Raw genomic sequence first — 114036 nt, 5'->3', positions numbered from 1 at the left:
CACGGGTGCGCGCCCGATGCGCGACTACCACTGCTCGGCCGACCACTAGATTGGCCGGGTGGAGATCATTGACGGCGAGCCCGTGCTGGACCGGCCCTCGGTGGCCGAGGTGGAGGCCTGGTTCGAGACCGCCGACCCCGACACCCGGGCCGTGTGGCTGAGGCTGACCCGGAAGGGCGTCGAGCCGGCCTCGCTGACCTCCGACGAGCTCGTGGACGTCGGCCTCTGCTTCGGCTGGATCTCGGCCGTACGCCGCCGAGGCGATGAGGAGACCTACCTGCAGCGCTACACCCGCCGGCGTCCGGGCTCGAAGTGGTCCCGGCTCAACATCTCCAAGGTCGAGCGCCTCACCGCCGAGGGCCGGATGCGGCCGGCGGGGATCGCCGAGGTCCGGGCGGCGCAGGCCGATGGGCGCTGGGACAACCCCTGGACCTGACGAGGCTCGGCCGTTGTGGTCGAGGTGCGGTCGAAGGTGTCCGGATTCGTGGGGTATCGGGCAGATACGGCGGGGCCGAAAGGGGTTCCCGAGGCGGAGGATGGATATCGCGTCGGGTCCGCGACCGCTCCGGCGATGGGGGCGGCAGACCGGCGCAGAACCTCGAGGACTTCCACCATGCCTACCTTCACCACCTCTGACGGCACCGAGATCTACTACACCGACTGGGGTACCGGGAGGCCGGTCGTGCTGAGCCACGGCTGGCCGCTGAGCTCGGACGCCTGGGCGGCCGCGGCCAAGCTGCTCTCCGACGCCGGCTACCGCGTCATCTCCCACGACCGTCGGGGTCACGGCCGCTCGACCAACACCGACCGCGGTCACGACATGGACACCTACGCCCGCGACCTGGCCGAGCTCATCGAGCACCTCGACCTCACCGAGCTCGTCGTGATCGGGCACTCGACCGGTGGTGGCGAGGCCGTCCGCTACGCGGCTCAGCACGGCAAGGGCCGCGTCCGCAAGGTCGTCACCGCCGGCGCGGTGCCGCCGGTCATGCTCCAGTCGGAGACCAACCCCGAAGGGACGCCGATCGAGGTCTTCGACGGCATCCGCGCCGGTGTGCTCGCCGACCGCTCGCAGTTCTACAAGGACCTGGCGGTGTCGTTCTACGGCTTCAACCGCGACGGCGCCAAGGTCTCGCAGGGCCTCATCGACGACTTCCAGCGCCAGGGGATGCTGGCCGGTCTGGTCGCTGCGTACAACTGCGTCAAGGTCTTCTCCGAGACCGACTTCACCGAGGACCTGAAGGCCCTCGACGTGCCGATCCTGATCGCGCACGGCGGCGACGACCAGATCGTGCCGATCGCGGCCGCCGCCGAGAAGGCGATCAAGCTCGTCTCCGACGGCACCCTGAAGGTCTACGAGGGTGCTCCGCACGGCATCGCCGGCGACTACCAGGACGCCCTGATCGCCGACATCCTCGAGTTCATCGCCGACTGAGGCTCGGGAATAGCCCGGCGGCGCCCGCGCGCTGGGTCAGGTGTGAACCAGGACAGTCCGGCGTGGGAGATGACGTTCGCCTATCAGGACGTGCTGTCCGCCGGCTCCGCCGGTGAGGACGTACGCTCCGCCGCCTGGTTGCTCGTCGACGACGGCACGGTGGTGCTGACCGCCGCCGGGCAGTCGCACCTCCTCCGCGCGGGCGACGCGGCTCTGGTCGGGGGACAGGTCAGCCACCGGGTGGCGACCCACGACGGGGCGGCCCTGATCCGGGCCGACCTGCGGGCGGTCGCGGTGGGCTACCCGCTCGCCAACCCGCTGGTCGTGCGCGACTTCGTCGGCAGGCACGGCGGCGTGGCCGAGCTGCTCCGCCGGTGCCCGCTGGCGGGGCCGTGCCGTCCGTCGGCGCTGTTCGCGTCGGGCTACGCGTCGCTGCTGGGCGCGGCGATGACGGCCTCCTGGCTCGAGGACACCGGGCGCGGGACGGATGGTCCCGCGCCCGCCCTGGACCCGTCGGTCGCACAGGTGCTGTCCGCGCTGGTCGAGGATCCGGGCCGGGCCTGGTCGGTCGAGGCCATGGCGGAGTCGGTGCATCTGTCCAGGTCGGCGCTGGGGGAGCGGTTCCGGCGCAGCCTGGGACAGAGCCCGAGCGAGGCGCTGCGCGACGTCCGGATGCGTGCGGCCCGCCACCTGCTGGCCGGCGGTGACCGTCCGGTCGAGCAGGTGGCGTACGCCGTGGGCTACGGATCGGGCGCGGCGTTCAGCCGCGCCTTCACCGCCACCCACGGGATCGGTCCACAGGCGTGGCGCGAGGACGCCTCAGGAGCGCGGCACGCGGAGCGCGGCGAAGCCCGCCGCGGCGACGGCCGCGCCGATCGCGCCGATGAGGAGCACGCGCCCGACGCCGTACTCGTCCAGGACCGCGCCTCCTAGGGCCGCCCCGAGGGTGATCGCCACCTGGAACGCGGTGACCTGGAGCGCCAGCGCCGACTCGGTGCGCTCCGGCTCGACGCGCGTCACCCACAGCTGCGTGCCGACCGGCACCATGTTGAACCCGAATCCCCACACGAGCATCGCCAACGCCATCACCGGTGTGCTCTCGGCGAGGACGGTCAGCAACAGCCCGCCGGCGAGAAGGAGCGGCGCGACGGTCACGACCGCGCGCAGGCGGTGGGAGAACCGGCCGGCCGCCAGGTTGCCGAAGAGCCCGCCGACGCCCCACAGCGCCAGCATCCACATGCCTGCGCCCGGAGAGGTCTCGGCGATGGCGATCCGGATGAACGGGTACGCGAGGAAGTTCCCGAGCACCACCACGACCAGCACCACCACGCCGGCCACCAGGAGCGGGTTGCGGAGGGCCTGACGCATCATGGTCAGCCCCGCCCCCGGGTGGGCGGGGACCGGCGGCAGCGCCCGCGCCAGCGCCGCGGCGGAGACCAGGCTCAGCACCGTGGCCGCCGCGAACCCCCAGCGCCAGCCGGGTCCGTCGGCGAGCAGCGAGCCCAGCGGCAGGCCGACGATCGTGGCTACCGTGACACCCAGCGCGATCGAGGTCGAGATGACGTGGTCACGGCCGGGTGAGGCGTACGTCCCGACGGCGAAGGCGAAGGACCAGTAGCCGGCGATCGCCGCGCCGAGCACCAGTCTGCCGAGCAGCAGGACGACGAAGCCCGGTGCCACCGCGACCGCCAGGTTGGCGACCGCGGCGGCGACGAGCAGGCCGACCAGCAGCGTACGCCGGTCCATCCGCGGGAAGACCATGGCGATGCTGGGCGCGGTGGCCGCCCCGGCGATCGCCGTCGCCGCCACCGCGAGCCCGGCGGTCCCCTCGCTGATCCCGAGGTCACGCGCCATGGTGGGCAGTACGCCCGCCGGTAGGAATTCGCTCGAGACCAGGAGCGCGATTCCGGCGGCGAGCGCGACCACCGGCGCGGCGCGGCCGGAGGTCGTGGTCGGTGGGGTGGTCGAGGTGGCGGTCGAAGCCGGCGAAGTTGTTGTCACCCTTCGATCGTCGCCGCGATCCGACCGACCGCCTTGATCATCCGTCGCCCGTGCTTGACCGGATGGCCGGTGGCGAGAGGACGTGTCCCTGTTGCGCACAAGGAGCCAACCGAGCAGGATCAGGCAAGAGATCACCAGGAACGGTCTAGGGCATCGGGTCGCCATGCCCCAGGCTCGAAGGCATGAACATCTCTCTCATCACCGGTGGTAGCTCAGGCATCGGCCAGAGCACGGCGCTCCAGCTCTCACGTCAGGGGACCGGCGTGATCGTGACCTACCGCAACAACCCCGACGGGGCCGAGGCGACCGTCGAGCAGATCACGAGGTCGGGTGGGACCGCGGCGGCGCTCGCGCTCGATGTCGGGAGCGTCGAGACCTTCGACGGTTTCGTGGAGGACGTACGACGCTGTCTGAAAGACGTCTGGCAGAGCGACCGTCTCACCAGCCTCGTCAACAACGCCGGACTCTCGCGTGCCCTGCCCTTCGATCAGATGGACGTCGGGACGTTCGACGAGCTCTCCGACGCGCTGCTCAAGGGGCCCTACTTTCTCACGCAGCAGTTGCTGCCCCTCCTGGCTGACGGCGGCGCCATCGTGAACACCTCCAGCAACGCCGCCGGGCTGACCGGTCTCACCCCCGGATACTCGGCCTACGGCGCGCTGAAGGGAGCCGTCGTGGTGTGGACCCGTTACCTGGCCAAGGAGCTCAGCCCGCGGGGGATCCGGGTCAACTCGGTCGCGCCGGGACCCACACGGACCCGACTGGGCGACGACGGGTTCGCCAAGCACCCGGAGCTCATCGCCCCGCTCGCGGCCCAGACGGCCCTGGGCCGGATCGGCGAGGGCGAGGACATCGCCGGGGTGATCGCGTTCCTCCTGTCCGACGGCGCTCGCTGGGTCACGGGCCAGGACATCGAGGCCTCCGGCGGGTTCAACCTCTAGAGAGTCGTGGACGAACGTCAGCTGACGACGCCGAGCGCGACCAGCAGGACGAGAGTGAAGGTGACGGCGGCGAAGATCCCGTGGCCGTAGATCACCGGGCGCGGGATCTCGTGCTCGGCGACGTCGTACGGCACGCGGACGGGATCGCCGACGACCTCGTCGGTCTCCTCGGCCAGGACGACGTGCTCGGGCTTCATGGTGCGTACGAACAGAAGGGCGCCGAGGCAGATACCGGCGGCGAGCATGCCGACGGCGACCCAGGCCCAGGCGCGCTCCTCGGTGATGATGAAACCCAGCCAGGCCGCGAAGGCGCCTCCCGTCAGGGTGGGGTGGGAGAGCAGCGCCGGGATCGGCAGTCGCGAGTTGCGGATGGCTGCGGGCGGAGCGCCGAAGCGGCTCGCGGTGCCGAACATGAAGGCTCCGGCGGCCATCGTGAAGAGCCAGACGAGGACGACTCCGTTCGTCACCATCAGCGGGCTCCTCGCCAGGCCGCCAGCCAGCCGGCCTCCATCGCGGCGTCGATCAGGTAGGTCCAGCGGATCCGCCCCTTCGGGACGTACACGAGGTCGATCGCGAGCAGGGTGAGCGCGGTGCCCTGTCCGATCCGGCGGGCGGCGAGGGGCTCCCCGGCTCGGGCGGCGGCGATCTGCGTGGCGCCGTTGACGCAGAGCAGACCGGCCACGGTGTACTCGAGCCAGCGCTCCCGTTTCGGCCCGAACACCCACTCGAAGCTGCGCAGGCTCAGCAGCGGCCACAGGCCTCCGACGATGTTGAACACGCCCTGGGCGACCGCGGGCCCGGTCGGCGCATCGGAGGTGGACGTCGGCTGCATGCTGAGGTGGTACCCGCGGACGCTGCTCGATATGTCCGTGCTCCGCGGGTGGGAAAAACCTCAGTGTGCCGGACCCCGGGACGATGGTCCCGGATTGAGGTCGACAGCGGTAGTAGGTTGGCGGTCATGACCGTTCCTCCTGTGGTCAGACAGGAACAGCTCATCGATGAGATCGCCCTCCACCTCGCCGACGAGGTCGAGGGCGACTGGTCCACGTTGGTCTTCAACCATCGCAACCTGTCCATGTTCTTCACCGGACGCATCGACGTGCACCGACCGGACGGCAGCTTCGCCTACGCCCGGCCGCCTGAGACCATCCTCGCGCTGACCGACGAGCTGCGGCGGGTGATGTACGAGCCGGGCCGGGGCGCCTGGTTCTCCGCCCGCTGGACCATCGCCAGCGGGGAGGGCGAGGGGGAGAAGAACTCGACCAAGGTCGTCTTCAACTACGACGACGAGCCGGTCTGGCGCTGGCCGGCCCACCCGGGGCTGTACGCGCTCGACCTCGAGACGTTCCCGCGTGACGAGGAGCGCGTGCCCGCCTGGCTCCGGCAGAAGGTCAACGGCGCCCGCCGGACGCTGTAGAGGTCGCGGCCCTTGGCTCGGCCGCCTGCCGGGTCTGCACGTCCGGCAGCTGTGGTTCCGTTCTCGGCACGAAGTAGAGCAGGTTCCGGTTGCGTCCCGTCCCGCGTACCGCGCGGCACCTCGAGCCGGCCGCTGTGCCCTCCCGGGGGCGCGGAACCGCGGAGTGGTCGGCGGCATGCCCCTTTCCGATGAGGGCCAGAACGATCCGCAGACCGGTCAGCGCCGCGATACCGACCGCCATGACCAGCAAGGTCTCAAACGTCATCGTGCGACCTCGATTTCTTCCGGTGAACGTGCGGCTCGTGCCGCCCGTTGTCTCGGAATGGTGACTCCCGTCACACCGCCTGGACAGCGTTCGGCGTCGGAATCCCGAGCCGCCATCACCCCCTGCGGAAAGCGTCGAGTATTTCGCCCATCCAACGGCTGATACCTGCGGAGTCGGCGTCCGCATCGCGGCCAGGAAACCGCGCCGGCCCTGCTCATGGCCGGTATTCCACCGGGTTTCCGACGGGTGTGGAACAGCGGCCATCGATGCTGATGTGACGCTCGACACAGGTGCGGACGGGCCCTTCACTGAAGCGATCCCGAGTCGGCAGACCGCTGCCGACACGGTCGGCATCGCCATCACGCCGAACTCGCATCAGGAGGACACGCATGATCACCAGGGACGGCAAGAACTACTTCATCGTCGACGGCCACATCCACATCTGGGACGGCTCGGACGAGAACTGCCTGAACGACTACGGCAAGGGCTGGACCCAGTGCTTCTTCGACTACCACAACGGGCTCTCCCCCGAGGAGGAGAAGTGGTCGAAGGAGCGCTTCGCGAAGATCGAGAAGGAGGACGTCGTCAAGGACGTCCTCGACAACGGCGGCGTCGACGTCGCGATCTTCAACCCGACGGTCCTCGGCGCGTTCTATAGGACCGGCTTCCGCCGCGAGAAGGAGGCGCTCGAGCTGGTCGAGGAGAACCCGGGCAGGTTCATCCTCAACACCTCGTGGGACCCACGCTTCGGTGAGGAAGGTCTCGAGCTGCTCGAGAAGGAGGCTTCCGAGCGGAAGATCCAGGGCGTCAAGCTCTACACCGCGGAGTGGCAGGGCGACTCCCGTGGCTACTCGCTCACCGATCCGATGGCCTACCGCTACCTGGAGAAGTCCCAGGAGCTCGGCATCAAGAACATCCACATCCACAAGGGCCCCACGGTCTGGCCGCTCGACCGGGATGCCTTCGATGTCCACGACGTCGACCACGTGGCCACCGATTTCCAGGACCTCAACTTCATCGTCGAGCACATCGGCCTGCCCAGGCTCGAGGACTTCTGCTGGATCGGCACCCAGGAGCACAACGTCTACGCCGGCATGGCGGTCGCGATGCCGTTCGTCCATGCCAAGCCCCGCTACTTCGAGCAGATCATGGGCGAGCTCCTCTACTGGCTCGGCGAGGACAAGATCTGCTTCGGCAGCGACTACGCGATCTGGACCCCGCGCTGGCTGGTCGAGAAGTTCCTCGACTTCCAGTTCTCCGAGGGCAGCGAGTACGACGCCATCACCGACGTCCAGAAGGCCAAGGTCCTCGGCCTCAACGCCGCGCGCCTGTACGACATCGAGGTCCCGGAGGACGTCGTCGGAGTCGCAGAGGTGGACGTCCTCGCCGAGGTCGTGGCCTGATGTCGACCGCGTCCGACGTCCTCGCGGCGCTGGATGAGGTGCACGACCCCGAGGTCGACCGCTCGGTGACTGACATGGGGTTCATCCGCTCCGTCACCGAGGAAGGCGGTCGGGTGCGCATCGTCATGCAGCTGCCGACGTACTTCTGTGCGCCGAACTTCACCTGGCTGATGGTGGACGACGTACGTCAGGCGGCGGAGCGCGTCGTCGGAAAGGGTGCGGTCACCGTCTCCGTCGAGGACCACTTCGAGTCGGAGCGGATCCAGTCCGGCGTGCAGAGCAGGGGCGGGTTCATGACCGCGTTCCCCAGCGAGGCGGAGGGCGACCTCGAGGACCTGCGCGACCACTTCCGGCGCAAGACCCTGCTGATCCGCCAGGAGCAGGTCTGTCGCCAGCTGGAGGAGATCGGTGTCGACGCCGAGAGTCTGGTCGACCTCGTGCTGGGAGACGTCGCCCGCCTCGAGCTTCCCGGTCTCGGGAAGTACCTGACCACGCGAGAGGAGCTCGGGGTCGGTTGCCGCCACGACGACCCCTTCCTCATCGCCGCCGATGGCCGTCCGGTGGGCCCGGAGCAGGTCCGGGCCCACCGGCGGTCTGCTCGGGTGATGGCCGTGTCCTTCGAGGGCAACGGTCATCTCTGCAAGGCGCTGCTCGCGGAGCGCTACCCCTCAGAACTCACCGTCGTCACCGAAGGAGAAGTGGCATGAAGGCCGCCCGGCTCTACACCTATGACTCGAAGCTGGTCCTCGAGGACGTGCCCAAGCCCCGGATCACCGGGCCGCACGACGTGGTGATCAAGGTGGGCGCCGCGGGCGTGTGCCGAACGGACCTCCATGTGATCGAGAAGGTCTGGAAGGACACGCTCGACACCGAGGGCACGCTCCTGCCGTTCATCCTCGGCCACGAGAACGCGGGCTGGGTCGACGAGGTCGGCTCGGCGGTCACCACGGTGGCGCCCGGCGACACGGTGATCCTCCACCCGCACATCACCTGTGGCGTCTGCGCGGGGTGCCGCCGCGGAGAGGACATGTACTGCGAGACGGCCGGATTCCCGGGGCTCGCGATGGACGGCGGGTACGCCGAGTACATGCTCACGAACGAGCGCGCCTGCATCAAGCTCGATCCGAGCCTCCAGCCGGTCGACGTCGCGCCGCTCGCGGATGCCGGCATCACCGCGTACCGGGCCGTCAAGAAGGCCGTACCCCGGCTCCAGGCCGGCACCAAGACGGTGGTGATCGGAGCCGGCGGCCTGGGCCACATCGCGATCCAGTCGCTCAAGGCGCTCAGCCCCACCGAGATCGTGGTCGTCGACACAAACCCCGACGCCCTCGAGCTCGCGAAGCAGATCGGTGCGGACATCACCGTCGATGCAGGCGAGGGCGACGTCGTCGAGGCGGTCAAGGACCTCGCCGGAGGAGACGGGGTCGAGGCCGTCATCGACTTCGTCGCCGAGCACGGCACCACCGACCAGGGCCCGAACATGCTGCGCCAGGGCGGGACCTACTACGTCGTCGGATACGGCGGCAACGTCAACGTGCCGGCCCTGCAGGTCATCTTCAGCGAGATCAGCGTCGTCGGCAGCCTCGTCGGCAACTACACCGAGCTCTCCGAGCTGATGGAGCTGGCCGCGGCCAAGAAGGTCACCCTCCACTCCCAGATCTACCCCCTCGACGACGCCAACGTCGCGCTCGACGACCTGCACCACGGACGGGTGCGCGGTCGGGCCGTCCTCATCCCCTGACCCCGGACCTCCGCACGACAAACGGAAGGAAAAACCATGTCCACAACCATCACCCCGGAATCCCGGGAGGACACTCGCGGGGACTCGTCCGGCGAGTTCCCCAAGGGCCGCGGCCCGATCGACTGGAACGGCGGCTGGCGCTGGATGTTCATCGGGAGCTTCCTGCTCGCCGGATCGTTCATCGGGCTGCGGATCTACCAGCAGAAGTTCGCCTGGTACAAGGAGTACGGCCTGGATGCGGCCAGCGATGGCTTCCGGACGTACTGGTTCAACCTGTTCCTCGGCGAGCTGGTCGTCGTCACGATCGTGACGCTCGTCTGGTGGGGATGGCTGATCAAGTCGGGCCAGAACCTCGCCGCCAAGGCAGAGGCCCGGCCGATCAGCAAGGCCGAGGAAGTACGTCGCATCGCGGTCTTCTGGGGCCTGATCGGCGCCACCTCGCTGACGCTCTACTTCATGGCGAGCTTCTTCCCGAACCAGGACGGTGTCTGGCACCAGACCGCTGTTCGCGACACCGCCCTCACCCCCAGCCACATCGTCATGTTCTTCTGGGCCTTCCCGCTCGGCATCACGATGACGGTGGGCACCTACCTCTACGGGCGTACCCGCCTGCCGAAGGTCTACTCGCCTGACAAGGGCTTCCCCTGGTCCTTCTTCCTCCTCATCTCCGCCTCCGTCACCGAGATGATGCAGGTCGCGATGAACGAGTGGGGCCACAGCCTCTGGATCACCGAAGAGATCTTCGCCGCTCCGTTCCACTGGCCCTTCGTCACCTACGGCTGGCTGGCGTCCGGCATCTTCGCCCTCTGGGCAGAGTCCCTGGGTCGGCTGCTCCAGATCGAGGACGAGATCGAAGAGGAACGACAAACCGTAGCGACCTCGGATCCCGCGATCGCCTGACCAGTGGACCGTCCACATCCCCAAACCAAGGAGCCCTCATGAGTGCCACAGCTTTGGCGCCGGAGTCCGAGGAGCGTACGCAAGCACTGCGGAAGCTGCTCAACCGCCGTTACACCTTCATCGACCGTAAGTGGGACATCGTCTTCTGGGTCACGGCCGCCTTCGTGGTCGCCGCCGCAGCCGACATCACCAAGCTCCTGTTCGCAGGAGACTGGGACTTCTGGACGGACTGGAAGGACCGTCAGTGGTGGCCGATGGTGACCCCGTTCGCCGTCATCATCATCCCCTCGGCCCTGCAGTACATCCAGTGGCTCGCCTGGCGCATGCCCACGGGTGCCGTCTACACCGCCATCAGCATGACGATCGCGTCCTGGATCGGCCGCATCTTCAACTGGGACATGTTCGGCGGGTTCCCGCTGGCGTTCGTCTGGCCGGTGATGATCCTGGCTGCCGCCATCTGGCTGGACTGGGTCCTGCTGAAGACGAAGAGCTTCGTGCTCACCTCGCTGATCGGAGCGTTCGGCTTCGCGCTGATCCTCTGGTTCACGAACTACACGGTGCTCGCGCCGTACCTGCAGCCGATCGACTGGATGGGCCTGCACGTCACCGTCGCCGACGTCCAGGGCATCGAGTACGTCCGTGGTCAGACACCCGAGTACCTCCGCATGATCGAGCACGGGTCGCTCCGCACCTTCCTCGGTGAGACCCAGTACGTCTCGCTGGCGTTCGGGGCCACTCTCGCCGTCGCCGGCTACTGGGTCGGACAGGCCATCGGTCGCGGACTTGCCATCTGGCCCATCGGCCGCTTCATCAAGCGGTTCTGAGAGGAGTACGACATGCGTAGCAAACTGAAGTACATCGGAGCGGTGTTGGCCGCTGCCGTCGCCGTCGTGCTCGCGCTGCCGCCGGCACCGGCGTCGGCTCACGGAGAGACGGCCCAGGAGGCCTTCCTCCGGATGGGCACGGTCGCCTTCTGGGACGTGAAGTACTCGGCCGAGAAGGTCGCCCAGGGTGAGGAGCTCACCATCACGGGCACCGCGAAGATCCTCGAGACCTACCCTGAGCAGCTCGCGGAGCCGAAGCTCGGCTTCATCGGTGTGATCGCCCCGGGCCCGACCGTCGTCATCAAGGAGCGCACCGTCAACGGCGCGCCCGCGCCGATGGCGATCGAGATCGAGAAGGGCGGCGTCTACCAGTTCAAGATGGTGCTCCAGGGGCGCCGGGTCGGTCACTGGCACGTGCATCCCATCTTCGGCATCCATGGAGCGGGCTCGCTCATCGGCCCGGGGCAGTACGTCGACGTGACGGAGTCCGCCGGCGGCTTCACCAACGAGGTCAAGCTGCTGAGCGGGAAGACGGCCGACCTCGAGAACATCGGCATGGGTGGCGTCACCTTCTGGAACGTCATCTGGCTGGTGATCGGGTTCGCCTGGCTCCTCTACTGGATCGTCCCGAAGCCGACCGTCACACGTCTGCCGGTGACGAGCCAGATCCCGCTCAACACCGACGGTGGGGCGTACGGGCTGATCACCAAGAAGGACCACCGCGTCATGAACATCATGATGGGCGCGACCATCGCCCTGGTGGTGGGAGGCATGGTGTGGCAGGCGCAGGCCTACCCGGACAAGATGCCGCAGCAGGTGCTCCACTTCGCCCCGGAGGATGCGGTGGTCGATGCCAAGTTCGTCACCGCGGATGCGTCCGATGGGGCGTTCGACCCGGCGACGGACACCGTGACGGCCAAGGTGAAGGTGACGAACACGGGAACCTCGCCGGCGTCGGTGGAGTCGTTCATGACGAGCACGCTCACCTTCCCGGTGGCCGAGGCGGGGAGTGAGGGGCGGTCCGTCCAGATCTCGCCGGCCACGCCGATCGCCCCCGGCGAGACGCGCGAGCTGACGATGAGCATCACGGACGAGGTGTGGGCCAAGGAGCGGCTCATGCCGGTCGGCGAGTCGCGCATGCAGCTCACCGGCGTGCTGCGCCTCCAGGACGAGGCCGGCCACGAGAACTTCGTGACCATCCAGAGCTTCGTCACTCCGTCGGCCATGGCCTGACGGAACACGTTCACCCGGTGGTGCCGTTCTCCCTCGGCACCACCGGGTTTCCACCCTTGAACCAGGAGTGCACACCATGACCATCCCGAAAATTCTGCCGATGCACGGGGGCGGCACGAGCTCCATGGACATGCTGATCGGGCTCGGCCCGGTCATCCTCGGAGGGCTGTTGATCGGCATCTTCGTGCTGATGCTCTCGATCGACATGTCGGGCACGTCGAAGCGGCGCTACCAGTCCGGCTACCGCGATGAGCGGCCGACGGGTGCGCGACTGCTCTTCAGCGGTAAGTACTTCGAGCTCGAAGAGCTCCTCAAGCGAGATGCCGAGGAGCCCACCCGGACCCGGGAGACCGTGCCCGCAGACCAGGCGGACGGGAAGTGACCGGCATGAGAAGCCACCCTGCGGTGGATGAGTCGCCGACGGGCTGGCGAGCGTTCGATGCCGCGATCGAGCGCGGAGCGGTCGCCGGCAGTTTGTCGGCCCTGGTCATCATCGCGCTGCTCGCCCTGGCCGGCGCGGTCCAGGGAGTCGGTGCGGCGACTCCCTTCTACGCGATCGTCTCGATCCTGTCGCCGGGTGCCCTCGAGGTGTCGCAAGCCGCGACGGCGGCCGGCGAGGCAGCACCCTTCTTCCAGCAGGAGTTCGTCGGCGGACTGGGGATCTGTGTGGTCCTCGGTGGCGTGAGCGGAGCGATCTTCTCGCTCGGCACGCGCAACCACCGGGTCACCGGACGTGCCCTGTACGTCGTCGCCGCGCTGCACGGCGTCATCCTCATGTGCTTCTTCTATCTGGTCTGCCTCCAGGTCGTCGGGACGGTGGTGGGCGCGCTACCGGAGGCCTCGAGCCTGAGCAACCTGATCGGCTGGCCGTGGATGGTCGGGATCCACCTCGTGCACGGTCTCGTCCTCGCCCTCGTCATCAGCAGCCGTCTGGTGGCCAATGAACGCCGTCTCGGAAGGAACCACCACTCATGATCAGCGCACGCCTCACCCTTGCCGTCGCGACGCTCCTCGCCGCCTCGGCTCTCAGCGGATGCGGAGCGGAGACCTCCACCGCGGCGGAGGCGGACCACGCCGGACACGGTTCGACTCAGACCGCGGAGCCCTCGGGGACTACCACGCCCTCGCCGCCGGATGCCCCGACGGCGAGCTCGCGGCCGACGGGTGATGTCATCCGGATCGAGATCGTGGCCGGGAAGCTCTCCCCGCCGGCCCACGTCGAGCGCGTCGCTCTCGGCGAGTCGGTGACGCTCGCCGTCACCAGCGACGTCGCGGACGAGGTGCATGTGCACGGCTACGACGCGCACGTCGATCTCGTGGCCGGTCAGGAGGGCGCGCTCACCTTCACCGCCGACATCCCGGGCCGTTTCGAGGTGGAGCTGGAGGGAGCGGGTGCGCTGCTCGTCGAGCTCGAGGTGAAGTGATGATCCTGACACACGGGCTGGGTGGCCGCTCGGATCTTCCGATCCCGGTCTGGGTCGCCCTGTACGTCGCGGTGGGGGTCCTGCTGTTCTCCTTTCTCGCGCTCGGCCTGCTGTGGCGCTCGAGCAGGTTCGCGACCGAGGACGGGGTCGCGCTCCCGCGGTGGGTACAGGTCGCGGTGGGGGAGCGGGCCTCACGGCTCGCACAGGCGGTCGCGCTGGCCGGGACCGTGGTGTTCCTCGCGGTCGCCTGGTTCGGTCCGGCCAGCGTGGCGACGAACCCGGCTCCCACCTGGCTCTACGTGTGGGTGTGGGTCGGTCTGGTGCCGTGCTCGCTTCTCCTGGGGCCGATCTGGCGGTTCCTCAACCCGGTGCGGGCACTGGCACGGTTGCTGAGCCGGTTCGTGCCGTCCCGCCTACGACAGGCCGGGCTTCCGGCGGGTGCGGGGCGATGGCCGGCCGTCGTCTCGCTGGGCGTGTTCCTGTGGCTGGAGCTCGTCTTCGACCACTCCGACGAGCCGCGGGTGGTGGCCGGGTTCGTGACCGCGTACGTCCTCGTGCACGGGATCGGCGGTGCGGTGGCCGGTCCGCGGTGGTTCGACGCCGCCGACGGCCTGGAGGTCTATTCGGCGACCATCGGACGGCTGGCGCCGTGGGGGCGCTCGGCGGAGGGCGAGGCGGTGCTTCGCCACCCGCTGGCCGGTCTCGCCGCCATGCCGGTCCCGCCGGGGCAGCTCGCCGTGCTCTGCACGCTGCTCGGGTCGACGGCCTTCGACGGGGTGACCCGGACCTCGTTCTGGGGCGACCTGACCCGCGACCTCGTCGGACCCGGCTATCTGATCACCGGCACCCTCGGCCTGGTCGCCGCCGTCCTGCTCGTCGCCGGGGCCTACCAGCTCGCGATGCGGGCCACCGATGCCTTCTCGAGGTATGCCGACGGGACGTCACGGGCCTTCGCGCACACCTTGGTGCCCATCATCGTCGGTTACACCGTGGCCCACTACTTCTCGTTCGCGGTCTTCCAGGGTCAGGTCGGCGCGATCCTGGCCTCCGATCCGTTCGGGCGGGGATGGGACCTCTTCGGCTCGGCGCAGTCGTCGATCGACTACCTGGTCGTCTCACCCCGGACGATCGCCGTCGTTCAGCTCGCCGCGGTCGTCTGTGGACACGTCGTCGGCGTCGTGGCGGCTCACGACCGCTCGCTCGAGGAGCTCCGTCCGCGATCGGTTGCCGTGGGGCAGCTGCCGTACCTCCTGTTGATGGTCGGTCTGACCTCGACAGGTCTCGTTCTCCTGATGGGACTGTGAGAAATGATGATCACGCCGTTGCACATCGTCGACTACCTGTGGGTGTTCCCGATGGTGGCCATCGCGCTCGTCGCCGGCCTCTACGCCTGGCTCAAGGCGCCGTCGCCCGGCGAGCGTGAGAAGCGCACCGACGGGGACGGGGCGAACTGAGGTCAGGCGCCGGGCTCGATGTTGTAGGCCTTGATCTTGCGGTAGATCGAGGCCCGGGACATGCCGAGCGCCTCGGCGGCGCGCGCCTTGTCCCAGTCGCAGGCGCGCAGCGACTCCACGATGGCGTCCCGGGTCATCCATTCCAGCGGGGTGAGCCGATACCGCAGCCCGCTGCCGAAGTCTGCCGGCAGGTGCTGCTCGCGCAGGACGGAATCGGTCGCCGAGGGGATCATGGTGGTGACCAGCTCGACGACCTCGGCGAGGTTCCCCGGCCACGGTTCGCGGATCAGGCGGGTGAGCAGCTCGGGGGAGACCGAGGTGACACGTCCGCGGCTCAGCCGGCGAACCATGTCGGGCAGCAGGACGCGTAGGTCCTGGACGCGTGCCCTCAGCGGGGGAAGGGCGATCATCGGGATGCCGGCGGCGGCCAGGTCGCCCTCGGCCTCCTCGGATCCCTCGGCGCTCTTGTGATGCCTGCGCGTGGTGAAGGTGAGCCAGCCGCTGGCCGAGGGTAGATCCATGCTGCTGACCAGCTCCGCGAGACGTCCCGACGCCAGTCCGTCGGCGTCGCGGACGATGACGGGACGACCATCGGCGAGATGCTCGCCGACCGAGCCGAGCTTGGCCTCGATGTCGTCGTCACCGCAGTCGATGACGACGACCGTACGCCCCGGGAACTCGCGCGTCGCGATGTCCTGGATGAGGGTGCGCTTGCCGGTGCCGGGCTCGCCGACGAGACACACCGGCAGGCGGGCGGCCGCCATGCGGCCGACCATGGCCATCGGGCCGAGGACCAGCGGGCTGAGCTGGTGGGCTCCGCGGGGCTGGGCCGGGCTCGACTGCTGGATCGGCGGCGCCGGAGCGGAGGAAGGGATCTCGACGATCGCGCCGTCGAGTCGGCCGTAGGGCGAGCGGAGGGCACGCACGGTCAGGGTGGTGGCGTACTCGGTGCCGGACATGAGGGAGATCTCGGCGCGGTCGGAGCTGCCGAGCGCGTCCACAGTCAGCGCCCACAGCTCGGGTCGCCCCAGTCCGCCGATGCGGGTGGCCGCGGTGGCGGATCCGATGAACGCCTCGTCGCTGACGGCGATGATGCGGTCCTCGGCGGCCCGGCTGCTGCGCAGATACTCCTCCAGCAGCGACCGAGCACCTCGGCTCGACATGGTGAGCAGACTGTCCTCGATCGAGGCGCCGGCCTGTCGGACCAACGCCGTGAGCGCGGGATGCGCACGGTCCGCCCAGGTGGTGATGTCCAGGACGCCGAGCTGGCGGCGGGTGATGGGGTCGCGCACGGGAACGCCGACGCAGGCGAACACCTGGAGCTGCTCGTTGAAGTGCTCGGCACCTCGCACGAGGGCGGTCGACCTGTCCTCGAGAGCGGTGCCGATGCCGTTGGTGCCGGCGTACTTCTCGGCGTAGCTGAACCCCGGAGCGAGCAGCGCGCGGTCGAGCTGTCCCTCGAGGCAGGGCTCGCCGGAGTGGCGCAGCAGCACCTTGCCGGTGCTGTCGCCGAGGATGAGCGTCAGCGGGCTGCCGTCGATATCGTTCTGGACCTTCTCGATGACGGGGCGGGCGGCGCGGACCAGCCTGGTCGAGAGGTTGAGGTTGTCGTCGTAGGGCAGGTCGAGACGGTCGCCGAGCGCCTGGCTGTCGTAGGAGCGACGCCAGGAGGCGAGGATCCCGTCGCGGACCCCGGCATCGGGGTCGGTCGATGCTCGTTCCTTGAGCCGTTCGAGGGAGTGCGTCAGCACGTCGGACCAGCTCGGCATGGCACTGGGCATGGGCTTTCTCGATTCTGCCTAAGCCTGTCTCAATGTGAGACCCATCACACTAGTCCGGTTTGCTTTGATCAAGGACAGGTAATCGGCGGGTTACTTCTACACCGGAGGAAACCATGATGGAAACAACCAGCCTGGACGCAGTCGAAGGCATTCCTGCACAGAGCACCACCCAGATCCCGGGACAGATTCCGGCGCAGAAGAGAGTCCTCAACTCCGCGATCCACATCGCCAATACGCTCGCGATCATCTCCGAGAATCCGATGGGGGTGTCGGCCAAGGTGTTGGCCCGTCGCCTCGAGCAGAGCCTGTCGACCACCTACTACGCGCTGCAGACGCTGACGGACGTGGGGATGATCGAGCATTCGCCGACGACGTCGGGTCTGTACACCCTCGGTCCGCAGATCGCCGCTCTGTACCGCGGCTACGTCGCCAACCGGACGCAGCCGGAGCGACTCGCGGCGGTGCTGCAGGATCTGCGCGACGAGACCCGCGCGCGGGCCTACCTCGGCTGGTGGAAGCAGGGCGATCTGGAGATCGCGGACACCCGAGGACGCCGGGGCGCGGCGGAGCTGCGTGACATCTCGGCGGGTTACCGCGGTGGTGCGCACGCCCTCGCCCTCGGCAAGGTCATGCTGGCCTCGATCGGCTTCGATCGCTGGCCCGACTACCTGCGGGAGCCGCGACTGCGGCGGTTCACCGATCACACCCTCGACACCCCCGACCGGCTGCGTCGCGAGGTGCTGCGGATGCGAGAGGCGGGGTTCGCGACCGATGTGGACGAGTACGAGCTGGGCGTCTCCTGCGTGGCGGCCCCGGTGCGTGACAGCGCCGGACGGGTGATCGCGGGTCTGGGCGTTTCCGTCTCGTCGCGTCGTTTCCTGGACGAGCGTGAGCAGCTGGAGCTGGCGGTCAGGCGGGCAGCCCGCGACGCGACCCGGATGTACGTCGAGCTCGACCCGCTCACGGCCATGGTGTACGAGCGAGCCAGGGCATGACGTACCGGCTGCCGGTTGCCGCGCTGGCGGCCCTGTCACTGTGGGCAGCGACCTCGTGTGGTGCCTCAGACACCGCGCCCGACACCGGCGAGACAGAGGTCGGGGTCGCCGGATGGGGTGATGGTCTCGTCGACCATCAGGCGGGTTACCGGCTCTCCGAGGTCCGGGCCGAGGGCGCACGGGCCGACCGGATCCGGTTCGAGCTCGAGAGCGGGCAGGCACAGGTCGGCGAGCTCACCTCGTGGTACTGGTCGGCCGACCTGCGCTACTTCGAGCGGGCCGCCGCACGGCCGACCCGGGACGGTGGCTGGGAGGCGGTGTTCCCGGAGGGCCTTGGCGGCCCGGGCCATCTCGTGGTGGCCTTCGACACCGGTGAGGACGAGGTCGGTGACCTCGTCCTCGGCACCGACCTGGTCGCACCAGCCGCGCAACGCCGGCCGACGGAGGTTCCTGTCGCCGACGGGGACGTGCAGAAGGTCGGCACGTACGACGTGGCGCTGTCGGGTGATCTGCTGCTCGCCCAGCCCTCGACGCTCATGCTGTCGGTGACCTCGGCCGGAACGCAGGTCGAGTACGACGAGGCGGAGGTCGCCGCCGTCAGCATCGCCAGCGGCGCCTTCGTTCGGTTCGAGACGGGGCCGGACGGGACGTTCAGCGGCACGCCGTCCTCGCCAGGACGGTTCCGTCTCAAGGTGGACCTCACGGTCGCGGGCCAGCCGGTGCACGCGCTGTTCGAGCGGACCGCCTTCGGCTGATCACCGGTGGCTCAGAGCATCGCGCCCGGATTCAGGATGCCGCGTGGGTCGAACACGGACTTGATCTGCTCCTGGAGCGCAACCACCTCGGGAGTGAGCTCACGGCGCATGCCCCCACGCTTGAGCCGCCCCACGCCGTGCTCGCCGGAGATCGTCCCGCCGTGTGCGAGCGCGAGGTCGATCAACTCGTCGAAGGCGGCCCGAGCCCGGTCCGCGGCCGCGTGATCGCCGCGCTCCGTCACGATCAGCGGGTGCAGGTTGCCGTCGCCCGCGTGAGCGATCGTCGCGATCGTCACCTCGCGTCGTTCGGCGACGAGGCGAACGGCCTCCAGGACGTCGGCGAGCGTGGAGACAGGGACGCAGATGTCCTCCGTCAGCACGTCGCCCAGCCGTTCGACGGAGGGATAGGCGAGACGACGGATCCCGAACAGCTCCTCGGCCTCGCGCGGATCGCTCGACCGGGTCGACCAGGTCGCGCCTGCGGCGTCGAACCGGGCGAGGACCGCCGCGGCCTCGGCCTCGCCGGCTGCGGCTGACGTATCGATCCTGGCGATCAGTACGGCGGCATCCAGGTCGCCCGTCCTGTGCCAGGTGTCGATCGCGCGCAGGGTGGCATGGTCCAGGAGCTCCAGCGCGGCCGGGGTCAGCCCGGCGGCTCGTACCGCTGCGACGGCGCATCCGGCGGAACGCAGGGAGGGAAAGCCGGCGACCACGGTGCGGGCCTGCGTCGAGAGCGGACGCAACCGCAACGTGGCCTCCGTGATGACACCGAGCGCGCCTTCGGAGCCGACCAGGAGCCCGGCGATGTCGAGCCCGACGACCCCCTTCGCCGTGCGGCGTCCGGCCCGGTGGAGACGGCCCCGCCCGTCGACGAACTCGAGGGCCATGACGTAGTCACGAGTGACGCCGTACTTCGCGCAACAGAGCCCACCGGCGTTGGTGGCGACGTTGCCGCCGATCGTCGACCACTCGGCGCTCGCCGGGTCCGGCGGGTACCAGAGCCGGTGCCGGGCCGCCTCGTCACGGAGGGCATCGCTGGTGAGCCCGGGGCCGACCACGGCGTAGCGCTCGGTGGCGTTGATCTCGACGATGCCGTCCAGGTGCTCGGTGCTCAGGACGATGCCCCCGTCGACAGCGTTCGCGGCACCGGTGAGCCCGGTGCCGGCGCCCCGGGTCACCACGGGCACCAACAGGTCATGACAGGCCCGTACCGTCGCCTGGACCTGGCTGGTGTGGCGCGGTCGCACCACCGCTGCGGGACGGCCGGCGGCGGCCCACGGAGCCCGATCGGTGCGGTAGCCGGCCATGATGTTCGGATCCGTCACCAGGATGTCCGCCGGGAGCAGCCTGCGCAGGGTGTCGATGGTCGTCGTGTCATCGCCGTCAGGTCGCATGCGCCGACGGTAGGACCACACGGGCGGCCGCTGGGCCGCCCGTAGGCGTCGTGATCTCGGTTTCCCGCATGGCGTGGAAGTTCGGGCCGGTTCGAAGGGTCACACCTGTCGAGCACGGCGCGAAGCCTCCTACGTTGCGACCAGGCCGGGACACCGGCGACGACACCCGAGAGGAAGAGCGATGATCTTCATCACCGCACGGTTCGCCGTGAAGCCCGAGCACGCCGACGACTGGATCGAGATCTCGCGCGCGTTCTCCGAGGCTACCCGCGCCGAGGAGGGCTGCCTCTGGTACGACTGGAGCCGCTCCGTCGACGATCCGAACCTCTACGTCCTGGTCGAGGCGTTCGTCGATGAGGCCGCCGGTGGCGTACACGTCGGTTCGGAGCACTTCCGCGAGGCCCAGCGGTCGCTGCCGCGATACCTCTCGCGGACCCCCGACATCGTCCACTTCCAGATCCCCCAGTCGGACTGGTCGGAGCTGGGTGAGCTCGCCGTCACGGCGTGAGGCTGCTCTTCGTGGTGGCGATCGCGGCCGTCACCACGGTCGGCCTGGCCGCAGACCGGGTCGTCGACGTCCGCAGCCAGGCATGGCTCGGGCTGGGATGCACGGCGCTGTTCGTCGTGGTGGCCTACCGGGCCGAGGTCCACGAACGGCGTCAGGCGCTCGGCGTGGTGGCGGTCGCGACGTTCTTCGAAGTGGTCGGTGCCCAGCTCTGGGGACTCTACGACTACCGGCTCGGCAACCTGCCGCTCTTCGTGCCCGCCGGGCACGGGCTGGTGTTCCTGACCGGGCTGCGCCTCAGTCAGGTGCCGTTCCTGCTCCGGCACCGAGGTGCGTTCATCCGGGCGACGGCGGTGGCGGCATCGGCCTGGGCCGCGCTCGGGGCCACCGGGCTGCTCGGGACACGCGACCTCTCCGGCGTGGTGGGCTCTGCGCTCGTCGTGGTCATGCTCGCCCGAGGCCGTCAGGCCGGTCTGTTCGCCGGCGTCTGGTGGTTCGTCGCCTACCTCGAGCTCTACGGCACCGCCATCGGAACCTGGACGTGGTCGCCGGTCGTACCCGGGCTGGGTCTGCCGGCGGGGAACCCGCCCAGCGGCGTCGCCTCGGGCTACGTCGTCTTCGACTGGTTGGCGGGTGCAGTGGTCGCGGGCACCACCCGCTTCGCGCGGGCGGTGGTGACTACCGGGTGAACCGATCCACGGCCATCCACGCCCGGAGAGCGGGCCTCATCAGGCGGCCTCTTCTCGTGGTGTGACGTGATCGGCGGGCAGCGTGGAGCCGGGCATCAGGGTCGGCTCGCAGTCGCATTCCTCACCGCACGCCAGGTAGATGTGTGCCGGGTGGCCGCATCGCGGGCACGGCAGGTCGTGTGACAGATGGAGCGAGTTGATCCGGACGACGTCCCACATGGCCGTGCCTCCTCTCCTGGTCTCTCGGGTACCCCAACCCATCACAGCTCACCCGCGAGGCCGGAGCGTCTCAGTTTGAGATCGGACGAAATCGGCGGTCGCCCGGTCGGCGGGGAAGAAGGTCTCGATCGCGATCTCGTCCAGGGTCACGTCGCGCGCGGCGCCGAAGACGGTCAGTGCATAGTGGAACGCCAGGTCGCCGCCGTCGGAGGCGAGGCGCATGGGCACCACCAGGTCGTTGTCGTCCGCCGAGGCAGTGAGGTCGGCACCGGAGGGCACCGGGTAGGACTCGATCTCGGCCAGCAGGTCGGCCAGGCCCTCGGCGGCGGTGCGCTCCAGCTGACGCCGGACCCGACGGACGGCGTGCGCCCGCCACTGGACGAAGTTGCGGATCCTCGGTGCCAGACCGTCGGGATGCAGCGTCGCGCGCAGCACGTTCACCGGCGGCTCGAGCAGCGACTCGTCGACGTCGCCGAGGAAGCGCTGCATGGACCGGTTGGCCGCCAGCAGCTCCCAGCGGACGTTGACGGCCAGCGCGGGATTGGGCTCGTGACCGGACAGCACCGTCTCCACCGCGGTCCTCGCGACACCCAGGTCGGGCAGCGGCCGTTCCCGGTACGCCGGGGCGAATCCCGCCGCCAGGTGCAGGGCGTTGCGGTCCCGCAAGGGGATGTCGAGCTCGACGCAGAGCCGCTCGATCATGTCGCGGCTCGGTCTGGCCCGTCCGGTCTCGATGAAGCTGAGGTGCCGCGCCGACAGCTCGGCGGCGATCGACACGTCCAGCTGGGAGCGGCGCCGCCGCTCGCGCCAGCGTCGTACCAGCTCACCCACAGGCACCTCCGCAGCCACCGTCATGTCGCTCAGGTTGCCGTCGGCAGGTGCGGATCACAACTACCTGGCAGGTAATCGACAGGCCGCCCGCGCCGGAGCCACCGTGGTGCGGTCAGTTCCCGAGACCGAGGAGAGCACCATGACCGAGACCATCGAGACGTACGTGAGGTTCTGGAACACCGAGCCCGGCGAGCCGCAGCGCCGGGTCGGTGCCCAGCTGTTCACCCCGGACGTCAGCTACGTCGCCCCGAACGCGGACCTCGTCGGCGTCGAGGCGCTCGTCGGGTTCACCCGGACGTTCGTCGAGAACGTCGGCGCCTACGAGTTCCTCGCCCGCGCCGAGCCGGAGACCCACCACGACCGGGCCCGTCTGGCGTGGGAGATCCGCGTCGGCGGGGCCTCTTTCGCCGAGGGCACCGACGTGCTCGTCACCGACGCGGACGGACGGATCACCGGCGTGACGACCTTCGTCGACCGTGCGCCGGTCGTCGCGGCCGAGCACCACGGTGGTGCGGCGTGAACCTGATCGAGATCCGTTGCCCTGTCGGCGCGCTGGACGGCGAGGACCGCGCCCAGCTCGCCGGTGACATCACCGCCGGACTGGTCGGCGACGAGCTCCCTGTGGAGGTCCCCGAGGAGACGATGAGGCGGGCGCGGGCGATGACCCATGTCGGATTCCTGGCGCTCAACGGCTGGACGACCGGTGACGGCCCCTGGCAGCCGGGCGCGACGCCTCCGTTGTGGATCACCATGACGGTGCCCGACCGCTGGCGGGACGAGACGGCACGGCACGCGATCGGCTGGTTCCGTCGTGCCGTACGCCGCCTCGACGCCCGGCACGGCTGGGAGAGGTCGGTCGGAGATCTGTGGATCGACGTGGCCGGTGTCCCCGACGGCAGCATCGGCCTCGACGGCAGGCCGGCCACGGCCGACGACGTGCTGGCGACGATGACCGCCGAGTTCCGAGCCCGGGCGGATGCCAGCGAGGCCGACCTGCCGGAGGGAGTGGTCGTCGACCCGATCTGTGGGATGACGGTCAAGCTCGGCAAGGGGGCGATCACCGTCGAGGACCACGGCGTCACCGTCGGCTTCTGTGCGCAGGCCTGCCGGGACGCGTACGTCAGGCAGGTGGTGTGACCAGGACGACACCGCGGCACCCATGACATCGCGGCAGCAACGATGCCCGGCAGGACGCCGTTTCGGCCGTGTCGCTGGCCGGTGTTCACAAGGAATCCCGGCGAAGCCTGTCGGAGTCGAGCGGTCACAGGAGCGGCGCCAGATGACAAGGTCTGCACCGTGCCACAGGTCTCTCGAATTGCCATCGTCAACCGCGGTGAAGCCGCGATGCGTCTGATCCATGCCGTCCGCGACCTCAACGCGCGGGGATCGTCCGAAGGGACGATCCGCACCATCGCGCTGCACACAGACGTCGACGCCGGAGCGGCGTTCGTACGCGAGGCCGACGAAACCCACCTGCTGGGCGCGGCGGCGGACCGCCCGTACCTCGATCTCGCCGTCCTCGAGCAGGCACTGGTCGCCTCCCGGGCGGACGCCGCCTGGGTCGGCTGGGGCTTCGTCGCCGAGGACCCCGCTTTCGCCGAGCTCTGCGACCGGCTGGGCGTCACCTTCATCGGTCCCAGCGCCGAGGCGATGCGCAAGCTGGGCGACAAGATCGGCTCGAAGCTGATCGCCGAGGAGGTCGGCGTCCCGGTGGCTCCCTGGAGCCGCGGCGGTGTCGACACGCTCGAGGAGGCGCTCGCCAGCGCCGAGGAGATCGGCTACCCGCTCATGCTCAAGGCCACCGCCGGTGGTGGCGGTCGCGGCATCCGGAAGGTCACCTCCGGCGCCGAGCTCGCCGACGCCTACCAGCGCACCAGGGACGAGGCGGAGCGGGCGTTCGGCAGCGGCGTCGTGTTCCTCGAGAAGCTGGTCACCGACGCCCGCCACGTCGAGGTCCAGGTGATCGCCGACGGCCAGGGCACCGCCTGGGCGATCGGCGTACGTGACTGCTCGGTGCAGCGGCGCAACCAGAAGGTCATCGAGGAGTCGTCCTCCCCGCTGCTGACCGATGACCAGGCGGCCGACCTCAAGGCATCGGCCGAGCGACTCGCCAACGCCGTCGGCTACGCCGGCGCCGGCACCGTCGAGTTCCTCTACCACCCGGGTGAGAAGACGTTCGCGTTCCTCGAGGTCAACACCCGCCTCCAGGTCGAGCACCCGATCACCGAGGTCGTGACCGGCACCGATCTGGTCGCGCTGCAGATCCAGGTGGCCTCCGGCGCACCTCTCACCGGCGACCGGCCGTCCGAGCGGGGCCACGCGGTCGAGGCCCGGCTCAACGCCGAGGACCCGGACCGCGACTTCGCACCCGCCCCGGGCCGGATCAGCCGGCTCGAGTTCCCTGCCGGACCGGGCATCCGGGTCGACACCGGGGTGGCGGAGGGCGACACGATCCCCGCCGACTTCGACTCGATGATCGCCAAGGTGATCGCCTGGGGTGCCGACCGCGAGCAGGCCCTGGCGCGGCTGCGCCGGGCGATGGGGGAGACCACCGTCATCATCGACGGCGGTGCGACCAACAAGAGCTTCATCCTCGACCTCCTCGACCAGCCCGAGGTCACCACCGGCAGCCCGACCTGGGCCGACACCGGGTGGATCGACCGGGTGCGCGGGGAGGGGCGGCTGCAGGCCGCCCGGCACGCCGGCGTCGCACTCGTCGCCGCCGCGATCGAGGGTTACGACGAGGCCGAGCGCAGCGAGATCGCCCGCATGCTCCAGACCGCCCAGGGCGGCCGGCCGCAGATCCAGCACGACCCTGCCCGCACCATCGAGCTCAAGCTGCGCGGGGCGACGTACGCCCTGACCGTGCGGCAGTCCGGACCCGCCCGCTACCAGGTCACCATCACCGCCGGGGGAGAGCGGCGCACCCTCACCGCCACCCTCGAGCGGATCGACGAGGTCCACGGCCGGCTCACCGTCGACGGCCACCGCTACCGGCTGGTGACCGCCACCCACGGCCCGGTCCACCTGGTCGAGGTCGACGACGTGATGCACCGGGTCAGCCGCGACGAGGGGGGCATGTTGCGCTCGCCCGCGCCGGCGCTCGTCGTCTCCACCCCGCTCGCCGTCGGCGACGAGGTGGAAGCCGGTCATCCGGTGCTGGTGCTCGAGTCGATGAAGATGGAGACCGCGCTGACCGCGCCGTTCACCGGCCGGGTCAAGGAGCTCCTGGTCCGGGTCGGGAGCCAGGTCGAGACCGCGGCGCCGCTGCTGCGCCTCGAGCCGACCGACGGGGCCGAGGGAGAGCAGGCGAGCAGTGTCAGCCTGGCCGACCTCGATCTGCCTGCGCCGACCACCGAGCCCGGCCGCACCAACGGCGCGCTGGCCGACCTGAGCAGCCTGCTGCTCGGCTACGACGTCGAGGAGGACCAGCGCCCGGTGCTGCTCGCCGCCCACCTGGCCTCCCGCTCCGCCGGTGAGCCCGCCGACACCCTCCGCGCCGAGATGGACCTGCTGGCGCTGTTCACCGACTTCGCCGAGCTCAGCCGCAATCGCCCGGCCGGGGACGAGCCCTCCACCGAGCTGCGTGTGCACAGCTCGCGGGAGTTCTTCCACACCTATCTGCGCAGCCTGGACCCCGACCGGGGCGCGCTCCCGGACCACTTCCGGGACAAGCTGCAGCGGGTGCTCGCGCACTACGGGGTGACCGACCTGGAACGTACGCCGGAGCTCGAGCGCGCGGTGTTCCGCATCTTCCTCGCCCAGCAGCATCCTGCTGACGTCGACGTCGCGATCGGGGTGCTGCAGCGCTGGCTCGGCGACCCGCCGCCGGCCACCGAGGACGCCGCCGCGGTCCGCGCGCTGCTCGAGCGGATGGTGCGCGCCACTCAGCTCCGGTTCGCCGTCGTCGGCGACCTGGCCCGCTCGGTCCGGTTCGGCTGGTTCGACCAGCCGGCGGTCGATGACGAGCGTCGCGCGGTGCTGGAGGGCGTACCGGCCGAGGTCGCCGCGCTCACCGACCAGGACGCTCCCGACCGGGCCGCCCGTATCGACGCGCTCGCGGCCGTGCCCGAGCCGCTGGTCGGCTTCCTCCGCGACCGGCTGGTCGACGGGATTCCCGAGCGGGAGCCGCTGTTGGAGGTGCTGATCCGGCGACACTATCGCGACTACCACCTGCACGACCTGACAGTCACCGGTACTGGGGAGGGCGACGGACGCCCGGTGGCGCATGCCGAGTACGCCACCGACGACAAGGGCGCGACCCGGGTGGTCTCCACCATCGGCGACGTGACCGAGCTCGGCGACCCCGACGGCCCGCTCGCCACCGCCATCACCTCGGCGATGACCTCCGACCACGACGACGTCGTCGAGATCTACCTGCGCTGGACGGGCGCGCCTGCTGATCCGGACCAGGCCTCGGCCGAGCTCGCCACGATGCTGGCCGGGCAGGAGTTCGCCCGCCGGGCCCGCCGCGTCACGATCGCGGTCTGCCATCCCGCGCCGCAGCCGATCGACTACTTCACCTACCGCCACCACGCGGACGGCGCCCCGCACATCCCGACCGCCGAGCTGGTCGAGGACTCGCTGGTCCGGGGCATGCACCCGATGGTCGGTCGCCGGCTCAACCTGTGGCGCCTCAGCGAGTTCGAGGTCACCAGGCTTGCGGCGCCCGACGACGTCCTGCTCTACGAGTGCGTCGCCCGGGCGAACCCCGCCGACCGCCGGCTCGTCGCGGCTGCCCAGGCCCGCCAGCTCGCCGTCGTACGCGACGACGAGGGCCGCGTGATCGCGCTGCCGCACGTGGAGCGTGCCGTGGAGAACTGCCTCGAGGCGATCCGCCGCGTACGCACCGCCCGAGGCCGCGAGGGCACCAAGCTCGACGTCAACCACGTATGGGTGACGGTGTGGCCGGTGGTCGAGGCGGACCTCGACCAGATCACCGCGCTGCAGAACAAGATCACCCCGCTCAGCGAAGGGGCGGGGATCGAGGAGGTCCTCGCCGAGGGCCGCGTGGCGTCTCCGGACGGCGGCGAGCCGACCCGGCTGGCGATCCGCTTCCATGCCCAGCCGGGCGCGGGCGTCGTCGCCGACGTCATCGAGCCACCGACCGAGCCCCTCGCTCCGCTGGACGAGTACGCCGCCAAGGTGCTCCGCGCCCGACGCCGCGGCCTCGTCTACCCCTATGAGCTCCAGCGCGCCCTGGCCGCGGGCGGCACCGTCGTCGAGCACGACCTCGACGACTCCGGCGTGCTCGTGCCGGTCGACCGTGCCCCCGGGCTCAACAAGGCCGGCATCATCGTCGCCGTCGTGACCACCCCGAGCACGCTCTACCCCGAGGGCATCACCCGCGTCGTACTCTGCGGCGACCCGCTCAAGTCGCTCGGCGCGCTCTCGGAGCCCGAGTGTGCCCGGGTGATCGCGGCCATCGACCTCGCCGAGCGGATGAGGGTCCCGCTCGAGTGGTTCGCGGTCTCGGCCGGTGCCCGGATCTCGATGGAGAGCGGCACCGAGAACATGGACTGGGTCGCCGCCGCGCTGCGCCGGATCGTCCAGTTCACCCAAGACGGCGGCGAGATCAACATCGTCGTCGCCGGGATCAACGTCGGCGCCCAGCCCTACTGGAACGCCGAAGCGACGATGCTGATGCACACCAAGGGCATCCTGGTGATGACCCCGGACAGCGCGATGGTGCTCACCGGCAAGCAGTCGCTCGACTTCTCCGGTGGTGTGTCCGCCGAGGACAACCACGGCATCGGCGGCTACGACCGGGTCATGGGCCCGAACGGGCAGGCCCAGTACTGGGTCCCCGACCTGGCCGGCGCCTTCCGGGTGCTCATGGCCCACTACGAGCACACGTACGTTGCCCCCGGCGAGACCGGGCCGCGCCGTGCCCCGACGGCCGACCCGATCGACCGCGACGTGTCGTCCTTCCCGCACGCGGGTGACTTCACCTGCGTCGGCGAGATCTTCTCGGCCGAGCACAACCCCGACCGCAAGCGCCCGTTCGACATCCGCACCGTGATGCGGGCGCTGGCCGACGCCGACCACGAGATGCTCGAGCGGTGGGCCGGCATGGCCGACGCCGACACCGCCGTGGTCGTCGACACCCGTATCGGCGGCTACCCGGTCAGCCTGGTCGGCATCGAGTCCAAGCCGGTGCCGCGCGCCGGCTTCCCTCCGACCGACGGTCCGGACACCTACACCGCGGGCACCCTGTTCCCGCGGTCGTCGAAGAAGGTCGCGCGCGCGATCAACGCGGCCTCGGGCAACCGACCCCTGGTGGTGCTCGCCAACCTGTCCGGCTTCGACGGCTCCCCGGAGTCGATGCGCAACCTGCAGCTCGAGTACGGCGCCGAGATCGGCCGCGCGGTCGTCAACTTCCAGGGCCCGATCGTCTTCTGCGTCATCTCCCGCTACCACGGCGGCGCGTTCGTGGTGTTCTCCAAGCACCTGAACCCGTCGATGACCGTGCTCGCCATCGAGGGCTCGTACGCCTCGGTCCTCGGTGGCGCCCCCGCAGCGGCCGTCGTGTTCGCCGCGGAGGTCGCCAAGCGGGCCGCGGCCGACCCGCGCGTCGCCGTGCTCGAGGAGCGCATCGACCACGCCGAGGACGGTGAACGCGGCGAGCTCGTCGTCGAGCTCGCCGAGCTCCGCGCCCAGCTGCGGGCGGACAAGATCGCCGAGGTCGCCGCCGAGTTCGACGACGTGCACAACATCCACCGCGCCGTCGAGGTCGGCTCGGTCGACGAGGTCATCGCGGCCAGCGACCTGCGGCCCAAGGTGATCGACGTCATCGAACGGGCGTGGGGCAAGGAGTGACGTAGAGTGGGCGAGGGTTCGAGTCTCTTCGTGTCCTTCAAAACATCCTGATCAGAGCCATGTTCGCGGCCTTAATCGAAGGCCACGAACATGGCTCGATCCTTGTGTCGCGCCTTTGGCTCTGGTCTCAAGGCCAGCTGGCAGTCGTCTGGTTGGCCTCGGAAGGCTTCGTCATGAGGAAGAACCACGTCCAGCGCCATCGCGAGGGAGCGTGACGGCTGGCTGACCAAGTACTTCCATCGGGGTACTACGGAACCATCACTGCAAATCCGTTGGAATGACGCAGGGTTTATGGTCCGGAACGCGCGGTACCTTGGCTCCCTGGCTGGCTCTGGGGTCGTGCAAGCATGGCCTTGCCCCGATAGTTTGGTACAGGGCCGGGCACCTGGCCGAGGTGGCGAGCACAGGCTCGGCGACGTATGGTTCGAGCAGCTCATTGCGGGCAGGGTTCTGGTCACCGATGTGGGCAGCGCCCCATTAGGCCCGTGCTCAGCGCCATGCCTTCCAGATGCTTGTGGTTGACCGTGCCAGTGGCGCGCGCGGCGCGGCACCGGGGCACCTTCTCCACCGCGATAGTTGGACGCGTGTTCGCAGATTCGCCAGCACCTGAGGCCATCACCCGTGCGCAGTTCCAACTGAAGTGTGGGAGTGCACTGCCTGCCGTAGGATCGCGTCGGGTAAGGACAGATGCCACAACCTGGGTAATTTGGGTAAAAATCGGGTGGTCGCCGCCGCGCGAAGGTAGCCTTCTCTCCTTGTAGTGAGTGTTGTAGGAGCTTCGCGAGCGTAGGTGCGCGAAACGGAATCGTGAGATTCGCTTGTAGTCCAGGAGGACCCTTCGTGCACGTCAAGTGCTTTCGCGTCGAGAACTTCAGACGTCTGAAGTCTGCGCGTGTTGACCTTGAGTTGGAACGCACCATATTCGTCGGTGCAAACAACAGCGGTAAGACCTCAGCCACTCATCTATTTCAGATGTTCCTTTCGCAGCAACCGCGCGCACCGTTTCAAATTTACGACTTCACGGCAGACTGCTGGGAGATGTTTGAATCATTCGACATCGACAGTGGAGATCCAGATGCGGATCTCCCCAGGATCACGTTCGATCTTTGGTTTGAAGTCGATGACGAAAACTTGCATCGCGTGCTCGACCTGTTACCGAGTCTGGACTGGGAGGGGGAGCCAGTCGGGCTCCGCATGGTGTACGCGCCGAGGGACGGTGCAACGTTGGTTGCGAACTACAAGGAGGCGCGCGCCAAGGCCGAGGCGACCACTGGCGACGTAAATACCTCCTACAAGCCGTGGCCTCAGACCATGGTTGAGTACCTGACCAAGCGGCTCCAGCAAGAGTACGAGATCAGGTATTACGCACTCGACGCCAGCGAGTGTAGCGACGGGCTCGTACCGAATGCCGGATACGAACCCTTCTTCCTCGGTACCCATGCGACCGGGGCATCAAGGATCGTTGATTCGATTATCCGAATCGACTTCCTAAACGCGCAGCGGCACCTGTCCGATGGAGACTCCCACGGCAGGAGTGAGGATCTATCTAAGCGCTTGAGTCGATTCTACGAGCGCAACCTGCAGAAGCTAGACAGTGACATCGACGCACTTGGTGCTATCGCCGACTCGGAAGAACGGCTTAACCAGCATTTCGCCGACGTTTTCGGGCCGACCCTAGAGCGTCTGGGCGAGGTGGGGTACCCGGGCGTAGCCGACCCTGGATTAGTGGTAAAGGCGTCGTTTAACGCGCACGGCATCCTCAGCACAACCGCCAAGGTCCATTACGCTTTACCGGGCAGTATTGGCGCGGGGTCTGGGATCGAGCAGATGCTGCCCGATCAGTATAATGGTCTCGGCTTCAAGAACCTTATCTATATGGTCGTCGAGGTGCTCGACTTCCATCAGGCTTGGGCTGACGCTGAGCAAGATCGTCCGCCGGTCCATCTCGTCGTGATCGAGGAGCCCGAAGCCCACCTGCACGCCCAGTTGCAGCAAGTTTTCATTCGGAAGATCCTCGAAATTCTGCCGAACCCTGAGTCCGACTTCCAGACGCAGTTGGTGGTGACCACTCATTCACCGCACATAATCTACGAGAGCAACTTCAGGCCGATTCGCTACTTCTGTCGCTCCGTAGCGACAAACGGTCTTCACTACAGCGAAGTCAAGAACCTGTCGATGTTCTATGATGACGAGGAAGTTCCGACGCGTGAGTTTCTGCAGCAGTACATCAAACTGACTCACTGCGATCTGTTCTTTGCTGACGCGGCCGTGCTCGTCGAAGGAAACGTGGAGCGACTGTTGTTGCCGCTCGTTATCGAACGCTTTGTGCCCGATCTCCGATCGTGCCACCTGACGATCCTCGAGGTTGGAGGTGCGTTCGCCCATAAGTTTGCGAAGCTCCTCAATTTCCTCAGTTTGCCGGCCCTGGTTATCACGGACTTGGACAGCGTCGCCCTTCCCGCCCCAACTGGCGACGAGGAAAAGGATGCCAAGCGCCGCCTATCCTCCTGCTCTACTGACACCCCGGGAGCTGTAACGTCGAACCAAACGCTTAAGCAATGGCTTCCGAAGATTGATGTGATTGACGAGTTGCTGGCTGCCGGTATTGAGCTGAAGGCGCCGGCGGGTGCCGACGGCAGCCCTGGACTGGTTTGCGTTGCTTACCAGACCAAGGAGACCGTTTCATGGCAGGATGCCGCCGAGGATCGAGCGGGCAGAACCCTTGAGGAAGCGTTCGCCCTCCAGAATCTCGATTGGACCCAGAGTGTCGACGGCGACGGGCTGGGTCTGCGCATCGACAAGGCATCGCAACTCTCAATCGAGGAGTTGCACAAGGAACTCTTCAAGCGCGTCAAGGGCTCGCAGTTCGACAAAACCGCGTTCGCCTTGAGCGTCATCGCAGCGGCTGAGCGGAGCTGGAACTCCCCCGCCTACCTCGTGGATGGGCTGACGTGGCTGCGTCAGCAACTCGAGCTTGTCGTCCCCGACGAACCTGCCATTCAGGCGGCTGAAGAATCGGTCGTCGAATGACATCGAGGGTCAACACACCGGACACTGACGCGGACCGCCAGATCAGAGAGATCCTCGACCTGGATCAGCTGATCGGGTTCACCGTTGTGGCTGGTGCGGGATCAGGCAAGACCACGTCCCTAGTTAAAGCACTTGCTCACGTGACGAGCACGCGTGGGTCGTCACTGCTCGCAAAGACCCAACGCGTCGCGTGCATTACCTATACCGAGATTGCCGCCAAGGAGATCCATGAGGAGATCGGCAACGATCCGCTCGCTTCCGTATCCACGATCCATAGCTTCCTCTGGTCATTGGCGAAGCCCTTCCAAAAGGATGTCGGCGCGTGGGTCACGGCTCGCATTGACGAACAGATCGAAGACCTGCTCGAAAAGCAGGCGAACTATGGGCCCGGGACTCGCCAAACGACAAAAAACAACGATGCGGCTGATCTCGAAAAGCGTCGGCATCAACAGGCTGCGGTCAAGCATGTGAAGCACTGGAGATATGGCGTGGGCGCCGATTACGCCCGCGGTGTCGTTGGTCATGCGGACGTCATCAAGATGGTGCCGGAGATGATCCTCGAACGGAAGCTCTTGGCGCAACTGGTGGGGCGTCAGTTTCCGTTCATCTTTGTCGATGAGAGCCAGGACACGTTCCCCGAGGTAGTGCAGGCCCTAAAGCACATCTGGTCGCTCGCGGACGGCAAGTTGTGTCTCGCATTCTTCGGTGACCCGATGCAGCAGATCTATCAGCAGGGCGTCGTGGCGGTGCCCCTGGAGCCCGGGTGGGTCAACGTAGATAAGCCGCAGAACTTTCGGTCCTCCCGTCGGGTCCTGGCTTGTGTCAATGCCGTACGTTCCGAAGGTGACTCCCTCCAACAGGTGACCGGTCTCAAGGAGCAATCCCGCGGCGAGGCATTTTGTTTCGTTCTGCCATCAGATGACCAGCGTAACGACCGACTCGAGATCGTCCGCTCCTGGCTCGACAAGCACAGCACCTCGGGAAACTGGACACGCAGCGCACACCAGGGCGGGTCGAAAATCCTGATGATCGTGCATCGGATGGCCGCCAAGAGACTCGGATTTGAGGCCTTGTACGCGGCGTTCAACGACTCTAGATCCAGTAGCCTCAAGCAGGCATTTGAAGAGGGTAACGCTTGGCCCCTAACGCCTTTCAGAGACGTGATCTTGCCGCTCTGCCTGGCCAAGGAGCCGAGCTCATCGGCGGTACTGGCTGTCCTGCGTAAGAGCAGTCCGTTGGTCCGATCTGCGCAAGCAGCCCGGAAAGTCAAGGTTGCGTTGACGTCCAGCAAAGAAGCTGTCGAGGAGTTGCGACAGATCGCACGGAACCCAAGAGAAGCGAAGCTGGGCGATCTTCTTCGACTAGCGGCGAGGCGTGAGCTCATTGAGCTTGACCCGCGCATGGACGCCTATCTGAATCCAGAGGGGGAACACGGCGATGTGGTTCTCGACGAACGGGTAATTAGCGCGCTGGACGCTATGTCCGAGTGCGTCCTGTCTGAACTAGAGGGCTACTACACGTACGTGAAGCAGGAGTCGCCATACTCGACCCAACACGGTACGAAGGGCTCCGAGTTCGAGCGGGTGATTGTCGTTCTCGACGATGAGGAGGGTCGCTACTCCCTCTATTCGTACGACAAGCTTCTCGGGCTCAAAGACTTGTCGGCAGCCGACATCGCGAACCAGTCAAAGGGTGAGGACTCGGCCATCGAACGCACACGGAGGCTCCTATACGTCTGCGTGTCGCGGGCTCGTGAGTCTCTTGCGGTGGTTCTGTTCGCTGCTGACGTCAATCGCGCCGTTGAGGCGGTGCGCCGATCTGCCCTCGGTCAGCATGTTGAAATCCTGACCCTTAATGACCTTTCAATTCGACTCTGACCTCGAATTCGGTTGGACCGCGGCTCGCCCACGCCGGCTTTGTAGATGCATGGACAAGCCGCCATCCTCACGGCTTCCTCGGACGAGCCAGAAGCACCGTGCTCGGGTGCGTCATGCTCTTCCTTCTTGTCGTACACGGCCCGCGCACGAATCATCCATTGGGATTCGGCGCCGGCGTGGAATCGCAAGATGTTCAGTGTCGCAGTTCGAGCCCTGATTCTCCCTATGTCCTGGCCTCTGTTGGGGCGCTAGTACCCCCATACCCGTCGTCGGGATAGTGCTTAATGTCTCGTCGCAAATGCTCCGCGTATCGGGTGTGCTTGGGCGGCCAATTGCTCGACCGGCTTTTTAGCTTCAACCTTAAGGCTCTCGCCTACGGCTGGAACTCATACGGGAGCCATGCCCCCGGTCGTGATCGGAACGAATCGGGTCAAGAGGGCGCTCTACCCCGGGCCGATATCGTTGGCATTCGTCGGAATCGGTGCCCGAATCCGAAGTCTTCGGACCGAGATCCTGCGACTACTGCGCGGCCCAGCTTCCGGAACGGGGAGCCAATGTCTTCGAGGACGCCAAGGGCCCCGCGAGCGCGGCAGCCGAGCCTCGCACCGACGCGCGTCAATCCGGCCGAACTGACGAATCCAAAGGCTGGCTGAGGTCAGGGGCGATGAGTGTTGGTCGAGGCGAGCACGTTTCGGGTGATGGTGTTTCAACCACCGCCGATGCCGGGCGTATTGGCGGTGCTGCACACCCACCCTGATGCCGTCGGGCTAGAGGATCAGGCTCCCTTGTCGCGGAACACGTCGGAGAGCGGGTCGGCCTCGAAGTAGGCGGTCTTGATCTTCAGCCACTCGCCGCTGAGGACCATGTCCTTCAGGACCTCGTCGATCTGCGCCTTGCGCTGGTCGCCGGAGCGGATGACGAAGCCGATCGGGGCGTTGTCGACCGGGTAGACGATCGGCTCCTCCAGGACGATGGGTGCGCCCTTGATGATCGACTGCGCGTAAGGAGCTCCGTGGAACAGCGCGTCCGCTTCGCCTCGCTCGATCAGGTCGACGGCGGCGCCCACGTTCGGGGCCTTGACGATCTGGACGTCGTGGTACTTGTCCCGCAGGTAGGACTCCTGGATGGCACCGTCGACGACGGCGATCCTCTTCCCGTCGACGTCGCGGCGTCTCCGGATGGTCGATCCCTCGGGGGTGAGGAAGGCGACGTACGTCGAGAAGTACGGCGCGCTGAAGTCGAACTCGCGCTCGAGCACCGAGGTGTTCGTGACCTGGGCCCCGATCATGTCGATCTTTCCCGCTCGCAGGGCCGGGAAGAGTTCGTTGAAGTCCATCGCCACGAACTCGGGCTCGAGGCCCATGCCTTCGGCGACGCTGCGCGCCATCTCGTAGTCGAAGCCCTTGGCCGAGCCGTCCTCGCTCTTGAAGTAGACCGGTTCGGTGCTGTCGACACCGATCCGGAGGGTGTTGCTGCTGCCGACCGCGGCGCTGGCCTTGTCGGTGGCGGTCGGCGTGGACTGCGAGAAGTATCCGCTGAAGGCGATCGCGCCTAGGAGGACCACTGCGCCGGCGACGACCAACTTGATCTGGTTCATGTGGGGGATCCTGTGGCTGGGGGCGGAGGCACCTGCCGATGGCTGGCATGCAGGCCCGAGCGGTGAGGCGTGAACCAGACAACCGGACGCTTACGTCACGTGGAACGTGGCTCGACCAACACGGTGCAAACGGTCGGTGAATCCCGGGGGCCGCGGCAACCGACCGCTACAGCCGCCCCGGGGTCACCGCGTCGCGACCAGGTGCACGATGACCAGGTCGTCGGCCTCCAGCAGAGGAGCGATGATGCCGACCTCGTCGAGCAGCCGGCCGCTCATCACCGCACCGCCGTCGTACCAGGCGGGTCGGGGGCGGTCCTTGGGCGACACCGAAAGAGGCACCGGCGTCACCCGGTACGCAGCCTCCGGGATCAGCCCGGGGAACCGGATGCGGCCCGCCGGCTGGCCCAGGGTGTGGTCGAGCGCCGACACCCGGAACAGTGCCTCGCGCCCGTCGGGGGCGACCACGCCATCCAGCTGGAGGCCGTCGTGCCAGGTGTCCGCCCGCACGACCCGGCCGGAGTGGAGCAGCCCACGGAACCGCTTGTGCAGCGCGATCCAGGCCCGGAGCTCCTCGCGGCCCGCGTCCGACATCGTGGTGAGGTCCCACTCGACCCCGAGATGCCCCCAGATGGCGGTGCCGGCACGGAAACGCAGGGTGTGCTGACGTCCGGTGGTGTGGTCGGTGCCCGATCCGACGTGGGTGCCCATCAGCTCGGGCGGGAGGGTCAGCCCGGTCCACCGGACCAGACGGTGCCCTTCGTGCGCGTCGATGCAGTCGGAGACCCAGGCCCGGTCGGTCCGCTCGAGGACTCCCAGGTCGAGGCGGCCGCCGCCGCCGCAGCAGGACTCGATCTCGAGCCCCGGATGCTCGGCACGGAGTGCGTCCATCAGCCGATAGGCCGCGAGTGTCTGCCGGTGGACGGCGGGCCGGTGGTCGCGGCCGCGGCCCGCGCCGGTAAGCGCGCGGTTGTGGTCCCACTTGATGTAGGCGATGTCGTAGCGGGCCACCAGCGCCGAGATCTGGCCGAACACGTGGTCCCAGGCGTCCGGGTTCGAGAGGTCGAGGACGTGCTGGTTGCGCGAGCTGATGCCGGGACCGGCGTGGGTGCCGAGGATCCACTCGGGATGCTCCCGGGCCACGTCGGAGTCGAGGCTGACCATCTCGGGCTCGAACCACATCCCGAACTCCATGCCCAGGCCCTGCACGGTCTTCACCAGCGGAGTGAGGCCGTCCGGGAACACGTCCTCGTCCACCACCCAGTCGCCCAGCGAGCTCGTCGCGTCGCGCCGCCCCTTGAACCAGCCGTCGTCGAGGACGTACCGCTCGACGCCCAGCTCGGCAGCACGCTCGGCGAGCTCGATCAGCTTCTCCATGTCCATGTCGAAGTAGACCGCCTCCCAGGTGTTGAGGAGCACGGGTCGCTCGCGCCGCGGGTGCACGTCGCGTGCCCGCAGGTGCTCGTGGAAGCGGCCGGAGAAGGCATCGAGCCCCTCGCCCCAGGAGGCGTAGAGCCAGGGCGAGGCATAGGTCTCGTCGTGGCCCAGCACGATCTCGCCGGGCATGAGCAGCTCGCCTCCGCGCAGCAGTCTCCAGCCGGTGAAGGAGTTCTCGGCGCAGAGCACCTGGTTGCCGCTCCAGCCGAGGTGGACGCCCCACACCCGACCGGCGCGGAAGCCGAACCCGGACCGGCCGGCACACAGCACGGTGGCGGAGTCATGGCCGGGACGACCGCCCCAGGCCTCGCGTACGTGCTGTCCCTGGGTGAACGCGTGGCGCTGCGGGGTGCGCTCGTGGGCGTGCCGTCCGGCCATGCCCAGGAGCTCGTCGGCCTCGGCCGGCACCGGCAGGGCCGGCTCGAGCAGCGTCACCTCGTACGGCGTCTCCGCCAGGTTCCGTACGCAGGCCCGCAGGCGCAGCAGACCGTTCCCGAACAGCTCGATCTCGGTGGTCACCTCCACGCCGGCCGGCCTGTCCAGCGCGACGCTGGTGAGCCGGGTGCAGTCGGTCGACTCGGTGACCATGTGGTCGACCAGGTCGAAGGTGAGCGCCCAGGCCTGGCCGTCTCGGCTGCCCAGCAGACCCGGACGACCCACCCAGCCACTGGTCTGCTGCGGCAGCACGGAGGCCCATGAGTGCTGGTAGATCGGCCCGTCGAGGCTCGGCATCTCCAGCGAGCGCAGGAGATCCGGTACGTGCTCGGCCGCCGTCTCGCCGAGGTCCGGTCCCCAGTGGAGGATGCAGGGGAGCTCGGTGCTGTCCAGCCGCACCACCAGGCTGGTGTCGCCGCGGCGGAGGTGCACGCCGCGGGTCGCGTGGGACGCGTGGGTCATCGGACTCCTCGTCATTCGGTGGTACGTCGGGTCAGCCGAGCCGGGCGCCCGGACGTGCTTCGACGACCGTCCAGGACTCCGGGGGCAGGACCAGCGAGAGTGTGTCGCCCGAGCCGTAGGAGAGGTCGGTCGCGGTGAGCACGGCGTTCGACCCCGCGGGGTCACCGGCCGTGAGGGAGCGCGCGGAAGGCGCGACCTCTGCCGTGAGCCCGCGGAGATCGAGACAGGTTTCGGTCGGGGCGGGGGAGCGGTTGGTCAGAAAGACGGACCACGCGCCCGTGTCCGGGTCGTGGGTGGCGGCGGCGGTGACGGTCGGGACCTCGCCGTACCGGTCGGTCGGGAGCGTCGCGCAGTCCACCTCGGCGGCCAGGACGACACCACGCGCGGCGGCCGCGACAGCGGCGAACGGGTGGAAGGTCGGCTGCCGCCAGGCGGCGCCGCCCGGCTCGGTGCGGATCGGGGCGATCACGTTGACGAGCTGGGCCTGGCAGGCGATCCGCACCCGGTCGGCGTGGTTGAGCAGAGAGATCAGCAGGTCGCCGACCACCACGGCGTCGAGGGCGCTGTAGTCGTCCTCGAGCAGCCGACCCGCCTCGGTGATCTGCGGCAGCCCCTCGTCGTTGAACCGCGACTGGTACCAGACGTTCCACTCGTCGAACGCGATGCCGATCCGCTTGCTGCTGTGCTTGCGCGCGGCGACCGCGTCGATGGTCGCGACGACACCGTCGATGAACGCGTCCATGTCCGCACCGGAGGCCAGGAAGCTGCGCCGGTCGCCGTCCCGCTCCTCGTAGTAGGCGTGCATGGAGATGTGATCGACGACGTCCCACGCGTGCTCGAGCACCTCCGACTCCCAGTAGCCGAAGGTCGGCATGGTGTGGTTGGAGCTGCCGCAGGCGACCAGCTCGATGGTGGGATCGACCAGCTTCATCGCCTTGCCGGCCTCGGCGGCCAGCTGTCCGTACTCCGCGGCGGACCGGTGGCCGATCTGCCAGGGGCCGTCCATCTCGTTGCCGAGGCACCACAGGCCGACGCCGTACGGCTGCTCGCGGCCGTGGTGCCGGCGCAGGTCCGACCAGTGCGTGCCGGAGGGCAGGTTGCAGTACTCGACGAGATCGGCGGCGGCCTGGATCCCGCGGGTGCCCAGGTTGACCGCCATCATCGGGGTCAGCCGGTTGCGCTCCGCCCAGGCGAGGAAGTCGTCGGTGCCGACCTGGTTGCTCTCGATCGAGCGCCAGGCGAGGTCGAGCCGTCGCGGCCGCTCCTCGCGCGGGCCGATGCCGTCCTCCCAGTGGTAGCCGGAGACGAAGTTGCCACCCGGGTAGCGGACCAGCGTCGGGCCGAGCTCGCCGACCAGCTCAGCGACGTCGCGCCGAAAGCCGTGCTCGTCGGCCGACGGGTGCCCCGGTTCGTAGATCCCGGTGTAGACGCACCGCCCCATGTGCTCGACGAAGCTGCCGAACAGGCGGGGGTCGAGCGGGCCTCGGTCACGCTGCTGATCCAGCCGGACGCGTGCGGGCCGGGTCGTGCCGGTCATCGGGCGGCCCGGGTGAACACGGCCACCCCGAAGCCCGCCAGCTCGGCGTCGCCGCGATCGGCATCCGAGGAGAACACCGGCTCGCCGAGGTCGCCCGGCTCTCCGAGGTCGACCACGTCGTCGGTCCGGTTGACCAGGAACCAGAACTCCCTCTCGCCGTCCGTACGGATGGCGAGCTCCACCCGGCCGCGAAGCGCCTCGGGCAGCTCGCTGTCCACCCCGGCGGCCTCCAGCAGTCGGGCCAGGAGCGGCTCGAGACCATCGGCACCCAGCCGGGTGGAGACGTACGTCGCCGAGCCGGCGCCGACCGCTCGTCGGGTCACTGCCGGACGGCCCGCCTGCAGACCGGTCTTGTACGTGGCGAGGATCTGTGTGTCGGGTGCCGTCGCGGTGATCCTGTCGGTCCACAGCGTCCCGACACCGCCGTCGTCGAGAACGACCTCGGCGCCGTCCAAGAGCGGCCCGAACTCCTCGATGCGAATGCCGAGCAGGTCGCGCAGCGCACCGGGGTGGCCGCCCGCCAACACGTGGTTGTTCTCGTCCACGACGCCGGAGAAGTAGGTCGTGATCAGGTGGCCACCTCGGGCGACGAACTCCCTCAGCCGGTCGGCGGTCGCGGCCGGCATCACGTGCACCACCGGCGCCACCACCACGTCGTACCCGTCGAGCAGCGCGCCGACGGGCAGGACGTCGGCCCGGACGCCGAGCGCGAGGAACGCGGCGTACCAGTCGAGCGCCTCCGCCCGATGGCTCACCGAGGAGCTCGGGTTGGCTTCCAGGTCGAGGGTCCACGACGACTCGATGTCGAAGAGGATCGCGGCCCGGGCCTGCTGCCGCCGCGACCCGACGACGGGGGCGAGCCGCTCGAGGTGCTCGCCCAGTCGGACCACCGTCCGGAAGACGTCGCTGTCCTCGCCGGCATGGGGCACCATCGCCGAGTGGTACTTCTCCGCGCCGGCCACGGACTGCCGCCACTGGAAGAAGCAGACGGCGTCCGCACCGTGCGCCACGTGCGTGAGCGAGTCCCGCACCAGCGCACCGTCCGCCTTGGGCGGGTTGATCCCACGCCAGTTGACCGCACTGGTCGAGTGCTCCATCAGGAACCACGGCTCACCGCCGGCGATGCCGCCGGTCAGGTTGGCCGAGAACGACAGCTCGTCGCGGGCGCGGTCGTCGACCAGCACGTAGTGGTCGTTGGAGACGAAGTCGACCTCGGCCGCCCAGTCGGCGTAGTCGATGCCGGTGAAGTTGTCCATCACCATGAAGTTCGTGGTCACCGGTACGTCGGGGGTCAGCCGGTCGAGGATCTCCCGCTCGGCGCGCAGGTAGTCCTTGAGCGCGTCGGAGCAGAACCTCTTGAAGTCGAGCTGGTGCGTCGGGTTCGGGATGGTGGGCGTCAGCCGCGGCGGCAGCACCTGGCTCCAGTCGCTGTAGCGCTGCGACCAGAAGGCGGTGCCCCAGGCGTGGTTGAGCCCGTCGAGGTCGCCGTACCGCTGCGACAGCCAGGTGCGGAAGGCCGCCGCGGCGTCGTCGGAGTAGTCGTAGAGGTTGTGGCACCCGAGCTCGTTGGAGACGTGCCAGGCGGCGAGCGCCGGGTGGTGGGCGTACCGGCTCGCGACCGTCTCGACGACCGCCAGCGCGTGCTGCCGGAACACCGGTGACGTCGGCCGCCAGTGCTGCCGAGCGCCCGGCCACAGGGTCTCGCCGGTGCGCGTGACCGGCAGGATCTCCGGGTGTGCGGCGCTCAACCAGGGTGGCGGCGAGGCGGTCGCGGTGGCGAGGTCGACGGCGATGCCGTGGGCGTGCAGGAGGTTCATCACCTCGTCGAGCCAGGCGAAGTCCCAGGTGTCCGCGGTCGGTTGTAGGCGGGCCCAGGAGAAGATCCCGAGGGAGACGATGTTGACCCCCGCCTGACGCATCAGCCGGACGTCCTCGTCCCACACCTCCCGGCTCCACTGGTCGGGGTTGTAGTCGGCCCCGAAGCCGAGCGGTCCGCGAGCGTTCTCGGTCGCGAGCGGCTCGGGCCAGCGCACCCACCGGTGCGATCGCCGGCTCATGCGGTCGTCCCGCGGGGCGCGGCGGTGCTGGCGCGGACGACCAGCCGGGGCGGCACCAGGACCTCCTGGTGCTCGTGCTCACCGGACTGGATCTGCCGGATCAGGGCATCGACCGCGCCCCGGCCGACCTCGTCGAACGACTGGTGAACGGTGGTCAACGGCGGCCAGAAGTACGCCGCCTCCTCCATGTCGTCGAAGCCGACGACACTGACGTCGTCGGGGACCCGGCGACCGCGCTCGTGCAGGGCTCTCAGCAGTCCCAGGGCCATCTGGTCGTTCGCGGTGAACACCGCGGTCACCTCCTCGTTGTCGGCCAGCCGGAGGCCGGCCTCGTAGCCGCTTGCGGTCGACCAGTCGCCCGGCAGCACCGGTGGCACCGTTCGGCCGTGGGCCTCGAGCGTCCCCTGCCACGATGCCCGGCGGCGCCGTGCGGAGTAGGACAGCTCGGGCCCGCCGACGTGCCAGACGGTCTCGTGCCCGAGGTCGAGCAGATGCTCGGTGGCCAACCGTGCGCCGTGGGCCTGGTCGTTGTCGACGATCGGGTAGTCGTACTGAGCGCTCGAGTCGACCACGACCACCGGCAGTCCCTCCGGCACGGCGACGCCGTCGAGCCGGTGCGTCTCGACCTGGATGATGATGCCGTCCACCGCCTGCTCGCCGAGCTGGTCGAACGCCGCTCGGACGGCGTCCTGGGTGGCATCCAGCACCGGCAGCAGGTTGATGGCGTAGCCGGTCTCGGTGGCGGCGGCCGCGATCGCGTCGAGGGTGTGGGTGGTGCCGACGCTGGAGAGCTCGAACGCGATCACGCCGATGCTCTGGAAGCGTCCGCTGCGCAGCGCCCGCGCAGCCCGGTTGGGCCGGTAGCCGACCTCGCGCATCGCGGACAGCACCCGCTCCCGGGTGGCGGGGTCGACATAACGGGCGCCGTTGGCGACCCGTGAGACCGTCTGTCCCGAGACCCCGGCGATCCGAGCGACGTCGGCCTGGGAGGCCCCTCGCCGTGTCACTGGTCCCGCGGCCGTGCTGTCTGTCGCCATGGGCCGAATAATCCTTCCGCCAACCTGTTGACGTCAACATGTGTCGTACGTCACTGTACATGTTGACGTTAACAGGCCGCCACCGAATGGCGGTGAAAGGAGGCGGGACCGTGTCCCAGGGCGTGACCCAGCTGGAGAGCCGCGGGGAGACCCGCGGCGGCGCGCGACAACCGGTGCCCGGTCGCCGGTGGTCGCGCACCGACACGAAGGGGTGGATCTTCGTCGGCCCGTTCCTGGCGGTCTTCGCGCTGACCTTCTTGGCGCCGATCGGCTACGCGGCCTACCTCAGCCTGTTCCGCGCGCAGGCGTTCTTCGGCACCACGGAGTTCGTCGGTCTGGACAACTACGTCCAGGTGTTCACCGACGACAAGTTCTGGGACGGCTCGTTGCGAGTCCTGCTGTTCTTCGTCGTACAGGTGCCGATCATGCTCGGGCTCGCCCTGGTGGCCGCGCTGGCCATCGACAGCGCCCGGCTCTACGCCGCGAGCTTCTTCCGGCTCGTGATCTTCCTGCCCTACGCCGTTCCCGGCGTCGTCGCGGTCCTGATGTGGGGCTTCATGTACGGCACCAACTTCGGGCTGGCCGCCGACCTCAACGACCTGTTCGGCACCTCGATCGTGCCGCTGAGCAGCAACTGGATGCTCGCCTCGATCGCCAACATCGTGACCTGGGAGTTCGTGGGCTACAACATGCTGATCTTCTACTCCGCGCTGCGCACCGTGCCCGGCGAGATCTACGAGGCCGCCGCGCTCGACGGCGCCGGAGCGCTGCGGACCGTGCTCTCGATCAAGATCCCGGCCCTGCGCGGGGCCATCCTGATCGCCACGATCTTCTCGATCATCGGGACGTTCCAGCTCTTCAACGAGCCGAACATCCTGCGCACGCTGGAACCCAACGTCATCACGACCTTCTACACACCGAACCTCTACGCCTACAACCTGTCCTTCGGCGGGCAGCAGTACAACTACTCGGCGACGGTCGCGATCGTGATGGGCCTGCTGACCGCGGTCATCGCGTACGCCGTCCAGCTCCGCGGCTCACGAGAGGCGATGAAATGACGGGCCGGGTGAGCACGTCGCCGCTGGCGCCGCGACGATCGCCGATGCTGACGGTGCTGATGGCGCTGTTCCTCCTCTACACGCTGGTGCCGCTGGCGTGGCTGGTCCTGAGCGCCACCAAGACACAGGACGATCTGTTCTCGAGCCCCGGGCTGTGGGTCGGCGACGAGTTCGCGTTCTTCAGCAACATCCGCGACACGCTGACCTACCGCGACGGCATCTTCCTGCGCTGGCTGGCGAACACCCTTCTCTACGTCGTGGTGGGTGCCGGCGGCGCGACCCTGCTGGCCACCGCGGCCGGCTACGGCCTGGCCAAGTACCGCTTCCCCGGACGCCGGACCGTCTTCGCCGTCATCATCGGCGCGGTGGCCGTGCCCGGCACCGCGCTGGCCGTGCCGACGTTCCTGATGTTCTCGAACATGGGACTCACCAACACGGTCTGGGCGATCATCATCCCCTCGCTGATCAGCCCGTTCGGCCTGTACCTGATGTGGGTCTACGCCGCGGACGCCGTGCCGGACGAGCTGCTCGAGGCGGCGCGCATCGACGGCGCCGGCGAGATCCGGATCTTCTTCACGGTCACGCTGCGCCTGCTCGCTCCTGGCATCGTCACGGTGCTGCTGTTCACCGTGGTCTCGACCTGGAACAACTACTTCCTGCCTCTGATCATGCTGAGCGAGCCGAAGCTCTACCCGCTCACCGTGGGTCTCACCCAGTGGAGCGCCCAGGCGACGGGCGCCAACGCGCAGCCCGTCTACAACCTGGTGGTCACGGGATCCCTGCTGACCATCGTCCCGCTCGTCATCGCCTTCATCCTCCTCCAGCGGTTCTGGCAGTCCGGCCTGAGCGCGGGAAGCGTCAAACAGTGAAATGAAAGGAACGACATGTTGATCATCAGTGGGCGCAGAGCCCGCCGCCGGATCGCCCTTGTCGCGGCAGCCCTCACGGCCGCCTCCGTGCTCGCCGGCTGCGGCTCGGACGACGCGGGCGGCAGCGGAGGCGCAGGCACGGCCGCGGACCTCGACGCCGCCCTCGAGGAAGGGGGCACCATCACGTACTGGACGTGGACCCCGTCCGCCGAGGCGCAGGTGGCGGCGTTCGAGGACCAGTACCCGAACGTCGAGGTGAAGCTCGTCAACGCCGGCACCGGCAACGACCACTACACGAAGCTGCAGAACGCGATCAAGGCCGGCTCGGGCGGCCCCGACGTGGCGCAGGTCGAGTACAAGGCGCTCCCGCAGTTCGCGCTGCCCGGCGACCTGATCGACCTCCGCCAGTACGGCTTCGACGAGTTCGAGGCGGACTACACGCCCTCGACCTGGGCCTCCGTGCAGGCCGGCGAGGGCCTCTACGGGCTGCCGCAGGACTCCGGCCCGATGGCGCTCTTCTACAACCAGGAGGTCTTCGACGAGCACAAGCTCGAGGTGCCGAAGACCTGGGACGGGTACGTCGAGGCTGCCCGGACCATCAAGAAGGAGAACCCGTCGCAGTGCATCACCAACGACAGCGGTGACCCCGGCTTCACCACCAGCATGATCTGGCAGGCCGGTGGCACGCCGTTCCAGGCCGACGGCGAGAAGGTCACGATCGACCTGCAGGACGAGGGCACGCAGAAGTGGACGGGCGTGTGGAACCAGCTCATCGAGGACGAGCTGGTCTGCACCATCCCCGGCTGGACCGAGGAGTGGTACAAGGCGCTGGGCGACGGGACCATCGCGTCCATCGGCCTCGGTGCCTGGGCGCCCGGCGTGTTCGAGCAGTCCGTGCCCGACGGCGCGGGCAAGTGGCGGGCCGCACCGATGCCCACGTACGACGGCCAGCCGGCGACCGCCGAGAACGGCGGCAGCACCCAGTCGGTGCTGGAGCAGAGCAAGAACCCGGCGCTGGCGGCGGCGTTCGTACGCTGGCTCAACCACGAGGAGGGCGTCGAGCCGTTCCTGGAGAGCGGTGGCTTCCCGGCCACGGTCGCGGACCTGGAGGACCCGGCGTTCGTCGACAAGAAGCTCGACTACTTCGGTGGCCAGCAGGTCAACCAGGTGCTCACCGACGCGGCCACCCAGGTGGTCGAGGGCTGGCAGTACCTGCCCTACCAGCTCTACGCCGACACGATCTACGGCGACACCGTCGGCAAGTCCTACCAGACCCACACCGCCCTCGAGGGCGGCCTGACGGCCTGGCAGGAAGCGCTCGTGAAGTACGGCAACGAGCAGGGCTTCAGCGTCAACTGACCCACGACTGACCCACGACCACGACCGATAAGGACCGACAGCCGCCGCACCTCGCGGAGCGGCGGCTGTCGGTCCCTTGCGAGAGGTAGGCATGCCCGAGTTCACGATCGGCGAGTCCGATTTCCTTCTCGACGGTGAGCCGTTCCGGATCCTCTCCGGTGCGCTGCACTACTTCCGGGTCCACCCCGACCACTGGGCGGACCGGATCGAGAAGGCCAGGCTGATGGGCCTCAACACCATCGAGACGTACGTGCCGTGGAACGCCCACAGCCCCCGCCCGGGCGTCTTCGACACCGACGGCCTCCTCGACCTGCCGCGGTTCCTGCGCCTGGTGGGAGAGGCCGGCCTGCACGCGATCGTGCGTCCGGGGCCGTTCATCTGCGCGGAGTGGGACAACGGCGGCCTGCCGCCCTGGCTGTTCCGGGAGCCGGGCGTCGGCATCCGTCGCCACGAGCCGCGCTTCCTCGACCAGGTCGAGAAGTACCTCCAGCAGGTCCTGGAACTCGTGCGACCGCACCAGGTCGACCTGGGCGGACCCGTGCTGCTAATCCAGGTGGAGAACGAGTACGGCGCCTACGGTGACGACCGGGACTACCTGCAGGCCGTCGCGGACATGATCCGCGGTGCCGGCATCGGCGTGCCGCTGGTCACCGTGGACCAGCCCGTCGATGCCATGCTCGCCGCCGGTGGTCTCGACGGGGTGCTGCGTACGAGCTCCTTCGGGTCGGACAGCGTGAACCGCCTCCGCACCCTCCGCGACCACCAGCCGACCGGGCCGCTGATGTGCATGGAGTTCTGGGACGGCTGGTTCGACCACTGGGGAGGCATCCACCACACCACCGCCGTCGAGCAGGCCGCCGCGGAGCTCGACGCCTTGCTCGCGGCCGGCGCCTCGGTCAACGTCTACATGTTCCACGGTGGCACGAACTTCGGCCTGACCAGCGGGGCCAACGACAAGGGCATCTACCGGCCGACGGTGACGTCGTACGACTACGACGCGCCCCTGGACGAGGCCGGTAACCCGACCGCGAAGTACTTCGCGTTCCGCGACGTCATCTCCCGCTACGCCCCGGTGCCGACCGGGGTCCCGGTTGCGACTGGGCCCGCCCCCGAACAGACGGTGGCGTTGGGCGAGCCGGTCCGGCTGCTCGACGACCCGGAGGTTTGGGGCTCCTGGAGCACGTGGGAGTCGCTCCCGGTGCTGGACGAGCTGGACACGGACACTCGTCTGGCCGTCTACCGGACCGAGCTGCCGGGCGACGGCCCGGCCGTCCTCACCCTCGGCGAGGTCCGTGACCGGGCGGCCGTCTTCCTCGACGGCGCCCCGATCGGCATCCTCGAGCGGGAGCACCACGAGCGCGCGATCGAGCTGCCGCACGTTCGCGGCCGGCTGGAGCTGGTCGTCGAGGACCAGGGCCGGGTCAACTACGGCGCCCGCATCGGTGAGCACAAGGGTCTGGTCGGGCCTGCTCTGCTCGACGGGGTGCCGCTCACGGACTGGGAGATCCTGGCGGTCGACCTCGACCGGGTGCCGCGCCTGTGGGAAGGCCCGTCTGACGGCCGAGGCTCCGGGGTCGGGCCCACCGCCTGGCGGGCACACTTCTCGGCCGAGCCCGGCGTCGACCTCTTCCTCGACGCCGCCGCCTGGGGCAAGGGCATCGCCTGGGTGAACGGCTTCTGCCTGGGCCGCTACTGGCGGCGCGGGCCGCAGCGCACCCTGTTCGTTCCCGGCCCGGTGCTGCGGCCTGACGGCAACGAGCTCGTCGTGCTGGAGCTGGACGTGCTCGCCGATCCGACGGCCCGGTTCGTCGCGGGACCGTCCCTGGGGCCGCTCGAGGACTGAGTCCCCGCTTGGGCCTGCGGGATCATGGACCCATGAACCGACTTGGCGCCGCGACGAGCCCGTATCTCCAGCAGCACAAGGACAATCCCGTCGATTGGTGGGAGTGGTCGCCCGACGCGTTCGAGGAGGCGCGGCGGCGGGACGTACCTGTGCTGCTGTCGGTCGGTTACGCCGCGTGTCACTGGTGCCACGTGATGGCGCACGAGTCGTTCGAGGACGAGACGACGGCGGCGTACATGAACGAGCACTTCGTCAACATCAAGGTCGACCGGGAGGAGCGGCCGGATGTGGATGCGGTCTACATGGCGGCGACGACGGCGATGACCGGGTCGGGCGGGTGGCCGATGACGGTCGTGCTCGACCACGACGGCAACCCGTTCTTCGCGGGCACCTACTTCCCGGACATGCCGCGGCATGGGCAGCCGGCGTTCACGCAGGTGCTGCAGGCCCTCTCGGAGGCGTGGACGCAGCGGCGCTCGGAGATCGGGGCGGTCGCGGACAACGTACGTCAGCATCTGGCCGCCATCTCCGGCGCGGCCGGGGCCGCGGGCGACTGGCGGGTCGATGTCGACGCCGCGGTCGAGACGCTGGCGGGGGAGTTCGACCCGATGGCGGGCGGGTTCGGGGGCGCGCCGAAGTTCCCGCCGTCGATGGTGCTGGAGTTCCTGCGGCGGGCGGCCGGGGTGCTCGGGGCGGACTCGCGGGTCTCGCACATGCTTTCGCGGAGCGTGGCCGCGATGGCCGGCGGCGGGATCTACGACCAGATCGGCGGCGGGTTCGCGCGCTACGCCGTCGACCGCGGCTGGGTGGTGCCCCACTTCGAGAAGATGCTCTACGACAACGCCCAGCTGATCGGCCTCTACGCCCGGCTCGGCACCGAGCTCGGCGATCGGGTCGCCCGCGAGAGTGCCGACTGGATGATCCGCGAGCTCGGCACCGCCGAAGGCGGGTTCGCCTCCGCGCTCGACGCCGACAGCGAGGGGGTCGAGGGCAAGTTCTACGTCTGGACCCCGGCCGAGCTCGTCGAGGTGCTCGGTGCCGAGGACGGTGCCTGGGCCGCCGAGGTCTTCGAGGTGACCGAGGCGGGCACCTTCGAGGAAGGCGCCTCGACGCTGCAGCTGCGCCACCGGCCCGACGACGTCGAGCGGCTCGAGTCGGTCAAGGCACGGCTCCTGGCCGCGCGTGCGGAGCGGGTACGCCCGGCGCGCGACGACAAGGTCGTCGCGGCCTGGAACGGGCTCGCGATCAGCGGGCTGGTCGACGCCGGGCTGCTGCTCGACGAGCCGAGGTACGTCGAGGCCGCTGTCGCGGCGGCGGAACTGCTGTGGCGGGTGCATGTCGGTTCATCAAGGTATGCAGCCGAACCGTCACATCCCGTGCGGAACTCCACGAGGGAAGCGACGGTTGGCCTGCATACCTTGATGAACCGCCACCCCGCCCGCCTCCTCCGCGTCAGCCGCGACGGCGTGACCGGCGCGCACGCGGGGGTGCTGGAGGACTACGGCTGTGTCGCATCGGGGTTCCTGAGCCTGACCCAGGCGACCGGCGACTCCACCTGGCTCGACCGGGCGACGAGCCTGCTCGACACCGCGCTGACCCACTTCCGAGCCGAGGACGGCGGCTTCTATGACACCGCGGACGACGCCGAGGCGCTGGTCACCCGGCCCCGGGACGCCTCCGACAACGCCAGCCCGGGCGGCACCAGCGCGATGGTTCACGCGCTCGTCACCGCCCACGCGCTCACCGGAGAGGGCCGCTACCGCACGGCCGCCGAGGAGGCGCTCGCGGCCACGAGCACGCTGATGGCCAAGGCGCCCCGGTTCGCCGGCTGGTCGCTGGCGGCCGCGGTGACGATGGCCGAGGGTCCGCTCGAGATCGCGGTCGTCGGACCGCCGGGACCTGACCGCGACGCTCTCGAGGCGGCTGCCCGGCGCAAGCCGGGCGCGGTCGTGGTCGTCGCCGACGAGGCCCGCGACGACATCCCGCTGCTGAGCAGCCGGTCTCCCGTGGAGGGCAGGGCGGCGGCGTACGTCTGCCGGGGTTTCGTCTGCGAGCGGCCGGTCACGTCGCCGGAGCACCTGGCGAACACCCATACCTGATCAGGGGGAACTATGTGGTGATCCCCTATGTTGGCCCGAGCATAGAAGTGTAACTTCGGTCACATGACGGTCGATGTGATTGCGTTCCTGGAGCTGCTGGCCGGGGATGCCGCGGAGGCCGACTTCGAGGGACCGTCGCGAGCCGCGCGAGCGGCGGGCGCGACGGCCGACGAGCTGGCGCGGATCGACCACGTCAGGAGCCTCGCGCTCCAGGTCAGGGCCACCCTCGAGGCGCGCCGGCGGCGCGAGGGCGAGCTGGGCGCGCTGTTCGAGTCCGCCAACGACCTGGCGATGCTGACCAACCTGGAAGCGGTGCTGCAGGCGATCGTGACCCGGGCGAAGCAGCTGCTGAACAGCGACGTCGCCTATCTGACCCTCAACGACGAGCGTCGCGGTGAGTACATGCGGGTGACCGAGGGGATCCTGACCGCGGCCTTCCGCTCGACCCGGATCCCCTTCGGCATCGGGCTCGGCGGCCTAGTCGCGCAGACCATGAAGCCCTACTCGACCGCCGACTACATCCCCGACGAGCGGTTCCGGCACGCTCCCGACATCGACGGCGCGGTCAGCGGCGAGGGCATCCGCGCGATCATCGGCGTGCCCCTCCTGCTCGGCAGCCAGGTCATCGGCGTCCTCTTCGCCGCCAACCGCGCCGTACGCCCCTTCGGCGCCGAGGCGAGCGCACTGCTCGTCTCGCTGGCCGCCCATGCCGCGATCGCCGTGGACAAGGCCCGGCTGCTGGAGGAGACCCGCGCCGCGGTCGCCGAGCTCGAGGTCACCACCCGTCAGCTGCAGGCGCGCAACGAGGTGGTCGAGCGCGCTGCCGACGCCCACGACCGGCTCACTCGGATCGTCGTCGAGGGTGGCGGCGTCGACGATGTCGTACGCAGCGTCGCCGAGGTCCTCGGCGCCCGGGTCGTCGTGCTCGACCTCGACGGGGAGGTCATCGCGAGCAGCGCCCCGGACCAGCCGGTCTCCGACTACGAGGCGGCCGTGACTCGGCGCAGCCTCGACCTGAGCCGCACCGCCGGCAGCGGCGACGTCTACGCCACCCCGGTGCTCGCCGGCGCCGAGCAGCTCGGCTCGATGCTCCTGGGCCCGCGCGAGGTCGACCGCGAGGACGGCGATCTGGACGACGGCGACCAGCGGATCCTGGAGCGGGCGGCCCTGGTCACGGCGCTGCTGCTGCTCTTCCGCCGCAGCGTCGCCGAGGCCGAGGGGCGGGTGCGGGGAGAGCTCCTCGACGAGCTCCTCTCCGGCACCACCCCCGACCCGGAGACGCTGCGCGAGCGCGGACGCCTGCTGCAGGCCGACCTGTCCCGGCCCTACGCCGTGGTGGTGGCGAACGTCCCCGGCGACCGGGCGCGTGTGGGGCAGGCGGCGACGTTCGTCGCGGCCACCCACGACGGGTTCGCGGCGGTGCGACAGGGGCAGGTCGTGCTGATCTTCCCCGACTGCGACGCCCGCGCGGCGGGCGAGCTGGTCGTCGAGGGACTACGGCTCTCGGCGGGTGCGCCGGTGACGGTCGGCGCGGCCGGTCCGGTGCCGGGGCCGCTGAGCAGTCCCGACGCCGTGGTGAAGGGCTACGACGAGGCCCGTCGCTGCCTGGCGGCGGCGATGACCCTGGGTCGCGAGGGTGAGGTGGTCACCGCCGACGACCTGGGGTTCGTGGGGCTGCTGCTCGGCTCCGACGGCCACCCGGCGGCGTACGTCACCTCGCGGCTGGGTCCGGTGATCGACTACGACACCGCGAAGGGGTCGAAGCTGGTCGAGACCCTGCGGGCCTACTTCTCCGCCGACCGCAATCTCACCCGCACCGCCGCGGTGCTGCACGTGCACGTCAACACCGTCACCCAGCGCCTGGAGCGGGTCACCCGTCTGCTGGGCAAGGGCTGGCAGGAGCCGGAGCGCCAGCTCGAGGTGCAGCTGGCGCTCCGGCTCCATCAGCTGGTCGCCTAGGTCTCAGGAAAGACGACGAGGGTTATCAGCGTCGCGCTCGCGACGCGGAGCGTCGCATCAGGTACAGGTGGCGGGCAGTGCCCCAGATGCCCCGACGGAACAGCAGCACCACGGTCACGAACACTCCACCGGTGACGATCCCGATCCCGTCGAACCCGGACGAGGCCAGGTAGTCGGCGAGCATCACGATCAGCCCGGCGCCGATGACACCGCCCCACAGCGTCCCGATGCCACCCAGCACCGTCATCAGCACGACCTCGCCGGAGGTGGCCCAGTGCAGCTCCGGGAGCGCCACGAACCCGTGCGAGACGGCGAAGACGCCGCCGGCCAGCCCGGACAGCCCGGCCGAGAGCACGAAGACGATCAGCTTGTAGCGCTCCACGTCGTAGCCCAGCGCCCGGGCCCGCGGCGCGTTGTCGCGGATCGCGACCAGCACCCGTCCGAAGGGGGAATGGACGATCCGCCAGGCGGCCCACATCCCGAGCAGGATGATCGGCAGCGCTGCGTAGTAGAAAAAGAACGAGTCGGTCTCGACCGCCTCGATCCCGAAGAACGACCGCGGCACGCCCTGCAGCCCGTTCTCCCCGCCGGTGAGCGAGGAGGCCTGGTTGGCGATGAAGAAGAGCATCTGCGCGAAGGCGAGGGTGACCATCGCGAAGTAGATCCCGGACCGCTTCACCGACAGGTAGCCGATCGGCACCGCCAGGACCATCGCGAAGAGCGCTCCGCCGAGCACCGCCACCGGGAACGGGACGCCGAGATGGATGGCGACCAGCCCGGTGGCGTACGCCGATCCGCCCCAGAACGCGGCATGACCGAACGAGAGCAGCCCGCAGTAGCCCAGCAGCAGGTCGAGGGCCACCGCGAAGAGCGCCCACGCGGCGATGTCCATCGCCACCGGCGGGTAGACGAACCACGGCAGCCCGAGCGCGACGACGAGACCGATCCCCAAAAGCACCAGCCGCTGCCACGGCCGCGCCCCGGCGATCGCCGCGTGCTGCTCGCTGACACTCGCGCCAGCCGTTGCGATGCTCGTCATGCCGTCGCCTCCTCTCGGCCGAAGAGCCCGGCCGGCCGGGCCAGGACGACCACCGCCATGAGCACGAAGATCAGCACCTGCGCGAACGTCGGTGCGTACGCCTGCCCGAACGCCTCCACGAGCCCGACCAGGAACCCGCCGACGACGGCGCCCACGATCGAGCCGAGCCCGCCGATCACCACGACGGCGAACAGGATGATGATGAAGTCGCTGCCCATCTCGGCGGTGATCGCCCGGAACGGCGCGGCCAAGACCCCGGCCAGCCCGGCGAGCGCGACCCCGAAGCCGAAGACCGGGGTCACCCAGCGGCCGACATTGATGCCGAGCGCACCGGCGAGCTCGGGCCGCTCGGTCGCGGCCCGCACGATCATGCCCACCCGCGTACGCGTCATCAGCAGCCACACACCGAGGCAGACGAGCAGCGCGACGCCGATCACGAAGAGCTGGTAGATGGGCAGCCCGACGCCTCCCACCTGCACCCGCCCGTCCAGTGCGGAGGGGCGTTCATAGGGCAGGCCCGAGACCCCGTAGCGGCGCTTGACCAGGTCGACCAGCAGCAGGGTCAGCCCGAAGGTGAGCAGCAGGTTGTAGAGCGGGTCGAGCGGCAGCAGCCACTGCACCAGCAGCCGCTCGACCAGCATCCCGAAGACCAGCATCAGCAGCGGCACCACGATCAGCGCCAACCACAGGCTCATCCCGACGGTGTCCAGGAGCACCGCGGCCGCGACCGCTCCCAGCATGTAGAAGGCACCGTGGGCGAAGTTGACCACGCCCAGGACCCCGAAGATGACGGCCAGGCCGAGCGCGGCCAGCGCGTAGAAGCTGCCGGCCGCGAGGCCCTGGACGGTGTATTGCAGAACCGCGTTCATACCAATCCCTCTAGACGTCGGACGCAGCTACATCGAGCAGCCGGACTCCGCCGCCGGGCGGAACGCCTCCTCGGCCGGGATCGTCTTGATGATCTCCTCGTAGTCCCAGTCCTCCTTGACGTCGGCCGGGCCCTTGACGCGAGCCAGGTAGACGTCGTGGATGACCCGGTGGTCCTCGGCGCGGATCTCACCGTTGCGCAGGAACATGTCCTCGACCTTCTTGCCCTCGAGCTCCGCGACGACCTTGTCGGCGTCGTCGGTGCCGGCCGCCTGGACCGCCTCGAGATACTGCAGAGCCGCGGAGTAGTTGCCGGCGTGGGCGTACGTCGGCCGGTCGCCGGTCTCCTCCATGAACCGGTCGGCCCACTCGCGCGACTTCTCATCGAGGTTCCAGTACCAGGCGTCGGTGAAGATCGTGCCCTCGAACGCCTCGACGCCGAGCGAGTGGATGTCGGAGATGAACATCAGCCCGACGGCCAGGTCGATACCCTGGTCCTTCAGCCCGGACTCGTTGTACTGCTTGACCAGGTTGATCAGGTCACCACCGGCGTGCATGGTGCCGATGACCTGCGGTTTCGCGGCCCCTGCTTTGGTGATGTACGTCGCGAAGTTGTCGTTCGGGAAGGGTGTCGCGATCGTGCCGGCGACCTTGCCGCCACCGGCCTCGATGGCGCCGGTGAACGACTTCACCATGTCCTGGCCGAAGGCGTAGTCGGGGTAGATGAGCTGCCAGTTCTTGTCGCCCTCCTCGGTGACGACGGTGCCGGTGCCGTTGGCCAGCATCCAGGTGTCGTACGCGTAGTGGAAGGTGTACTTGTTGCACTGCCCGCCGGTGAGCTCGGTCGTCCCGGCGCCGATGTTCATGTAGAGCTTCTTCTTGTTCTTGGCCTGCGTGGCGACGGCCAGCGCGGCCGACGATGTCGGCACGTCGAGGATCACGTCGGCGCCCTCGCGGTCGTAGAGCTCCTGGGCCTTGGTGTTGGCGATGTCCGGCTCGTTCTGGTGGTCGGCCGAGGTCACCTCGATGTCGTCGACGACGGCCTCCTCGCCGTACTTCTCCTGGTAGTCGTCGATCGCCATCCGGATCGCGATCTTCGAGTTGGGACCGGAGACGTCCTTGTAGACGCCGGAGGCGTCGTTGAGCAGGGCGAGGACCACCTTGTCGTCGGTGAAGTCGCCTCCGGCAGCAGCAGGACCGCCGGCGCCGCAGCCTGCGGTGACCAGGACACCTGCCATCACCATCGAGGCGGTGGCAACTGTGCGTCGCTTGTTCATCGTGTCTCTCCTCGTGGGGGGTTGGGACTGCGCTGTGCTGTGGGCGGTACGTCAGATCCCGAGGTGTTCGAGCAGTTCGTCCTGACGTTCGACGAACTCGTCGTTGTCGAGGCTCTCGACCAGGCGGCCCTGGGCGAGCAGGTAGTGGCGGTCGGCGACGGTGGCGGCGAAACGTACGTTCTGCTCGATCAGGAGCACGCCGATCCCGGACTGCTTCGCGGTCCGCACGATGTCGCCGATCTGGGCGACGATGACGGGGGCGAGCCCCTCGGAGGGCTCGTCGAGCAGGAGCACCCGGGCGCCGGTGCGGAGCACCCTGGCGACGGCGAGCATCTGCTGCTCACCGCCCGAGAGGATGGTGCCGCCCGCTCGCCGGCGGCTGCCGAGAGCCGGGAAGGCGTCGTAGACCTGCTCCAGCGTCCACGCCGAGCCGGAGACGCGCGGCGGCAGCAGGAGGTTCTCCTCCACGCTCAGGTTGGCGAAGATGCCGCGGTCGTCCTGCACCCAGCCGAGCCCGGCGCGGGCCCGCTTGTGCGCGGGCCGCGAGGTGATGTCGCGACCGTCGAGCCGGACCGATCCGGTCAGGTGCCTGTGCAGGCCCATCAGACAGCGGACCAGCGTGGTCTTGCCGGCGCCGTTGCGGCCGACCAGGGTGACGACCTCGCCCGCCTCCACGCTCAGGGTGGCCTCGCGCAGCGCCTGCGCCTCGCCGTACCAGGCACTCAGGTTCTCGATCTCAAGCACAGGGACCTCCATCAAGCACTGTGGGCCTCCCCGAGGTAGGCGGTGATGACGCGGGCATCCGCGCGGACCTCGTCGTAAGGCCCCTCGGCGAGCACCGAGCCCTGCTGCAGGACGGTGACCCGGTCGGCCAGCTGGCCGACGACGTGCATGTTGTGGTCGACGAAGACGACCGTGCGGCCGGCGGCGATGCGCCGGACGAGCTCGATGGTGCGGTCGACGTCCTCGATGCCCATCCCGGCCGTCGGCTCGTCGAGCAGGAGCAGCTTCGGCTCGACGGCGAGCACGAGTGCGAGCTCCAGCGCCCGCTTCTGGCCGTAGGCCATCAGCCCCGTCGGCCGGTCGGCCAGCTCGGTCAGCCCGACCTCGGCCAGGAGCCGGTCGACCTCCTCACGGCGCCGCGCCAGCAGCTTCTCAGAGCGCCAGAACTTCAGGCCCTGGTTGGTGAGCCCCTGGAGCGCGATCTCGACGTGCTCGCGCGGAGTGAGGTTCTCGAAGAGGCTGGTGATCTGGAAGGAGCGGGCCACCCCGTGACGGGTGATCCGCTCCGGTGCCATCCCGGTGACGTCGTCACCGAAGACCGTGATCCGCCCGCTGGTCGGCTTGAGGAACCCGGTCAGCAGGTTGAACAGGGTGGTCTTGCCGGCGCCGTTGGGGCCGACGAGCGCGTGTACGGTGCCCTCGGCGACCTCGAGGTCGACAGAGCTGACCGCACGGAAGCCGCGGAAGTCCTTGGTGAGGCCCTCGGTCCGCAGAGCCCAGTCCTGGGTGGGTGTGGTGCTCGTCACAGGGGCGACGCTAGGGAAGTGGTGAGACGTACGCCATAGGGGTTCGGGACACACTGGACCCGCCAGGTGTGTGGCTCACAGCCATGACGGCTCGTCGAGGCGCGGCCCGTGATCGGCCACATCTTCGGCCGCAGAGTTGTGTGCGCGGTCCACATGGCGCGGGTCACACCGCGTCGCGATCCTTGAGCCATGCCCCGCACCCTCGTACGCAGATTCCTGACCGTCGGCTCGTCGCTGGCTCTCGCCGCGGCGGCCCTGGTCGTCGGCCAGGTGCCCGCCAGCGCCGTGCCGTCGACGAGCACCACCGACTGCCAGTCACTGGTCGGCCTGAGGATCCCAGAGCACCGCATCGGCCTGCCGACCACCGGGGCCGAGGTCACCGCGGCGACCTCGATGCCGGCCTCCGGGACCGGCCCGACCGCGATCCCGGCCTACTGCCGAGCGGACATCGAGATCCACGCGGTCGACCCCGCCGCGCCCGACATCCGGATGGGTCTGGCGCTGCCCGAGGGCTGGAACGGCAGGTCGATGATGTTCGGCGGTGGCGGCTACAACGGCACCGTCCCCAACCTCGCCCAGAACGTGCCCTTCGGCCCGGTCGACCAGCGCACCCCGCTCGGACGCGGCTACGCGACCTACGCCAGCGACTCCGGCCACCAGGCCGACACCACCCGTCACCCGATCGCCAGCCTCGACGGCTGGTTCGGCCAGAACGACGAGGCGCTGCGCAACTTCTCCGGGGACGCGCTCAAGAAGGTGCACGACACCGCCGGGTTCGTCATAGCCAAGGCCTTCGGCCGCGGACCCGGCACGACCTACTTCGCCGGTGGCTCGACCGGTGGGCGCGAGGCGCTCGCCGTCGCGCAGCGCTGGCCGCGCGACTTCGACGGCGTGATCTCGGCCTATCCCGCCTGGAACGCCGCCACCCTCGACCTCTTCTTCGGCCGGATCACCCACGAGTTCGGCAAGCCCGGCGCGTTCCCTTCGAAGGCTCAGCAGGACCTGGTCGCGCAGCAGGTCCTCGCCGCCTGCGACGGCGGCGACGGGCTCGAGGACGGCGTCGTCTCCGACGAGGCCGGCTGTGACTTCGACCCGGAGACGCTGCTGTGCGGCGAGGGTGAAGCGCCCGGCGCCACCTGCCTCTCGCGCGAGCAGGTCGATGCGGTCGTGGCCGCCGACAGCAGCTGGCGGCTGCCCTACCGGGTCGCGAGCGGGGAGTGGGGCTACCCCGGTTTCCCGGTGTTGTCCGGGGCGCGGATGTCCACCCCGATCCTCGGCTTCGGCACCACCGCGCCGGCCGACCCGATGCCCGTCACCGCCGGCTACGGCATGCAGTTCTGGAACCAGTGGGCCAAGTACTTCGTCGCCCGCGACCCGCAGATCAGCCCCTTCGCGATCGACCCGGCCGCTCCTGGGGCGTGGCAGCGCCGGATCAGCGAGCTGACCGCGCTCCAGGACGTCAACGATGCCGACCTACGCCCCTTCGCCCGCTCCGGCGGCAGGCTGATCCTGGTCCACGGTGCCGCCGACGAGTTGGTCAGCCACCGCTCCACGATCGACTACTACCAGCGGGTGCAGCGCGTGATGGGCAAGCGGGCCACCGAGGGGTTCTCGCGCTTCTACCTGGTGCCCGGCGCCAACCACGCCAACTTCGCCCCGGTCGCCTACTCCGCCTCGTACGACTCCCTCACGGCGCTGGAGAAGTGGGCCGAGAAGGGCGTCGCGCCCGGTGGGAAGCAGGTGGTCGCCGACGGCAACGCCGGGGCGAACCGCACGCGGCCGCTGTGCGAGTGGCCCACCTGGCCGACGTACGTCGGCGGGCCCGCCTCTGAAGCGAGCAGCTTCCGATGCCAGATGTGACGGCCCGCACCCCACCCCGTCGAGTCCACCTGACGAGATGGTTTGCTATCCCTCATGTCTGTTTGGCGCACCAAGTCCATCGAGCAGTCCCTTGCCGATGCCGAAACCCCGGAGTTCCAGCTCAAAAAGCGGCTCACCGCGGTTGACCTGACGGTCTTCGGGATCGGCGTGATCATCGGAGCGGGGATCTTCACCCTGACCGGCCGGGCCGCGGCCCAGTACGCCGGCCCGGGTGTGGTCTTCTCCTTCGTCATCGCCGCGATCTGTTGTGGCCTGGCGGCGCTCTGCTACGCGGAGTTCGCCTCGGCGGTGCCGGTGTCCGGGTCGGCGTACACCTTCTCCTACGCCACCCTCGGAGAGATGCTCGCGTGGATCGTCGGCTGGGACCTGATCCTGGAGATGGTCCTGGCGGCGTCCGTGGTCGCCCAGGGCTGGAGCGCCTACTTCGTCACCTTCCTGGCCGAGATCGGCATCACCTGGCCGGCCCACCTCGGTCCGCAGGCCGAGCCGGCTTTCGGCGACTTCAACCTGGCTGCGCTGCTGCTGGTCGTCGCACTCGTCGGCCTGATCGCCATCGGCATCAAGGAGTCGTTGCGCGTCAACCTCGTGCTCGTCGCGATCAAGCTCTTCGTCGTCTTCTTCGTCATCATCGCCGGGCTGTTCTACGTCTCCGGTGCCAACTACGACCCGTTCATCCCCGAGCGTGCCGGCGGCGTCGAGTCCGAGGGCATCCACCAGCCCCTGATCCAGTGGGCGTTCGGTCTCGAGCCGCAGACCTTCGGCGTCCTCGGTATCGTCTCGGCCGCCTCCGTGGTCTTCTTCGCCTACATCGGCTTCGACGTCGTCGCCACCACCGCCGAGGAGGCCAAGAACCCGCAGCGTGACCTGCCGCGCGGCATCATCGGGTCGTTGGTGATCTGCACGATCCTCTACGTCGCCGTCGCGCTGGTCATCACCGGCATGGTGAAGTACGACGAGATCGACACCAGCGCTGCGCTGGCCACGGCGTTCCGTGATGTCGGGCAGGGCGGCTTCGCCACCCTGATCTCGGCGGGCGCGGTCGCAGGTCTGACCACGGTCGTGATGACGCTGATCATCGGCGCCGTCCGGGTGCTCTTCGCGATGAGCCGCGACGGGCTCCTCCCGGTGAGGCTCGCGCACGTGAACCCGAAGACCGGTACGCCGCTCCGGCTCACGTTCATCGTCGGTGCCGTCGTCGCGCTCGTCGCGACCTTCACCCCGGTCGGCCGGCTGGAGGAGATGGTCAACATCGGCACCCTGACCGCCTTCGCCCTGGTCTCGATCGCGGTGCCGGTCCTGCGCAAGCGTCGCCCCGACCTGCCGCGCTCGTTCCAGGTGCCGTTCAACCCGGTGCTGCCGATCGTGGCGGCGCTGATCTGCATCTACCTGACCCTCAACCTGAGCATCGAGACCTGGCTGCGGTTCCTGGTGTGGATGGCGATCGGCTTCGCGATCTACTTCCTCTACAGCTACCGCAACTCGCGGGTGGGCAAGGGCGGCGACGACACCGTCGTCGAGCCTCTGCACATGTGAGGCTCCCGGGAGCGAGAAGGGGCGCGCGGCCGGTGGCCGCGCGCCCCCTTTCATGTCGCTGCGTGGACGAAACGATCGCCGAGGTCCGAGCGGAGGTAGAGGACCGAGCGGCCATGGCGGGCCGAGGTCAGGAGCCCGGCCGCGCGCATCGCACGGAGGTGCTGGTTGACGGCCGTGGTGGTGACCCCGAGGCGTACGGCCAGCTCGGTCGAGGACGCCGGCGCCTCCAGCAGGGTGAGGAGCCCGGAGCGAGTCTCGCCGATGAGGTCGCGCAGCGCCCCCGGCGCCTGCGGCCGGTCGGTCGTCCAGAGGTTGCCGAGGCCGCGCGCCGGGTAGAACATGACCGGCGGCTCCTCCGGCGAGATCGGCGTGGACGGGTTGCGGGTGAACAGGGTGGGGACCACGGTGAGGCCGACGCCCGCGGTCGTACGCCGGTAGTCGACCTTCGAGGTGGTGAGCCGGATCGAGAGGATGTCGTCGGCCAGGGAGACCCGGGGTGAGATGTCGGCGAACATCGCGGCCATGCCGGAGTGGACGATCGTGCGCCCGCGGTAGACGATGTCGGCCTCCAGCACCGCGCGCATCCGCTGCCAGTGCGGCTCGAAGCAGGCGTCCCAGTAGCCGCGGAGAGCGGTGAGGACGCGGTGCAGCACCTCCTGCGGGCGCCCGGCGAGGATCGCGGGCGGGCCGCCGTCGAAGTGGACCGCGGCGAGGTCGGCGCGTACCCGCTCCGGTGGGGTCGCCGCGACCACCTCGAGCTCGTCCTCGAGCCGGGCCAGCGGGGTGCGCGGCCGGGGGTTGAGGAAGTCCGGGGTCCAGAGCCTGTCGTTGGTCAGCGCGAGGAGGGTCTCGCGGTCCAGGTCGGCGGTGCCGACGGAGCGGAGCCAGGGCAGGTGGAGCGGGAACCGGCCGGCGTCACGCAGCGCGCGCAGCGAGAGGGTCAGCTCGTTGAGCGGCGAGATGGCGAACCTGACCTCGCTCAGGTCGGGACCGGCCAGCTCGTACCTGATCATGAAGCAATACGCTACATCGTTAACGTTCCACGGACGCCGGGTGCGAGAACTGGGCCATGATCCGACCTCCCAGCGATCCGGTCGAGCGTCCGCTCGTCGGAGCCGTCGCCGCTCTCTCGCTCGCCCGCGGCATGTTCTTCGCGGTCAGCGCGCTCTACTTCACCCGCACGATCGGGCTCTCGGCGGTCACCGTCGGTATCGGCCTGACCGTTGCCGGCGCGGTCGGCGTCGTGGCCACGTACGCAGGTGGGCGGCTCAGCGACCGATGGGGTGCCGACCGGGTGCAGCTGGTGTCGATGACGAGCTACGGCATCGCTCTGCTGGCCTACGCCCTGGCCCGGGACGTGGTTGCGTTCGTGCTGGTCGCGACCTGGGTCTCGGCCTCGCGTGGCTTCCAGTCGAGCGCGCAGTCGACGCTGGTCGCGCGCTGGTTCGACGGTCCCGAGCGGGTGGCCGTACGCGCCCGGCTGCGCGTGGTGATGAACGTGATGATCGGGGTCGGGACGCTGCTCGCAGCGGTGGCGCTGGCCGTGGACACCGGGGCGGCCTATCGCGCCACGATGGTGCTCGTCGGCGTGCTCACGACGGTCGCCGCGGTGCCGCTCGTCGGGCTCAGGCGCCGGGTCGCCGGGCTGGGCGAGACGATGGATGCCGGCTCCGGACCCACGGCGGCCAAGGGTCCCTCGCCGCTGCGCGATCGCACCTATGTGACCGTGACCGTGCTCAGCGGGGTGATGGCGATCCACTTCGGGGTGACCTCGATCGGGGTGCCGCTGTGGGTGGCCGACCACACCGACGCACCGACCGTCCTGGTCTCCGTGCTCCTCGTGGTGAACACCGTCTACGTCGCGCTCTTCCAGGTGCGGGCCTCGCGCGGCACCCACGACATCGCCACGGCGGGACGGGCGGTGCGGGGTGCCGGCTTCCTGCTGCTGGGCGCGTGCGGCCTCTTCGCCGCGGCGGCCTACGCCGGCCCCGTGGTCGCCACCGCGCTTCTGCTCGCGGCCGCGATCGCCTCCTCGGCCGCCGAGACCCGTGGCGAGGCGGGCAGTTGGGGGCTGGCCTTCGAGCTCGCCGACCAGGAAAGGGCCGGCGCCTACCAGGGCGTGAGCCAGATGGGCTACGCGCTCGCCCACATGCTCGCGCCGCTGGTCGTGACCGCCACGGCGATCGACCACGGCACCGGTGGGTGGATGGTGCTCGGTGCGATCTTCGCGATCACCGGGATCCTCACCGCGGTGCTGGCTCGGCAGGCGGCCGCGGCACGGGCCCGGGTCGAGCCTCAGCGCAGCGAGTACGTCGCCAGCGAGACGCCCGTGTAGTGGACGATGAACGCCAGGATCGTGAAGGTGTGGAAGACCTCGTGGAAGCCGAACCACTGCGGCCACGGGTTGGGCCGCTTGAAGCCGTAGATCACGCCGCCCGCGGTGTAGAGCGCGCCGCCGACGCAGATCAGCGTGAAGGTGGCGATGCCGATGCCGACACCGAGGGCGACGGCGCCGGTGAAGAAGGACGGGATGAAGAAGATCGCGGCCCAGCCGAGCGCGATGTAGTTCGGGACGTACAGCCAGCGCGGGGCCTCGGGCCAGAACACCCGGAAGAAGACGCCCAGGATGGCTCCGGTCCAGACCACCGAGAGCAGCACGATCTGGGTGGTCCCCTCGAGCAGCAGCAGCGAGAACGGCGTGTAGGAGCCCGCGATCATCAGCATGATGTTGGCGTGGTCCCAGCGCTTCAGGATGGTGTGGGCGCGGGCGTTCCACCTGCCCATCGCGTTGCCGCGGTGGTAGACGGCGGAGACGGTGAAGAGCAGCAGCGCCGCCATCGTGAACACCGCCGCGCCGAGCCGGGGCGCGCCCGAGGGCGCCAGCACGATCAGCACGATCCCGGCCGCGAGCGTCAGCGGGGCGCTGGCCAGGTGGATCCAGCCGCGGAGCTTCGGGAGGGCCTCGTGAACGGTCGAGGAGACCGAGTCGGTGATGGTGCCGACCTTGAGGCGCATCGCGTCCGTCATCTCGCTCATGAGGCGCAAGCGTATCCGCCCACCCTGAAGATCAGGTGAATCCCGTCCCGCTGGGTGATGTGGAGTCGGCGCCGATACCCTTCTCCCGTGGCAGACTGGAAGGACGGCGTACGTCGAATTCTGTATCCCGCCTACGAGGCGCGGATGCTGCGCAAGCTCGACGTCTCCAAGCTTCCCAAGCATGTCGGGGTGATGCTCGACGGCAACCGCCGCTGGGCCAAGGAGGTCGGCCAGTCGACCGCCCACGGCCACCGTGCCGGCGCGGCCAACATCGAGCCGCTGCTGACCTGGTGCGACGAGATCGGCATCGAGGTGGTCACGCTGTGGCTGCTCTCCACCGACAACCTCAACCGGCCGGCGGAGGAGCTCGCGCCGCTGCTCGAGATCATCGCCGACGCGGTCGACTCGCTGGCCGACGACCGCCGCTGGCGGCTGCACCCGGTCGGTGCGCTGGATCTGCTGCCCGACTGGCTGGCCCACCGGCTCAAGGCCGCCGAGGAGGCGACGCGCGACGTCGACGGGATGCTGGTCAACGTCGCGGTCGGCTACGGCGGCCGCCGCGAGATCGCCGATGCCGTACGCGCCCTGCTCAACGAGCACGCCAGCCGCGGCACCTCGCTGGAGGAGCTCGCCCAGATCATCGACGTCGAGCACATCGCCGATCACCTCTACACCAAGGGCCAGCCCGATCCCGACCTGGTGATCCGTACGTCGGGGGAGCAGCGCCTGGGCGGGTTCCTGCTCTGGCAGAGCGCGAAGTCGGAGTTCTACTTCTGCGAGGCCTACTGGCCCGACTTCCGGCGTACGGACTTCCTGCGGGCCCTGCGCGCCTACGCCCACCGGGAGCGTCGCCTGGGCAGGTGACCTGAATCGTTTGCGATTGCTTCGCAGTTCGCGAGCGCTTCGCTCTCACCCTCGTCTTCCTCCGCTCCGTCGTCGCTTCGCTCCTCCTCCGCTGCGTCCAGACGGGGACGCTCAGCGCTGACCGCTGGGTGGAACAAACCGGTCGTGTCACCAGGTGTTCACAAAGAAAAATCGTTCGTGTTGCCACGGACCGTTGGTGCGGCGTCGTAGCGTTGTACCAACGGCGGGGAACAAATTCCCGTCGCACCTGGAGGCCCGTTACGTGAGTAGTCACGAACCGAACCTGCGTCAGGATCACATCGATCCCGACGGGTGTGAGGCGGTCGGCACCCCGACTGACGGTCCACCGTCCGGTCCATCTGATTAGCGATGAAATGACCGGACTCATGGGTGTATGAGCCGGTCGCGAGAGGTGATCCGCGTGGCCAACCGAACCACGAACGAGCATGTCACCGAGGCCGACACGTCGGCCGCTCCGACACCGGCGTCGGAGTCCTCTCCGGAGAGCGAGTCACCGCACCCGCGGACGTTCGTTCTCGACACCAGCGTCCTGCTCTCGGACCCGAAGGCCATGACGCGCTTCGCCGAGCACCAGGTCGTGCTCCCGGTGGTGGTGATCACCGAGCTGGAGGGGAAGCGGCACCACCCGGAGCTGGGCTACTTCGCCCGCTCCGCGCTCCGGCAGCTGGACGGGCTGCGGGTCACCCACGGACGCCTCGACACGGCGGTCCCGGTCGGCGAGGAGGGCGGCACGATCCGTGTCGAGCTCAACCACACCGACCCGTCCTCGCTGCCGAGCGGATTCCGGCTCGGGGACAACGACACCCGGATCCTCGCGGTCGCGCGCAATCTCCAGGGCGACGGGCTCGACGTCACCCTGGTCTCCAAGGACCTGCCGATGCGGATCAAGGCGTCCGCGGTCGGGCTCAAGGCCGAGGACTACCGCGGCGAGCGGATCAACGACTCCGACCCCGGCTACTCGGGGATGGCCGAGCTGGACGTCACCGCCGCTGACCTCGACGAGCTCTACGACGACGGGGTCCTCGACCTCGACGCGGCCCGCGACCTGCCCTGCCACACCGGCCTGGTGCTGATGTCGGACCGGGGCACCGCGCTGGGCAGGGTCGGCTCGGACAAGCAGGTCCACCTCGTCCGCGGTGACCGAGAGGTCTTCGGGATCCACGGCCGCTCCGCGGAGCAGCGGATCGCCCTCGAGATGCTGCTCGACCCTGAGGTCGGCATCGTCTCCCTCGGTGGCCGGGCCGGCACCGGGAAGTCCGCTCTCGCCCTCTGCGCGGGTCTCGAGGCGGTGATGGAGCGCAACCAGCACAAGAAGGTGGTCATCTTCCGTCCGCTGTTCGCCGTCGGCGGCCAGGAGCTGGGCTACCTGCCCGGCACCGAGAACGAGAAGATGTCGCCGTGGGGCCAGGCGGTCTTCGACACCCTCTCCGCGGTGACCACGCAGGACGTGATCGACGAGATCATCGACCGCGGCATGCTGGAGGTACTGCCGCTGACCCACATCCGCGGCCGGTCGCTCCACGACTCCTTCGTCATCGTCGACGAGGCGCAGTCGCTGGAGCGCAACGTGCTCCTCACGGTGCTCTCCCGGATCGGTGCCAACTCGAAGGTCGTGCTCACCCACGACGTCGCCCAGCGCGACAACCTCCGGGTGGGACGCCACGACGGTGTCGTCGCGGTGATCGAGAAGCTGAAGGGCCACCCGCTCTTCTCGCACGTGACCCTCACCCGCTCCGAGCGGTCGCCGATCGCGGCCCTCGTCACCGAGATGCTGGAGAACGTCGTCCCGTGACGCCGTAATCGCCGTAATCATTGTCACGTCAACGGCCCCAGACCCGTGAGGTCTGGGGCCGTTGTGATTCCTGTGACTCATGTTACGAAAGTGATGCTCAGGACGGTCATTTCTGACCTACAAACGGTGCGTCCGGTTTGATACGGGCTCGGTGCTCATGCATTGTTTGCGGGTCTGTAATGCCTCAGCCCCCGAATGAGAGCCCGTGACCAAGCCTGTTCATCGTGCCCCGCGACATCGCGGTGCGCCAGCGAATCCGCTTGTCGACGTTCCGCACAAGGCTGCGCGTACGACCGCCAAGACAACCCTCCTCCTCTCCGTTCTCGCCCTCGGCGGGACCGGCGCCGCCGTCGCAGGTGGGGTGGCCTACACCGGGCCCACCACCGACGACCCGACGCTCAGCGCGGGTGAGGCGGCCGGCGTCCCCGAGTTGACCGACGCCCAGCGCGCCGCGATCGAGGCCGAGTCCGCCGCCCGTAGCGGCGAGACCTCCCTTTCGCGTTCGGCCGGTGACCGCCGCGAGGTCGCCGACCCGGGCAAGCAGGCCGCGCTGTCGGCCGGCAACGAGGTCCGGGCCATCGCCGGCGTCGAGGAGATCGAGATCGATCTCCGCAACCCCAAGGACATCGCCAAGTCGATGCTCGGCGACTTCGGCTGGGGCATGGACCAGTTCTCCTGCCTCGAGCCGCTGTGGGAGAAGGAGTCGGGCTGGAACCCGACCGCCGCCAACCCCTCCTCCAGCGCCTACGGCATCCCGCAGGCCCTCCCGGGCTCCAAGATGGCCTCGGCCGGAGACGACTGGGAGACCAACCCCGCCACCCAGATCGAGTGGGGCCTCGGCTACATCAACGACCGCTACGGCTCCCCGTGCGGCGCCTGGAGCCACTCCCAGTCCGTCGGCTGGTACTGAGTCATTTGCGATTGCTTCGCAATTCGCGCAGCACCTCCGCTTGACCCTCGCCTTCCTCCGCTGCGCTCGTCGCTAGCGCTCCTCGCTCCGCTGCGTCCAGACGAGGGGCGCTTCGGCGCTGGCTGTGGCCGACCGATGCGGGCGGTGCTTGATCAGGGGTGGGTCATGGACTCCACGTCGAGGGCCTTGTCGAGGTCTTCCTCGGTGATCGTGCCGTCGGCGACGTAGCCGAGCTTGATGACGGTGTCCTTGATCGTGGCGCCCTCGGCGAGGGCCTGTTTGGCGACCTTGGCGGCGGCCTCGTAGCCGATGTACTTGTTGAGCGGCGTGACGATGGAGGGGGAGGACTCGGCGTAGGCGCGGAGGCGCTCGGGGATCGGCACGATCCCGTCGACGGTGCGCTGGGCCAGGACGGTCATCGAGGTCGAGAGCAGGCGGATCGACTCCAGGATGTTGCGGGCCATCACCGGCATCGCGACGTTGAGCTCGAAGGCACCCGAGGCGCCGGCGGCGGTCACCGCGGCGTCGTTGCCGATCACCTGGAAGGCGACCATCAAGGTGGCCTCGGGTACGACCGGGTTGACCTTGCCGGGCATGATCGAGGAGCCCGGCTGGAGGTCGGGGAGGTGGATCTCGGCCAGGCCGGTGGTCGGGCCCGACGACATCCAGCGCAGGTCGTTGTTGATCTTGATCAGGCCGACCGCGAGCGTCTTCAGGACGCCGGAGAGCTCGACCAGCGAGTCGCGGGTGCCCTGGGCCTCGAAGTGGTTGCGAGCCTCGGTGAACGGCTGGCCGGTGCGTTCGGAGAGGTCCGCGATCACAGCCTGCGGGAACCCGGCGGGCGTGTTGATGCCCGTCCCGACCGCGGTGCCGCCGAGCGCCAGCTCACGCACCCTCGGCAGCACCGACTCCAGCCGCTCGGCCGCGTAGCGGATCGTGGCTGCGTACCCGCCGAACTCCTGGCCGAGGGTGACCGGCGTCGCGTCCATCAGGTGCGTACGTCCCGACTTCACCAGGCCGGCGAACTCGGTGGCCTTCGTCTCGAGCGAGGTGGCGAGGGTGTCGATCGCGGGCAGCAGCTGCTCGGTCACGGCGACGGCGGCGGCGACGTGGATCGCCGTCGGGAAGGTGTCGTTGGAGGACTGCGACGCGTTGACGTGGTCGTTGGGATGTACGTCCCCGCCGGCCCTGGCGACCAGCGACGCGATCACCTCGTTGGCGTTCATGTTGGAGGACGTGCCGGAGCCGGTCTGGAAGACGTCGATCGGGAAGGCGTCGTCGTGCCTGCCCTCGGAGACCTCGCCCGCGGCCGCGATGATCGCTTCGGCCTTGTCGCCGGCGAGCACACCGAGGTCGAGGTTGGCCTTGGCGGCCGCGGCCTTCACATGGCCGATCGCATGGATCAGCGCCGGCTCGATCGGAGTCCCCGAGATGGGGAAGTTCTCCACGGCCCGCTGGGTCTGGGCGCGCCACAGCGCGTCCTTCGGGACCCGGACCTCACCCATGGAGTCGTGCTCGATGCGGAAGCTCATGTCGTCCATGTCTGGTTCAACCTTTGACTAGTTGGTGCCATTCCCTTGCGAGACAGTGCCCACATAGAGCCAGTACGTCTCCGAGTGGCCCTGCAGATCGACGGGATAGGAGAGCGCCTCGGCGTCGTCGAAGACCTGCGCCATGACCTCCAGCAGCGCCGGAGCCTCTGCTGCCGACCACACCACCACCGTGCCACCCGGGGCGGTGGCCCGCCGCGCATCGGCGAGCGCAGGCGCCTCGTAGAGCGCCCCGTTGGCGTCATGCACCAGGTAGCCGGGGCCGTTGTCGACGTCCAGCAGCACGACGTCGTACGCCTCGGGGCGGCTCGCCCGCAGGACCACCGCCACGTCGGCGACCTCGACGTGGACGCGCCCGTCGGCCAGCAGCCCGGGGCCGTGGGGGATCCGGCCGGCCCGCATCCACTCGACCAGGCGCGGCTCGATCTCGACGACCGTGACCGCCTCGACCCGGGGGTCGGTCAGCACCGCCTCGAGGGTGAACCCGAGCCCCAGGCCGCCGATGAGCACGTGCCTCGGTTGTGCATGCAGCTCGAGCGCCCGCGTCGCGAGCGCCTTCTCGGTCGAGGTCTCCCGGGTGTCCATCACGAAGATCCCGTTGGCCCGCAGCTCCAGGTGGCCGTCCGCCCGGTGCTTCAGGACCAGGCCCCCGTCTGCGATCACCGATTCCATCCCGCTCACGGCTCCATTGTGTCCGATGTGGGTACCGGCCCTGCCATGAGCGATGACAACACCCAGTTCCCCGCCCAGCAGCAGGAGCCTCCCGGGCTCACCGGCGAGATGGAGCCGGTGCCCGACCACGGCGAGTCGAGCTACCAGGGCCACGGCCGCCTCGAGGGCAAGGTCGCCCTGATCACCGGAGGTGATTCCGGCATCGGCCGTGCGGTCGCCATCGCGTACGCCCGGGAAGGGGCCGACGTGGCCTTCACCTACCTCCCCGAGGAGGAGCCGGACGCGCAGACGACCACGAAGCTGGTCGAGGATGCCGGCCGGACGGTCCTGGCGATCCCGATCGACCTGCGTGAGCGCGAGGCGTGCGACGAGGTCGTCGAGCGCACCGTGCAGGAGCTCGGTGGCCTGGACATCCTGGTCAACAACGCCGGCTACCAGTTCGCCCGCGACAAGGGCCTGACAGACATGGACGACGAGCGGATCGACCGGACCTTCAAGACCAACCTCTACGCGCTGCTCTGGCTGACCCGCGCCGCCGTCCCGCACCTGAAGAAGAGCAACGGCTGCGTCATCAACAACGCCTCCATCCAGGCGTACGAACCCTCGACCAGCCTGCTCGACTACGCCGCGACGAAGGCGGCCATCAACAACTTCACCGTCAATCTCGCCGCCGAGCTCGGCCCCGACGGGGTGCGGGTGAACGCGGTGGCGCCCGGACCGATCTGGACGCCGCTGCAGCCCGCGACGCAGGCGCCGGAGAAGGTGGAGAAGTTCGGGGCCAACACGCCGCTGGGCCGCGCCGGCCAGCCGGCCGAGGTCGCCCCGGCGTTCGTCTTCCTGGCCTCGCCGGCCGAAGCGTCCTACGTGTCCGGAACCGTCCTCGGGGTGACTGGGGGACGGCCGGTGTTCTGATGGGCACGAGCAGCTGGGACGGCGGTGAGATCGACGGGGGTGGTCCGGACGAAGGACCGGAGCAGCGGATCACCCGCAACTGGAACGAGCTCCTCCAGGAGCTGCGGGTGCTGCAGACCGGGGTGCAGATCCTGACCGGATTCCTGCTGACGGTGCCCTTCTCGCCACGCTTCCCGGACCTGAACGACCACCAGCAGACGATCTACCTCATCGTGCTGGTCGGATCGGTCATCACCACGAGTCTCATCATCGCCCCGGTCTCCTTCCACCGGATGCTGTTCCGGCGCCGGCAGCGGCCGTGGCTGGTGACGGCCTCGCACTTCTGCGCGCGGGCCGGACTCGTGGGCTTCGCGATCGTCTCGGCGCTGGTCGTGCTTCTCGTCTTCGACGTCGTCGTCTCGCTCACCGCCGCGGTGGTCGCTGCCATCGCCGTGCTGGTCCTGTTCGTCTCCCTCTGGGCGGGCCTGCCGCTGCTGAACGGACGAAACAACTCTCACTGACCCGGTGTGATCACCGCCACAGCGGGAGTACGCTGGACGGGAACCGAGTCTGGTGGGCTTATGTGGTCGATCTTCTGGATCATCGTCGCGGTGCTGTTGGGAGTCGCCGAGGCGTTCACGATGACGCTGGCGTTCGCTTTCGTCGCCGGCGGGGCGCTGCTTGCCGCCACGAGCGCGGCCTTGGGGGCGCCGGTGCTGGTGCAGATGCTCGTCTTCGCGCTCGCCGGGGGCGGCAGCGTGCTGCTGGTACGGCCCGTCGCACGCCGTCACATGGCGCTGCCGCCCCCGGTGCGTGACGGCACCGACGCGTTGGTCGGCCGTCAGGCGGTCGTCCTCGCCGAGGTCAGCTTCGACCACGGCCTGGTGCGGCTCGCCGGCGAGGACTGGACCGCCCGGCCCTACGACGAGGACCTGGTCATCCCGGTCGGATGCCGGGTCGATGTGCTCGAGATCGAAGGCGCGACGGCGCTCGTGCATCCGCGGGACCCGTTGTCGCTGTCGCCCTAGAGGAGGACGTACGACATGGAACTTCTGCTGATTGTGCTGGTCCTGATCGGGCTGGTGGTCGGGGGAGTCGCCTCGACGGTGCGGATCGTGCCGCAGGCCCGGCGCTACAACATCGAGCGCTTCGGGCGCTACCGGGTCACGCTGCAGCCGGGGCTCAACTTCGTGATCCCGCTGGTGGACCGGGTCAACACCAAGCTGGACGTACGCGAGACGGTCTACTCCTCCAACCCGCGGCCGGTGATCACCGAGGACAACCTGGTGGTCGCCATCGACACGGTGCTCTACTACCAGATCACCGACCCGCGGGCGGCCGCCTACGAGGTGGCCAACTACCTGCAGGCGATCGACCAGCTCACCGTCACCACGCTGCGCAACCTGATCGGGTCGATGGACCTGGAGACGACGCTGACCTCGCGCGAGACCATCAACACCCGCCTGCGCGAGGTGCTCGACGACGCCACCGGGAAGTGGGGGATCCGGGTCAACCGGGTCGAGATCAAGGCGATCGACCCGCCGGCCTCGATCAAGGAGGCGATGGAGAAGCAGATGCGCGCCGAGCGGGACAAGCGTGCCGCCATCCTGCACGCCGAAGGCAAGCGGGCCTCCCTGATCCTGGAGGCCGAGGGCACCCGGCAGCGCTCGATCCTGGAGGCCGAGGGTCACCAGCAGGCCCGGGTGCTCGAGGCCGACGGTGAGGCCAAGGCGCTCGAGCGGGTCTTCCAGGCGGTCCACGCCAACGACGCCGACGCCAAGGTCCTGGCCTACAAGTACCTCGAGATGCTGCCCTCACTGGCGGCGCACGGCAACTCGTTCTGGGTCATCCCGGGTGAGCTCACCGAGGCGATGCGTACGGTCACCGGGGCCTTCGCCGACACCGCCTCGAAGTCAGTGGACAACGGCAACAGCAACGGCCACGGCGACGAGCGACGTACGCCGCCGCTGCCGGGTCCGCGCAACGCCATCGAGCAGGCCCAGCGTGAGGCGCACGAGGAGGCCGCCAAGGCCGTCGAGGAGGCCAAGGAGGAGGCGGCCCGCGCGGATCGCATCGTCGGCTGACGTACGCCGGTAGCCTGACCGGCATGTCGCCGGGTCTCGTGGTCGTGCTGCTCGTCATCGTGGTGGTCGTCGGGCTGCTGATGAGCGTCAAGATCGTCCCTGCGGCGACCTGCTTCGTGATCGAGCGCCGCGGCCGGTACCGGACGATGCTGAGGCCCGGCCTCAACGCCATCGTGCCGCTGCTGGACCGGGTCGTCGCTCGGTTCGACATGCGCGAGCAGGTGCTGTCGATGCGGGAACCGCTCGTCTGCCGCGATCACTACGTCTGCGAGGCGGTTCTGAACGTCTACTTCGAGTTCGAGGACCCATCGATCGCCTACCGCGTCGACAACACCCAGCAGCGGCTCGAACGCGCTGTACGCGAGGCGCTGCGAGAGTTCGCCGGAATCGTCGACCAGGACGAGTTCCTCGACTCCACCCAGCGCCTGACGGATGTCGCCTATGACGCCACCCGCCGCTCGCGCGAGGACTGGGGCATCGTCGTCAAGCGCGTCGCGGTCACCGACCTCGGCGCCCCAGGCGCTCCTGGCCGATGACCGCGACCCTCGAGGCACCTCGCGGCGAAGGCGGCTGGTGCCCTCGGGCAACGGGCACGCCGACTGGTGGGCTGTCGGGGATCGGTGATTCGAAAAACCTGATGCGGCGGGCGGTCACGGGTTGACAGCATCGGGTCATGCCGCTGCCCACTCCGACGCTCGTCACGACACGGTTGCGGCTGCGGCCGTTCACCGACGCCGATGCGGATGACCTCTTCGCGTTGCAGAGCGACGCCCACGTACTGCGTTACTGGGACTCACCGCCGTGGACCGATCCGGCCCGCGCCGGGCGGTTCATCGCCAGGTCACAGGAGGTGGCGGAGGAGGGGGCCGGCGTGCGGGTGGTCATCGAACGGGACTCCGTGTTCCTCGGCTGGTGCACCTTCAACTCGTGGAACCCGGAGTTCCGCAGCGCCTCGCTCGGCTACTGCCTCGGCGAGGCGGCCTGGGGTCAGGGCTATGCGACCGAGGCGGCCGGTGCCGTGCTGACCTGGGCCTTCGACGCGCTCGACCTCAACCGGGTCCAGGCGGAGGCCGACACTCGCAACGCCGCCTCGGCCCGGGTGCTGGAGAAGCTCGGGTTCAAGCTCGAGGGGACGCTGAGGGAGGACTGCGTCGTGAACGGCGACGTCTCGGACTCGTGGGTGTTCGGGCTGCTCCGGCGGGAGTGGTTCGCCCGGCAACGGGGTACCGCACGGACATGAGCCACGAGCAGCTACCAGCAGAGGGGCCCGACGACCCCGAATACACCGACGAGTCCGGGCAGGTCTCCGAGACCCAGCGCCTCGACGAGGACGAGGGCGACACTCCGATCGCGCCCGCGGACTCGACGGCGGGCTACCCCGAGTCCGAGTCCGGAAGCCCGGACACGAAGGGGTCCGGACCGAGCGAGGCGCCGCCCGAGAACCGCCGCGACAACGACGTCTAGGGATTCTGCGGGCGGGCCGGGCTGGGTCAGGCTCAGCCGAAGAGGTCACCCAACCAGGACTCACGGTGGCTGCGGCGCTTGTCGTAGCGGTGGTCGTCGTCGTAGTCGCGCCGCTCGTACTCCCGCTTCTCATAGCGCCGGTCGTCGCGCTGCTCCTGGCGGGGCTGCTGGTAGCTGCCGGGTTGCGGGGCGCCGACGGACCGCTCGACGATCTTGTCGATCTCGCCGCGGTCCAGCCACACACCACGGCACTGCGGGCAGTAGTCGATCTCGATGCCTTGGCGCTCGCTCATCACCAGGGTGGCACCGTCGATGGGGCACTGCATGGGGGTCTCCTCGTCGTCGGGGATCGGTGCCCATCAACCTATCCGGTCGTCCCGCATCGCCGCTCAGCGCCGGCGGGCCGGCCGGCCGGCGCTCAGCGCTCCTTCGACCGCACCCTGATCCCGGTGAGGGGGACGGTGGTGGTGCCGGAGGGGTCGGTGAAGAAGTCGTTGCCCTCGCCGTCGACGACGATGAAGGCGGGGAAGCCCTCGACCTCGATCTTCCAGACCGCCTCCATGCCGAGCTCGGGGTACTCGAGCACCTCGACCGACTTGATGCAGTCCTGGGCGAGACGGGCGGCGGGGCCGCCGATCGAGCCGAGGTAGAAGCCGCCGTAGGTGCCGCACGCGTCGGCGACGACCTTGGAGCGGTTGCCCTTGGCCAGCATGACCATGGAGCCGCCGGCGGCCTGGAACTGCTCGACGTAGGAGTCCATCCGGCCCGCGGTCGTCGGCCCGAAGGACCCGCTCGCCATGCCCTCGGGCGTCTTGGCCGGGCCGGCGTAGTAGACCGGGTGGTTCTTCATGTACTCCGGCATCTCCTCGCCGGCGTCGAGACGCTCCTTGATCTTGGCGTGCGCGATGTCGCGGGCGACGACCATCGGGCCGCTCAGCGAGAGCCGGGTCTTGACCGGGTGCTGGGACAGCGTCTCCAGGATCTTGTCCATGGGCTGGTTCAGATCGATCGAGACCACCTCGCCGGCCGAGATCTCCTCGGCCATGCCGGCGTCCGGCATGTACTGCGCCGGGTCGGTCTCGAGCTGCTCGAGGAAGACGCCGTCGCGGGTGATCTTGCCGAGCGCCTGGCGGTCGGCGGAGCAGGAGACGGCGATCGCGACGGGACACGAGGCGCCGTGGCGGGGGAGCCGGACGACGCGTACGTCATGGCAGAAGTACTTGCCGCCGAACTGGGCGCCGATCCCGAAGGACTGGGTCAGCTCGAAGACCTTCTCCTCGAGCTCGGTGTCGCGGAAGCCGTGGGCGCTCATCGAGCCCTCGGTCGGAAGGTTGTCGAGGTAGTGGGCGCTCGCGTACTTCGCGGTCTTCAGCGCGAACTCCGCGGACGTCCCGCCGATGACGACGGCGAGGTGGTACGGCGGGCAGGCGGCCGTGCCGAGCGAGCGGATCTTCTCGTCGAGGAAGGTCAGGATCCGGTCGGGGTTGAGGATCGCCTTGGTCTCCTGGAACAGGAACGACTTGTTGGCGCTGCCGCCGCCCTTGGCCATGAAGAGGAACTTGTACTCCGGGCCGTTCTCGCCCTCGGTGGTCGAGTAGATCTCGACCTGCGCGGGCAGGTTGGAGCCGGTGTTCTTCTCCTCGTACGTCGTCAGCGGGGCCAGCTGGGAGTAGCGGAGGTTGAGCTTGGTGTAGGCGTCGAAGACGCCGCGGCTGACGGTCTCGGCGTCGTCGGAGCCGGTCAGCACGCCCTCGGACTTCTTGCCCATCACGATCGCGGTGCCGGTGTCCTGGCACATCGGCAGGATCCCGCCGGCGGAGATGTTGACGTTCTTGAGGAGGTCGAGCGCGACGAAGCGGTCGTTGCCGGAGGCCTCGGGGTCGTCGATGATCTTGCGGAGCTGCTTGAGGTGGGCCGGGCGGAGGTACTGGTTGATGTCCTTCATCGCCTCGGCGGTCAGCAGGCGGATCGCCTCGGGGTCGACCTTGAGGAACTTGCGCCCGTCGACCTCGATCTCTTCCACCCCCTCGCTGGTGATCAGCCGATAAGGAGTGTCGTCCTTGCCGGTCGGGAGGAGGTCGGAGTACCGGAACTCAACGTCAGCCACGGAACCGAATCGTACGCCGCCGGGGATGTCACAGATCGCGCGCGTCCGCCGTCTAGGTGTCGAGAGCCCCGAAGAACGGGGCCTGGACCCAGGAGGAGAAATGACTGCCACCCGCATCGCGCCCGCAGAGATCACCGGCTTCAAGGGGATGATGATCAAGCGGTTCGCCATGAAGTTGCTCGGTCAGGTGCCGTCCTCGGTCGGCGTCTACTGGCACAACCAGAAGGTGCTGATGGGCATGTCCGGCCTCGGCTCCAAGGTGAAGAAGTGGGATGCCTGCGACGAGCAGCTGAAGTCCTTCGCCCACATGGCCGTCGCCTCGTCCGTGGGGTGCAGCTGGTGCCTGGACTTCAACTACTTCGAGGCCCACAACCGCGGCCTCGACATGGAGAAGGCTCGGCAGGTGCCGCGCTGGCGTGAGTCGGACGTGTTCACGCCGCTGGAGCGGGACGTGATGGCGTACGCCGAGGCGATGAGCCAGACCGAGCCGACCGTCACCGACGAGATGGTGTCGGGCCTGGTCGCGCAGCTCGGCGAGGCGGCCGTGATCGAACTGACCGCGGTCATCGGGTTCGCCAACCTCTCGACCCGCACCAACGTCGCGCTGGGCATCGAGTCCGACGGATTCGCGGAGGCCTGTGAGGTCAAGCCGCTCGCACCGCGCGGAGGTCGGCCGTCCATGATGGGGTGAACCCCTTGCGCCAGGTGCCCGTGACTCCGTTACAGTGATCGGGACCCAACCCACACGGGAGTCCGCGGCAGCGGGCTGAGAGGGAGCTGGAGCCGCTCCGACCGTCGTACCTGATCCGGATAATGCCGGCGAAGGAAGTGACCTGACGTGTTGCCTGCCCTCCCGAGGATCTTCTGCCTCGTCTCCACGACCGACGACCTGACCCTGCTGCCTGCGCTCGCGGCAGCAGGAGTCGACGGCTTTCAAGTACGTGACAAGGCCGCGACCACACGTGAGCTGCTCGTTCTCACCGCGAGCGTGCTCGAGCTCGTCGCGGCGTACCAGGCCTGTGTCGTTGTCGACGACCGGCTCGACGTGGCGCTCGCCGCCGGTGCGGACGGCGTCCACCTCGGTGCGGCCGATCTGCCGCTGGACGAGGCCCGGCGGATCGCCGACGCCGTCACGCCGGGCCTGATCATCGGTGCCACCTGCCGGAACCGCGCCGCGGTCGAGGCGGCCGCGGACTCGGGGGCGGACTACGCGGGGTTCGGGCCCGTGTTCGCCACCTCGTCCAAGGCCGGCCTCCCCGACCCGTTGGGCGTCGAGGCGGTCGGCGCCGCGGTCGGTGTGCTGCCGCTGATCGCGATCGGCGGGATCTCGGCGGCGACCGCTGCGTCGGTGCGCGCCGCCGGCGCCCACGGGATCGCCGTGATCGGCGGCCTCTGGCGACAACCCGATCCGCTCCAGGCCGCGAAGGAGCTCGTGACGGCGGTGGCGTGATGCGCGTCCGGGTGCTGGGGGCCGGGATCGTCGGGCTGTCCGTCGCCGACGAGCTGATCCGTCGCGGACATGACGTCTCGGTGGTCGATCCGTCGCCGGGCTCGGGGGCCTCGTACGCTGCCGCCGGCATGCTCAGCCCGGCCGGTGAGGCCTGGTACGGAGAAGAGTCGCTGACCCGACTCTGCCTGTCGTCGCTCGCGCTGTGGCCCGACTTCGCCTCGCGGCTCGGCGTGCCTGTGCACACCCGCGGGACGCTGCTCGTCGGGGTCGACGCCGGGGATGTCCAGCAGGTCGAGCGACAGCTCGCCGTGCTCGACCTCGCCGGGGTCTCCTACGAACGGCTGGGGCGGCGCGATCTGCTGGGCCGTGAACCCGGGCTCGGCCGGGTCGCCGGTGGCGCCTTCCTCGCCGAGGACCACTCTGTCGACCCGCGGGCCGTCGTCGCGGCGCTGCTCGCGCGCGTCGGTGAGCGCGTCGGTCTCGACACGGCTGCTGACGTCACCGTCATCGCCACGGGAACGAACCTCCCCGCTCCGTACTCCTCCCTCATCCGGCCGGTACGCGGCGACGTGGTGCGGGTGCGGACGCAGGAGCCGGTCGAGCGGACGGTGCGGGCCTGGGCGCACGGCGAGCAGGTCTATGTGGTGCCGCGGACCGACAGCGACGAGGTGGTCGTCGGGGCCACCTCGGAAGAGCGTGACGGTCCGCTGCTGCCGACCGTCGAGGGCGTGTGGCGGCTGCTCGACTCCGCGCGCCGGGTGGTGCCCGCGCTCGACCGGGCGAACGTGGTGGAGGTGACCTCGCGGGACCGGCCCGGCACCGCCGACAACCTCCCGCTCGTCGGGCCGACCCACGAGCCGGGCGTCGTGCTGGCCGCCGGCGCCTACCGCAACGGGGTCCTGCTCGCGCCGCTCATCGCGCGGCTGGTCGCCGACCACATCGAGACCGGCGTGGTGGAGGCCGTGGTGGATCCGCGCCGGTCGCTGGGATACCCGGTCGACCGGGTATCCCTGGGCTTGACGGGCACTGAAACACCCGACAAGTCCACGAAGTGCCCGTCAAGTAACACCGAGGAGTCCGACAGATGAGACTGATGATCAACGGCGAACCGACCGAGGTGGCCGACGGTGCCGGCATCGTCGACCTGCTGAACGAGCGCGCCGGGAGCGCGATCGCGGTCAACGGTGAGGTCGTGCCGCGTGCGGAGCACCCGACCACCCACCTCCAGGACGGCGACGTCGTCGAGATCGTGACGGCGGTGCAGGGCGGATGAGCGTGTTCAAGATCGCCGGCCGTGAGCTGTCCTCGCGCCTCTTCCTCGGCACCGGCGGCCTGCCCAACCTGGCGCTGCTCCCGGACGTCATCGCCGCGGCCGAGCCGGGTCTGGTGACGGTGTCGATGCGGCGTACGTCCTCGACGGCGGCCGGCGGGCTGCTCGAGACGCTGCGCGCCGCGGCCGTCCCGATCCTGCCGAACACCGCCGGCTGTCTCTCGGCCCGCGAGGCCGTCCTGACCGCTGAGCTGGCCCGTGAGGCGCTGGAGACCGACTGGGTCAAGCTGGAGGTGATCGGCGACGAGACCTCGCTGATGCCCGACGCCGTCGAGCTCGTCGAGGCTGCCGAGCAGCTGGTGCGCAAGGGCTTCACGGTCCTGCCGTACGCCACCGACGACCCCGTCCTCGCCCGCCGGCTCGCCGATGCCGGCTGCGCGGCGGTGATGCCGCTCGGCTCGCCGATCGGGTCGGGGCTCGGCATCCTCAACCCGTACGCCATCGAGGCCGTCGTGGCCGCGGTCGAGGTGCCGGTGGTGCTCGACGCCGGGGTCGGGACCGCCTCGGACGCGGCGCTGGCGATGGAGCTCGGCTGCTCCGCCGTCCTCGCCGCCACCGGCGTCACCCGCGCCGACGAGCCGGTCGCGATGGCCCGTGCCCTGCGGTTGGCCGTCGAGGCCGGGCACACCGCCCGCGCTGCAGGCCGGATCCCGCGACAGGCGGTCGCCAGGGCATCCTCGCCGATGGAGGGCCGGATCGCATGACCGCCCTACCGCGACTGCTCGTCCTCACCGACCGCTCCCAGCTGCGCCTCGGCCGTGGACTGCTCCCCACCCTGGCCGAGTGCGCCGAGGCGGGACTGACCCACGTCGTACTCCGTGAGCTCGACGAGCCCATCGAGCAGCGAGCCAGGCTGGCCGAGCTGCTCGCCGCGCTCGGTCTGAACGTCATCGCCGCCCGCACACCTCTGCCTGCTGCAGTGGGGGTGCATCTTTCCGCCTCCGCGAGCTGTAACACGTCGTTCGTAGGACTACGCGCCCCATCGGAACGACCGGATAGTCGGTGTAACAGCGTGTTACACCTCGGCCGGAGCTGCCACAGCCCCACCGAGGTCGCCCGAGCGGCCATCGACGGGTTCGACTACGCGATGCTCAGCCCCTACGCGCTGACCGAGTCCAAGCCCGGCTACGGGCCGCCACTGGGGCCGGCCACGTTCGCCGACCTGCCGCTGCCGACCTACGCGCTCGGCGGGATCACCCCGGACAACGCCGCCGAGGCGGTCGCCGGGGGAGCCTACGGGGTCGCCGTGATGGGCGCGGTAATGCGGGCCGACGAGCCGGGACAGGTCGTGCGCGACCTTCTCGCCGCCCTCGCCGCAGGGGTGACCCGATGAACCCGCCGGTCGCACTCACCATCGCCGGCACCGACTCCGGGGGAGCGGCGGGCACGGCGGCCGACCTGGCCACCTTCGCCGCGCTCGGGGTCCACGGGGCCTGCGTGATCACCGCCGTCACCGCCCAGGACACGACCGGCGTCAGCGACATCCACGCCATCCCGTTCGCGACCGTCGAGGCGCAGCTCCACGCCGTCTTCGACGATCTTCCGGTCGCAGCGGTGAAGACCGGCATGCTCGGCAGCGCCGAGGCGGTCGTGCTCGTCGCGCGCCTCTGCGCCGGCCGCCCCCTCGTCGTCGACCCCGTCCTCGTCGCCACCTCGGGAGCGGTGCTGGGCGGCGAGGACGTACGCCGCGCCTACCTCGACCACCTGCTCCCCGTCGCCACCGTCGTCACCCCCAACCTCGACGAGGCCCGAGCCCTGGCGGGACACGACGGGGCACCCGAGGATCTGGCCGAGGAGCTGGCCGGGCTGAAGCCGGCGGTGATCGTCACCGGAGGTGACCCGGCCGCCACCGGCGAGTGCACCGACTGGCTCGCCGAGCCGGGAAAGCCAGCCATCCCGATCAGCCACCCCGCCGTCCCCACCAGCAACGACCACGGCACCGGCTGCACCTACAGCGCGGCCCTGGCCGCCCATCTCGCCCACGGTGCTCCGCTGCGGGACGCGGCCGAGCGGGCCGCGGCGTACGTCACCCGGCAGCTCGCCACCAGCAGGCACTGGACCCTCGGTCGCGGTCGAGGCCCGATCGCCCATCTCTCCACGAACCAGCCCAGCCCGACAAGCACCAAGGAGACAGCATGACCGTCCACCCCGCCCACACCCGCGTCGAGCTCGGTGACCTGAAGGTCCCGGTGACCCGGGTCGCGCTCACCAACGGCGAGACCTTCGACCGCTACTGCACCGAGGGTCCCGGATCGGAACCCGAGCAGGGTCTCCCGCCGCGCCGCGACGAGTGGATCGACGAGCGAGGCGACACCGAGGCCTACGAGGGCCGCCGGACCGAGCTGCTGGACAACGGCAAGGCAGCCGTACGCCGCGGCGCGGCCCGCCAGGAGTGGCAGGGCGAGCGCCGCCGGCCGCGCAAGGGCACCAACATCACCCAGATGCACTACGCACGCAAGGGCATCATCACCAAGGAGATGGCCTACGTCGCGGTCCGCGAGAGCTGCGACCCCGAGCTGGTCCGCGAGGAGGTCGCGGCGGGCCGCGCGATCATCCCCAACAACGTCAACCACCCCGAGTCCGAGCCGATGATCATCGGCAAGCGGTTCCTGGTGAAGATCAACGCCAACATCGGCAACTCCGCAGTCACGTCCTCCATCGCCGAGGAGGTCGACAAGCTCACCCACGCGATCACGTGGGGCGCGGACACGGTGATGGACCTCAGCACCGGCGACGACATCCACACCACCCGCGAGTGGATCCTGCGCAACTCGCCCGTCCCGATCGGCACCGTCCCGATCTACCAGGCCCTGGAGAAGGTCAACGGCGAGGCCGACAAGCTGACCTGGGAGGTCTTCCGCGACACCGTCATCGAGCAGGCAGAGCAGGGCGTCGACTACATGACGATCCACGCCGGCGTCCTGCTCCGCTACGTCCCGCTCACCGCCAACCGGGTCACCGGCATCGTCAGCCGGGGCGGCTCGATCATGGCCGGCTGGTGCCTGGCCCACCACCAGGAGAACTTCCTCTACACCCACTACGACGAGCTCTGCGAGATCTTCAAGCAGTACGACGTCGCCTTCTCCCTCGGTGACGGCCTCCGCCCGGGGAGCACCGCCGACGCCAACGACGAGGCCCAGCTCTCCGAGCTGCGTACGCTCGCCGAGCTCACCACGCGGGCCTGGGAACACGACGTCCAGGTCATGGTCGAGGGCCCCGGCCACGTACCGCTCAACCTGGTGAAGGAGAACGTCGACCTCCAGCAGGAGTGGTGCCACGGCGCGCCGTTCTACACGCTGGGCCCGCTCGCGACGGACATCGCGCCGGGCTACGACCACATCACCTCGGCCATCGGCGCGGCCACGATCGCGATGCACGGCACCGCGATGCTCTGCTACGTCACCCCGAAGGAGCACCTCGGCCTGCCGGACAAGGACGACGTGAAGACCGGTGTGATCACCTACAAGCTCGCCGCCCACGCCGCCGACATCGCCAAGGGCCACCCGGGCGCCCGCGACCACGACGACGCCCTGTCCCGGGCCCGCTTCGAGTTCCGCTGGCGCGACCAGTTCGCCCTCTCCCTGGACCCGGTCACCGCGGAGAGCTTCCACGACGAGACGCTGCCGGCGGAGGGTGCCAAGACGGCCCACTTCTGCTCCATGTGCGGCCCGAAGTTCTGCTCGATGAAGATCAGCCAGGACGTACGCGACCGCTTCGGCGGCGGCGACGGCGCCTCTCCCGAGGAGGTCGAGGCCGGGATGATGGAGAAGTCGAAGGAGTTCGCGGCGGCGGGAAGCCGGGTGTACCTCCCGCTCGCCGACTGAGCGGTCGGCTACGAGCCCGACCGCAGGCTCTCGTAGACCCTCGCGAGTGCCTCCGATCCGTGCCCTGCAGCGATCTGTCCGCTGATCAGTGCCTGGACGGCGGCGATGGGGGAGGGGTCGACCCCCTCCTCCTCGCTGGCCCGCACGATGTGGGCGAGGTCGGAGAACTCCAGGCTCTGCTGGCCCGCGACGGTGTAGTCGCCACCGTCGATGACCTTCGCGTAGCCGTCGAGCCCCTCGGTCATCGCGGCCAGGAAGGGCGCCTGCCGAGCGGCGAAGTCGGCCGCGCTCATCCCCATGGACGCGACCATCGCGGCACCGTGGAAGAAGCCCGTGAACATCTGGTACATCCCCGACAGCATCGCCAGGTCCACCAGCGAGGCCCGGCCGGCGTCCTCGCCGTGGTACTCGCTGGTGGCCCAGACGTCGAGCGTCGGCAGGAGGGTGTCGTACGCCGCCCGCGAGCCGCTGTAGAAGATCTGGCCCGCGCGGGACCCGATCATCGCGGGCACGGCCATGATGGCGCCGTCGAGGTAGCCGACACCGTGCTCGGCCGCCCAGGCGGCGAGCGCACGGGCCTCGTTCGGCGACGTGGTCGTGACGTTGACCAGGGTGCGGCCGCGGAGCTCGTCGGCGACCGGAGCGAGCGTCTCCTCGACCGAGGCGTGCTTGAGCAGGCAGGCGATCACGACGGGGCTCGCCAGGACCGCCTCGCGGACCGAGCCGGCGGCGTCGGTGCCGCGGTCCACCAGATCCGTGGCGCGGGCAGGGGTGCGGTTCCAGACGGTCACGGAGCGGCCGGAGCTAAGCAGCGCGGCTGCCAGGGCGCTGCCCATCGCGCCGAGGCCGAGCACGGTGATGTCGCTCGTGTGGGTGGAGTTTCGAATGGTTTCTGACACGTCCTCCATGCTGGAGGAGGTCGTCGCCTCGCGGGAGTACCCACTAATTACTGGGGTACGCACCTTCTGGTCAGTGTGGCGCCCGGGTAAAGGATCAGGGTTCAACCTGAGAGACGGATGCGGCGTACGCCGATAGCATCACGGGTCATGGGACTCCCCGAACCGCACCCCGGCCAGCCTCGCCGCGCCGACCTCCGGGTCAGCGACGCCGACCGTCACGCGGTCGCCGACATCCTGCGCGAGGCGGCGGGGGAGGGCCGGCTCGACATCGACGAGCTCGAGGAGCGGCTCGAGGAGACCTACAAGGCCAAGACGTACGCCGATCTGGAGCCGATCACGCAGGACCTCCCGGTCGCGGGGCAGCCGCCCGTGCCGCCACCCGCCGCGCCCACCGCATCCGCGGTGCCTGTTGTCTACGGCCAGGGCGAGGCGTCCGACAGCGCCAGCGCGTTCCTGAGCAACGTCGAGCGCAAGGGGGTGTGGGTGGTCCCGCAGCACCTCTCGGTCAACGCGGTCCTGGGCGACGCCGACATCGACCTGCGCGAGGCGCACTACTCGGCCCGCGAGGTCGTCATCAACGCCACCTCGGTCCTGGGCAGCGTGAAGGTCACCGTGCCGCCGCACGTGCACGTGATCGTCGAGGGCAACGGCGTGCTCGGTGACTTCAAGGAGCCGTCCGCGAAGGTGCCCGAGGTGCTCTCCGCGGACTCGCCGGTGGTGCGGGTGCGGGGCCTGGCGGTGCTGGGCGACGTGACCGTCAAGCGCCGGGGTCCCCGGGGTCCGAAGCGCACGCTGAAGCAGCATCTCGGCCTTGAGTAAATGCGGTAGGGGGATTGTTGAGGCACAGGCTCGATGCCCCCACTACGATTCGCCCCATGGGAACGACCCCCGAGCCATTTCGCGGCCAGAATCCTGATCCGAATCTCCGGATCAGCGATGCCGACCGCCACAAGGTGGCCGACATCCTGCGCGAGGCCGCGGGCGAGGGACGCCTGGAGATCGACGAGCTCGACGACCGCCTCGAGGCGACCTTCAAGGCCAAGACGTACGCCGACCTGATCCCGATCACGGTCGACCTGCCGGCAGCGGGCACCCCCGCTCCGCCGGTTCCGCAGACGTTGCCCGCGACCGGGAGCAGCCCGGCGGTCTTCGCCGACAACCCGATCGAGAGCCAGCTCTACGTCGCGATCATGAGCGGCGTCGACCGGCGCGGAGTCTGGACGGTGCCGGCGACCGGCAACGTGATCGCGCTGATGGGCGGCGCCGACCTCGACATGCGTCAGGCGCAGTTCTCCGCGCAGGAGACCGTGATCTACGCCAACGCCATCATGGGCGGGGTCAACATCACCGTCGGCCCCGACGTCCAGGTCGTCATGCAGGGCGTCGGGATCATGGGCGGCTACGTCGGTCCTCGCGGGATCGAGCCGACCGGCGGTCCGGTGCTGCGGGTGAAGGGGCTGGCGCTGATGGGTGGCGTCACCGTCATCCGGAAGCCGCTGAAGGAGCCCAAGGGCTCCAAGCAGCTGCGGCTGCCGCCGCCGCACGAGCTCCCGCCCCACGGGATGCACTGAGCAACACCCCTCGGGATGGTCCGCTCCGCGGACCGATTTTGTCGTGCCTGGAGTTCAGGCACTAACCTCGCCTGAACACGCTATTGTGTAGTTACATAGTAGACAAAGGAGACTCGGGATGAAGCCGAAGTGGAGCCTACTGCTGGGTGCCGCGATCGTGGCGGCCGTGGCGCTCGTCGGGGGGCTCCTCGTCATCGGTCCGAGGACGCTCGCCGCCGGCTCCGCCGCTGCCGACCCGTCGGCCGCTCCGGTCGCGCCGGTCGAGGAAGCGGCGGAGCTCGCCGCCACGACCGACGAGCGCCCCAACATCGTCCTCATCCTGATGGACGACTTCTCCCTGGAGCTGCTCCGCACGATGCCGGAGGCGACCCGGATGGCCGCGGAGGGAGCGACCTACCAGAACTCCTTCGTCATCGACTCGCTGTGCTGCCCCTCGCGTGCCGCGCTGCTGACCGGGCAGACGCCTCACCACACCAAGGTCCTCACCAACACCCAGAACGATCCGGAGCACCCGGTCGGCGGCTGGTCGGCGTTCCAGCGCTACGGCAACCTGGAGAAGCAGTTCAGCATCGGGCTGCAGGAGGCCGGCTACACGACCGGGTTCGTGGGGAAGTACATCAACGCCTACGAGGCCACCCGCGGCTCCGACGGCAAGCTGGTCCCGCCGCCCAAGGTGCCGGGCTGGGACTCCTGGAACGCGCTCCTCGGCGGTGCGTACGGCGGCTGGGGCTACCAGAGCACCTTCATCTCGACAAGCTCGATACATCGCCTCGACGAGGACGGCGCGGTGCGGCTGCGCAACCACCCGCAGCCCGCGCAGAACGCCTCCGTGGAGCGCAAGGACGCTGCGTACGCCGCCAACGTCACCCGCGACTACGCCCTTGACTTCATCGAGAAGCACCGCGACGACGAGAACCCCTACTTCCTCGAGATCGCCGCCTACGGGCCGCACTCCCGGCTCGGTCACCACTACCCGGGCCTGGACACCTGGTTCCCGCCCGCGTTCGCCGACCAGGCGCCCGCCGGCGACCCCGCGGGCGGCAACTGCGGCCGGGTCGCCTGTGCCGACCTGACGCTCGAGGACCTCGCCGGCTACGGCGACGACCGCTCGGACAACGCGCCCACCTACCTCGGCCGCGCCGGACGTACGTCGCAGGCTCCCGCCTGGCGCACCAACAAGATCTCGCTGAGCGACGAGACGGCGCTGAGCCAGTACCGCGACCGCGCCCGCATGGTGCAGTCGATCGACCGGATGATCACCCAGGTCCGTAAGGCCGCCGGCGACGACACCTACATCGTGCTGACCTCGGACAACGGCTTCCACCTCGGCCAGCACCAGCTCAACGGCGGCAAGGGCGCTCCGTACGACTCCGACACCCGTGTCCCGCTGGTCGTCGTCGGCCCGGGCGTGGTGCCCGGCAAGCGCAGCCAGTTCGTCAACAACATCGACCTGGCGCCGACCTTCCTCGACATCGCCGGCGCCCCGACCCCGGCGTACGTCTCCGGCAGCTCGTTCGCGGAGACGCTGAGCCGGCCGCGGCTGCCGGGCGGGCGATACGCCTTTTTCGAGCACACCTACGCCAGGTCCCACCCCGGCGAGGTCGACCTCGACAGCGGCTCGGGCGGCACCATCGACATCATCCCGTCCTACATCGCGGTGCGCGGCTCGCGGGGGCTGCTGGTCCGGTTCGACCTGGACAAGTCCTGGAAGGGCACCGACTACGCCTATGAGCTCTACCGCTACGACCGGCCGTGGGAGGACCGCAACGTCTTCGCCGAGGACCACGCCAAGCCCTACGCCCGCGACCTGATGCGCCGGCTCAACTCATACGAGGGCTGTGCGCCGGCGGTGTGCCGGGCGCTGACCCGGTAGGCGGCCCGAGCGTCTCGGTTCGGGAGGTGTCCTTCAGGTCGACCCCCGAGCGTCCCAGCGCGCGGGCGCCGTCGACGAGGCTCGCTGCCACCTGAGCGGCCCTGGCGTACCCGAGCCCGTCGGGCGGGTGGATGTTGGAGATGCAGTTGCGGTCGGCGTCCGTGCGACCGGGCCGGGGCAGGTGCGTGAGGTAGATGCCGAGGCTGTCGGAGACGCTCAGGCCGGGCCGTTCTCCGATGATCACGAGCAACGTGCGTACCCGGGCCGCCACGCCGAGATGGTCGCCCAGCCCCACCCTCGCCTGCGTCGCGATGACGGGCGGCGCCAGCGTGTAGCGGTCGCGCAGCCGGGTCACCAGCTCGGCGAGCAGGGCTGCTCCATGGCGGTCGAGCGCGGTCGGCGAGAGCCCGTCGGCGAGGACGAGGCCGATGTCGGCGCCGGACTCGGGGATGTCGGTGTCGGGCGCCGGTTGCCGTCCGAGGTCCGGTCGGCGCAGGTACTCCTCGCGCGAGGTGGCGCGGCTCGTGGCCAGCACCGGCTCGCCGATCCCGATCTCGCGGACCTGCGCGGCCAGGCGCTCGACGCCCAGCGGGATGTGGACGGCATCGCGCGCCGCGGCGTGCGCGCCCGCCAGCTCGAGCACCCGCTCGGTGGGCAGCGCGGTGCCGGCCCTGCCCAGTCCGATCCGGGCCTGGGTGGTCCTGCGTAGCTCGTCCCAGAAGTCCTGGCCCACGGGGTTCTTCGAGTTCATGGCGCCACCGCCGAGGCCAGCGACCGTAGTGGCGAGCTCTCCGGGTCGAAGGGGGCGAGCCTGCCGGCGTCGTCGACGATGCCGACCCTGCGAAGCCAGGCATCGAACTCGGGGGCAGGTCGTACGCCGAGCGTGCGGCGGGTGGTCAGCACGTCGTGGAACGAGAGGCTCTGGTAGCCGAGCATCACGTCGTCGGCTCCGGGGACGGCGATGACGAACGGGACCCGCGCCGCGGCCAGCAGCGTCAGCAGGCTGTCCATGTCGTTCTGGTCGGCCTCGGCGTGGTTGGTGTAGCAGACGTCCACGCCCATCGGCAGGCCGAGCAGCTTGCCGCAGAAGTGGTCCTCCAGGCCGGCCCGGATGATCTGCTTGCCGTCGTAGAGGTATTCCGGGCCGATGAACCCGACGACGGTGTTGATCAGCAGCGGCCGCAGGTCGCGGGCCACGGCATAGGCGCGGGTCTCGAGGGTCTGCTGGTCCACCGGTGCGCCGCCGACACCGAGGTGGGCTCCCGAGCTGAGTGCGGAACCCTGCCCGGTCTCCAGGTACATGACGTTGTCGCCGACGGTGCCGCGGTCGAGGCTGCGTACGGCTTCGTTGCCCTCGCGCAACAGCTGGAGGTTCACCCCGAACGCGGCGTTGGCGCCTTCGGTGCCTGCGATGGACTGGAACACCAGATCCACCGGTGCTCCCGCCTCCACCAGCCCGAGCGTGGTGGTGATGTGCGACAGCACGCAGGACTGGGCCGGGATGTCGTAGCGGGTGCGGATCGAGTCGAGCAGGTGGAGCAGGTCGGCGGTGGCCTGTGGTGAGTCGGTGGCCGGGTTGATCCCGATCACCGCGTCTCCGCACCCCAGCAGCAGCCCGTCGAGCACCGCCGCGGCGATGCCGCGAGGGTCGTCGGTGGGATGGTTGGGCTGCAGCCGCGTGGCCAGGGTTCCGTGGCCGCCGATGGTGGTCCGGAACGCCGACGTCACCTGCACGGCGGCGGAGACGGCGATCAGATCCTGGTTGCGCATGATCTTGCTGACCGCCGCCACCATCTCCGGGGTCAGTCCCGGGGCGACGGCGGCCAGGTGCTCGGCACCGTGATCGTGCGCGGCCATCTCCATCAGCCAGTCCCGCAGCCCGCCGACCGTCAGGTGGGAGATCGCCGAGAACGCGCCGCGGTCATGGCCGTCGATGATCAACCGCGTGACCTCGTCGGTGTCGTACGGGACGATCTCCTCGTTGAGGAAGATCTCCAGCGGCAGGTCGGCGAGCACCCAGCTGGCGGCCGCACGTTCGCCGTCGCTCTCGGCGGCACAGCCGGCCAGCTGGTCGCCCGAGCGAAGCGGCGTCGCCTTGGCCATCACCTCGACGAGCCCGTCGAAGGTGTAGGTCACGCCGGAGACCTGCTGCCGGTAGATCACTTCAGGTCGCTCTCGGCCTGGGCGAGCACCGCGAACTCCTCGTCGGGTGAGTTCGCCACCAGGTGGTGCCGGCTGTAGACGGCGAAGTAGAGCATGAACCCAGCGAACACGACCATGCACCAACCCGCGGCGACAGGGTCCACCAGGAACGTGGCGATCACGGCCATCACGGCGATGACCAGCGCGAAGCCGGTGGTGACCGCGCCGCCAGGAGTGCGGTACGGTCGCGGCATCTTCGGTTCGCGCACCCGTAGGACGATGTGGCTGACCATCATCAGAACGTAGCTCAGCGCGGCTCCGAAGACGGCCATGTTGAGCAGCAGCGCTCCTTGTCCGGTCAGCGACAGGACGAACCCGATGATGCCGGGGATGACGAGCGCCAGCATCGGAGCCTTGCGGGAGTTGGTCACGGAGAGGACGGTGGGCAGGTAACCGGCCCGAGACAGCGCGAACAGCTGGCGCGAGTAGGCGTAGATGATCGAGAAGAAGCTCGCGATCAGGCCCGCCAGACCGATGTAGTTGACGAGCTTGGCCGAGAAGCCGTCCCCGAGCGCCTCGACCAGGGGGTTGCCGGAGTCCGACATCTGCGCGGCGCCGCCGGCACCGGTCGTCAGCACCAGCACCACCACGCAGGTCACCAGCAGCACCCCGATCGCCGCGATGATGCCCCGCGGCACGTTGCGCTCCGGGTCAGCGGTCTCCTCGGCGGCCAGCGGCACGCCCTCGACCGCGAGGAAGAACCAGATCGCGAACGGGATGGCCGCCCAGATGCCGAGGTATCCGTGAGGCAGGAACGCCGAGGCGCCGACGGCGTCGGTCGGCGCGATGTCGGTCAGGTTGGCCAGGTCGAAGTGGGCGACCGCAGCGGCCGCGAACACCACCAGGCCGACGAGCGCGACGGCGGTGATCACGAACATCACCTTCAGCGCCTCACCCACGCCCGCCAGGTGGATCCCGATGAACAGCGCGTACGCCGCGAGGTAGATCCACCAGCCGTTGGTGATGCCGAACAGGCCGAGGGACTCGACGTAGGCGCCGATGAAGGTCGCGATGGCGGCAGGCGCGATCGAGTACTCGATGAGGATCGCCGTCCCGGTGGCGAAACCGCCCCAGGCGCCCAGCGCACGGCGGGCGAAGGTGTAGCCGCCGCCCGCGGCCGGGAGCGCCGAGGACAGCTCGGCCATGCCGAGCACCAGCGCCAGGTACATGCCGGCGATCACGACGGACGCGATCGCCAGGCCGCCGAAGCCGCCCTGCGCCAGGCCGAAGTTCCACCCGGAGTAGTCACCGGATATCACGTAGCCGACCCCGAGGCCGGCCAGGAGCAGCCACCCGGCGCTGCCCGATCGCAGCTGGCGCCGCTGCAGGTACGCCGCTGACTCCAGATGCTCGTCGACGCCTCGTGCGTGCGCTCCTGACGGGTCGCTTGCTGACATTGCTGACTCCTACCACGTGCGCTGGGGGTGGATCCGGAGGCGGCACACAGCCTCGAGATCGGTCAACGGTGAGGCTATGAACGAACTGTTTCTGCGTGGTTTCCCGTGCTGCTCGCAGGGTTACACCTGCTGCACGTTCGGGATCGATCGGCTATGGTGTCCCAGCCGGGGCAAATGTGGCCCCGGTCACTTCACAACGGATCGTCCGGCACGTACCTGCCGGTGAAGGAGACAACGGAATCATGGCAACAGTCAGTTTTGAGAAGGCGCAGCGTTGGTACGCCGGCGCCGCCGAGCCCGCGGTCAAGGGCATCGACCTGGAGATCAAGGACGGCGAGTTCATGGTGCTCGTCGGCCCGTCCGGATGCGGTAAGACCACCACCCTGCGCATGCTCGCCGGGCTGGAGGAGGTCAACTCGGGCGCCATCAAGATCGGCGACCGCGACGTCACCAACGTCGCCCCCAAGGACCGCGACATCGCGATGGTCTTCCAGAACTACGCGCTCTACCCGCACATGAGCGTCGCCGAGAACATGGCGTTCTCGCTGAAGATGGCCAAGGTTCCGAAGGCCGAGCGTGACAAGCTCGTCGCCGAGGCGGCCAAGACCCTGGGTCTGACCGACTACCTCGACCGCAAGCCGAAGGCGCTCTCCGGCGGTCAGCGCCAGCGTGTGGCCATGGGCCGTGCGATCGTCCGCCAGCCGCAGGTCTTCTGCATGGACGAGCCGCTGTCGAACCTCGACGCCAAGATGCGCGTCCAGACCCGCACCGACATCGCCAAGCTCCAGGCCGAGCTCGGCATCACCACCGTCTACGTCACCCACGACCAGGTCGAGGCGATGACGATGGGCGACCGCGTCGCGGTGATGAGCAACGGTGAGCTGCAGCAGGTCGACACCCCGCTCAACCTCTACCGCAAGCCGGTCAACCTCTTCGTCGCCGGCTTCATCGGTTCGCCGCAGATGAACCTCATCAAGGCCACCGCTGCCGACGGCGGCGGCGCCAAGATCGGGGAGTACGTCGTCCCCGTAGGCACCACCGACATGCCCACGCAGATCACCGTCGGCGTGCGTCCGGAGAGCTTCCGGGTCATCGGCGAGGGCGAGGGCGGGCTGCCGGTCCAGGTGACCGTCGTCGAGGAGCTCGGCTCCGACTCCTACGTCTACGGCACCAGCGACGTCGAGGGTGTCCCGTCCACCCTGATCGTCCGGGTCTCCTCCAAGGACCACGTCAGCAAGGGCGACACGATCTACGTCACCACCGACCCCGAGGACGTCCACGTCTTCGACACCGAGTCGGGCCTGCGCGTCAATTGATGCACCCAGCGCTCCAGCGCTGAGTCATGTGCGAAGCAATCGCCAACAACCCAGCGCTGCGCGAATTGCGAAGCAATCGCAAAATCACTGTTGGTTCATTCTGGCCAGCATCGCGTTGTAGGCATCGAGGGCCTCGTCGCTGTCGGGATCCACGGATCCCGGCTCGGCGGGGCCCTCGGTCGTGCCCCGGGCGCTCTCCTCGGCGAGCCGGGCGCTGCGTACGCCGTCGAGGAAGCGGCCGGTCATCTTGGTGCGGCGCTCGGGTGAGGAGACGACGGCGATGACCAGGCCGATGGCGAGGAACATCATCCCGGCGTCGCCCGCGGCCCACATCAGGCCGCCGGCGGTCTGGATGTCGCGGACCGCGTCCAGCGCCCAGTCGGGGCGGGCCGCGGAGTAGACCGGGTAGAGGTTGCGCTCGGTCTGCAGCATCACGATGCCGACGATGGTGTCGGGCACCATCCCGAGCACGAGCAGCGAGATCCGGCCCAGGTAGGGCAGGTCGGGGCGTACCTTCTCCTCGCCGATCGCGCCGGTGAGGAAGAGGAAGCCGGCGACGACGTAGGCGATCTGCTCGCCGACCATCAGCGGTGTGCTCTGCGCCATCGAGTCCATGAAGCCGGACAGGTGGGTGCCGATGATGACCAGCGAGTAGAGCAGCATGCCGGTGGCCGGGTGGACCAGGATGGTGACCGGGAGCGAGCGCATCGCCCGCTCGGCGCGCGGCCCGGTCTCGGCGATGACGGTGAGCGGGTGCCCGAGGACGAGGAGCGTGGGTACGACCATGATCAGCGTCAGGTGGAGCACCATGTGCATCCAGGCCAGCGCCATCGCATAGCCGTTGATGGCCGAGGCGACCACGACGTACATCAGGCCGAGGCCGGTCAGGAACGACGCCACCCGCCAGCCCTTGACCGTCGACGCCGCTCCGGCGGCGTTGCGGAGCGTGAGGTAGCCCGCGCCGAGGATGACCACGGCGAGCAGCCAGCCGGGCTGGAGACTCCAGGTGGTGAGGAACTCGGACCAGCCGAGCGCGGGCAGGGAGCCGTGGTCGTGCATGGTCTCACGGTAACTCCGGGTCGCGACCGGAGGTTATTCCAGGCGGCCGTCTAGGCGGTGAGCGTGCGGTCGGCGGCCCGGTCGGCGGTGCGGCGGACGATCTTGATGAACGTCGGCCACAGGCCTTGAGGGAGGTCGTGGCCCATGCCCTTGATCAGGGTGATCTCGGCGCCGGGGACGGCCGCGGCGGTCGCCCGGCCGCCGGAGACATGGACCATCTTGTCGGTCAGGCCGTGGATCACGCTGAACGGGACCTTGATCCGGCCGAGGTCCTCGGTGCGGTCGGGCTGGGTGAGGATGGCGAGCATCTGCCGGGCGACGGCCGCGGCGTTCACGCCGCGGTTCCAGGTGTCGATCGCGCGCCGGCGCACCTCGTCCTCGGGCTCGGGGTAGGCAGGCGAGCCGATCTGGACGCCACCCTTGATCTGGCGCTCGATGTAGCCCTCCAGGCCGGGCTTCTTGATGACCAGCGCGGGCAGCAGGGTCGGGTGCTGGAAGCCGACACCACGACGGCCGGTCGTGGACATCGTCGAGCAGACCGAGCGCACCCTTTCGGGGTGGCGGATGGCGAGGGTCTGGGCGATCATCCCGCCCATCGACACGCCCCACACGTGGGCGGAGTCGATGTCGAGGTGGGTCAGCAGCGCGGCCGCGTCGTCGGCGAGGTCGGTCAGGGCGTACGGCGACTGGGTCGGCAGCCCCACGAACGCCCGGGCCAGCCTGGCGAGCGTGATCCGCTCGTCGCTCGGATGCGGCGAGGAGTGGCCGACGTCGCGGTTGTCGTAGCGGATCACGTAGAACCCGGCCTCGGACAGCTGCTGGCACAGCCGTACGTCCCACCAGGTCATCGGGCCGCCGAGGCCCATGATCAGCAGCAGCGGGTCGGCGCCGGGATCACCGAACGTGTCGTACGCAAGCTCGACTCCTCCGGGGAGGAAGGCGGTGGACTCTGTCGGCTCGGCGGTGGTCATACACCAACTTTACCGGGCCAGGGCGAACTAGAACTCGATCGCGCTGTAGGCCTTGAGCTTGGCGAGCTGGTGCTCGGAGGTGACCTTGCGGATGGTGCCGGAGCGGCTGCGCATCACCAGCGAGTCGGTCACGACGGCGCCGTGGGGGAGGTACTGCACGCCCCGCATCAGGTCGCCGTCGGTGATGCCGGTGGCGACGAAGAAGCAGTCGTCGCCGGTGACCAGGTCGTCGGTGTGGAGCACGAAGTCGGGGTCGAGGTTGTGGCCGGCGTCGAGGGCGCGCTGGCGCTCCTCGTCGTCCTTCGGCCACAGCCGGCCCTGGATGGTGCCGCCCAGCGCCTTCATCGCGCAGGCGGCGACGATCCCCTCGGGAGTGCCGCCGATGCCCATCAGCAGGTCGGCGCCGGAGCCGGCGCGGGCCGCCGAGATCGCGCCGGCCACGTCACCGTCGACGATGAACTTGATCCGGGCGCCGGTCTCGCGGATCTCCTCGACCAGCTTGTCGTGACGAGGCCGGTCGAGCACGATCACGGTGATGTCGGAGGTCGTGGTGTCCTTGGCCTTGGCCACCGCGGCGATGTTCTCGGCGACCGGCAGGCGGATGTCGACGACGTCGGCGGCCTCCGGTCCGGTGACCAGCTTCTCCATGTAGAAGACAGCGCTGGGGTCGTACATGCTGCCGCGCGGGGCGACCGCCATCACCGCGACGGCGTTGCTCATGCCCTTGGCGGTCAGGGTGGTGCCGTCGATCGGGTCGACCGCGACGTCGCACTCGGGTCCGGTGCCGTCGCCGACCTGCTCGCCGTTGAAGAGCATCGGGGCGTTGTCCTTCTCGCCCTCGCCGATCACGACGGTGCCGTTCATGGCGACCGTGGAGATCATCGTGCGCATCGCGTTGACCGCGACACCGTCGGCGCCGTTCTTGTCGCCACGACCCACCCAGCGGGCGGCGGCCATCGCCGCTGCCTCGGTCACGCGCACCAGCTCCAGGGCCAGGTTGCGGTCAGGGGCGGTGGGGGCGACGCCGAGCGGCTGGGTGTCGTTCATGGGGATCAATCTATCCGCCGCGTGCGGTGGCGTGGCTGCCGCGTCACTTGATCGATCCAGAGACAAGTCTCACAGCGAAGGGTGTCTGCGGGTCGTTCAGGACCTGCTCGGTCGGGCCGTCCTCGACGATGCGACCGTGCTCGATCACCACCACCCGGTCGGCGAGCGCTCGGGCGTCGGCGGCGTCGTGGGTGACGATGATGGCGGTCCTGCCTTCGAGAGCGGTACGCAGCGTCTGCCGCAGCGCGGGGCGTACATCGACGTCGAGCGAGGCCATCGGCTCGTCGAGCAGCAGCAGCTCGGGGTCCGCGGCCAGGGCCCTGGCCACCGCCACCCGCTGGGCCTGGCCGCCGGAGATCTCCGTGGGCCGCCGCCCGGCGAGCGTCTCGGCGCCGACCTCGGTGAGGTGGCGGGTGGCGAGCTCGTTGGCCTGGCGGCGGTGTACGCCGCGGGCCCGGGGGGCGAAGGCGACGTTGGCCAGCACGGACAGGTGCGGGAAGAGCAGCGGGTCCTGGGCGAGGAGCGCGATCCCGCGGGCGTGCGGGGGAGTGGTGTCGAGGATGCGGTCGCCGAGGCGTACCTCTCCCTCGTCGGGACGGAGGAGACCGGAGATCACCCCGAGCAGGCTCGACTTGCCGGCGCCGTTGGGGCCGGTGAGCGCCACCGTCTCGCCGGCGGCCACGTCGAGGGTGACGTCGATGCCGCGCTGGGCGATCACGGCCCGCAGATGAAGCGAGCTCATAGGGCCCTCCCGTGGCGGGCGAAGCCGATCACGGCGACCGCGACGACGACCAGCACCAGCGAGAGCGCGACGGCCGCGTCGGGGTCGTCGACGCGGAGCAGGTAGACCTGCAGCGGCATCGTGCTGGTGACCCCGGGGAGGTTGCCGGCGAAGGTGATCGTCGCGCCGAACTCGCCCAGGCAGCGGGCGAAGGCGAGGACCGAGCCGGAGAGCAGGCCAGGCGCGACCAGAGGGAGGGTGACGCGCCGGAAGACGGTGGTCGGGCGGGCGCCGAGCGTGGCCGCGACCGCCTCGTAGCGGGTGCCGCTGGTGCGCAGCGCACCCTCGAGGCTGATCACCAGGAACGGCAGGGCGACGAACGTCTGCGCCATCACCACGGCGAGCGTGGTGAACGGGATCTGGAGGCCGACCACGTCCAGCGACTGACCCAGCAGCCCGCGGCGGCCGAAGGTGTAGAGCAGCGCCAGTCCGCTGACGACCGGCGGCAGCACGAGGGGAAGGAGCACCAGCGAGCGCACCAGCCCCTGGCCCCGGAACCGGGTGCGGGCCAGGACCGTGGAGAGAGGTACGCCGAGGAGGATGCACAGCACGGTGCTGGCCACCGCGGTGCGCAGGCTGAGCCAGAGCGCCTCCAGCGCGGAGGGCGAGGTGATCAGTGCCGGGAAGCTCGCGAGGTCGACGCGGAGCACGATCGCGGCCAGCGGGACGATGATGAACGCCGCCGCGAGGGCCGCCGGCAGCCACAGCCAGCCTGGCATCCCGACGGACGGACCGGCCCCCCGCTGCCGGTCCGTCCGTCCGGACCTCCCGAGAAGATCAGGGCTGGCCGAAGCCGGCATCGCTCAGCACCTTCTGCCCGGTCTCGCTCAGCACCAGGTCGACGAACTCCTGGGCCAGGTCGGCGTCGTCGGCGCCGTCGAGGGCGCTGATCGGGTAGGTGTTCACGACCTGGTCGGCCTCCTCGAACTCGACGCCCGTGACCGTGTCGCCGGCGGCGGCCACGTCGGTGACGTAGACCAGCCCGGCGTCGGCGTCCCCGGAGGTGACCTTGGCGAGTACGTCGCTGACCGACTGCTCCTCGCTGACCGGTTCGATGTCGACGCCCGTCTTCTTCTCCATCTCAGCCGTCGCGCTGCCGCACGGGACCTCGGCCGCGCAGACGACGACCTTGGTGCCGGGCTCGGCGAGGTCCTGGAAGCCGGTGATCTTCGCCGGGTTGCCCGACGGCGTGGCGATCTCCAGGGTGTTGGAGGCGAAGTCCTCCGGGGCGGTGGCCAGGTCGCCGAGCTTGTCCATGTTCTTGACATCGGCCGAGGCGAAGACATCGGCCGGGGCGCCGTCCTCGATCTGGGCGACGAGGTCCGAGGAGCCGCCGAAGCTCGTGGTCACCTTCACCTCGGGGTGCTCCTTCTCGAACTCCTCCGCCAGCTGGGTGAACGTGTCGGTCAGCGAGGCCGCCGCGAACACCGTCAGCTCCTGCTCGTCGGCCTGTCCGCTCGCACTGCCGCAGCCGGCGAGCGCGAGGATGGCTGCGACGGCGATGCCGACGGCGATGGCAGGCTGCTTGATCATGGGCGCTCCACGACGACGTTGGTCGACTTGATGGACGCGACGGCGCTGACTCCGGGTTCGAGGCCGAGCTCGACGGCGGCCTCGGCGCTCATCAGCGAGACGATCCGGTAGGGCCCGCACACCATCTCCACCTGGGCCATCACGGTGTCCAAGGTCGTCTTGGTGACGATCCCGAGCATCCGGTTGCGGGCGCTGACCGCCTTCGCCCTGTCCGGGTTGGGTGCGTCGGCCAGCTCCGAGGCCAGCTCGGCCAGGACGATCCCGTCGATGACCGCACGGCCGTTCTCGGTGCTCGCCGCGATCCGTCCCGCATCCACCCAGCGGCGAACGGTGTCGTCGCTGACGCCGAGAAGATCGGCGGCTTCGGCGATGCGGTACGAGGTCACCGGAGGAGTATCGCATCTGCGGAGCGATTCCGCCTCCATTGTCCTCATCTGCGGAACACGGGGACTCGGTGGTCGAGCCTGTCGAGACCACGATTCGAGGGAACATCGGTCGGGTGGGACCATGGAGGACGTGAGCGACACCGATCAGCAGCAGCCCGCCCAGCCGTCGAATCAGCCGACGAGCGAGCAGCCGGAGACCCCGGCGCGCAGCTACCCGCGTACGTTCGGTGCGCTCATCGGGTCGATGATCTTCCTGCTCGTCCTCGTGGTCCCGATCGTGCTGATCGTGCAGTGGCGGGGCAACCTCGAGCGCGAGGTGAGCGGCGCCAACGAGACCTACAAGGCCGACTGGGCCGAGGCCGTACGCAGTGCCCAGGCCGCCGATCTCGACGTCGTCTACCCGCGTGAGCTGCCCTCGGGCTGGTACGCCAACACCGACCCGTCCTACAAGGGCGGCGAGGAGCCGGCCTGGACCATGTCGTTCGTCAAGGGCGAGACCTCCTACGTCGGCCTCGAGCTCTCGGCCCGGTCGGCTCAGGCGCTCGCCCAGAAGAACGTCGACACCCAGGCCAAGAAGGGCGACGAGGTGACCATCGAGACCGAGGTCGCCACCACCTGGACCAAGTGGTCCGACTCCGACGGCGACAGTGCCTACTCGGCCGAGGTCGACGGTCAGACCCTGATGCTCTGGGGTCCCAAGGACGGCGACGTACGCGACTACCTCGCGCTCCTCACCACTGAGCCCCTGAAGTAGCGAGACGTCACCCGCGTCGGCCGAGATGGCAGCGCGGTGACCTCTCGGCCGGCGGGGGTGACGCTTCGGCCGACGCGGCGGACGTCTCGTCAGTCGTCGGCGATCGCGGCGTCGATCTTCTTCCGGGCGCCGTCGAGCCACTCCTGGCAGAGCGTGGCCAGCTTCTCGCCGCGCTCCCACAGGGCCAGGGACTCCTCGAGGGTGATGCCGCCGGCCTCGAGCTTGCGGACGACCTCGACGAGCTCCTCGCGGGCCTGCTCGTAGGACAGGTTCTTGTCGGTGTCGTCGGAGTCAGTCATCGGCTGGGTCTTTCTCGATCGAGGTGATGGTGGTGGTCAGGCGGCCGTCGGCGAGGCGGATGCTGACGGCGGCGCCCTCGGTGGTGTCGGTGACGCTGGTCAGCACGTGTCCGTCGGCGTCCTGGGCGACGGCGTAACCGCGTCTGAGCGTCTCCAGGGGAGAGAGCGCCCGGGCGCGGGCACGATGGTGACCGATGTCGTCGGCGGCCCGGTCGAGGGCGTGCCCGACGGTGCGGCGGGCACGGTCGCGCAGCGAGGTGACCTCGTCGCGCCGGGCGTCGAACAGCGAGCGTGGGTCGGCCAGCACCGGCCGCGAGCGCAGCGCGTCGAGCAGCGTCTGCTCGCGGTTGATGAGCGCGGCGATGCCGCCGCGGAGCCGGTCGCGTCCGGTCGCGACGATCCGCTGCTCCTCGCCCACGTCGGGCACGACGAGCTTGGCGGCATCGGTCGGCGTCGAGGCGCGTACGTCGGCGGCCAGGTCCAGCAGCGGCGAGTCGGGCTCGTGGCCGATCGCGGAGACGATGGGCGTGCGAGCGGCGTGCACGGCACGGATCAGGTGCTCGTCGGAGAACGGCAGCAGGTCCTCGACGGAGCCGCCACCGCGGGCGACGACGATGACGTCGACCTCGGGGTCGCGGTCGAGCCGCTGCAGCTTCTCGACGACGTCGGCGGCGCTGCGCGAACCCTGCATCGCGGCGTACGCCACCTCGAACCGCACCTGCGGCCACCGTCGCCGCGCGTTCTCGAGCACGTCCCGCTCGGCCGCGGAGTTGGCCGCGGTGACCAGCCCGACCTTGGTCGGCAGGAAGGGGAGCGGTCGCTTGAGCTCGGCCGCGAAGAGCCCCTCGGCGGCCAGGAGCTGCCGACGCTGCTCGAGCCGGGCGAGCAGCTCGCCGAGCCCGACCGGACGGATGTCGCGGGCCTGCAGCGACAGCGTGCCGCGGTTGGCGTAGTAGGACGGCTTGGCGTGGATGATCACCGACGCGCCCTCGACCAGCGGCGGGTTGAGGCTGTCGAGCAGGAACCGGGTGCACGTCACCGGCACCGAGATGTCGGCCACCGAGTCGCGCAGGGTCAGGAACACCGTCTGCATCCCCGGCCGCCGGCTCAGCTGCGCCACCTGCCCCTCCACCCACACCGCACCGAGCTTGTCGATCCAGCCACCGATCGCGTTCGCGATCTGCCGCACCGGAGCGGGCGACTCGGGCGAGGTCTCGAGAGCCATGCCGCCACCCTAGTGCCCGCCCACTCGGCCCGTTTGTCCCACACACGCATGCCCACTCGGCGCGTCTGTCCCGCCTCAGAGCGCCGGGTCGGTGTCGTGGTGTGGGACTGACGCGCCGAGTCGGCATGCGTGCACCGGGTCTCTAGACTGGTCCGCATGAGCATCGACCTCGGCACCCCACGCCTGATCACCGACGACGAGAAGGCCGTCCTTCTCGCCGAGCCGCGCGGCTACTGCGCCGGGGTGGATCGGGCCGTGATCACCGTGGAAGAGGCCCTGGACCTCTACGGCGCGCCGGTCTACGTGCGCAAGGAGATCGTCCACAACAAGCACGTCGTCGACGACCTCCGCAACCGCGGTGCCGTGTTCGTCAACGAGCTCGACGAGGTGCCCTCCGGTGCGACCGTCGTCTTCTCAGCCCACGGTGTCTCGCCGGCGGTCCACGCCGATGCCGCCGTGCGTGAGCTGAAGACGATCGACGCGACCTGCCCCCTGGTCACCAAGGTCCACCTCGAGGCCAAGCGGTTCGCGCGCGAGGGCTACAGCATCCTGCTGATCGGTCACGCCGGTCACGAGGAGGTCGAGGGCACCATGGGCGAGGCGCCGGAGGCGACCACGCTCGTCGAGGGCCCCGGCGACGTACCCGGCATCGAGGTTCCGGATCCCTCCAAGGTCGTCTGGCTCTCCCAGACCACGCTCTCGGTCGACGAGACCATGGAGACCGTCGCCGCGCTCCGAGCGAAGTTCCCCGAGCTGCTCGACCCGCCCAGCGACGACATCTGCTACGCCACCCAGAACCGCCAGCAGGCGGTCAAGGAGATCGGCGCCGCCAGCGACCTGGTCATCGTCGTGGGCTCCGGCAACTCCTCCAACTCGGTGCGCCTGGTCGAGGTCGCCCTCGAGGCGGGCGCCAAGGCGGCCTACCGCGTCGACGACGCCACTGAGATCGACGAGTCCTGGCTCGAGGGCGTACGCAGCGTCTCGGTCACTTCCGGGGCCAGCGTCCCGGAGAAGCTGGTCGAGGGCGTCGTCGGATTCCTCAAGGACCGGGGCTTCCCCGACGCCACGGCGCACAAGAGCGCCGAGGAGTCGTTGATCTTCGCGCTGCCCACCGAGCTCCGCAAGGATCTCAAGGCGGCTGCCGCAAGGGGTTGAACCAGCCCCGCCCAAGGGCGTTAGGGTCGAGGGGTGGCCCGATTTCTCGACGTACACCCTGACAACCCGCAGCCCCGTCTGATCAGCCAGGTCGTCGACGCCCTGCGGGAGGACCAGCTGATCGCGTACCCGACCGATTCCGGCTACGCGCTCGGATCCCGGATCGGCAACAAGGACGGCCGCGACCGGATCCTGCGGATCCGCGGCCTCGACGACCGGCACCACTTCACGCTGATCTGCAAGGACTTCGCGCAGCTCGGCACGATGGTCCACGTCGACAACAGCGCCTTCCGGGCGATCAAGCACGCGACGCCGGGGCCCTACACCTTCATCCTCCCGGCCACCCCGGAGGTGCCGCGCCGGCTGATGCACCCGAAGAAGAAGACCGTCGGCGTACGCATCCCCGACCATGCCGTCGTGCAGGCGCTGCTCGAGGAGCTCGGTGAGCCGCTGCTGTCCTCGACGCTGATCCTGCCCGGCGAGAGCGAGCCGGAGGTCTTCGGCTGGAACGTCAAGGAGGCGCTCGACCACCAGGTCGACATCGTGATCGAGGCCGGCGAGACCCCGGCCGAGCCGACCACGGTGATCGACTGGTCCGACGGTCAGCCCGAGGTCATCCGCGAAGGCGCTGGAGACGTGTCCGGCTTCCTGGCTCTGGACTGAGGACCGGGCTCAGGAGGCCAGGGCGCGCTCGCGCTCGACCTCGTCGCGGGTCTCGCTGCGCTGGCGTAGGACCCGGCGGCGCATCACCAGGCAGCCCAGGCACAGGGCGTAGCCGACGAAGAGGCTGATCGCGTGGTGTCCGAGGCCGCTGACCACGGCTTGGACGAAGCCGTCCTGGGCATCGGCGATCGATCCGGGCTGGGTCGCGGCCAGCAGGATGAAGATGCCGAGCATGATCAGCGGTGGCAGCACGCCGACCACGAAGAAGTCGCTGGGCCTGACGATGAGTGCGAGCGTCAGCGCGATCGCCACGAAGGTGAAGTCGAAGAGGAGGCCGATCTGGTCGTCGATGAGCAGATCGACGAAGGTCACGGTCAGCGAGGTGGCGGATCCGAGCGCGACGACATGGCGGCCGGACTCGCGTCCTTCCTCCCAGATGGTGCGCTGACTCATGTCGGGGGTCACGATCTCTCGTATGCAGCCTGTGTATCCGAACCCACGGTAGGGCCCGGCACACCGTCATTTTCGGCGGCGCGCCGATCATCCTCCCTTACGCTGCTGAGCCGCTCCACAGCGCGGATCTCGACCGGACGCGGCGTCTCGAGTTCATCGTCAGTTACCGATAATTCATTGAAACGACGGGCGGCCACGAGGACCCGGTTGTCGAGGGATCCGATCGCCTGGTTGTAGCGGGTCACCGCCGTGTTGAGCGAGCGCCCGATGCCGTCCAGATGGGTGGACATCGTGGCGAGACGTTGGTGCAGGTCACGGCCGAGCCGGTGGATTTCCCGAGCCTGCTCGGCGAGGGCCTCGTGCGACCAGCCGTGCGCGACGGTGCGCAGCAGTGCGATCAGCGTGGTCGGAGAGGCCAGCACGACCCGGCGCTCCCCGGCGTACTCGATCAGGCCCGGCTCGGTCTCCAGCGCGGCCGAGAGGAACGACTCCGCCGGCACGAAGAGCACCACGAACTCGGGCGACTCCTCCAGGAAGCGCCAGTAGGCCTTCGAGGCCAGCTGGTCCACATGCGTACGCAGTTGAGCGGTGTGCCTGCGCAGGTGAGTGCGGTAGTCGTCCTCGTTGTCCGCGGCCGCGGCGTCGAGGTAGGCGTCGAGGGGAACCTTCGAGTCGACGACCAATTCCTTGCCGCCGGAGAGGTGCACCACCAGGTCGGGACGGAGCCGGCCGTCCTCCAGCTGGACCTGCTCGGAGAAGTCGCACTTGTCGACCAGACCGGCCAGCTCCACCGCGCGGCGCAGGTGCATCTCGCCCCAGCGGCCCCTGACCTGGGGTTTGCGCAGCGCCGTCGACAGCGACCGGGTCTCGCTCTGCAGCCGCCCGACCTCCGTCTCGAACTGCCCCTGCCAGCGCGCCCGCTCCCGGTCGAGATGCTGCATCTGGTCGCTGAGCCGGTCGAGCCCCTGCATCACCTCCGCCTGGTCTACCATCCCCGCGGCGACCGTCTCCACGCTCCGCGCGCGCACCCACAACACCCCGAGCACAGCGCCCAGAGCAAGACCGATCATCAGCCCGAGACAGAGGATCCAGATCTCCATACCTCAGATCCTCGCAGGCACCACCGACAGTTTTGCGGCGGATCGTGGTTGCATGGGGACATGGCCTACAACGCCGAGCTTGCTGAACGTGTCCGCGACCTGATGCCCGCCGACGCCACCGAGGTGAAGATGTTCGGTGGGCTGGCGTTCATGGTGAACGGAAACATGGCGTGCGCGGTGGGCGCCGACGACCTGCTCGTACGCACTGGCAAGTCGGCCTACGAGGCCGCGATCGAGGCCGGCGCCGAGCCGATGGTCATGGGCGCCCGGACGATGTCCGGCTACGTCAACGTCGCCGCCGACCTGCTGCGCGGCGACGCGCTCGCCGACTGGGTCACGCGCGGCGTGGCCACGGCCGAGTCGCTGCCGCCGAAACGCGCGAAGTAAGTCGAGCCTCAGTCGGCGAGGTCGACGATCACCGGGGCGTGGTCGGAGAGGGTCGAGGGCCGAGTTCGTTGCGCTCGAGCATAGAGCGGCAGATAGGTCGTTGGGTTTCACCAGGTCAAATCGGAACGCTCGATGTCACCGATTCGGTGCGCCGCGTGCGAATCGCCTGGATCGCATGAATGCCAGCCGCAATAGACATCAGGTGGGGGAGAGCTTCTTCGCCCGCTTGGGTCAGTTGGACTCGGCCATCCTTCCGTGCCACCAACTCGACACCCACGTTTACTTCCAGTTTCCGGACCTGCTTGCTCACGGCGCTGCCGGTCGAGAGGAAGAGGAGCGGAGCGGCGCGGACGTACGAGCCGACTTCGACAGCCGTGAGTAATGCCTGGATATGGCCGATGTGCACGATGACCTCCGAGATCGCCCGAATACCGGCGTGTACGGATGATAGTCCGGAACGGCCCGAGAGTCCTCGGTTCCGCGCAACGTTCCGGTTTGGATCGAACGGTGTACCGCGGAACAGCGTGTCCCTAGGTTAAATCTGTTCTGTGCGGCGAGGCCTACCGAACAGTGCGAAAAGCCGGGATGAAATCGGACGCGCGCGAGACGCATGAAGGGGCGGTTGGGTATGAGGTTCAACAGATGGGGACGGCCGCGGGAGTCGGCCCGCCCTCCGTCAGTTCGCACATGGCGAGGCAACGCCAGGCGACTCATTGTCGCGATGGCCGTGACGGCTACCGCGGGCACAGGAGCTACAGTCCCAAGTGCGACGGCTGCGGCGCCTCGCTCGGACATGTCCTCGCTGGTGCTCGCCGACGTCGCCCTCACCGGCACGGTACACAACCACAGTGAGCCCGTAGACGGGGCTGACATTGTCGTCATCGCGTGGCCGAACCAGACGATCCTGGAATCTCTAGGTGACGATCAGCGGGTCGAAACCCAGGTCGTTGCAACTTCCAAGAGCGACAGCAGCGGCGCATTCAGTGTCACACTTGATCCGGAGAGACTGCCGAAGGAACTCGTTTCAGAGACGGGACAGGTCGATGTGGACGTGATCGTGGCGGACAAGGAACGTGAGGCGGAGAGGTCGTTGTCGCTACTGGTGCGCCCTGAGGGTTGGACATCGGCGGAGGTGGTCGCTTCGGCGACGGATGCTGCCAGTCCGGTTGACCTTGGTTTCGACTTGGGCACCGGTGCCTTCCAGAGTTCTGCTGTCAGTGCCGATGACCTGGCCACGGACCCGGAGTTGCTCTCGGATGAGGAGGGTCTGGCGCTGTCCGCTGCTGATGCGCCCGGGTTCGACACGACGCCGTTAACGGAGCGGGGACGTATCGACACGATCCTTCAGGAGAGGGGCACTGACTCTGGGATCACTCCGATGGAAGAGTGCTATGCGATTGCAACAAACAAGTATCAGTCGCAGCGAAAGGAATCCTTCGCCATCGCCCAGGGTGTCACCAACGCCAAGGCCAAGGTCACCCAAGGCAGCGGCACATCGCATTCACTCGGGGTCGCGGTGAGCTTCGGAAACGGCTGGAAGGGCAGCGGCTCGACGACGAAGACGACCAGTTCGAGCGCGTCCCAAGGTGGGATCGCCACTGCGCGGCGCTATTACAACAGAGTCAAGTACCGCTACTACACGAACACTTGCGGCGCTAGCCACGGTGTCCGCTGGCGTCCGCACAGCATTCAGGAACTCGTCTCGGGTTACGTGCTTGTCTCGCGCCTGAACTATTCGGCGTGCAGACGCCACGACGCTGGTTACACATACACCAAGAACAGAGGCCGGAACACGACATACGGTTCTGGGGTCGATCTGGCTCAGATTAACGTTTCCGCACAGTCGGGCTACAACACCGATACCAGCCTCCACTGGGACTTCACCGGTGGAGCAAAACTGTGCTGGAGCAACAGGTCTGGCGGGCGGGAGCAATCGGCTCGTGTTGTCGCGAAGGTTGCGTGAATGAAGCCCGCCCCTGCCTTTGCTGGAGCCTTGTTCTTGACGACGATCTTGGGGGCGTGCGGGATAGGCCCGTCCATAGAATCGGGACAAGTCGTCGCGAAAGGCGGGGTGGACTTCTCTGCGGGCTTCAAGGTCGAGAATGTCGCTCCGGGCGAGATCAACTCGATGAACATCACCGGCCTCTGCGTCGAGGGCGGAGATGAGGGGACCGTGACCTCGGTCGAGGCTGCGCCGGACTCGGGTGTTGCAGTCCGCGAGTTCACGGTGCTGGACGAGACGGATATCGGTGGCACCAGACGGTCTTTCGAGGAACTCGGCATCGAGGTCGAACATGACGTGGCGAGCGGGTGTGACGAGGAGGGCGCCGGGCCGCAGTTGCTTGTCGAGCTCTACCTACCGAATGGTCGGTCGGCGTACACGCCGTACCTGGAGGTCGAGTCCGAGACCGATGGGAAGACCGAGTCGTTTCGCTACCCACTCGGACTGACCCTCTGTGCCCTCGGGGACAGCGCGAAAGTCTGCACGGCGGATGAGGCACGTGCTGGTCACCTGTGACCGATGCGCTTCGGGGTCTGAACGTAACGGTACGCGGCGTACGTCGAGGCTGCGTTGTCCGCTCGAGTCTCTTGCGATTGGAGACCCCGATTGAGACCGATCCTACGGCGCGGGATCACGTCTCAGCCGGCGAGGTCGACGATCACCGGAGCGTGGTCGGAGGGGGATCCGGTGCCGATGGCGGGATTGCGCTCGTCGAGGTCCACGAAGGCGCCGGTGACGCGCGACGCGAACGACGGCGAGCCGAGGACGAAGTCGATGCGCAGGCCGCGGTTGCGCTCGAAGCGCTGCCGGTAGTAGTCGAAGTAGGTGTAGGCCTCCGGGCCGGGCACGAAGGGGCGCACGACGTCCTTGAAGTCCTTCTCGATGGCGAAGAAGGCGTCGCGCTCGGCGGGGGTGAGGTGGGTCTTGCCGACGAACTGCTTGGGGTCGAAGCAGTCCTCGTCGAAGGGGCAGACGTTCCAGTCGCCGACCATGGCCGAGGGGCCGTCGTGCCAGGCGGTCGCGGCCTTCTGCAGGGCGGCGAGCCACTCCAGCTTGTAGGCGTAGTGCGGGTCGTCGGGCTTGCGGCCGTTGGGGACGTAGACCGAGGTGACGCGTATGCCGCCGCAGGTCGCGGTGAGCGCCCGCGCCTCCGCGACGTCCTTGAACGACGGCATCCCCTCGAACCCGATCTGGATGTCGGACAGCCCGACGCGAGAGATCAGCGCGACGCCGTTCCACTGGTCGTAGCCCACCGAGGCGACCTCGTAGCCGCGGGCCTCCAGGCCCATCGTCGGGATCTGGTCGGGCTTGGCCTTGGTCTCCTGCAGCGCCAGCACGTCGATCGAGTGTCGTTCGACGAAAGCCTCGACGCGGTCGATGCGGGAGCGGATGGAGTTGATGTTCCAGGTGGCGATACGCACGCCTGTCAGACTATCCAGAAGGCGTCGTGGACTACCGTTTGAGGCGTGGGCAGAGCGACGATCGAGATGCACGGGGTCCGTCGTCTCTATGAGCAGGCCGACCTCTCCGAGCTGGTCGCCCTCGACGACATCGAGCTGACCATCGAGCCCGGCACGTTCGTGAGCATCATCGGGCCCTCGGGATGCGGCAAGTCGACCCTGTTGCGGCTGATCAGCGGGCAGGAGAAGCCGGACGCGGGCAGGATCACCGTGTGCGGCCTCACCCCGAAGGAGGCCGCCGAGGCGAAGGCCTTCGGGTTCGTGCCGCAGTCACCCGCGCTGCTGCCCTGGCTGAGCGTGCTCGGCAACGTGACACTGCCTCACAAGGTCAATCGGCGCGGGGTCAAGCGACGTAGCGACCGCGTCCGCCCCGACCTGGAGGCGATGCTGCGCGAGGTCGGCCTGGGGGAGTCGCTCCACAAGCTCCCCGCCGAGCTCTCCGGGGGCATGAAGCAGAGGACCGCGATCGTACGCGCCTTCGGGCTGCGCCCCGACGTACTCCTGCTCGACGAGCCGTTCGGTGCGCTCGACGAGTTCACCCGGGAGGCGCTGCAGGAGCAGCTGCTGGAGCTGTGGGAGCAGACCCGCGCGACGGTCGTCTTCGTCACCCACTCGATCTCCGAGGCGGTCAGGCTCTCGGACAAGGTCGTGGTGATGGCCCCACGCCCGGGCCGGATCACCGACGTCATCGACATCGAACTGCCCCGCCCGCGCCACCAGGAGATCATCACCTCGCCGGAGTTCCACGCCTACGAGCTCGCGCTTCGGGAGAGCCTGCGGGACGCGTTCAGCCACAGCGGGGTCACCCGGTGAGTCGGGCGATGGACGAGGTGGTCGCTCCGGCCACCGATACGGTCACCGGGACAGCCGCCACGCGACGGCTCCGTCAGCGCGCCAGGATGCTCCGGCCGGCGTACTGGCTTCCGTTCGTCCTCCTCCTCGTGGTGCTCGGGTTCGGCTGGGAGGTGGGGGCGCGACGGATGCCCTACCTGTTCGCGCCGCTGGGCGACATCGCGAGCGTGCTGACCGGCGACCCGGGCTACTTCCTGTCCAACACGCTGGTCACGCTCGGCGAGGCGCTGGTGGGGCTCGGGATCGGGTTCGTGGCCGCCTTCGCGCTCGCCGTGGTGGTGAGCGAGATCGGCGTGGTGCGGCGCGCGGTGATGCCGCTGGCCGTGGTGCTCTCGGTGACGCCGCTGGTGGCGATCGCGCCGTTGCTCGTGGTGGCGCTCGGCTTCGGGATGGGGCCGAAGGTCGTCCTGACCGCGCTGGTCTGCTTCTTCCCGATCCTGATCAACGTGGCGACCGGCCTGCGTGCGGTGCCTGGTCCCGTGCTGCAGGTCTACCGCACCGTGGCCGCGAGCCGGCTGGAGGTGCTGCGGCACCTGCGGGTGCCGGCCTCGCTGCCCTACGTCTTCGCGTCGCTGCGGATCGTCTTCCCGCTGTCGATGATCGGTGCCGTCGTGGCGGAGCTCTCCGCCGCGGGCTCGGCCGACGGGCTCGGCAGCGTGATACAGGTGGCCAGCTCGCAGAACAGACTGGCTACGGTGTGGGCAGCGATCTTCGTCCTCGCGGCGCTCGGCTCGCTGCTGTTCTGGCTCGTGACGCTCGCCGAGCGGCGAGTGCTCCACTGGCACCAGTCCTGATTCTTGCGTTGAAGGAGCCCTTCATGTCTCGCGTACGTCCGATCGCCGCTGCCCTCACGTCGGCGGTCGTCCTGCTGGGTGCGCTCACCGCCTGCGGCTCCGCGCAGAGCTCCGCCGGCGAGCAGGGGAGCGCGGTCTCGGCCGAGCGCTGCGAGCAGAACCGGGAGGCCGGGACGATCACCTACATGTCGGGCTACTACTGGCAGGCGTCGGCCTCGATCATGGAGGCCATCGCCGCAGATCAGCTGGGCTACTTCGACGATCTCTGCCTCGACGTCGAGCTCCAGCCGGGCTCGGGCGACGTCTCCCAGAACGCCAAGCTGATCGCCGCCGGGAAGGTGCAGGTCGGCCCGCTCTCCGAGCAGGACATCATGACCTCCAACGCGAGCGGCCTGAAGGTGCTCGGCGTCTCCTCCTACTCCAACGCCGGCCTCGACGTGCTGATGACCGGCACCTCGATCACGGATCTCAAGCAGCTCGAGGGCAAGACCCTCGGCCACAAGGGCTGGGTGCCGGTCGGGGTGCAGGCGATGCTCGCCGAGGCGGGCGTCGACATGTCCAAGGTGAAGCAGGTCAAGGTCGGCTACGACCCCGGCGTGCTGCCCCGTGGCCAGGTCGACGCGCTGGTCGGCTTCGTCTCCAACGAGCCCAACCAGCTGAAGGAGGCCGGCGAGAAGGTCACGGTCTGGGAGCCGACCGACTTCGACGTGCCGGGCTCCCTCGGTGCCTACTCCGTCAACCCCGCGTGGGCGGAGAAGCACCCCACCGCGGTCGAGGACGTCCTGCGCGCCGTCTTCAAGGCCTACACCTACTGCGCCGCCGACGAGCACGTCGAGGAGTGCATCGGTTACCAGCACGACCTGGCCGGCGCCGAGTCCGACGAGAAGCACGAGACGGCCATCTGGCGCACCGAGGTCGAGGTCGCTGCCGACAACCCGCTCCCTGGCAAGTTCGGCTCGGTCGACCCCGCCAACGTCGCCGCCCTGGCCGAGGTCGTGACGACGTACGCAGGGCAGAAGGTCACGCCCGAGCAGGCCGCCTCCTGGTTCGACACCTCCTTCGCCGAGGCCGTGGTCGATGACACCGACCAGGTGATCTGGCCCGCTCCGTGATGTGAGCGACGGCAAACGTACGAGTTTCGGTCGAAACTTTTGCCCGTCCAACGGGAATTTCACCGAAGTTTCTATGCCGTATTCGGGGACGTAACGCTTGAATCTCCTGTGGCCGTCGGCGTCAATCGCCGGCGGCCGTTCACAAATCCAGGAGGAAGAGCTATGCGAGTTCGTATTCCCATGATGATCGCCGCGGCTGCGGGTGCCGCAGCGCTGACTGCGTCGATGGTTCCCGCATTCGCCGAGGAGGCCCCGAGCTACCAGGAGTTCGAGGCGTCAACGTACGTCGACGTCGACGGTCAGTACATCGTCAACGGCGACGAGGTCGTGTCCAACCAGGGTGACCTGCACAAGTTCTACGAGTCGATGGTCTCGACGCCGAAGCACGTCCCGGAGGACGGCCTCATCGTCAACACCATCAGCGGCAAGGACGACAAGTGGTCGGCCTCCCAGGCGCTCAACCTGACCTACTGTGTCTCGGACAAGTTCGGCAGCAACAAGGCCGCCATCGTCACCGCGATGGCGCAGGGCGAGGGACTGTGGGAGGCCGCGAGCTCGGCGGTCGAGTTCATCTACGTCCCGAGCCAGGACGCGTCGTGCAACACCCGCAACTCCGACGTGCTGTTCTCGGTCGAGCCGGTGAGCACCACGCAGTACATCGCGCGGGCGTTCTTCCCGTCGACGTCGAAGCGCTCGCGCAACGTGCTCATCGACGACTCGATCTTCTCGGCGGGCAACTGGGAGCCGGGTGACATCCTCGCCCACGAGCTCGGGCACACCCTCGGGTTCCGCCACGAGCACACCCGCCCGGAGGCGGCGACCTGCTTCGAGGACAACAACTGGCGTGCGCTGACCCCGTACGACTCGTCCTCGATCATGCACTACCCGCAGTGCAACGGTGGCTCCGAGGACCTGGAGTTCCAGGCCTCCGACGCGGCCGGGGTCCGGGCGCTGTACGGCTCCTGATCATCTAGCAGCCACCTAGTAGCCACCTAGCAGCACAGAGGCGGCCCTCCCGGTCTCGGGAGGGCCACCTTCGTGTGTTGCCTAGTAGGACAGCCCGTGACCGAGCGGGAAGAGTCCCGGGATCTCCTGACTTGGCTCACCGGTCGGGGATGGGCGGGACGAGATGTCGCTGACCTGCGGGTATGGATGACGCTTAGTACGTTTTCACGCACTAAGCGGGCGCGGTCTAGGGTCGCGGGGTGGCGTTCATTCGGCGGGTGAGGACCGGGTCGGGTGCCACCGCGGTCCAGATCGCTGAATACGCCGGCGGGCGTCAGCGGATCGTGAAGCACCTTGGTTCGGCGCACACTGATGCCGAGCTCGGGCTCCTGCTTGAACAGGCACGCAGCCTGCTGGCCGATCCCGGACAGGACGCTCTCGACCTGGATGTCGCGCCCACGCCGCGGGTCGCGGAACTCGTGTCCGAACCGGTTGCACAGGGCGTCCTCGACCCGGTTCCACGGCCGGTGAGGGCGCGGCGTGATGAACCCGGTCGGGTCGTGAGCACTGACTCCCGACTCCTGCACGAGACCCTCGCGACGGTCTTCGACAGTTTGGGGTTCAACATCCTCGACGATCCGGTCTTCCGCGACCTGGTGATCGCCCGGATCGTAGAGCCGACCTCACTGCTTGACACCGGGCGCGTGTTGAAGGACCTGGGCCGAACCCCAGCCAGCTACGCGACGATGAAGCGCACCCTGAGCCGCGCACACGCCAAGACCAAGCCCGCGACGACGGGCGGCGCGAAGAAGGGCAGCAGCTACCGCGACCAGATCGCGACCGCCTGCTTCGCTCACGCCGCCACCCGCGGCGACATCAGCCTGATCCTCTACGACGTCACCACTCTTTACTTCGAGGCAGAGAAGGAAGACGAACTGCGCAAGGTCGGCTACTCCAAGGAACGCCGCGTCGACCCCCAGATCGTCGTGGGCCTGCTGGTCGACCGACGCGGGTTCCCGCTCGAGATCGGCTGCTTCGAGGGCAACAAGGCCGAGACGCTCACGCTGATCCCGATCGTGAAGCAGTTCCAGACCCGGCACGGGCTGGCTGACATCGTGATCGTCGCCGACGCCGGGATGCTGGCAGCCACGAATCTGCGCGACCTGGACGAGGCTGACCTGCGGTTCATCGTGGGATCGCGAGTGACCAAGGCACCCAACGATCTGGAGTCCCACTTCCGCTGGCACGGCGACGCCTTCACCGACGCCCAAGTCATCGACACCATCACCCCACGCACCGGGCACAAGATCGAGAACGACCCGAAGCAGAAGGCCGAACCGGTCTGGGACCCCGAGCACCATCCCGGCTCGTGGCGAGCGGTGTGGGCCTACTCGACCAAGCGCGCAGTGCGCGACAACCGGACGCTGACCCTGCAGGAGAACAAGGCCAAAGCCGTCGTCGCGGGCGAGAAGGCCGCCCGCACGCCCCGGTTCGTCAAGACCCGCAACGGCGCTGCCGAGCTTGACGAGGCATCGCTGGCCCGAGCCCGGCGACTGGTCGGGCTGAAGGGCTACGTCACCAACATCCCCGCCACGGTGATGCCCGCCGGCGAGGTCATCGCCAGCTACCACGCCCTATGGCAGGTCGAGCAGTCCTTCCGGATGTCCAAGACCGACCTCCGCGCCCGGCCGATGTTCCACCACACCCGCGACGCGATCGAGGCCCACCTCACCATCGTGTTCACCGCGCTCGCGGTCAGCCGCGAGGTCCAAGCCCGGACCGGGCTCGCCATCCGCAACGTCGTTCGCCAACTACGGCCACTGCGGTCCGCGACCATCGCGATCAACGGCACCCAGCAGACCTTCGCCCCCATCATCCCCGAACCACAGCAAGCCATCCTCGACGCGCTCGAGCACGCCTAACCTCACGCACTAACCACTTGAGCCAACTCAGGTCTAGCAGCCACCTAGTAGCCACCTAGCAGCACAGAGGCGGCCCTCCCGGTCTCGGGAGGGCCACCTTCGTGTGTTGCCTAGTAGGACAGCCCGTGACCGAGCGGGAAGAGTCCCGGGATCTCGACCGGGAGCTTGCCGCTCGGGTTCACCTCGCCGTGAAGCACCCGCACCAGCGACTCGAGCTGGTGGGCGGTGTAGCCGTAGGTGTCGATCACCGTGGCCGCCTCCGGGAAGGACGTGACGTCGTAGGGGTTGCGCATCGCGGTCACGACCACCGGGGTCTCGGTGGCGAGCAGCGCCTTGACCAGCTTGGTCTGAGCCACGGACGCCGGGGTCGGCTGGCCGGTCGCCGGGTTGATCTGCCAGGCGTTGTTCGTCGGCACGACCACCAGATCCTTGCCCTCGGCCGCTGCGACAGCGGCGTCGATCTGCGCGTCGGTCGGGGTGGTGCCGGACTGCAGCACCTGGGTCGTCGCCCCGCGCTTCTGGAACCCGGCCGCGATGCCCGCGGTCGTGTCCACCCCCCAGCCTGCGACCAGGACGTCCCTCGGGCCGGCCGCCAGCGGCAGCAGACCGTCGTCGTTCTTCACCAGGGTGGTGGTGCGGTCCGAGATCGCCTGGGCGTCGGCCTTGTGCGCCGGGTTGGCGAAGACCGCCGGAGCGGCAGCCGGGTCGACGTACGGGCTCTCGAAGATCTTGTTGTCGAGCTTGTGCTTCAGGATCCGGTAGACCGACTCGTCGAGCCGCTGGCGCGAGATGGTGCCGTCCTTGACGGCGCCGAGGACCGCTGCGTATGCCGTGTCCATCTGCGGCGGGATGAGGAGCTGGTCGGCGCCGGCGAGGAAGGCCTCGACCGGGGCGACGTCGGGCGGGTAGGTCGCGCTCGCGCCCTGCATGTCGAGGGCATCGGTCACGATGAGGCCGTCGAAGCCCATCTCCTCACGGAGCAGGCCGGTGAGGATCGGCTCCGACATGGTGGCCGGCTCGCCGCTCGGGTCGATCGCGGGCACGGTCACGTGGGCCGTCATGATCGCGTCGATCCCGGCGTCGATCGCGGCCTCGAAGGGCGGCAGGTCGATCGCCTCGAGCTGCTCGCGGGTGTGGGTCACCTCGGGCAGGCCGTAGTGGCTGTCGGTGCCGGTGTCGCCGTGTCCCGGGAAGTGCTTGGCGATCGAGGAGAGGCCGCCCCGGTCGAAACCGCCGACCTCGGCGGCCACGATGTCGGAGACCGCGGCGGAGTCGGCCCCGGCGCTGCGGATGCCGATGACCGGGTTGTTGGGGTTGAGGTTGACGTCGGCGACGGGCGCGTAGTCCTGGGTGACGCCCACGGCAGCCAGCTCGGTGCCGATCACCTCGGCCGACCGGGCCGCGTCCGCGGTCGAGCCGTCGGCGCCGAGCGCCATCTGGCCGGGCATCTGGGTCGCACCGCTGGCCGGTCCGAAGCGGGCCACGAGCGCGCCGCCCTCCTGGTCGACCGCGATGTTGAGCGGGATCTTGGGCCGCTGCTGCAGTGCGGCGCTCTGGAGGCCGTTGGAGAGCTTCGCCACCTGGGCGGCGTCACCGATGTTGTCGGGGCCGCGGGTGGTGAAGTAGATGACCCCGCCGGGCTGGTACTTCGCGATCGCCTGCGCCGGGGTGTCGACGCCATAGAGCTTCTGGTTGCCGGCCTTGGCCGCGTCGCTGACGTTGTTGGCGTCGCGCCCGTAGACCTCGATCACGAAGAGCTGGCCGACCTTCTGCTGCAGCGACATGTGGTGCATCAGCGAGACGATCTTGCGGTGCTGCGGCGACGCCATGTCCGTGGCGAGCTGCCCGGCGGTCGTCCTGGGCGGGTCCGGCTCGACGGCGTGGGTTGCTGCGTACGGCATCGCAACGGCCACCGCGGCGGCCAGTCCCGCAGCCGCCAGTCTTCCACCTCTGGTCAGTGTCGTTCTGCTCATGACAACCTCGCCATCTGCGCCGCTGCGGTGCGGCACGGCGACTCACTTTAGGCGCTACCAACCGGTCACGGAAGAAAATTGCCGACTCCGCGCAAGCGGACACGC

Annotated in this window: 110 protein-coding genes and 1 riboswitch (1 of these 111 only partly in view); of the genes, 68 read left to right on the top strand and 42 right to left on the bottom strand. The window is 69.1% G+C overall.

Annotation, left to right across the window (positions count from 1 at the left end; all coding sequences use genetic code 11):
- The 4 genes from OG984_RS14105 to OG984_RS14090 form a co-directional block, all read left to right on the top strand.
- On the top strand, positions 1-49 hold the end of the coding sequence (locus tag OG984_RS14105) for an alpha/beta hydrolase (RefSeq protein WP_328532180.1). It extends 1451 nt beyond the left edge of the window; only the last 49 of its 1500 coding nucleotides appear in the window; the start codon falls outside the window, past its left edge; it ends in the stop codon at positions 47-49.
- 9 nt (positions 50-58) lie between these two features.
- Positions 59-436, top strand: a complete 378-nt coding sequence (locus tag OG984_RS14100; protein ID WP_328532179.1) for a YdeI/OmpD-associated family protein — start codon at positions 59-61, stop codon at positions 434-436.
- 177 nt (positions 437-613) lie between these two features.
- Positions 614-1435 carry an alpha/beta fold hydrolase gene (locus OG984_RS14095; protein WP_328532178.1) on the top strand — a complete coding sequence of 274 codons (822 nt, stop codon included), beginning with the start codon at positions 614-616 and terminating at the stop codon, positions 1433-1435.
- Positions 1436-1477: 42 nt separating this feature from the next.
- Positions 1478-2368, top strand: coding sequence for an AraC family transcriptional regulator (locus OG984_RS14090; protein ID WP_328532177.1), 891 nt, complete (start codon positions 1478-1480; stop codon positions 2366-2368).
- Here the strand turns inward: OG984_RS14090 and OG984_RS14085 are convergent.
- Positions 2255-3436 carry an MFS transporter gene (locus tag OG984_RS14085; RefSeq protein WP_328532176.1) on the bottom strand — a complete coding sequence of 394 codons (1182 nt, stop codon included), beginning with the start codon at positions 3434-3436 and terminating at the stop codon, positions 2255-2257. The two genes, OG984_RS14090 and OG984_RS14085, sit on opposite strands and share 114 nt — an antisense overlap.
- Positions 3437-3618: 182 nt before the next feature.
- Between OG984_RS14085 and OG984_RS14080 the strand changes: the two genes are divergently transcribed.
- A complete protein-coding gene (locus OG984_RS14080) occupies positions 3619-4377 on the top strand; it encodes an SDR family NAD(P)-dependent oxidoreductase (RefSeq protein ID WP_328532175.1) in 759 nt (252 codons plus the stop codon).
- Between the two features lie 17 nt (positions 4378-4394).
- Here OG984_RS14080 and OG984_RS14075 read toward each other — a convergent pair whose 3' ends face one another.
- Both OG984_RS14075 and OG984_RS14070 read right to left on the bottom strand, forming a co-directional pair.
- On the bottom strand, positions 4395-4847 hold the full coding sequence (locus OG984_RS14075; RefSeq protein WP_328532174.1) for a hypothetical protein: 453 nt from the start codon (positions 4845-4847) through the stop codon (positions 4395-4397).
- Entirely contained in the window at positions 4847-5209 is a 363-nt protein-coding gene (locus OG984_RS14070) for a hypothetical protein (protein ID WP_328532173.1), read from the bottom strand. Before OG984_RS14070 ends, OG984_RS14075 begins: the two co-directional genes overlap by 1 nt.
- A 126-nt stretch (positions 5210-5335) precedes the next feature.
- Between OG984_RS14070 and OG984_RS14065 the strand changes: the two genes are divergently transcribed.
- Positions 5336-5794, top strand: coding sequence for an agglutinin cell wall attachment protein (locus tag OG984_RS14065; protein ID WP_328532172.1), 459 nt, complete (start codon positions 5336-5338; stop codon positions 5792-5794).
- On the opposite strand, the gene OG984_RS14060 is transcribed toward OG984_RS14065, so the two are convergent.
- Entirely contained in the window at positions 5769-6059 is a 291-nt protein-coding gene (locus OG984_RS14060) for a hypothetical protein (RefSeq protein WP_328532171.1), read from the bottom strand. The two genes, OG984_RS14065 and OG984_RS14060, sit on opposite strands and share 26 nt — an antisense overlap.
- Positions 6060-6448: 389 nt before the next feature.
- Here OG984_RS14060 and OG984_RS14055 point away from each other — a divergent pair, with 389 nt between their 5' ends.
- From OG984_RS14055 to OG984_RS14005, 11 genes are all read left to right on the top strand, one after another.
- Entirely contained in the window at positions 6449-7462 is a 1014-nt protein-coding gene (locus OG984_RS14055) for an amidohydrolase family protein (RefSeq protein WP_328532170.1), read from the top strand.
- Positions 7462-8169: a metal-sulfur cluster assembly factor gene (locus tag OG984_RS14050; protein WP_328532169.1), complete on the top strand. Its 708-nt coding sequence runs from the start codon at positions 7462-7464 to the stop codon at positions 8167-8169. The genes OG984_RS14055 and OG984_RS14050 overlap by 1 nt, the downstream gene beginning before the upstream one ends.
- A complete protein-coding gene (locus tag OG984_RS14045; RefSeq protein WP_328532168.1) occupies positions 8166-9203 on the top strand; it encodes an NAD(P)-dependent alcohol dehydrogenase in 1038 nt (345 codons plus the stop codon). The genes OG984_RS14050 and OG984_RS14045 overlap by 4 nt, the downstream gene beginning before the upstream one ends.
- Before the next feature lie 36 nt (positions 9204-9239).
- On the top strand, positions 9240-10103 hold the full coding sequence (locus OG984_RS14040) for a methane monooxygenase/ammonia monooxygenase subunit C (protein WP_328532167.1): 864 nt from the start codon (positions 9240-9242) through the stop codon (positions 10101-10103).
- Between the two features lie 38 nt (positions 10104-10141).
- Positions 10142-10927, top strand: a complete 786-nt coding sequence (locus OG984_RS14035) for a methane monooxygenase/ammonia monooxygenase subunit A (protein WP_328532166.1) — start codon at positions 10142-10144, stop codon at positions 10925-10927.
- 12 nt (positions 10928-10939) lie between these two features.
- A complete protein-coding gene (locus OG984_RS14030) occupies positions 10940-12160 on the top strand; it encodes a methane monooxygenase/ammonia monooxygenase subunit B (RefSeq protein ID WP_328532165.1) in 1221 nt (406 codons plus the stop codon).
- 76 nt (positions 12161-12236) lie between these two features.
- On the top strand, positions 12237-12542 hold the full coding sequence (locus OG984_RS14025; RefSeq protein ID WP_328532164.1) for a hypothetical protein: 306 nt from the start codon (positions 12237-12239) through the stop codon (positions 12540-12542).
- 5 nt (positions 12543-12547) lie between these two features.
- Positions 12548-13135, top strand: a complete 588-nt coding sequence (locus tag OG984_RS14020) for a hypothetical protein (RefSeq protein WP_328532163.1) — start codon at positions 12548-12550, stop codon at positions 13133-13135.
- Entirely contained in the window at positions 13132-13584 is a 453-nt protein-coding gene (locus OG984_RS14015; protein WP_328532162.1) for a hypothetical protein, read from the top strand. Before OG984_RS14020 ends, OG984_RS14015 begins: the two co-directional genes overlap by 4 nt.
- On the top strand, positions 13584-14888 hold the full coding sequence (locus OG984_RS14010; protein WP_328532161.1) for a hypothetical protein: 1305 nt from the start codon (positions 13584-13586) through the stop codon (positions 14886-14888). The genes OG984_RS14015 and OG984_RS14010 overlap by 1 nt, the downstream gene beginning before the upstream one ends.
- A gap of 6 nt (positions 14889-14894) precedes the next feature.
- Complete coding sequence (locus OG984_RS14005) at positions 14895-15038, top strand: hypothetical protein (RefSeq protein ID WP_328532160.1); 144 nt, start codon at positions 14895-14897, stop codon at positions 15036-15038.
- 2 nt (positions 15039-15040) lie between these two features.
- Here the strand turns inward: OG984_RS14005 and OG984_RS14000 are convergent, their stop codons facing one another.
- Complete coding sequence (locus OG984_RS14000) at positions 15041-16819, bottom strand: sigma-54-dependent Fis family transcriptional regulator (RefSeq protein WP_328532159.1); 1779 nt, start codon at positions 16817-16819, stop codon at positions 15041-15043.
- A gap of 116 nt (positions 16820-16935) precedes the next feature.
- Here OG984_RS14000 and OG984_RS13995 point away from each other — a divergent pair, with 116 nt between their 5' ends.
- Together OG984_RS13995 and OG984_RS13990 are read left to right on the top strand one after the other, a co-directional pair.
- The gene (locus OG984_RS13995; protein ID WP_328532158.1) at positions 16936-17814 is read left to right on the top strand and encodes an IclR family transcriptional regulator; all 879 of its coding nucleotides are present in this window, start codon (positions 16936-16938) and stop codon (positions 17812-17814) included.
- A complete protein-coding gene (locus tag OG984_RS13990; RefSeq protein WP_328532157.1) occupies positions 17811-18569 on the top strand; it encodes a hypothetical protein in 759 nt (252 codons plus the stop codon). The genes OG984_RS13995 and OG984_RS13990 overlap by 4 nt, the downstream gene beginning before the upstream one ends.
- 11 nt (positions 18570-18580) lie before the next feature.
- Here OG984_RS13990 and OG984_RS13985 read toward each other — a convergent pair whose 3' ends face one another.
- On the bottom strand, positions 18581-19963 hold the full coding sequence (locus OG984_RS13985) for an FAD-binding oxidoreductase (RefSeq protein ID WP_328532156.1): 1383 nt from the start codon (positions 19961-19963) through the stop codon (positions 18581-18583).
- A 181-nt stretch (positions 19964-20144) separates the two neighbouring features.
- Between OG984_RS13985 and OG984_RS13980 the strand changes: the two genes are divergently transcribed.
- Positions 20145-20471 carry a putative quinol monooxygenase gene (locus OG984_RS13980; RefSeq protein WP_328532155.1) on the top strand — a complete coding sequence of 109 codons (327 nt, stop codon included), beginning with the start codon at positions 20145-20147 and terminating at the stop codon, positions 20469-20471.
- Positions 20468-21157 (top strand): hypothetical protein, encoded by a 690-nt coding sequence (locus OG984_RS13975; protein WP_328532154.1) that lies wholly within the window; start codon positions 20468-20470, stop codon positions 21155-21157. Before OG984_RS13980 ends, OG984_RS13975 begins: the two co-directional genes overlap by 4 nt.
- A 39-nt stretch (positions 21158-21196) precedes the next feature.
- Here the strand turns inward: OG984_RS13975 and OG984_RS13970 are convergent, their stop codons facing one another.
- Positions 21197-21376 (bottom strand): hypothetical protein, encoded by a 180-nt coding sequence (locus OG984_RS13970; protein ID WP_328532153.1) that lies wholly within the window; start codon positions 21374-21376, stop codon positions 21197-21199.
- A gap of 48 nt (positions 21377-21424) precedes the next feature.
- On the bottom strand, positions 21425-22231 hold the full coding sequence (locus OG984_RS13965) for a helix-turn-helix domain-containing protein (RefSeq protein ID WP_328532152.1): 807 nt from the start codon (positions 22229-22231) through the stop codon (positions 21425-21427).
- Between the two features lie 115 nt (positions 22232-22346).
- Between OG984_RS13965 and OG984_RS13960 the strand changes: the two genes are divergently transcribed.
- From OG984_RS13960 to OG984_RS13940, 5 genes are all read left to right on the top strand, one after another.
- The gene (locus OG984_RS13960; RefSeq protein WP_328532151.1) at positions 22347-22727 is read left to right on the top strand and encodes an isomerase; all 381 of its coding nucleotides are present in this window, start codon (positions 22347-22349) and stop codon (positions 22725-22727) included.
- The gene (locus OG984_RS13955) at positions 22724-23344 is read left to right on the top strand and encodes a hypothetical protein (RefSeq protein WP_328532150.1); all 621 of its coding nucleotides are present in this window, start codon (positions 22724-22726) and stop codon (positions 23342-23344) included. The genes OG984_RS13960 and OG984_RS13955 overlap by 4 nt, the downstream gene beginning before the upstream one ends.
- A gap of 159 nt (positions 23345-23503) precedes the next feature.
- Entirely contained in the window at positions 23504-29026 is a 5523-nt protein-coding gene (locus OG984_RS13950; protein WP_328532149.1) for an ATP-binding protein, read from the top strand.
- Between the two features lie 840 nt (positions 29027-29866).
- Complete coding sequence (locus tag OG984_RS13945; RefSeq protein ID WP_328532148.1) at positions 29867-32056, top strand: ATP-dependent nuclease; 2190 nt, start codon at positions 29867-29869, stop codon at positions 32054-32056.
- A complete protein-coding gene (locus OG984_RS13940) occupies positions 32053-33933 on the top strand; it encodes a UvrD-helicase domain-containing protein (protein ID WP_328532147.1) in 1881 nt (626 codons plus the stop codon). The genes OG984_RS13945 and OG984_RS13940 overlap by 4 nt, the downstream gene beginning before the upstream one ends.
- A gap of 775 nt (positions 33934-34708) precedes the next feature.
- Here OG984_RS13940 and OG984_RS13935 read toward each other — a convergent pair.
- From OG984_RS13935 to OG984_RS13915, 5 genes are all read right to left on the bottom strand, one after another.
- Positions 34709-35530 (bottom strand): substrate-binding periplasmic protein, encoded by an 822-nt coding sequence (locus OG984_RS13935; protein WP_328532146.1) that lies wholly within the window; start codon positions 35528-35530, stop codon positions 34709-34711.
- A 183-nt stretch (positions 35531-35713) separates the two neighbouring features.
- Positions 35714-37861 (bottom strand): alpha-galactosidase, encoded by a 2148-nt coding sequence (locus tag OG984_RS13930; protein ID WP_328532145.1) that lies wholly within the window; start codon positions 37859-37861, stop codon positions 35714-35716.
- 31 nt (positions 37862-37892) lie between these two features.
- Positions 37893-39398, bottom strand: a complete 1506-nt coding sequence (arfA, locus tag OG984_RS13925) for an arabinosylfuranosidase ArfA (RefSeq protein WP_328532144.1) — start codon at positions 39396-39398, stop codon at positions 37893-37895.
- Positions 39395-41455 carry a beta-galactosidase gene (locus OG984_RS13920; protein ID WP_328532143.1) on the bottom strand — a complete coding sequence of 687 codons (2061 nt, stop codon included), beginning with the start codon at positions 41453-41455 and terminating at the stop codon, positions 39395-39397. The genes arfA and OG984_RS13920 overlap by 4 nt, the downstream gene beginning before the upstream one ends.
- Positions 41452-42492, bottom strand: a complete 1041-nt coding sequence (locus OG984_RS13915; protein WP_328532142.1) for a LacI family DNA-binding transcriptional regulator — start codon at positions 42490-42492, stop codon at positions 41452-41454. The genes OG984_RS13920 and OG984_RS13915 overlap by 4 nt, the downstream gene beginning before the upstream one ends.
- A gap of 110 nt (positions 42493-42602) precedes the next feature.
- On the opposite strand from OG984_RS13915, the gene OG984_RS13910 reads away from it, so the two are divergent.
- From OG984_RS13910 to OG984_RS13885, 6 genes are all read left to right on the top strand, one after another.
- On the top strand, positions 42603-43550 hold the full coding sequence (locus tag OG984_RS13910; protein ID WP_328532141.1) for a carbohydrate ABC transporter permease: 948 nt from the start codon (positions 42603-42605) through the stop codon (positions 43548-43550).
- An 8-nt stretch (positions 43551-43558) separates the two neighbouring features.
- Positions 43559-44419: a carbohydrate ABC transporter permease gene (locus OG984_RS13905; protein ID WP_328532140.1), complete on the top strand. Its 861-nt coding sequence runs from the start codon at positions 43559-43561 to the stop codon at positions 44417-44419.
- 15 nt (positions 44420-44434) lie between these two features.
- Complete coding sequence (locus OG984_RS13900; protein WP_328532139.1) at positions 44435-45778, top strand: ABC transporter substrate-binding protein; 1344 nt, start codon at positions 44435-44437, stop codon at positions 45776-45778.
- Positions 45779-45869: 91 nt separating this feature from the next.
- Positions 45870-47621 (top strand): glycoside hydrolase family 35 protein, encoded by a 1752-nt coding sequence (locus OG984_RS13895; RefSeq protein ID WP_328532138.1) that lies wholly within the window; start codon positions 45870-45872, stop codon positions 47619-47621.
- A 32-nt stretch (positions 47622-47653) separates the two neighbouring features.
- Positions 47654-49720: a thioredoxin domain-containing protein gene (locus OG984_RS13890; protein ID WP_328532137.1), complete on the top strand. Its 2067-nt coding sequence runs from the start codon at positions 47654-47656 to the stop codon at positions 49718-49720.
- A gap of 63 nt (positions 49721-49783) precedes the next feature.
- Complete coding sequence (locus OG984_RS13885) at positions 49784-51679, top strand: helix-turn-helix domain-containing protein (RefSeq protein WP_328532136.1); 1896 nt, start codon at positions 49784-49786, stop codon at positions 51677-51679.
- Between the two features lie 25 nt (positions 51680-51704).
- On the opposite strand, the gene OG984_RS13880 is transcribed toward OG984_RS13885, so the two are convergent.
- From OG984_RS13880 to OG984_RS13860, 5 genes are read right to left on the bottom strand one after another with little or no spacing between them, the layout of a single operon-like run.
- On the bottom strand, positions 51705-52718 hold the full coding sequence (locus tag OG984_RS13880) for a branched-chain amino acid ABC transporter permease (protein ID WP_328532135.1): 1014 nt from the start codon (positions 52716-52718) through the stop codon (positions 51705-51707).
- The gene (locus OG984_RS13875) at positions 52715-53587 is read right to left on the bottom strand and encodes a branched-chain amino acid ABC transporter permease (protein WP_328532134.1); all 873 of its coding nucleotides are present in this window, start codon (positions 53585-53587) and stop codon (positions 52715-52717) included. The genes OG984_RS13880 and OG984_RS13875 overlap by 4 nt, the downstream gene beginning before the upstream one ends.
- A gap of 27 nt (positions 53588-53614) precedes the next feature.
- On the bottom strand, positions 53615-54862 hold the full coding sequence (locus OG984_RS13870) for an ABC transporter substrate-binding protein (RefSeq protein ID WP_328532133.1): 1248 nt from the start codon (positions 54860-54862) through the stop codon (positions 53615-53617).
- Positions 54863-54913: 51 nt separating this feature from the next.
- The gene (locus OG984_RS13865; RefSeq protein WP_328532132.1) at positions 54914-55606 is read right to left on the bottom strand and encodes an ABC transporter ATP-binding protein; all 693 of its coding nucleotides are present in this window, start codon (positions 55604-55606) and stop codon (positions 54914-54916) included.
- 11 nt (positions 55607-55617) lie between these two features.
- Positions 55618-56391: an ABC transporter ATP-binding protein gene (locus tag OG984_RS13860; protein WP_328532131.1), complete on the bottom strand. Its 774-nt coding sequence runs from the start codon at positions 56389-56391 to the stop codon at positions 55618-55620.
- Positions 56392-56580: 189 nt separating this feature from the next.
- Between OG984_RS13860 and OG984_RS13855 the strand changes: the two genes are divergently transcribed.
- Entirely contained in the window at positions 56581-58251 is a 1671-nt protein-coding gene (locus tag OG984_RS13855) for a tannase/feruloyl esterase family alpha/beta hydrolase (protein WP_328532130.1), read from the top strand.
- Positions 58252-58305: 54 nt separating this feature from the next.
- Complete coding sequence (locus tag OG984_RS13850) at positions 58306-59805, top strand: amino acid permease (protein WP_328532129.1); 1500 nt, start codon at positions 58306-58308, stop codon at positions 59803-59805.
- Between the two features lie 50 nt (positions 59806-59855).
- Here the strand turns inward: OG984_RS13850 and OG984_RS13845 are convergent, their stop codons facing one another.
- Positions 59856-60818 carry an ArsR/SmtB family transcription factor gene (locus OG984_RS13845; protein WP_328532128.1) on the bottom strand — a complete coding sequence of 321 codons (963 nt, stop codon included), beginning with the start codon at positions 60816-60818 and terminating at the stop codon, positions 59856-59858.
- A gap of 56 nt (positions 60819-60874) precedes the next feature.
- Here OG984_RS13845 and OG984_RS13840 point away from each other — a divergent pair, with 56 nt between their 5' ends.
- Positions 60875-62140: an MFS transporter gene (locus OG984_RS13840; protein ID WP_328532127.1), complete on the top strand. Its 1266-nt coding sequence runs from the start codon at positions 60875-60877 to the stop codon at positions 62138-62140.
- Here the strand turns inward: OG984_RS13840 and trhA are convergent.
- Entirely contained in the window at positions 62101-62841 is a 741-nt protein-coding gene (gene trhA / locus OG984_RS13835; RefSeq protein WP_328532126.1) for a PAQR family membrane homeostasis protein TrhA, read from the bottom strand. The two genes, OG984_RS13840 and trhA, sit on opposite strands and share 40 nt — an antisense overlap.
- An 87-nt stretch (positions 62842-62928) precedes the next feature.
- On the opposite strand from trhA, the gene OG984_RS13830 reads away from it, so the two are divergent.
- The 3 genes from OG984_RS13830 (at position 62929) to OG984_RS13820 (ending at position 66428) form a co-directional block, all read left to right on the top strand.
- Positions 62929-63705, top strand: coding sequence for an isoprenyl transferase (locus tag OG984_RS13830; RefSeq protein ID WP_328532125.1), 777 nt, complete (start codon positions 62929-62931; stop codon positions 63703-63705).
- A 421-nt stretch (positions 63706-64126) separates the two neighbouring features.
- The gene (locus OG984_RS13825) at positions 64127-65518 is read left to right on the top strand and encodes a PhoH family protein (protein WP_008359032.1); all 1392 of its coding nucleotides are present in this window, start codon (positions 64127-64129) and stop codon (positions 65516-65518) included.
- A gap of 205 nt (positions 65519-65723) precedes the next feature.
- On the top strand, positions 65724-66428 hold the full coding sequence (locus OG984_RS13820) for a lytic transglycosylase domain-containing protein (protein WP_328532124.1): 705 nt from the start codon (positions 65724-65726) through the stop codon (positions 66426-66428).
- Positions 66429-66580: 152 nt separating this feature from the next.
- Here the strand turns inward: OG984_RS13820 and OG984_RS13815 are convergent, their stop codons facing one another.
- A complete protein-coding gene (locus tag OG984_RS13815) occupies positions 66581-67969 on the bottom strand; it encodes a class II fumarate hydratase (protein WP_328532123.1) in 1389 nt (462 codons plus the stop codon).
- A gap of 18 nt (positions 67970-67987) precedes the next feature.
- On the bottom strand, positions 67988-68650 hold the full coding sequence (locus tag OG984_RS13810) for a spermidine synthase (RefSeq protein ID WP_328532357.1): 663 nt from the start codon (positions 68648-68650) through the stop codon (positions 67988-67990).
- A gap of 45 nt (positions 68651-68695) precedes the next feature.
- On the opposite strand from OG984_RS13810, the gene OG984_RS13805 reads away from it, so the two are divergent.
- The 7 genes from OG984_RS13805 to OG984_RS13775 all read left to right on the top strand — a co-directional run bounded on the left by OG984_RS13805 (position 68696) and on the right by OG984_RS13775 (position 73089).
- Entirely contained in the window at positions 68696-69562 is an 867-nt protein-coding gene (locus tag OG984_RS13805) for a glucose 1-dehydrogenase (protein WP_328532122.1), read from the top strand.
- Positions 69562-70062 carry a DUF6328 family protein gene (locus tag OG984_RS13800; RefSeq protein WP_328532121.1) on the top strand — a complete coding sequence of 167 codons (501 nt, stop codon included), beginning with the start codon at positions 69562-69564 and terminating at the stop codon, positions 70060-70062. Before OG984_RS13805 ends, OG984_RS13800 begins: the two co-directional genes overlap by 1 nt.
- 60 nt (positions 70063-70122) lie before the next feature.
- Positions 70123-70569 carry an NfeD family protein gene (locus tag OG984_RS13795; RefSeq protein WP_328532120.1) on the top strand — a complete coding sequence of 149 codons (447 nt, stop codon included), beginning with the start codon at positions 70123-70125 and terminating at the stop codon, positions 70567-70569.
- Between the two features lie 15 nt (positions 70570-70584).
- Positions 70585-71625 (top strand): SPFH domain-containing protein, encoded by a 1041-nt coding sequence (locus tag OG984_RS13790; protein ID WP_328532119.1) that lies wholly within the window; start codon positions 70585-70587, stop codon positions 71623-71625.
- Between the two features lie 23 nt (positions 71626-71648).
- Positions 71649-72161 (top strand): SPFH domain-containing protein, encoded by a 513-nt coding sequence (locus OG984_RS13785; protein WP_328532118.1) that lies wholly within the window; start codon positions 71649-71651, stop codon positions 72159-72161.
- A 137-nt stretch (positions 72162-72298) separates the two neighbouring features.
- Positions 72299-72865, top strand: a complete 567-nt coding sequence (locus OG984_RS13780; protein ID WP_328532117.1) for a GNAT family N-acetyltransferase — start codon at positions 72299-72301, stop codon at positions 72863-72865.
- Complete coding sequence (locus tag OG984_RS13775) at positions 72862-73089, top strand: hypothetical protein (protein ID WP_328532116.1); 228 nt, start codon at positions 72862-72864, stop codon at positions 73087-73089. Before OG984_RS13780 ends, OG984_RS13775 begins: the two co-directional genes overlap by 4 nt.
- 32 nt (positions 73090-73121) lie before the next feature.
- Here OG984_RS13775 and OG984_RS13770 read toward each other — a convergent pair whose 3' ends face one another.
- Both OG984_RS13770 and OG984_RS13765 read right to left on the bottom strand, forming a co-directional pair.
- Complete coding sequence (locus tag OG984_RS13770; RefSeq protein ID WP_328532115.1) at positions 73122-73415, bottom strand: TFIIB-type zinc ribbon-containing protein; 294 nt, start codon at positions 73413-73415, stop codon at positions 73122-73124.
- 92 nt (positions 73416-73507) lie between these two features.
- The gene (locus OG984_RS13765; RefSeq protein ID WP_328532114.1) at positions 73508-75196 is read right to left on the bottom strand and encodes a fumarate hydratase; all 1689 of its coding nucleotides are present in this window, start codon (positions 75194-75196) and stop codon (positions 73508-73510) included.
- Between the two features lie 100 nt (positions 75197-75296).
- On the opposite strand from OG984_RS13765, the gene OG984_RS13760 reads away from it, so the two are divergent.
- From OG984_RS13760 to thiC, 8 genes are all read left to right on the top strand, one after another.
- Positions 75297-75887, top strand: coding sequence for a carboxymuconolactone decarboxylase family protein (locus OG984_RS13760; protein ID WP_328532113.1), 591 nt, complete (start codon positions 75297-75299; stop codon positions 75885-75887).
- 44 nt (positions 75888-75931) lie between these two features.
- Positions 75932-76041, top strand: a riboswitch (TPP riboswitch).
- Positions 76035-76646: a thiamine phosphate synthase gene (gene thiE / locus OG984_RS13755; protein ID WP_328532112.1), complete on the top strand. Its 612-nt coding sequence runs from the start codon at positions 76035-76037 to the stop codon at positions 76644-76646. (Overlaps the previous riboswitch by 7 nt.)
- Positions 76646-77734 (top strand): FAD-dependent oxidoreductase, encoded by a 1089-nt coding sequence (locus OG984_RS13750; protein ID WP_328532111.1) that lies wholly within the window; start codon positions 76646-76648, stop codon positions 77732-77734. Before thiE ends, OG984_RS13750 begins: the two co-directional genes overlap by 1 nt.
- Positions 77731-77919 carry a sulfur carrier protein ThiS gene (thiS, locus tag OG984_RS13745; protein WP_328532110.1) on the top strand — a complete coding sequence of 63 codons (189 nt, stop codon included), beginning with the start codon at positions 77731-77733 and terminating at the stop codon, positions 77917-77919. Before OG984_RS13750 ends, thiS begins: the two co-directional genes overlap by 4 nt.
- Positions 77916-78680, top strand: a complete 765-nt coding sequence (locus tag OG984_RS13740) for a thiazole synthase (RefSeq protein ID WP_328532109.1) — start codon at positions 77916-77918, stop codon at positions 78678-78680. Before thiS ends, OG984_RS13740 begins: the two co-directional genes overlap by 4 nt.
- Complete coding sequence (locus OG984_RS13735; RefSeq protein WP_328532108.1) at positions 78677-79309, top strand: thiamine phosphate synthase; 633 nt, start codon at positions 78677-78679, stop codon at positions 79307-79309. The genes OG984_RS13740 and OG984_RS13735 overlap by 4 nt, the downstream gene beginning before the upstream one ends.
- Positions 79306-80115, top strand: coding sequence for a bifunctional hydroxymethylpyrimidine kinase/phosphomethylpyrimidine kinase (gene thiD, locus OG984_RS13730; RefSeq protein ID WP_328532107.1), 810 nt, complete (start codon positions 79306-79308; stop codon positions 80113-80115). Before OG984_RS13735 ends, thiD begins: the two co-directional genes overlap by 4 nt.
- A complete protein-coding gene (gene thiC / locus OG984_RS13725) occupies positions 80112-81800 on the top strand; it encodes a phosphomethylpyrimidine synthase ThiC (protein WP_328532106.1) in 1689 nt (562 codons plus the stop codon). Before thiD ends, thiC begins: the two co-directional genes overlap by 4 nt.
- Positions 81801-81808: 8 nt before the next feature.
- On the opposite strand, the gene OG984_RS13720 is transcribed toward thiC, so the two are convergent.
- Entirely contained in the window at positions 81809-82708 is a 900-nt protein-coding gene (locus tag OG984_RS13720) for an NAD(P)-dependent oxidoreductase (RefSeq protein ID WP_328532356.1), read from the bottom strand.
- A 138-nt stretch (positions 82709-82846) separates the two neighbouring features.
- On the opposite strand from OG984_RS13720, the gene OG984_RS13715 reads away from it, so the two are divergent.
- From OG984_RS13715 to OG984_RS13705, 3 genes are all read left to right on the top strand, one after another.
- Positions 82847-83518: a DUF1707 SHOCT-like domain-containing protein gene (locus OG984_RS13715; protein WP_328532105.1), complete on the top strand. Its 672-nt coding sequence runs from the start codon at positions 82847-82849 to the stop codon at positions 83516-83518.
- 56 nt (positions 83519-83574) lie between these two features.
- Positions 83575-84270: a DUF1707 SHOCT-like domain-containing protein gene (locus tag OG984_RS13710; RefSeq protein WP_328532104.1), complete on the top strand. Its 696-nt coding sequence runs from the start codon at positions 83575-83577 to the stop codon at positions 84268-84270.
- A 118-nt stretch (positions 84271-84388) separates the two neighbouring features.
- On the top strand, positions 84389-86143 hold the full coding sequence (locus OG984_RS13705) for a sulfatase-like hydrolase/transferase (protein WP_328532103.1): 1755 nt from the start codon (positions 84389-84391) through the stop codon (positions 86141-86143).
- Here the strand turns inward: OG984_RS13705 and eutC are convergent.
- The 3 genes from eutC to eat are packed head-to-tail and all read right to left on the bottom strand — an operon-like array spanning position 86091 to position 89742.
- Positions 86091-86894 (bottom strand): ethanolamine ammonia-lyase subunit EutC, encoded by an 804-nt coding sequence (eutC, locus tag OG984_RS13700; RefSeq protein WP_328532102.1) that lies wholly within the window; start codon positions 86892-86894, stop codon positions 86091-86093. The two genes, OG984_RS13705 and eutC, sit on opposite strands and share 53 nt — an antisense overlap.
- Positions 86891-88306 carry an ethanolamine ammonia-lyase subunit EutB gene (locus OG984_RS13695; protein WP_328532101.1) on the bottom strand — a complete coding sequence of 472 codons (1416 nt, stop codon included), beginning with the start codon at positions 88304-88306 and terminating at the stop codon, positions 86891-86893. Before OG984_RS13695 ends, eutC begins: the two co-directional genes overlap by 4 nt.
- Positions 88303-89742 (bottom strand): ethanolamine permease, encoded by a 1440-nt coding sequence (gene eat / locus OG984_RS13690; protein WP_328532100.1) that lies wholly within the window; start codon positions 89740-89742, stop codon positions 88303-88305. Before eat ends, OG984_RS13695 begins: the two co-directional genes overlap by 4 nt.
- A gap of 242 nt (positions 89743-89984) precedes the next feature.
- On the opposite strand from eat, the gene OG984_RS13685 reads away from it, so the two are divergent.
- Entirely contained in the window at positions 89985-91058 is a 1074-nt protein-coding gene (locus OG984_RS13685) for an ABC transporter ATP-binding protein (RefSeq protein ID WP_328532099.1), read from the top strand.
- A gap of 84 nt (positions 91059-91142) precedes the next feature.
- On the opposite strand, the gene OG984_RS13680 is transcribed toward OG984_RS13685, so the two are convergent.
- The 7 genes from OG984_RS13680 to OG984_RS13650 are packed head-to-tail and all read right to left on the bottom strand — an operon-like array spanning position 91143 to position 96835.
- Positions 91143-92117 (bottom strand): cytochrome c oxidase assembly protein, encoded by a 975-nt coding sequence (locus OG984_RS13680; RefSeq protein WP_328532098.1) that lies wholly within the window; start codon positions 92115-92117, stop codon positions 91143-91145.
- Between the two features lie 50 nt (positions 92118-92167).
- Positions 92168-93088 (bottom strand): alpha/beta fold hydrolase, encoded by a 921-nt coding sequence (locus tag OG984_RS13675; RefSeq protein WP_328532097.1) that lies wholly within the window; start codon positions 93086-93088, stop codon positions 92168-92170.
- A gap of 27 nt (positions 93089-93115) precedes the next feature.
- On the bottom strand, positions 93116-94135 hold the full coding sequence (glpX, locus tag OG984_RS13670; RefSeq protein ID WP_008358990.1) for a class II fructose-bisphosphatase: 1020 nt from the start codon (positions 94133-94135) through the stop codon (positions 93116-93118).
- Between the two features lie 43 nt (positions 94136-94178).
- Positions 94179-94877, bottom strand: coding sequence for a sulfate/molybdate ABC transporter ATP-binding protein (locus OG984_RS13665; protein WP_328532096.1), 699 nt, complete (start codon positions 94875-94877; stop codon positions 94179-94181).
- Positions 94874-95635, bottom strand: a complete 762-nt coding sequence (locus OG984_RS13660; protein ID WP_328532095.1) for an ABC transporter permease — start codon at positions 95633-95635, stop codon at positions 94874-94876. The genes OG984_RS13665 and OG984_RS13660 overlap by 4 nt, the downstream gene beginning before the upstream one ends.
- 58 nt (positions 95636-95693) lie before the next feature.
- On the bottom strand, positions 95694-96449 hold the full coding sequence (gene modA, locus OG984_RS13655) for a molybdate ABC transporter substrate-binding protein (RefSeq protein ID WP_328532094.1): 756 nt from the start codon (positions 96447-96449) through the stop codon (positions 95694-95696).
- Positions 96446-96835 (bottom strand): TOBE domain-containing protein, encoded by a 390-nt coding sequence (locus OG984_RS13650; protein ID WP_328532093.1) that lies wholly within the window; start codon positions 96833-96835, stop codon positions 96446-96448. The genes modA and OG984_RS13650 overlap by 4 nt, the downstream gene beginning before the upstream one ends.
- Before the next feature lie 130 nt (positions 96836-96965).
- Between OG984_RS13650 and OG984_RS13645 the strand changes: the two genes are divergently transcribed.
- Positions 96966-97589, top strand: a complete 624-nt coding sequence (locus OG984_RS13645; RefSeq protein WP_328532092.1) for a DUF4245 family protein — start codon at positions 96966-96968, stop codon at positions 97587-97589.
- Between the two features lie 89 nt (positions 97590-97678).
- Here the strand turns inward: OG984_RS13645 and OG984_RS13640 are convergent, their stop codons facing one another.
- Positions 97679-97888 carry an exodeoxyribonuclease VII small subunit gene (locus OG984_RS13640; protein ID WP_008358980.1) on the bottom strand — a complete coding sequence of 70 codons (210 nt, stop codon included), beginning with the start codon at positions 97886-97888 and terminating at the stop codon, positions 97679-97681.
- On the bottom strand, positions 97881-99113 hold the full coding sequence (gene xseA / locus OG984_RS13635; RefSeq protein WP_328532091.1) for an exodeoxyribonuclease VII large subunit: 1233 nt from the start codon (positions 99111-99113) through the stop codon (positions 97881-97883). The genes OG984_RS13640 and xseA overlap by 8 nt, the downstream gene beginning before the upstream one ends.
- A 156-nt stretch (positions 99114-99269) precedes the next feature.
- Here xseA and OG984_RS13630 point away from each other — a divergent pair, with 156 nt between their 5' ends.
- Positions 99270-100268, top strand: coding sequence for a 4-hydroxy-3-methylbut-2-enyl diphosphate reductase (locus OG984_RS13630; protein WP_328532090.1), 999 nt, complete (start codon positions 99270-99272; stop codon positions 100266-100268).
- 33 nt (positions 100269-100301) lie between these two features.
- The gene (locus tag OG984_RS13625) at positions 100302-100931 is read left to right on the top strand and encodes an L-threonylcarbamoyladenylate synthase (protein WP_328532089.1); all 630 of its coding nucleotides are present in this window, start codon (positions 100302-100304) and stop codon (positions 100929-100931) included.
- 9 nt (positions 100932-100940) lie between these two features.
- Here OG984_RS13625 and OG984_RS13620 read toward each other — a convergent pair whose 3' ends face one another.
- Together OG984_RS13620 and OG984_RS13615 are read right to left on the bottom strand one after the other, a co-directional pair.
- On the bottom strand, positions 100941-101384 hold the full coding sequence (locus OG984_RS13620) for a DUF6542 domain-containing protein (RefSeq protein WP_328532088.1): 444 nt from the start codon (positions 101382-101384) through the stop codon (positions 100941-100943).
- A gap of 8 nt (positions 101385-101392) precedes the next feature.
- Entirely contained in the window at positions 101393-102484 is a 1092-nt protein-coding gene (locus OG984_RS13615) for a DNA recombination protein RmuC (protein WP_328532087.1), read from the bottom strand.
- Positions 102485-102544: 60 nt separating this feature from the next.
- On the opposite strand from OG984_RS13615, the gene OG984_RS13610 reads away from it, so the two are divergent.
- Positions 102545-102871, top strand: a complete 327-nt coding sequence (locus OG984_RS13610; RefSeq protein ID WP_328532086.1) for a TfoX/Sxy family protein — start codon at positions 102545-102547, stop codon at positions 102869-102871.
- A 115-nt stretch (positions 102872-102986) separates the two neighbouring features.
- On the opposite strand, the gene OG984_RS13605 is transcribed toward OG984_RS13610, so the two are convergent.
- Complete coding sequence (locus tag OG984_RS13605) at positions 102987-103277, bottom strand: LysR family transcriptional regulator (RefSeq protein WP_328532085.1); 291 nt, start codon at positions 103275-103277, stop codon at positions 102987-102989.
- A 387-nt stretch (positions 103278-103664) separates the two neighbouring features.
- Here OG984_RS13605 and OG984_RS13600 point away from each other — a divergent pair, with 387 nt between their 5' ends.
- The gene (locus tag OG984_RS13600; RefSeq protein ID WP_328532084.1) at positions 103665-104834 is read left to right on the top strand and encodes a hypothetical protein; all 1170 of its coding nucleotides are present in this window, start codon (positions 103665-103667) and stop codon (positions 104832-104834) included.
- Entirely contained in the window at positions 104835-105389 is a 555-nt protein-coding gene (locus OG984_RS13595; RefSeq protein ID WP_328532083.1) for a hypothetical protein, read from the top strand.
- 122 nt (positions 105390-105511) lie between these two features.
- On the opposite strand, the gene OG984_RS13590 is transcribed toward OG984_RS13595, so the two are convergent.
- Positions 105512-106294 carry an exodeoxyribonuclease III gene (locus tag OG984_RS13590; RefSeq protein ID WP_328532082.1) on the bottom strand — a complete coding sequence of 261 codons (783 nt, stop codon included), beginning with the start codon at positions 106292-106294 and terminating at the stop codon, positions 105512-105514.
- 45 nt (positions 106295-106339) lie between these two features.
- On the opposite strand from OG984_RS13590, the gene OG984_RS13585 reads away from it, so the two are divergent.
- The 5 genes from OG984_RS13585 to OG984_RS13565 all read left to right on the top strand — a co-directional run bounded on the left by OG984_RS13585 (position 106340) and on the right by OG984_RS13565 (position 111958).
- Positions 106340-107146, top strand: coding sequence for an ABC transporter ATP-binding protein (locus OG984_RS13585; protein ID WP_328532081.1), 807 nt, complete (start codon positions 106340-106342; stop codon positions 107144-107146).
- A gap of 8 nt (positions 107147-107154) precedes the next feature.
- On the top strand, positions 107155-107979 hold the full coding sequence (locus OG984_RS13580) for an ABC transporter permease (RefSeq protein ID WP_328532080.1): 825 nt from the start codon (positions 107155-107157) through the stop codon (positions 107977-107979).
- A 23-nt stretch (positions 107980-108002) separates the two neighbouring features.
- Positions 108003-109091 carry an ABC transporter substrate-binding protein gene (locus OG984_RS13575; RefSeq protein WP_328532079.1) on the top strand — a complete coding sequence of 363 codons (1089 nt, stop codon included), beginning with the start codon at positions 108003-108005 and terminating at the stop codon, positions 109089-109091.
- Positions 109092-109253: 162 nt separating this feature from the next.
- A complete protein-coding gene (locus OG984_RS13570) occupies positions 109254-110057 on the top strand; it encodes a M57 family metalloprotease (RefSeq protein WP_328532078.1) in 804 nt (267 codons plus the stop codon).
- A 239-nt stretch (positions 110058-110296) separates the two neighbouring features.
- The gene (locus tag OG984_RS13565; protein ID WP_328527560.1) at positions 110297-111958 is read left to right on the top strand and encodes an IS1634 family transposase; all 1662 of its coding nucleotides are present in this window, start codon (positions 110297-110299) and stop codon (positions 111956-111958) included.
- A gap of 110 nt (positions 111959-112068) precedes the next feature.
- Here OG984_RS13565 and OG984_RS13560 read toward each other — a convergent pair whose 3' ends face one another.
- Positions 112069-113931 carry a glycoside hydrolase family 3 protein gene (locus OG984_RS13560; protein WP_328532077.1) on the bottom strand — a complete coding sequence of 621 codons (1863 nt, stop codon included), beginning with the start codon at positions 113929-113931 and terminating at the stop codon, positions 112069-112071.
- Positions 113932-114036 lie beyond the last annotated feature (105 nt).

The sequence above is a fragment of the Nocardioides sp. NBC_00368 genome (genome assembly GCF_036090055.1).
In the GTDB taxonomy this organism is placed as follows: domain Bacteria; phylum Actinomycetota; class Actinomycetes; order Propionibacteriales; family Nocardioidaceae; genus Nocardioides.
The sequence above is the reverse complement of the archived record's forward strand: the minus strand, read 5'-3'. Positions and strand labels throughout refer to the sequence as shown.

Bases quoted from the DNA above. Each gene is read 5' to 3' on its own strand.
- OG984_RS14070 (WP_328532173.1), bottom strand. From the start codon at position 5,209: ATGCAGCCGACGTCCACCTCCGATGCGCCGACCGGGCCCGCGGTCGCC.
- OG984_RS13760 (WP_328532113.1), top strand. From the start codon at position 75,297: ATGACTGCCACCCGCATCGCGCCCGCAGAGATCACCGGCTTCAAGGGG.
- OG984_RS14030 (WP_328532165.1), top strand. From the start codon at position 10,940: ATGCGTAGCAAACTGAAGTACATCGGAGCGGTGTTGGCCGCTGCCGTC.
- OG984_RS13775 (WP_328532116.1), top strand. From the start codon at position 72,862: ATGAGCCACGAGCAGCTACCAGCAGAGGGGCCCGACGACCCCGAATAC.
- OG984_RS14015 (WP_328532162.1), top strand. From the start codon at position 13,132: ATGATCAGCGCACGCCTCACCCTTGCCGTCGCGACGCTCCTCGCCGCC.
- OG984_RS14065 (WP_328532172.1), top strand. From the start codon at position 5,336: ATGACCGTTCCTCCTGTGGTCAGACAGGAACAGCTCATCGATGAGATC.
- OG984_RS14010 (WP_328532161.1), top strand. From the start codon at position 13,584: ATGATCCTGACACACGGGCTGGGTGGCCGCTCGGATCTTCCGATCCCG.
- OG984_RS13680 (WP_328532098.1), bottom strand. From the start codon at position 92,117: ATGCACGACCACGGCTCCCTGCCCGCGCTCGGCTGGTCCGAGTTCCTC.
- OG984_RS14025 (WP_328532164.1), top strand. From the start codon at position 12,237: ATGACCATCCCGAAAATTCTGCCGATGCACGGGGGCGGCACGAGCTCC.
- OG984_RS13575 (WP_328532079.1), top strand. From the start codon at position 108,003: ATGTCTCGCGTACGTCCGATCGCCGCTGCCCTCACGTCGGCGGTCGTC.
- OG984_RS14095 (WP_328532178.1), top strand. From the start codon at position 614: ATGCCTACCTTCACCACCTCTGACGGCACCGAGATCTACTACACCGAC.
- OG984_RS13615 (WP_328532087.1), bottom strand. From the start codon at position 102,484: ATGGAGATCTGGATCCTCTGTCTCGGGCTGATGATCGGTCTTGCTCTG.
- OG984_RS14020 (WP_328532163.1), top strand. From the start codon at position 12,548: ATGAGAAGCCACCCTGCGGTGGATGAGTCGCCGACGGGCTGGCGAGCG.
- glpX (WP_008358990.1), bottom strand. From the start codon at position 94,135: ATGAACGACACCCAGCCGCTCGGCGTCGCCCCCACCGCCCCTGACCGC.
- OG984_RS13980 (WP_328532155.1), top strand. From the start codon at position 20,145: ATGATCTTCATCACCGCACGGTTCGCCGTGAAGCCCGAGCACGCCGAC.
- OG984_RS13940 (WP_328532147.1), top strand. From the start codon at position 32,053: ATGACATCGAGGGTCAACACACCGGACACTGACGCGGACCGCCAGATC.
- OG984_RS14045 (WP_328532168.1), top strand. From the start codon at position 8,166: ATGAAGGCCGCCCGGCTCTACACCTATGACTCGAAGCTGGTCCTCGAG.
- OG984_RS13735 (WP_328532108.1), top strand. From the start codon at position 78,677: ATGACCGCCCTACCGCGACTGCTCGTCCTCACCGACCGCTCCCAGCTG.
- OG984_RS14055 (WP_328532170.1), top strand. From the start codon at position 6,449: ATGATCACCAGGGACGGCAAGAACTACTTCATCGTCGACGGCCACATC.
- arfA (WP_328532144.1), bottom strand. From the start codon at position 39,398: ATGACCGGCACGACCCGGCCCGCACGCGTCCGGCTGGATCAGCAGCGT.
- OG984_RS14040 (WP_328532167.1), top strand. From the start codon at position 9,240: ATGTCCACAACCATCACCCCGGAATCCCGGGAGGACACTCGCGGGGAC.
- OG984_RS13845 (WP_328532128.1), bottom strand. From the start codon at position 60,818: ATGATCAGGTACGAGCTGGCCGGTCCCGACCTGAGCGAGGTCAGGTTC.
- OG984_RS13895 (WP_328532138.1), top strand. From the start codon at position 45,870: ATGCCCGAGTTCACGATCGGCGAGTCCGATTTCCTTCTCGACGGTGAG.
- OG984_RS13985 (WP_328532156.1), bottom strand. From the start codon at position 19,963: ATGCGACCTGACGGCGATGACACGACGACCATCGACACCCTGCGCAGG.
- thiD (WP_328532107.1), top strand. From the start codon at position 79,306: ATGAACCCGCCGGTCGCACTCACCATCGCCGGCACCGACTCCGGGGGA.
- OG984_RS14035 (WP_328532166.1), top strand. From the start codon at position 10,142: ATGAGTGCCACAGCTTTGGCGCCGGAGTCCGAGGAGCGTACGCAAGCA.
- OG984_RS13885 (WP_328532136.1), top strand. From the start codon at position 49,784: ATGACGGTCGATGTGATTGCGTTCCTGGAGCTGCTGGCCGGGGATGCC.
- OG984_RS13790 (WP_328532119.1), top strand. From the start codon at position 70,585: ATGGAACTTCTGCTGATTGTGCTGGTCCTGATCGGGCTGGTGGTCGGG.
- OG984_RS13785 (WP_328532118.1), top strand. From the start codon at position 71,649: ATGTCGCCGGGTCTCGTGGTCGTGCTGCTCGTCATCGTGGTGGTCGTC.
- OG984_RS13640 (WP_008358980.1), bottom strand. From the start codon at position 97,888: ATGACTGACTCCGACGACACCGACAAGAACCTGTCCTACGAGCAGGCC.
- OG984_RS13685 (WP_328532099.1), top strand. From the start codon at position 89,985: ATGGCAACAGTCAGTTTTGAGAAGGCGCAGCGTTGGTACGCCGGCGCC.
- OG984_RS13595 (WP_328532083.1), top strand. From the start codon at position 104,835: ATGAAGCCCGCCCCTGCCTTTGCTGGAGCCTTGTTCTTGACGACGATC.
- OG984_RS13600 (WP_328532084.1), top strand. From the start codon at position 103,665: ATGTCCTCGCTGGTGCTCGCCGACGTCGCCCTCACCGGCACGGTACAC.
- OG984_RS13570 (WP_328532078.1), top strand. From the start codon at position 109,254: ATGCGAGTTCGTATTCCCATGATGATCGCCGCGGCTGCGGGTGCCGCA.
- OG984_RS13990 (WP_328532157.1), top strand. From the start codon at position 17,811: ATGACGTACCGGCTGCCGGTTGCCGCGCTGGCGGCCCTGTCACTGTGG.
- OG984_RS13920 (WP_328532143.1), bottom strand. From the start codon at position 41,455: ATGAGCCGGCGATCGCACCGGTGGGTGCGCTGGCCCGAGCCGCTCGCG.
- OG984_RS13805 (WP_328532122.1), top strand. From the start codon at position 68,696: ATGAGCGATGACAACACCCAGTTCCCCGCCCAGCAGCAGGAGCCTCCC.
- OG984_RS13870 (WP_328532133.1), bottom strand. From the start codon at position 54,862: ATGAACAAGCGACGCACAGTTGCCACCGCCTCGATGGTGATGGCAGGT.
- OG984_RS13660 (WP_328532095.1), bottom strand. From the start codon at position 95,635: ATGCCAGGCTGGCTGTGGCTGCCGGCGGCCCTCGCGGCGGCGTTCATC.
- OG984_RS14005 (WP_328532160.1), top strand. From the start codon at position 14,895: ATGATCACGCCGTTGCACATCGTCGACTACCTGTGGGTGTTCCCGATG.
- OG984_RS14060 (WP_328532171.1), bottom strand. From the start codon at position 6,059: ATGACGTTTGAGACCTTGCTGGTCATGGCGGTCGGTATCGCGGCGCTG.
- OG984_RS13715 (WP_328532105.1), top strand. From the start codon at position 82,847: ATGGGACTCCCCGAACCGCACCCCGGCCAGCCTCGCCGCGCCGACCTC.
- OG984_RS13800 (WP_328532121.1), top strand. From the start codon at position 69,562: ATGGGCACGAGCAGCTGGGACGGCGGTGAGATCGACGGGGGTGGTCCG.
- xseA (WP_328532091.1), bottom strand. From the start codon at position 99,113: ATGGCTCTCGAGACCTCGCCCGAGTCGCCCGCTCCGGTGCGGCAGATC.
- OG984_RS13850 (WP_328532129.1), top strand. From the start codon at position 58,306: ATGTCTGTTTGGCGCACCAAGTCCATCGAGCAGTCCCTTGCCGATGCC.
- eutC (WP_328532102.1), bottom strand. From the start codon at position 86,894: ATGAACTCGAAGAACCCCGTGGGCCAGGACTTCTGGGACGAGCTACGC.
- OG984_RS13720 (WP_328532356.1), bottom strand. From the start codon at position 82,708: ATGGAGGACGTGTCAGAAACCATTCGAAACTCCACCCACACGAGCGAC.
- OG984_RS13630 (WP_328532090.1), top strand. From the start codon at position 99,270: ATGAGCATCGACCTCGGCACCCCACGCCTGATCACCGACGACGAGAAG.
- OG984_RS13770 (WP_328532115.1), bottom strand. From the start codon at position 73,415: ATGCAGTGCCCCATCGACGGTGCCACCCTGGTGATGAGCGAGCGCCAA.
- OG984_RS13560 (WP_328532077.1), bottom strand. From the start codon at position 113,931: ATGAGCAGAACGACACTGACCAGAGGTGGAAGACTGGCGGCTGCGGGA.
- OG984_RS13900 (WP_328532139.1), top strand. From the start codon at position 44,435: ATGTTGATCATCAGTGGGCGCAGAGCCCGCCGCCGGATCGCCCTTGTC.
- OG984_RS14000 (WP_328532159.1), bottom strand. From the start codon at position 16,819: ATGCCCAGTGCCATGCCGAGCTGGTCCGACGTGCTGACGCACTCCCTC.
- OG984_RS13750 (WP_328532111.1), top strand. From the start codon at position 76,646: ATGCGCGTCCGGGTGCTGGGGGCCGGGATCGTCGGGCTGTCCGTCGCC.
- OG984_RS13620 (WP_328532088.1), bottom strand. From the start codon at position 101,384: ATGAGTCAGCGCACCATCTGGGAGGAAGGACGCGAGTCCGGCCGCCAT.
- OG984_RS13880 (WP_328532135.1), bottom strand. From the start codon at position 52,718: ATGACGAGCATCGCAACGGCTGGCGCGAGTGTCAGCGAGCAGCACGCG.
- OG984_RS13930 (WP_328532145.1), bottom strand. From the start codon at position 37,861: ATGACCCACGCGTCCCACGCGACCCGCGGCGTGCACCTCCGCCGCGGC.
- OG984_RS13665 (WP_328532096.1), bottom strand. From the start codon at position 94,877: ATGAGCTCGCTTCATCTGCGGGCCGTGATCGCCCAGCGCGGCATCGAC.
- OG984_RS13795 (WP_328532120.1), top strand. From the start codon at position 70,123: ATGTGGTCGATCTTCTGGATCATCGTCGCGGTGCTGTTGGGAGTCGCC.
- OG984_RS13610 (WP_328532086.1), top strand. From the start codon at position 102,545: ATGGCCTACAACGCCGAGCTTGCTGAACGTGTCCGCGACCTGATGCCC.
- OG984_RS13915 (WP_328532142.1), bottom strand. From the start codon at position 42,492: ATGGCGACAGACAGCACGGCCGCGGGACCAGTGACACGGCGAGGGGCC.
- OG984_RS14080 (WP_328532175.1), top strand. From the start codon at position 3,619: ATGAACATCTCTCTCATCACCGGTGGTAGCTCAGGCATCGGCCAGAGC.
- eat (WP_328532100.1), bottom strand. From the start codon at position 89,742: ATGTCAGCAAGCGACCCGTCAGGAGCGCACGCACGAGGCGTCGACGAG.
- OG984_RS13965 (WP_328532152.1), bottom strand. From the start codon at position 22,231: ATGACGGTGGCTGCGGAGGTGCCTGTGGGTGAGCTGGTACGACGCTGG.
- OG984_RS13960 (WP_328532151.1), top strand. From the start codon at position 22,347: ATGACCGAGACCATCGAGACGTACGTGAGGTTCTGGAACACCGAGCCC.
- OG984_RS13810 (WP_328532357.1), bottom strand. From the start codon at position 68,650: ATGGAATCGGTGATCGCAGACGGGGGCCTGGTCCTGAAGCACCGGGCG.
- thiC (WP_328532106.1), top strand. From the start codon at position 80,112: ATGACCGTCCACCCCGCCCACACCCGCGTCGAGCTCGGTGACCTGAAG.
- OG984_RS13710 (WP_328532104.1), top strand. From the start codon at position 83,575: ATGGGAACGACCCCCGAGCCATTTCGCGGCCAGAATCCTGATCCGAAT.
- OG984_RS13935 (WP_328532146.1), bottom strand. From the start codon at position 35,530: ATGAACCAGATCAAGTTGGTCGTCGCCGGCGCAGTGGTCCTCCTAGGC.
- OG984_RS13855 (WP_328532130.1), top strand. From the start codon at position 56,581: ATGCCCCGCACCCTCGTACGCAGATTCCTGACCGTCGGCTCGTCGCTG.
- OG984_RS13890 (WP_328532137.1), top strand. From the start codon at position 47,654: ATGAACCGACTTGGCGCCGCGACGAGCCCGTATCTCCAGCAGCACAAG.
- OG984_RS14050 (WP_328532169.1), top strand. From the start codon at position 7,462: ATGTCGACCGCGTCCGACGTCCTCGCGGCGCTGGATGAGGTGCACGAC.
- OG984_RS13840 (WP_328532127.1), top strand. From the start codon at position 60,875: ATGATCCGACCTCCCAGCGATCCGGTCGAGCGTCCGCTCGTCGGAGCC.
- OG984_RS13740 (WP_328532109.1), top strand. From the start codon at position 77,916: ATGAGCGTGTTCAAGATCGCCGGCCGTGAGCTGTCCTCGCGCCTCTTC.
- trhA (WP_328532126.1), bottom strand. From the start codon at position 62,841: ATGAGCGAGATGACGGACGCGATGCGCCTCAAGGTCGGCACCATCACC.
- OG984_RS13580 (WP_328532080.1), top strand. From the start codon at position 107,155: ATGGACGAGGTGGTCGCTCCGGCCACCGATACGGTCACCGGGACAGCC.
- OG984_RS13875 (WP_328532134.1), bottom strand. From the start codon at position 53,587: ATGAACGCGGTTCTGCAATACACCGTCCAGGGCCTCGCGGCCGGCAGC.
- OG984_RS13675 (WP_328532097.1), bottom strand. From the start codon at position 93,088: ATGACCACCGCCGAGCCGACAGAGTCCACCGCCTTCCTCCCCGGAGGA.
- OG984_RS13705 (WP_328532103.1), top strand. From the start codon at position 84,389: ATGAAGCCGAAGTGGAGCCTACTGCTGGGTGCCGCGATCGTGGCGGCC.
- OG984_RS13995 (WP_328532158.1), top strand. From the start codon at position 16,936: ATGGAAACAACCAGCCTGGACGCAGTCGAAGGCATTCCTGCACAGAGC.
- OG984_RS14075 (WP_328532174.1), bottom strand. From the start codon at position 4,847: ATGGTGACGAACGGAGTCGTCCTCGTCTGGCTCTTCACGATGGCCGCC.
- OG984_RS13970 (WP_328532153.1), bottom strand. From the start codon at position 21,376: ATGTGGGACGTCGTCCGGATCAACTCGCTCCATCTGTCACACGACCTG.
- thiS (WP_328532110.1), top strand. From the start codon at position 77,731: ATGAGACTGATGATCAACGGCGAACCGACCGAGGTGGCCGACGGTGCC.
- OG984_RS13815 (WP_328532123.1), bottom strand. From the start codon at position 67,969: ATGGACGACATGAGCTTCCGCATCGAGCACGACTCCATGGGTGAGGTC.
- OG984_RS13780 (WP_328532117.1), top strand. From the start codon at position 72,299: ATGCCGCTGCCCACTCCGACGCTCGTCACGACACGGTTGCGGCTGCGG.
- modA (WP_328532094.1), bottom strand. From the start codon at position 96,449: ATGATCAAGCAGCCTGCCATCGCCGTCGGCATCGCCGTCGCAGCCATC.